Origin of the sequence: Flavobacterium luminosum, assembly GCF_023635005.1 — a bacterium.
GTDB lineage: Bacteria > Bacteroidota > Bacteroidia > Flavobacteriales > Flavobacteriaceae > Flavobacterium > Flavobacterium luminosum.
The window spans coordinates 346,029-461,371 of sequence record NZ_JAMLJM010000001.1; the positions used below are offsets into that span (position 1 = coordinate 346,029).

Annotated in this window: 111 protein-coding genes and 4 tRNA genes (2 of these 115 cut by a window edge); 57 read left to right on the plus strand and 58 right to left on the minus strand. The window is 34.8% G+C overall.

The window, feature by feature from the left end:
* A protein-coding gene (gene pruA / locus NAT50_RS01575) for an L-glutamate gamma-semialdehyde dehydrogenase (RefSeq protein WP_250590805.1) crosses the window boundary here: on the plus strand, window positions 1-947 show its 3' portion. Its footprint begins 679 nt before the window's first position; only the last 947 of its 1,626 coding nucleotides appear in the window; the start codon falls outside the window, past its left edge; the stop codon is at window positions 945-947.
* 52 nt (window positions 948-999) lie between these two features.
* Here the strand turns inward: pruA and rsmG are convergent, their stop codons facing one another.
* A complete protein-coding gene (gene rsmG / locus NAT50_RS01580) occupies window positions 1,000-1,629 on the minus strand; it encodes a 16S rRNA (guanine(527)-N(7))-methyltransferase RsmG (RefSeq protein WP_250590807.1) in 630 nt (209 codons plus the stop codon).
* A gap of 103 nt (window positions 1,630-1,732) precedes the next feature.
* Here rsmG and NAT50_RS01585 point away from each other — a divergent pair, with 103 nt between their 5' ends.
* The 11 genes from NAT50_RS01585 (at window position 1,733) to NAT50_RS01635 (ending at window position 9,759) form a co-directional block, all read left to right on the plus strand.
* Entirely contained in the window at window positions 1,733-2,824 is a 1,092-nt protein-coding gene (locus tag NAT50_RS01585; protein WP_250590809.1) for a fatty acid desaturase family protein, read from the plus strand.
* Between the two features lie 38 nt (window positions 2,825-2,862).
* A complete protein-coding gene (locus NAT50_RS01590) occupies window positions 2,863-4,047 on the plus strand; it encodes a pyridoxal phosphate-dependent aminotransferase (protein ID WP_250590811.1) in 1,185 nt (394 codons plus the stop codon).
* Between the two features lie 353 nt (window positions 4,048-4,400).
* A complete protein-coding gene (locus NAT50_RS01595; protein WP_250590813.1) occupies window positions 4,401-4,736 on the plus strand; it encodes a DUF6370 family protein in 336 nt (111 codons plus the stop codon).
* On the plus strand, window positions 4,736-5,317 hold the full coding sequence (locus NAT50_RS01600) for a Crp/Fnr family transcriptional regulator (RefSeq protein ID WP_250590815.1): 582 nt from the start codon (window positions 4,736-4,738) through the stop codon (window positions 5,315-5,317). The genes NAT50_RS01595 and NAT50_RS01600 overlap by 1 nt, the downstream gene beginning before the upstream one ends.
* Before the next feature lie 85 nt (window positions 5,318-5,402).
* Window positions 5,403-6,116, plus strand: a complete 714-nt coding sequence (locus tag NAT50_RS01605; protein ID WP_250590817.1) for a pirin family protein — start codon at window positions 5,403-5,405, stop codon at window positions 6,114-6,116.
* A 100-nt stretch (window positions 6,117-6,216) separates the two neighbouring features.
* Window positions 6,217-6,747, plus strand: coding sequence for a YceI family protein (locus NAT50_RS01610; protein ID WP_250590819.1), 531 nt, complete (start codon window positions 6,217-6,219; stop codon window positions 6,745-6,747).
* Between the two features lie 220 nt (window positions 6,748-6,967).
* A complete protein-coding gene (gene fabD, locus NAT50_RS01615; protein WP_250590821.1) occupies window positions 6,968-7,837 on the plus strand; it encodes an ACP S-malonyltransferase in 870 nt (289 codons plus the stop codon).
* Between the two features lie 82 nt (window positions 7,838-7,919).
* The gene (locus NAT50_RS01620) at window positions 7,920-8,714 is read left to right on the plus strand and encodes a HipA family kinase (RefSeq protein ID WP_250590823.1); all 795 of its coding nucleotides are present in this window, start codon (window positions 7,920-7,922) and stop codon (window positions 8,712-8,714) included.
* Window positions 8,692-9,075, plus strand: coding sequence for a DUF3037 domain-containing protein (locus NAT50_RS01625; protein WP_250590825.1), 384 nt, complete (start codon window positions 8,692-8,694; stop codon window positions 9,073-9,075). Before NAT50_RS01620 ends, NAT50_RS01625 begins: the two co-directional genes overlap by 23 nt.
* 91 nt (window positions 9,076-9,166) lie before the next feature.
* A complete protein-coding gene (locus tag NAT50_RS01630) occupies window positions 9,167-9,418 on the plus strand; it encodes a hypothetical protein (RefSeq protein WP_250590827.1) in 252 nt (83 codons plus the stop codon).
* Between the two features lie 140 nt (window positions 9,419-9,558).
* On the plus strand, window positions 9,559-9,759 hold the full coding sequence (locus NAT50_RS01635; protein WP_250590829.1) for a hypothetical protein: 201 nt from the start codon (window positions 9,559-9,561) through the stop codon (window positions 9,757-9,759).
* A gap of 54 nt (window positions 9,760-9,813) precedes the next feature.
* Here NAT50_RS01635 and galE read toward each other — a convergent pair whose 3' ends face one another.
* Both galE and NAT50_RS01645 read right to left on the minus strand, forming a co-directional pair.
* On the minus strand, window positions 9,814-10,830 hold the full coding sequence (gene galE, locus NAT50_RS01640) for a UDP-glucose 4-epimerase GalE (protein WP_250590831.1): 1,017 nt from the start codon (window positions 10,828-10,830) through the stop codon (window positions 9,814-9,816).
* Between the two features lie 69 nt (window positions 10,831-10,899).
* Window positions 10,900-12,030: a DegT/DnrJ/EryC1/StrS family aminotransferase gene (locus NAT50_RS01645; RefSeq protein ID WP_250590833.1), complete on the minus strand. Its 1,131-nt coding sequence runs from the start codon at window positions 12,028-12,030 to the stop codon at window positions 10,900-10,902.
* Between the two features lie 95 nt (window positions 12,031-12,125).
* Here NAT50_RS01645 and NAT50_RS01650 point away from each other — a divergent pair, with 95 nt between their 5' ends.
* The 5 genes from NAT50_RS01650 (at window position 12,126) to NAT50_RS01670 (ending at window position 17,113) form a co-directional block, all read left to right on the plus strand.
* On the plus strand, window positions 12,126-13,370 hold the full coding sequence (locus NAT50_RS01650) for a 3-deoxy-D-manno-octulosonic acid transferase (protein ID WP_250590835.1): 1,245 nt from the start codon (window positions 12,126-12,128) through the stop codon (window positions 13,368-13,370).
* Window positions 13,371-13,378: 8 nt separating this feature from the next.
* Window positions 13,379-13,963: a hypothetical protein gene (locus tag NAT50_RS01655; protein ID WP_250590837.1), complete on the plus strand. Its 585-nt coding sequence runs from the start codon at window positions 13,379-13,381 to the stop codon at window positions 13,961-13,963.
* 1 nt (window position 13,964) lies between these two features.
* Window positions 13,965-14,480 carry a hypothetical protein gene (locus tag NAT50_RS01660; protein ID WP_250590839.1) on the plus strand — a complete coding sequence of 172 codons (516 nt, stop codon included), beginning with the start codon at window positions 13,965-13,967 and terminating at the stop codon, window positions 14,478-14,480.
* Window positions 14,481-14,559: 79 nt separating this feature from the next.
* Window positions 14,560-16,716, plus strand: coding sequence for a S46 family peptidase (locus NAT50_RS01665; RefSeq protein WP_250590841.1), 2,157 nt, complete (start codon window positions 14,560-14,562; stop codon window positions 16,714-16,716).
* A 187-nt stretch (window positions 16,717-16,903) separates the two neighbouring features.
* A complete protein-coding gene (locus NAT50_RS01670; RefSeq protein WP_250590843.1) occupies window positions 16,904-17,113 on the plus strand; it encodes a hypothetical protein in 210 nt (69 codons plus the stop codon).
* Window positions 17,114-17,174: 61 nt separating this feature from the next.
* Here the strand turns inward: NAT50_RS01670 and NAT50_RS01675 are convergent, their stop codons facing one another.
* The 4 genes from NAT50_RS01675 to mutS all read right to left on the minus strand — a co-directional run bounded on the left by NAT50_RS01675 (window position 17,175) and on the right by mutS (window position 20,712).
* Entirely contained in the window at window positions 17,175-17,540 is a 366-nt protein-coding gene (locus NAT50_RS01675) for a YegP family protein (RefSeq protein ID WP_250590845.1), read from the minus strand.
* A gap of 218 nt (window positions 17,541-17,758) precedes the next feature.
* Window positions 17,759-17,843, minus strand: a tRNA-Leu gene (locus tag NAT50_RS01680).
* A gap of 25 nt (window positions 17,844-17,868) precedes the next feature.
* A tRNA-Gly gene (locus tag NAT50_RS01685) sits at window positions 17,869-17,941 on the minus strand.
* Between the two features lie 137 nt (window positions 17,942-18,078).
* Window positions 18,079-20,712 carry a DNA mismatch repair protein MutS gene (gene mutS, locus NAT50_RS01690; RefSeq protein ID WP_250590847.1) on the minus strand — a complete coding sequence of 878 codons (2,634 nt, stop codon included), beginning with the start codon at window positions 20,710-20,712 and terminating at the stop codon, window positions 18,079-18,081.
* Between the two features lie 145 nt (window positions 20,713-20,857).
* On the opposite strand from mutS, the gene NAT50_RS01695 reads away from it, so the two are divergent.
* From NAT50_RS01695 to NAT50_RS01705, 3 genes are read left to right on the plus strand one after another with little or no spacing between them, the layout of a single operon-like run.
* Window positions 20,858-21,325, plus strand: a complete 468-nt coding sequence (locus NAT50_RS01695; RefSeq protein ID WP_250590849.1) for a DUF1573 domain-containing protein — start codon at window positions 20,858-20,860, stop codon at window positions 21,323-21,325.
* Window positions 21,326-21,381: 56 nt separating this feature from the next.
* Window positions 21,382-22,260: a hypothetical protein gene (locus NAT50_RS01700; RefSeq protein ID WP_250590851.1), complete on the plus strand. Its 879-nt coding sequence runs from the start codon at window positions 21,382-21,384 to the stop codon at window positions 22,258-22,260.
* Between the two features lie 31 nt (window positions 22,261-22,291).
* The gene (locus tag NAT50_RS01705) at window positions 22,292-22,825 is read left to right on the plus strand and encodes an RNA methyltransferase (RefSeq protein ID WP_250590853.1); all 534 of its coding nucleotides are present in this window, start codon (window positions 22,292-22,294) and stop codon (window positions 22,823-22,825) included.
* A 13-nt stretch (window positions 22,826-22,838) separates the two neighbouring features.
* Here the strand turns inward: NAT50_RS01705 and folK are convergent, their stop codons facing one another.
* Entirely contained in the window at window positions 22,839-23,975 is a 1,137-nt protein-coding gene (folK, locus tag NAT50_RS01710) for a 2-amino-4-hydroxy-6-hydroxymethyldihydropteridine diphosphokinase (protein ID WP_250590855.1), read from the minus strand.
* A gap of 124 nt (window positions 23,976-24,099) precedes the next feature.
* On the opposite strand from folK, the gene sppA reads away from it, so the two are divergent.
* Both sppA and NAT50_RS01720 read left to right on the plus strand, forming a co-directional pair.
* Window positions 24,100-25,866, plus strand: a complete 1,767-nt coding sequence (gene sppA / locus NAT50_RS01715) for a signal peptide peptidase SppA (RefSeq protein ID WP_250590857.1) — start codon at window positions 24,100-24,102, stop codon at window positions 25,864-25,866.
* A gap of 144 nt (window positions 25,867-26,010) precedes the next feature.
* Window positions 26,011-28,638, plus strand: a complete 2,628-nt coding sequence (locus NAT50_RS01720) for an AsmA family protein (protein WP_250590859.1) — start codon at window positions 26,011-26,013, stop codon at window positions 28,636-28,638.
* Between the two features lie 44 nt (window positions 28,639-28,682).
* Here NAT50_RS01720 and NAT50_RS01725 read toward each other — a convergent pair whose 3' ends face one another.
* The gene (locus tag NAT50_RS01725) at window positions 28,683-29,474 is read right to left on the minus strand and encodes a DUF2797 domain-containing protein (RefSeq protein WP_250590861.1); all 792 of its coding nucleotides are present in this window, start codon (window positions 29,472-29,474) and stop codon (window positions 28,683-28,685) included.
* A 91-nt stretch (window positions 29,475-29,565) separates the two neighbouring features.
* Between NAT50_RS01725 and NAT50_RS01730 the strand changes: the two genes are divergently transcribed.
* Both NAT50_RS01730 and NAT50_RS01735 read left to right on the plus strand, forming a co-directional pair.
* The gene (locus NAT50_RS01730; RefSeq protein WP_250590863.1) at window positions 29,566-31,083 is read left to right on the plus strand and encodes a GH3 auxin-responsive promoter family protein; all 1,518 of its coding nucleotides are present in this window, start codon (window positions 29,566-29,568) and stop codon (window positions 31,081-31,083) included.
* Between the two features lie 145 nt (window positions 31,084-31,228).
* A complete protein-coding gene (locus NAT50_RS01735; RefSeq protein ID WP_250590865.1) occupies window positions 31,229-32,794 on the plus strand; it encodes an OmpA family protein in 1,566 nt (521 codons plus the stop codon).
* Between the two features lie 59 nt (window positions 32,795-32,853).
* Here the strand turns inward: NAT50_RS01735 and clpX are convergent, their stop codons facing one another.
* From clpX to NAT50_RS01765, 6 genes are all read right to left on the minus strand, one after another.
* Window positions 32,854-34,086, minus strand: a complete 1,233-nt coding sequence (gene clpX, locus NAT50_RS01740; protein WP_250590867.1) for an ATP-dependent Clp protease ATP-binding subunit ClpX — start codon at window positions 34,084-34,086, stop codon at window positions 32,854-32,856.
* 75 nt (window positions 34,087-34,161) lie between these two features.
* Entirely contained in the window at window positions 34,162-34,818 is a 657-nt protein-coding gene (clpP, locus tag NAT50_RS01745; protein WP_250590869.1) for an ATP-dependent Clp endopeptidase proteolytic subunit ClpP, read from the minus strand.
* A gap of 153 nt (window positions 34,819-34,971) precedes the next feature.
* Entirely contained in the window at window positions 34,972-36,297 is a 1,326-nt protein-coding gene (tig, locus tag NAT50_RS01750; protein ID WP_250590871.1) for a trigger factor, read from the minus strand.
* 95 nt (window positions 36,298-36,392) lie between these two features.
* Window positions 36,393-36,731, minus strand: coding sequence for a phage holin family protein (locus NAT50_RS01755; protein ID WP_250590873.1), 339 nt, complete (start codon window positions 36,729-36,731; stop codon window positions 36,393-36,395).
* A 10-nt stretch (window positions 36,732-36,741) separates the two neighbouring features.
* A complete protein-coding gene (locus NAT50_RS01760) occupies window positions 36,742-37,509 on the minus strand; it encodes an alpha/beta fold hydrolase (protein WP_250590875.1) in 768 nt (255 codons plus the stop codon).
* 1 nt (window position 37,510) lies between these two features.
* Window positions 37,511-38,236 carry a pyridoxine 5'-phosphate synthase gene (locus NAT50_RS01765; RefSeq protein ID WP_250590877.1) on the minus strand — a complete coding sequence of 242 codons (726 nt, stop codon included), beginning with the start codon at window positions 38,234-38,236 and terminating at the stop codon, window positions 37,511-37,513.
* Window positions 38,237-38,333: 97 nt separating this feature from the next.
* Between NAT50_RS01765 and NAT50_RS01770 the strand changes: the two genes are divergently transcribed.
* From NAT50_RS01770 to murI, 8 genes are all read left to right on the plus strand, one after another.
* On the plus strand, window positions 38,334-38,993 hold the full coding sequence (locus NAT50_RS01770) for a CBS domain-containing protein (RefSeq protein WP_250590879.1): 660 nt from the start codon (window positions 38,334-38,336) through the stop codon (window positions 38,991-38,993).
* A 48-nt stretch (window positions 38,994-39,041) separates the two neighbouring features.
* A complete protein-coding gene (locus NAT50_RS01775) occupies window positions 39,042-39,926 on the plus strand; it encodes an NAD kinase (protein ID WP_250590881.1) in 885 nt (294 codons plus the stop codon).
* Window positions 39,927-40,055: 129 nt separating this feature from the next.
* Window positions 40,056-40,739: a type IX secretion system protein PorG gene (gene porG / locus NAT50_RS01780; RefSeq protein WP_250590883.1), complete on the plus strand. Its 684-nt coding sequence runs from the start codon at window positions 40,056-40,058 to the stop codon at window positions 40,737-40,739.
* A gap of 3 nt (window positions 40,740-40,742) precedes the next feature.
* Complete coding sequence (locus NAT50_RS01785; RefSeq protein ID WP_250590885.1) at window positions 40,743-41,483, plus strand: isoprenyl transferase; 741 nt, start codon at window positions 40,743-40,745, stop codon at window positions 41,481-41,483.
* Window positions 41,416-44,178: a BamA/OMP85 family outer membrane protein gene (locus tag NAT50_RS01790; protein WP_250590887.1), complete on the plus strand. Its 2,763-nt coding sequence runs from the start codon at window positions 41,416-41,418 to the stop codon at window positions 44,176-44,178. The genes NAT50_RS01785 and NAT50_RS01790 overlap by 68 nt, the downstream gene beginning before the upstream one ends.
* A gap of 37 nt (window positions 44,179-44,215) precedes the next feature.
* Window positions 44,216-45,238, plus strand: a complete 1,023-nt coding sequence (locus NAT50_RS01795; protein WP_250590889.1) for an OmpH family outer membrane protein — start codon at window positions 44,216-44,218, stop codon at window positions 45,236-45,238.
* 29 nt (window positions 45,239-45,267) lie between these two features.
* The gene (locus tag NAT50_RS01800) at window positions 45,268-45,765 is read left to right on the plus strand and encodes an OmpH family outer membrane protein (protein ID WP_250590891.1); all 498 of its coding nucleotides are present in this window, start codon (window positions 45,268-45,270) and stop codon (window positions 45,763-45,765) included.
* A gap of 67 nt (window positions 45,766-45,832) precedes the next feature.
* Window positions 45,833-46,612 (plus strand): glutamate racemase, encoded by a 780-nt coding sequence (gene murI / locus NAT50_RS01805; RefSeq protein WP_250591404.1) that lies wholly within the window; start codon window positions 45,833-45,835, stop codon window positions 46,610-46,612.
* Between the two features lie 53 nt (window positions 46,613-46,665).
* Here the strand turns inward: murI and NAT50_RS01810 are convergent, their stop codons facing one another.
* A complete protein-coding gene (locus tag NAT50_RS01810) occupies window positions 46,666-47,175 on the minus strand; it encodes a gamma carbonic anhydrase family protein (protein WP_250591406.1) in 510 nt (169 codons plus the stop codon).
* Window positions 47,176-47,224: 49 nt separating this feature from the next.
* Window positions 47,225-48,220 carry a PorP/SprF family type IX secretion system membrane protein gene (locus NAT50_RS01815; RefSeq protein WP_250590893.1) on the minus strand — a complete coding sequence of 332 codons (996 nt, stop codon included), beginning with the start codon at window positions 48,218-48,220 and terminating at the stop codon, window positions 47,225-47,227.
* Between the two features lie 188 nt (window positions 48,221-48,408).
* On the opposite strand from NAT50_RS01815, the gene NAT50_RS01820 reads away from it, so the two are divergent.
* From NAT50_RS01820 to NAT50_RS01840, 5 genes are all read left to right on the plus strand, one after another.
* On the plus strand, window positions 48,409-49,305 hold the full coding sequence (locus NAT50_RS01820) for a NifU family protein (RefSeq protein ID WP_250590895.1): 897 nt from the start codon (window positions 48,409-48,411) through the stop codon (window positions 49,303-49,305).
* A 63-nt stretch (window positions 49,306-49,368) separates the two neighbouring features.
* Window positions 49,369-49,569 carry a dodecin family protein gene (locus NAT50_RS01825; protein WP_250590897.1) on the plus strand — a complete coding sequence of 67 codons (201 nt, stop codon included), beginning with the start codon at window positions 49,369-49,371 and terminating at the stop codon, window positions 49,567-49,569.
* A 111-nt stretch (window positions 49,570-49,680) separates the two neighbouring features.
* A complete protein-coding gene (locus NAT50_RS01830) occupies window positions 49,681-50,091 on the plus strand; it encodes a ring-infected erythrocyte surface antigen domain-containing protein (RefSeq protein ID WP_250590899.1) in 411 nt (136 codons plus the stop codon).
* A gap of 67 nt (window positions 50,092-50,158) precedes the next feature.
* Window positions 50,159-50,329, plus strand: coding sequence for a mechanosensitive ion channel family protein (locus NAT50_RS01835; protein WP_250590901.1), 171 nt, complete (start codon window positions 50,159-50,161; stop codon window positions 50,327-50,329).
* Between the two features lie 44 nt (window positions 50,330-50,373).
* Window positions 50,374-50,913 (plus strand): mechanosensitive ion channel family protein, encoded by a 540-nt coding sequence (locus tag NAT50_RS01840; RefSeq protein WP_250590903.1) that lies wholly within the window; start codon window positions 50,374-50,376, stop codon window positions 50,911-50,913.
* On the opposite strand, the gene tsaB is transcribed toward NAT50_RS01840, so the two are convergent.
* The 3 genes from tsaB to NAT50_RS01855 form a co-directional block, all read right to left on the minus strand.
* Entirely contained in the window at window positions 50,914-51,573 is a 660-nt protein-coding gene (gene tsaB / locus NAT50_RS01845) for a tRNA (adenosine(37)-N6)-threonylcarbamoyltransferase complex dimerization subunit type 1 TsaB (protein ID WP_250590905.1), read from the minus strand.
* Between the two features lie 123 nt (window positions 51,574-51,696).
* Window positions 51,697-53,031 (minus strand): efflux RND transporter periplasmic adaptor subunit, encoded by a 1,335-nt coding sequence (locus NAT50_RS01850; RefSeq protein ID WP_250590907.1) that lies wholly within the window; start codon window positions 53,029-53,031, stop codon window positions 51,697-51,699.
* Window positions 53,032-53,037: 6 nt separating this feature from the next.
* Window positions 53,038-54,366 carry a TolC family protein gene (locus tag NAT50_RS01855; protein ID WP_250590909.1) on the minus strand — a complete coding sequence of 443 codons (1,329 nt, stop codon included), beginning with the start codon at window positions 54,364-54,366 and terminating at the stop codon, window positions 53,038-53,040.
* Between the two features lie 135 nt (window positions 54,367-54,501).
* On the opposite strand from NAT50_RS01855, the gene NAT50_RS01860 reads away from it, so the two are divergent.
* Window positions 54,502-55,896 (plus strand): DUF4403 family protein, encoded by a 1,395-nt coding sequence (locus NAT50_RS01860; RefSeq protein ID WP_250590911.1) that lies wholly within the window; start codon window positions 54,502-54,504, stop codon window positions 55,894-55,896.
* Here NAT50_RS01860 and NAT50_RS01865 read toward each other — a convergent pair whose 3' ends face one another.
* The 17 genes from NAT50_RS01865 to rbfA all read right to left on the minus strand — a co-directional run bounded on the left by NAT50_RS01865 (window position 55,897) and on the right by rbfA (window position 76,735).
* Window positions 55,897-56,145, minus strand: a complete 249-nt coding sequence (locus tag NAT50_RS01865; RefSeq protein WP_250591423.1) for a hypothetical protein — start codon at window positions 56,143-56,145, stop codon at window positions 55,897-55,899.
* Window positions 56,135-56,674 carry a DUF420 domain-containing protein gene (locus NAT50_RS01870; RefSeq protein ID WP_262918562.1) on the minus strand — a complete coding sequence of 180 codons (540 nt, stop codon included), beginning with the start codon at window positions 56,672-56,674 and terminating at the stop codon, window positions 56,135-56,137. The genes NAT50_RS01865 and NAT50_RS01870 overlap by 11 nt, the downstream gene beginning before the upstream one ends.
* Entirely contained in the window at window positions 56,674-57,357 is a 684-nt protein-coding gene (locus NAT50_RS01875; protein WP_250590913.1) for an SCO family protein, read from the minus strand. Before NAT50_RS01875 ends, NAT50_RS01870 begins: the two co-directional genes overlap by 1 nt.
* Before the next feature lie 2 nt (window positions 57,358-57,359).
* Window positions 57,360-58,034, minus strand: coding sequence for a hypothetical protein (locus NAT50_RS01880; protein ID WP_250590915.1), 675 nt, complete (start codon window positions 58,032-58,034; stop codon window positions 57,360-57,362).
* A gap of 78 nt (window positions 58,035-58,112) precedes the next feature.
* Entirely contained in the window at window positions 58,113-58,466 is a 354-nt protein-coding gene (locus NAT50_RS01885) for a cytochrome C oxidase subunit IV family protein (RefSeq protein WP_250590917.1), read from the minus strand.
* Between the two features lie 20 nt (window positions 58,467-58,486).
* Window positions 58,487-59,464, minus strand: coding sequence for a cytochrome c oxidase subunit 3 (locus NAT50_RS01890; RefSeq protein ID WP_250590919.1), 978 nt, complete (start codon window positions 59,462-59,464; stop codon window positions 58,487-58,489).
* Window positions 59,465-59,507: 43 nt separating this feature from the next.
* Window positions 59,508-60,086, minus strand: coding sequence for a cytochrome c oxidase subunit 3 (locus NAT50_RS01895; RefSeq protein WP_250590921.1), 579 nt, complete (start codon window positions 60,084-60,086; stop codon window positions 59,508-59,510).
* Window positions 60,087-60,090: 4 nt separating this feature from the next.
* Window positions 60,091-60,990 carry a heme o synthase gene (cyoE, locus tag NAT50_RS01900; RefSeq protein WP_250590923.1) on the minus strand — a complete coding sequence of 300 codons (900 nt, stop codon included), beginning with the start codon at window positions 60,988-60,990 and terminating at the stop codon, window positions 60,091-60,093.
* 73 nt (window positions 60,991-61,063) lie between these two features.
* Entirely contained in the window at window positions 61,064-63,166 is a 2,103-nt protein-coding gene (locus NAT50_RS01905) for a gliding motility protein RemB (RefSeq protein ID WP_250590925.1), read from the minus strand.
* 3 nt (window positions 63,167-63,169) lie between these two features.
* Window positions 63,170-63,913, minus strand: coding sequence for a deoxyribose-phosphate aldolase (deoC, locus tag NAT50_RS01910; protein ID WP_250590927.1), 744 nt, complete (start codon window positions 63,911-63,913; stop codon window positions 63,170-63,172).
* An 82-nt stretch (window positions 63,914-63,995) separates the two neighbouring features.
* Entirely contained in the window at window positions 63,996-64,409 is a 414-nt protein-coding gene (locus tag NAT50_RS01915) for a VanZ family protein (protein ID WP_250590929.1), read from the minus strand.
* Window positions 64,348-64,728: a glycine cleavage system protein GcvH gene (gcvH, locus tag NAT50_RS01920; protein ID WP_250590931.1), complete on the minus strand. Its 381-nt coding sequence runs from the start codon at window positions 64,726-64,728 to the stop codon at window positions 64,348-64,350. The genes NAT50_RS01915 and gcvH overlap by 62 nt, the downstream gene beginning before the upstream one ends.
* Window positions 64,729-64,821: 93 nt before the next feature.
* The gene (gene sov, locus NAT50_RS01925) at window positions 64,822-72,102 is read right to left on the minus strand and encodes a T9SS outer membrane translocon Sov/SprA (RefSeq protein WP_262918563.1); all 7,281 of its coding nucleotides are present in this window, start codon (window positions 72,100-72,102) and stop codon (window positions 64,822-64,824) included.
* A 3-nt stretch (window positions 72,103-72,105) separates the two neighbouring features.
* Window positions 72,106-72,687 carry a Holliday junction branch migration protein RuvA gene (ruvA, locus tag NAT50_RS01930; RefSeq protein WP_250590933.1) on the minus strand — a complete coding sequence of 194 codons (582 nt, stop codon included), beginning with the start codon at window positions 72,685-72,687 and terminating at the stop codon, window positions 72,106-72,108.
* 87 nt (window positions 72,688-72,774) lie between these two features.
* Complete coding sequence (locus tag NAT50_RS01935; protein ID WP_250590935.1) at window positions 72,775-75,072, minus strand: NADP-dependent malic enzyme; 2,298 nt, start codon at window positions 75,070-75,072, stop codon at window positions 72,775-72,777.
* 69 nt (window positions 75,073-75,141) lie between these two features.
* On the minus strand, window positions 75,142-76,341 hold the full coding sequence (locus tag NAT50_RS01940; RefSeq protein WP_250590937.1) for an ABC transporter permease: 1,200 nt from the start codon (window positions 76,339-76,341) through the stop codon (window positions 75,142-75,144).
* A gap of 1 nt (window position 76,342) precedes the next feature.
* The gene (gene rbfA / locus NAT50_RS01945; protein WP_250590939.1) at window positions 76,343-76,735 is read right to left on the minus strand and encodes a 30S ribosome-binding factor RbfA; all 393 of its coding nucleotides are present in this window, start codon (window positions 76,733-76,735) and stop codon (window positions 76,343-76,345) included.
* Window positions 76,736-76,896: 161 nt separating this feature from the next.
* Between rbfA and mce the strand changes: the two genes are divergently transcribed.
* From mce to NAT50_RS01960, 3 genes are all read left to right on the plus strand, one after another.
* Window positions 76,897-77,301, plus strand: coding sequence for a methylmalonyl-CoA epimerase (gene mce, locus NAT50_RS01950; protein ID WP_250590941.1), 405 nt, complete (start codon window positions 76,897-76,899; stop codon window positions 77,299-77,301).
* Window positions 77,302-77,346: 45 nt separating this feature from the next.
* Window positions 77,347-77,420: transfer RNA gene (locus tag NAT50_RS01955), tRNA-Ile, on the plus strand.
* Between the two features lie 328 nt (window positions 77,421-77,748).
* On the plus strand, window positions 77,749-77,979 hold the full coding sequence (locus NAT50_RS01960) for a hypothetical protein (protein WP_250590944.1): 231 nt from the start codon (window positions 77,749-77,751) through the stop codon (window positions 77,977-77,979).
* A gap of 83 nt (window positions 77,980-78,062) precedes the next feature.
* On the opposite strand, the gene bioB is transcribed toward NAT50_RS01960, so the two are convergent.
* The 3 genes from bioB to NAT50_RS01975 all read right to left on the minus strand — a co-directional run bounded on the left by bioB (window position 78,063) and on the right by NAT50_RS01975 (window position 82,478).
* Window positions 78,063-79,148 carry a biotin synthase BioB gene (gene bioB, locus NAT50_RS01965; RefSeq protein WP_250590946.1) on the minus strand — a complete coding sequence of 362 codons (1,086 nt, stop codon included), beginning with the start codon at window positions 79,146-79,148 and terminating at the stop codon, window positions 78,063-78,065.
* Between the two features lie 354 nt (window positions 79,149-79,502).
* Window positions 79,503-80,435 carry a bifunctional riboflavin kinase/FAD synthetase gene (locus NAT50_RS01970; RefSeq protein WP_250590948.1) on the minus strand — a complete coding sequence of 311 codons (933 nt, stop codon included), beginning with the start codon at window positions 80,433-80,435 and terminating at the stop codon, window positions 79,503-79,505.
* Between the two features lie 57 nt (window positions 80,436-80,492).
* The gene (locus tag NAT50_RS01975) at window positions 80,493-82,478 is read right to left on the minus strand and encodes a M43 family zinc metalloprotease (protein WP_250590950.1); all 1,986 of its coding nucleotides are present in this window, start codon (window positions 82,476-82,478) and stop codon (window positions 80,493-80,495) included.
* A 173-nt stretch (window positions 82,479-82,651) separates the two neighbouring features.
* Here NAT50_RS01975 and NAT50_RS01980 point away from each other — a divergent pair, with 173 nt between their 5' ends.
* Both NAT50_RS01980 and NAT50_RS01985 read left to right on the plus strand, forming a co-directional pair.
* Window positions 82,652-85,393 carry a zinc-dependent metalloprotease gene (locus NAT50_RS01980; RefSeq protein ID WP_250590952.1) on the plus strand — a complete coding sequence of 914 codons (2,742 nt, stop codon included), beginning with the start codon at window positions 82,652-82,654 and terminating at the stop codon, window positions 85,391-85,393.
* A 235-nt stretch (window positions 85,394-85,628) separates the two neighbouring features.
* Complete coding sequence (locus tag NAT50_RS01985) at window positions 85,629-87,590, plus strand: T9SS type A sorting domain-containing protein (protein WP_250590954.1); 1,962 nt, start codon at window positions 85,629-85,631, stop codon at window positions 87,588-87,590.
* 52 nt (window positions 87,591-87,642) lie between these two features.
* On the opposite strand, the gene pth is transcribed toward NAT50_RS01985, so the two are convergent.
* The 3 genes from pth to NAT50_RS02000 form a co-directional block, all read right to left on the minus strand.
* The gene (gene pth / locus NAT50_RS01990; RefSeq protein WP_250590956.1) at window positions 87,643-88,209 is read right to left on the minus strand and encodes an aminoacyl-tRNA hydrolase; all 567 of its coding nucleotides are present in this window, start codon (window positions 88,207-88,209) and stop codon (window positions 87,643-87,645) included.
* A 264-nt stretch (window positions 88,210-88,473) separates the two neighbouring features.
* Window positions 88,474-89,079 carry a 50S ribosomal protein L25/general stress protein Ctc gene (locus NAT50_RS01995; RefSeq protein WP_250590958.1) on the minus strand — a complete coding sequence of 202 codons (606 nt, stop codon included), beginning with the start codon at window positions 89,077-89,079 and terminating at the stop codon, window positions 88,474-88,476.
* A 29-nt stretch (window positions 89,080-89,108) separates the two neighbouring features.
* Window positions 89,109-90,050, minus strand: a complete 942-nt coding sequence (locus NAT50_RS02000) for a ribose-phosphate pyrophosphokinase (protein ID WP_250590960.1) — start codon at window positions 90,048-90,050, stop codon at window positions 89,109-89,111.
* 150 nt (window positions 90,051-90,200) lie between these two features.
* Between NAT50_RS02000 and NAT50_RS02005 the strand changes: the two genes are divergently transcribed.
* Window positions 90,201-90,280, plus strand: a tRNA-Leu gene (locus NAT50_RS02005).
* Window positions 90,281-90,307: 27 nt separating this feature from the next.
* On the opposite strand, the gene queG is transcribed toward NAT50_RS02005, so the two are convergent.
* The 4 genes from queG to NAT50_RS02025 form a co-directional block, all read right to left on the minus strand.
* Window positions 90,308-91,228, minus strand: coding sequence for a tRNA epoxyqueuosine(34) reductase QueG (gene queG, locus NAT50_RS02010; protein ID WP_250590962.1), 921 nt, complete (start codon window positions 91,226-91,228; stop codon window positions 90,308-90,310).
* A gap of 16 nt (window positions 91,229-91,244) precedes the next feature.
* A complete protein-coding gene (ruvB, locus tag NAT50_RS02015; RefSeq protein WP_250590964.1) occupies window positions 91,245-92,267 on the minus strand; it encodes a Holliday junction branch migration DNA helicase RuvB in 1,023 nt (340 codons plus the stop codon).
* Window positions 92,268-92,358: 91 nt separating this feature from the next.
* Window positions 92,359-92,667 (minus strand): GNAT family N-acetyltransferase, encoded by a 309-nt coding sequence (locus tag NAT50_RS02020; protein WP_250590966.1) that lies wholly within the window; start codon window positions 92,665-92,667, stop codon window positions 92,359-92,361.
* On the minus strand, window positions 92,664-92,888 hold the full coding sequence (locus NAT50_RS02025) for a (4Fe-4S)-binding protein (protein ID WP_250590968.1): 225 nt from the start codon (window positions 92,886-92,888) through the stop codon (window positions 92,664-92,666). The genes NAT50_RS02020 and NAT50_RS02025 overlap by 4 nt, the downstream gene beginning before the upstream one ends.
* 81 nt (window positions 92,889-92,969) lie before the next feature.
* Between NAT50_RS02025 and NAT50_RS02030 the strand changes: the two genes are divergently transcribed.
* On the plus strand, window positions 92,970-94,379 hold the full coding sequence (locus NAT50_RS02030) for an APC family permease (protein WP_250590970.1): 1,410 nt from the start codon (window positions 92,970-92,972) through the stop codon (window positions 94,377-94,379).
* Window positions 94,380-94,432: 53 nt separating this feature from the next.
* On the opposite strand, the gene NAT50_RS02035 is transcribed toward NAT50_RS02030, so the two are convergent.
* The 7 genes from NAT50_RS02035 to rimP form a co-directional block, all read right to left on the minus strand.
* Complete coding sequence (locus tag NAT50_RS02035) at window positions 94,433-95,008, minus strand: phage tail protein (protein WP_250590972.1); 576 nt, start codon at window positions 95,006-95,008, stop codon at window positions 94,433-94,435.
* 16 nt (window positions 95,009-95,024) lie between these two features.
* The gene (locus tag NAT50_RS02040; RefSeq protein ID WP_250590974.1) at window positions 95,025-95,600 is read right to left on the minus strand and encodes a phage tail protein; all 576 of its coding nucleotides are present in this window, start codon (window positions 95,598-95,600) and stop codon (window positions 95,025-95,027) included.
* 1 nt (window position 95,601) lies between these two features.
* Window positions 95,602-96,282: a T9SS type A sorting domain-containing protein gene (locus NAT50_RS02045; protein ID WP_250590976.1), complete on the minus strand. Its 681-nt coding sequence runs from the start codon at window positions 96,280-96,282 to the stop codon at window positions 95,602-95,604.
* 14 nt (window positions 96,283-96,296) lie between these two features.
* The gene (locus NAT50_RS02050; RefSeq protein ID WP_250590978.1) at window positions 96,297-96,881 is read right to left on the minus strand and encodes a phage tail protein; all 585 of its coding nucleotides are present in this window, start codon (window positions 96,879-96,881) and stop codon (window positions 96,297-96,299) included.
* 133 nt (window positions 96,882-97,014) lie between these two features.
* The gene (infB, locus tag NAT50_RS02055; protein WP_250590980.1) at window positions 97,015-99,855 is read right to left on the minus strand and encodes a translation initiation factor IF-2; all 2,841 of its coding nucleotides are present in this window, start codon (window positions 99,853-99,855) and stop codon (window positions 97,015-97,017) included.
* 42 nt (window positions 99,856-99,897) lie between these two features.
* Complete coding sequence (gene nusA, locus NAT50_RS02060) at window positions 99,898-101,139, minus strand: transcription termination factor NusA (RefSeq protein ID WP_250590982.1); 1,242 nt, start codon at window positions 101,137-101,139, stop codon at window positions 99,898-99,900.
* Window positions 101,140-101,153: 14 nt separating this feature from the next.
* Complete coding sequence (gene rimP / locus NAT50_RS02065) at window positions 101,154-101,618, minus strand: ribosome assembly cofactor RimP (RefSeq protein WP_250590984.1); 465 nt, start codon at window positions 101,616-101,618, stop codon at window positions 101,154-101,156.
* A gap of 175 nt (window positions 101,619-101,793) precedes the next feature.
* On the opposite strand from rimP, the gene NAT50_RS02070 reads away from it, so the two are divergent.
* Window positions 101,794-102,618 (plus strand): universal stress protein, encoded by an 825-nt coding sequence (locus NAT50_RS02070; RefSeq protein ID WP_250590986.1) that lies wholly within the window; start codon window positions 101,794-101,796, stop codon window positions 102,616-102,618.
* Between the two features lie 65 nt (window positions 102,619-102,683).
* Here the strand turns inward: NAT50_RS02070 and NAT50_RS02075 are convergent, their stop codons facing one another.
* A complete protein-coding gene (locus NAT50_RS02075) occupies window positions 102,684-103,115 on the minus strand; it encodes a tellurite resistance TerB family protein (RefSeq protein WP_250590988.1) in 432 nt (143 codons plus the stop codon).
* Between the two features lie 126 nt (window positions 103,116-103,241).
* Between NAT50_RS02075 and NAT50_RS02080 the strand changes: the two genes are divergently transcribed.
* The 3 genes from NAT50_RS02080 to NAT50_RS02090 are packed head-to-tail and all read left to right on the plus strand — an operon-like array spanning window position 103,242 to window position 105,837.
* A complete protein-coding gene (locus tag NAT50_RS02080; RefSeq protein ID WP_250590990.1) occupies window positions 103,242-103,835 on the plus strand; it encodes a HupE/UreJ family protein in 594 nt (197 codons plus the stop codon).
* 1 nt (window position 103,836) lies between these two features.
* Window positions 103,837-104,265, plus strand: a complete 429-nt coding sequence (locus NAT50_RS02085; RefSeq protein WP_250590992.1) for a deoxycytidylate deaminase — start codon at window positions 103,837-103,839, stop codon at window positions 104,263-104,265.
* The gene (locus NAT50_RS02090) at window positions 104,266-105,837 is read left to right on the plus strand and encodes a S41 family peptidase (protein WP_250590994.1); all 1,572 of its coding nucleotides are present in this window, start codon (window positions 104,266-104,268) and stop codon (window positions 105,835-105,837) included. It abuts the gene before it with no gap.
* Between the two features lie 2 nt (window positions 105,838-105,839).
* Here the strand turns inward: NAT50_RS02090 and NAT50_RS02095 are convergent, their stop codons facing one another.
* The 3 genes from NAT50_RS02095 to NAT50_RS02105 are packed head-to-tail and all read right to left on the minus strand — an operon-like array spanning window position 105,840 to window position 107,266.
* Window positions 105,840-106,448 (minus strand): FAD-dependent oxidoreductase, encoded by a 609-nt coding sequence (locus NAT50_RS02095; RefSeq protein ID WP_250590996.1) that lies wholly within the window; start codon window positions 106,446-106,448, stop codon window positions 105,840-105,842.
* Window positions 106,449-106,652: a hypothetical protein gene (locus NAT50_RS02100; protein WP_250590998.1), complete on the minus strand. Its 204-nt coding sequence runs from the start codon at window positions 106,650-106,652 to the stop codon at window positions 106,449-106,451.
* Window positions 106,653-106,690: 38 nt separating this feature from the next.
* The gene (locus NAT50_RS02105; RefSeq protein WP_250591000.1) at window positions 106,691-107,266 is read right to left on the minus strand and encodes a MarC family protein; all 576 of its coding nucleotides are present in this window, start codon (window positions 107,264-107,266) and stop codon (window positions 106,691-106,693) included.
* Between the two features lie 119 nt (window positions 107,267-107,385).
* Here NAT50_RS02105 and NAT50_RS02110 point away from each other — a divergent pair, with 119 nt between their 5' ends.
* The 8 genes from NAT50_RS02110 to NAT50_RS02145 all read left to right on the plus strand — a co-directional run.
* Window positions 107,386-107,958, plus strand: coding sequence for a DUF3109 family protein (locus NAT50_RS02110; protein ID WP_250591002.1), 573 nt, complete (start codon window positions 107,386-107,388; stop codon window positions 107,956-107,958).
* A 325-nt stretch (window positions 107,959-108,283) separates the two neighbouring features.
* Window positions 108,284-109,261 carry a ribonucleotide-diphosphate reductase subunit beta gene (locus tag NAT50_RS02115; RefSeq protein ID WP_250591004.1) on the plus strand — a complete coding sequence of 326 codons (978 nt, stop codon included), beginning with the start codon at window positions 108,284-108,286 and terminating at the stop codon, window positions 109,259-109,261.
* A gap of 132 nt (window positions 109,262-109,393) precedes the next feature.
* Complete coding sequence (locus NAT50_RS02120; RefSeq protein ID WP_250591006.1) at window positions 109,394-111,802, plus strand: ribonucleoside-diphosphate reductase subunit alpha; 2,409 nt, start codon at window positions 109,394-109,396, stop codon at window positions 111,800-111,802.
* A gap of 106 nt (window positions 111,803-111,908) precedes the next feature.
* The gene (locus NAT50_RS02125) at window positions 111,909-112,124 is read left to right on the plus strand and encodes a hypothetical protein (RefSeq protein WP_250591008.1); all 216 of its coding nucleotides are present in this window, start codon (window positions 111,909-111,911) and stop codon (window positions 112,122-112,124) included.
* Between the two features lie 21 nt (window positions 112,125-112,145).
* The gene (locus NAT50_RS02130; protein ID WP_250591412.1) at window positions 112,146-112,856 is read left to right on the plus strand and encodes an AAA family ATPase; all 711 of its coding nucleotides are present in this window, start codon (window positions 112,146-112,148) and stop codon (window positions 112,854-112,856) included.
* A complete protein-coding gene (locus NAT50_RS02135) occupies window positions 112,856-113,299 on the plus strand; it encodes a GNAT family N-acetyltransferase (RefSeq protein WP_250591010.1) in 444 nt (147 codons plus the stop codon). The genes NAT50_RS02130 and NAT50_RS02135 overlap by 1 nt, the downstream gene beginning before the upstream one ends.
* A 45-nt stretch (window positions 113,300-113,344) precedes the next feature.
* Entirely contained in the window at window positions 113,345-114,682 is a 1,338-nt protein-coding gene (locus tag NAT50_RS02140; protein ID WP_250591414.1) for a deoxyguanosinetriphosphate triphosphohydrolase, read from the plus strand.
* A gap of 75 nt (window positions 114,683-114,757) precedes the next feature.
* Window positions 114,758-115,343, plus strand: partial view of a T9SS-dependent M36 family metallopeptidase gene (locus NAT50_RS02145; RefSeq protein ID WP_250591012.1) — the 5' portion only. 2,156 nt of this gene lie beyond the right edge of the window; only the first 586 of its 2,742 coding nucleotides appear in the window; it begins with the start codon at window positions 114,758-114,760; the stop codon falls past the right edge of the window.

Genomic DNA, 115,343 nt, shown 5'->3' on the forward strand with positions numbered 1-115,343 from the left:
TGTTCAAAGAAGCTGGTCTACCGGATGGTGTTATCAACATGGTGATGGGAGATTCAGGTATGGTGACAGAAACTTTATTAGCTAGTCCTGATTTTGCTGGTGTTCACTTTACTGGATCTACAGGCGTATTTAATGATATTTGGGCAAAAATCGGAACCAATATCAGCAAGTACAAAACCTATCCTAGAATTGTAGGTGAAACAGGTGGAAAAGATTTTATCATCGCTCATCCTTCTGCTAATCCTTTTCAAGTTGCTACAGGTATTTCTCGTGGTGCCTTCGAATTCCAAGGACAAAAATGTAGTGCCGCTTCTCGTGTTTACGTACCGCAAAGTCTATGGCCAACTGTTAAATCTCAATTAGAGGCTGATTTAGCTTCAATGAAAATGGGATCTCCTGAAGACATGAGCAACTTTATCACTGCTGTGATTTCTGAAAGTTCTTTCGATAAATTGGCGCGTTACATAGATCAAGCAAAACAAGATGCTGATGCTGAAGTAATTATTGGTGGAAAATATGATAAATCGAAAGGGTATTTTATAGAGCCAACGGTTATTTTAACTACTAATCCAAAATACACCACTATGGAAACCGAATTATTTGGACCAGTGGTAACGGTTTATGTGTATGAAGATGCAAAATGGACCGAAACTTTACAATTAGTGGATTCTACTTCAGAATATGCTCTAACAGGTGCTGTTTTCAGTCAAGACCGTTATGCTATTGAAGAAGCTACTGTAGCGTTACAAAATGCAGCAGGAAATTTCTACATCAACGATAAGCCAACTGGCGCTGTAGTAGGAATGCAACCATTCGGAGGGGCAAGAGGATCTGGAACCAATGATAAAGCGGGTTCTGCTCAAAACTTATTGCGTTGGGCTTCAGTAAGAACTATCAAAGAAACGTTTGTAACTCCAACAGATTACAGATATCCATTCTTGGGATAAATTCTAACTCACAATAAACAAAAGAGGCTGTCTCATTTAGACAGCCTCTTTTTTATGGTTTAAATTTTAAAGGTAAATGAACTACCTTTTTAGTTTCAAAAAAATCAGGAGCAAAAAAATCTGCAATGTTGTATTCAGTTGCCTTAGGAAAATCTTTCAACTCTTCAGTTAAATCTCCTCCTTTAAGGTACAATATTCCATTTTTGAGTTCGTGCTTACTTTGTTTCTTTATTTTATCTTTTACCCATGACACAAAATCAGGCATGTTGGTCACCGCTCGGCTTACAATAAAATCGAAATCACCTTTTACATTTTCGGCTCTAATCTGCTCTGCTTTTACGTTTTTAAGTCCCAAAGCTTCGGCTACAGCTTGAACCACTTTTATTTTCTTAGCAATAACATCAATCAAATAAAATCGAGTTTCAGGAAAAAGAATAGCTAACGGTATTCCGGGGAAACCGCCTCCTGTCCCAACATCTAAAACAGTTGCTCCTGGTTTAAACGATTGAATTTTTGCGATGGCTAACGAATGTAAAACGTGCTTTACATACAATTCATCGATATCTTTTCGAGAAATTACATTGATTTTTGCATTCCAATCTTTGTATAAAACTTCCAATTTTTGAAATTGCGCTATTTGCACTTCGGATAAATCAGGAAAATACTGTAGTATTTCTTGCATAAACTATTTTTTTGCAAAATTACACATTTTACAGATTAAAATTTAGTTAATGATTACCAATTGAGTCTTTTAATAATTACATTTGTATTTTATTAAAATTCCCATGAATACAGGACCAACTTTTTCCAGAAATGATTCCATGAAGTTCTTTAGAACTTTAAATACCCGAGTTAACAATTACTTTAAAGAAAATAATATTGAAAAAACAGGTAATTGGAAATTACATGTAAAAACCATTATCATGTTTTCGATTTTCCTAACTCCTTACTTTTTCCTTATTGCAATGGATATGCCGTTTTGGGTGTATTTATTATTGAATATTGTGATTGGTATAGGAATGGCAGGTGTCGGAATGAATGTGATGCACGATGGGAACCATGGCGCTTATTCTTCTAAATCTTGGGTGAACAAACTAATGGGTGGAAGCATGTATATTTTAGCCGGTAATGTATACAACTGGCAAGTACAACACAATGTATTGCACCACACGTATACCAACATATTAGGCCATGATGAAGATTTGGAAGCTGGAAGAATTTTAAGATTCAGTAAACAAGCAAAATGGTATTCTTTTCACAAGTTTCAACATTATTATTCTATCTTTTTGTATGGCTTATTGACCTTTAATTGGGCTCTTACAACAGATTTTATACAAATGAAACGTTACCTGAAAAGAAATTTATCTTACGGTGAATTTAAAAGTCCAGTTATTCGTTGGACGACTTTAATCATCACTAAAATCATCTATTTCTCTATATGGTTAGTAATCCCTATGATCATGGGAATCACATGGTGGAAAGTAATTTTAGGATTCATTGTAATGCATTACACTGCCGGATTAATCCTTAGTGTTGTTTTCCAATTAGCACATGTGGTAACCGAAACCATTAATCCTATTCCTAATGAAGAAGGAGAAATAGAAAACACTTGGGCCATTCACCAATTGTACACCACAGCTAATTTTGCACCTAAAAACTGGTTAGTGAATTTCTACACAGGAGGTTTAAACCATCAAATTGAGCACCATATTTTCCCGAATATCAGTCACATTCATTATTCAAAAATTGGTGAAATTGTAAAACAAACCGCTAAAGAATGTAATCTGCCATACTACGAGTTTGAAACCACTAGAGCAGCAATTCTTTCTCATTTTTCACATCTTAAAAATTTAGGAAAACAACCTCAACTAACATAATTTTTAAGAGAACAACACACATATTAAATAACAACATCATGAATTTTCTTTCAGACAGAATCAACAATTTATCCACCTCCCAAACGCTAGCAATGGCAGCTAAAGCCAGAGAATTAAAAGCTCAAGGTAAAGATATAATCAGTTTAAGTTTAGGAGAACCCGATTTCAACACCCCTGATTTTATTAAAGAAGCTGCAAAAAAAGCGATCGACGAAAATTACAGCACTTACACGCCAGTAGACGGATATGTAGAACTGAAAGAAGCCATTTGTAAAAAATTCAAACGTGATAATAATTTAGAGTACACGCCTGCTAATATTGTAGTTTCTACAGGAGCCAAGCAATCTCTATACAACATTGCTCAAGTAATGATCAATCCAGGAGACGAAGTGATTCTTCCGGCGCCATATTGGGTGAGTTATTACGAAATCATCAAACTTTCAGGAGGAATTCCTATTGAAGTTCCTACTTCAGTAGAAAGTGATTTTAAAATGACTCCTGAACAACTAGAAGCAGCAATCACACCTAAAACAAAGATGATGTGGTTCAGTTCCCCTTGTAATCCTTCAGGATCAGTTTACAACCAAGAAGAGCTAACCGCTTTAGCGAAGGTTTTGGAAAAATATCCAAACATTTTTATTGTTTCTGATGAAATCTACGAACACATCAACTTTTCAGGAACCTTCTGCAGCATCGCGTCTATACCAGGCATGTTCGACAGAACTATTACTGTTAACGGTGTAGCCAAAGCATTTGCCATGACCGGTTGGCGAATTGGTTATATTGGCGCTCCTGAATTTATTGCTAAAGCTTGTACAAAAATGCAAGGACAAGTAACGAGCGGAGCTAACTCGATTGCACAACGTGCTACAATTGCTGCTGTTGAAGCTGATCCGAGTGTATTGAACAATATGGTCTCTGCTTTTAAAAACAGAAGAGATTTAGTAATTAGTCTAATGAAAGATATCCCTGGAATTAAATTAAATGTTCCTGAAGGTGCGTTTTATGTATTCCCAGATGTTTCTTATTATTTTGGTAAAACATTAAAAGGAACTACTATCAATAATGCCGAAGATTTCTCCATGTATCTTTTAGCCGAAGCTAATGTAGCAACCGTAACCGGAGATGCATTTGGAAACCCTAATTGCCTTCGCCTATCCTATGCGGCTAGCGAAGAACAACTAACGGAAGCTATTCGAAGAATCAAAGTTGCGTTAACATAATCTACCATAGGCCTCGAGTTCTCTTGAGGCTTTTTTTTATTTTCAACCGGACAACACTTTTAAAATTTGGATGTAGAGTTTTTCTATCATCACAAATAAGCTTGTCTTGCTGGTTACGACAAAAACTTCATCAAAAACCAACAACCATAAGGGAAAAAGTATTACTTTTAGTTACTATAAATTCATTGCAATGAAAAGGATTTTACTTATTTTAGTCTCAGGAATATTTTTAATTTCTTGCGGTCCAAAAAGATTAAGATGCGGCCCCAATAGAAAATGTGAACTTCAAAAAGTAAGACATAATAATACCGTAGACAACTTTTCAAAAACACTTTACTCTTAAATCAGTCCTTATGAAAAATACAATTGGTCTTTTCTTCATTCTTTTTTCCCTCCCTTTATTCGCCCAAGAAAAAGAAACAAACACCAAAACACAGGTCGTAGACGCTTCTTGCGGACAATGTCAATTTAAAATGGAAGGCCATGGATGCGATTTAGCGGTTAAAATAGACGGCAATGTTTATTTTGTTGATGGCACCAACATAGATGCTCATGGAGATGCACATGCCGAAGATGGATTTTGCACAACCGTAAGAAAAGCCGAAGTAACAGGTGAAATTGTTGAAGGTCGTTTTAAAGCAACAACTTTCAAATTAATTGAAAACAAAAACAAACCTAAAAAGAACTAGTGAATTTATTACTTGAAAATATAGCCAAACACGTTTCCCTTACAAAAGAAGAACAAGAACGTGTTTTATCTCTAGTAACTCTTGAGCATTTTAAGTCTAAAAAGATTTTACTGCAAGAAGGTGATATTTGTACACATTCTTTTTTCGTCATTAAAGGAATCCTTCGAAGTTATACTATCGATGAGAACGGAGTAGAACACGTAGTAAGTTTTGCTTGTCCCGGCTGGTGGATTGCTGATATGTACAGTTATTTATCTCAACGTCCTGGACAATTATATATCGAAGTAAATGAAGATGCCGATGTCGTTTTACTTTCGAAAGAAAATCAGGAAAAGCTATACAAAGAAGTCCCTAAACTAGAGCGTTTTTTCAGAATTTTAATCGAAAATTCATTGGTGGCTAACCAACAGCGACTGATTGACAATATGAGTTTCACTGCGGAAGCACGCTATGATAAATTCACAAAAAAGTATAAAGATTTAATCCATTGCCTACCACAAAAACAGATTGCTTCATACATTGGAGTTACTCCAGAGTTTTTTAGCAAAATGAAAGCCCGTTTGCTAAAAAAACAATCCTAGGTTTCTTTTATTTCTTAATCCAGATTAAGCAGTTCTGCTAAGTTGTAGTTGTAAATTTGTAATATAAATTTAAAACAACTACATCATGGCAAATACAGTCTTACATAAAGCACACACCAGAGGTCATGCTAATCATGGCTGGTTAGACGCGCACCACACTTTTAGCTTTGCTAGCTATTTTGATCCTAACAGAATACAATTTGGAGTCTTACGTGTTCTAAACGACGATATCATTGCGCCAGGAATGGGTTTTGGAACTCATCCACATGACAATATGGAAATTATTACTATTCCTCTTGAAGGAGATTTGGCTCACAAAGATAGCATGGGCAACACCGAAACCATCAAACACGGTGATGTACAAGTTATGAGTGCAGGTACTGGAATTTTACACAGCGAATTTAATCCTAACCAAGACAAAAGAACTAACCTTTTACAAATTTGGTTATTCCCAAATCAAAGAAATGTTTCGCCTCGATACGATCAGATTACACTTAATGTAAGTGAGAGACACAATCGATTACAACAAATCCTTTCTCCAGATTCAAAAGACGAAGGAACTTGGATCCATCAAGACGCTTGGTTTCATATGGGGAATTTGGATGCTGGTTTTTCGACCCCTTATCAATTCAAAAAAGAAGGAAATGGTTTATATGTTTTTGTAATCAAAGGGGACGTAAAAATCGACGATCATGAACTTAACATGAGAGACGGTTTGGGTATCTGGAATACCAATCAAGTTTCCATTACTGCAAGTAGTGATGCTGAAGTTTTACTCATGGAAATCCCAATGAATTAACAACCACTTTTAATTTCTTAATCTAGATTAAGAGCGTCAGATACAAGGCTACAATATCTTTGTCTCATCAAAATAAAATAAAATTTTAAAAATAATAATTATGGCAACAACTAAATGGGTAATCGACCCAACACACTCAGAAATAGGATTCAAAGTAAAACACATGATGTTTACAAACGTTTCAGGTAAATTTGACACTTACGAAGCATCTGTTACTACTGAAGATGATACTTTCACCAACGCTAACATCGAATTCTCTGCAGACATCAATTCTATAGATACTAGAAATGCTGATCGTGACGGACACCTAAAAAGTGCTGATTTTTTTGATGCTGAAAACTACCCTAAATTGACTTTCAAAGCTTCTTCACTGAGCAAAGTTGAAGATGGAAATTACGAAATTGCAGGTGATTTAACGATCAAAGGCGTAACAAAATTCGTAAAACTTCCTGCAGAATTCAGTGGTTTAATGACTGATCCTTGGGGTAACACTAAAGCAGGTTTAAATATCTACGGAAAAATCAACCGCAAAGACTGGGGACTTAACTGGAACTCTGCGTTAGAAACTGGTGGTGTTTTAGTAGGTGAAGAAGTAAAATTAGAAATCGAATTACAGCTTTTAAAACAATAAATCCCCCAATAATAGTTTAAGTTTAGTTTAGTTTATTTCACGAATAACCCTGTATTTTCTTTGTAAAGATACAGGGTTATCTATTTGAGAGAAACCCTAAAAAAGCCCATCTAAAAAGACAACACAACATTAAAAAACACAAGAATTGAGCACCAGAAAACTACACATAACTTGCTCTAAAAAAATTACTATTTTTGTACACTAAACTAAATCAAATAAAATGAAAGCATACGTTTTCCCTGGACAAGGTGCACAATTCACCGGAATGGGTAAAGATTTATACGAAAGTTCAGCTATAGCCAAAGAACTTTTCGAAAAAGCCAATGAGATTTTAGGCTTCCGCATTACCAATATTATGTTTGAAGGAACTGCAGAACAGTTAAAAGAAACAAAAGTTACTCAACCAGCTGTTTTTCTTCACTCAGTAATCTTAGCCAAAGTTCTAGATATAAAACCTGATATGGTAGCCGGTCATTCATTAGGAGAATTTTCTGCTTTAGTAGCTAACGGAGCCTTATCTTTTGAAGACGGTTTAAAACTAGTTTCACAACGTGCTTTGGCAATGCAAAAGGCTTGCGAAATTACACCTTCTACTATGGCTGCCGTTTTAAATTTAGACGATAAAATCGTAGAAGACATTTGTGCTTCCATTGATGGTGTAGTAGTGGCTGCAAATTACAACTGCCCTGGACAATTGGTAATTTCTGGAGAATTGAAAGCGGTTGAAGAAGCTTGTGAAAAAATGAAAGAGGCCGGTGCGAAACGTGCTTTAATTCTGCCTGTAGGAGGCGCTTTTCACTCTCCTATGATGGAACCTGCTAGAGAAGAATTAGCCGCTGCCATTGAAGCCACTACATTTTCTCAACCAACTTGTCCGGTATACCAAAATGTAACAGCAGCTGCAGTTTCTGATCCTACTGAAATCAAAAAAAATCTAATTGCACAATTAACTGGTGCTGTTAGATGGACACAATCTGTTAACCAAATGATTGCTGATGGCGCTACAAGTTTCACAGAAGTTGGCCCAGGAAAAGTACTCGTTGGCTTAGTAAACAAAATCAATAAAGAAGTAGAAACTATTTCTGCATAAATTGAAACAATAACCATAGAAACTCCAAGTCCCCTCTCTTGGAGTTTTTTTTATAATATCTTTGCCATAGAAGAATTCTATCATGATGAATCCAGAAAGTTTACGAACCGTTAGCGTTATGCGTTACATCCTACCTTTGCGCGAAGGAGGATCCTTACCGGCTCTCGCTGAAGCAGACGACGATTTTAAATATGTCCTGAAATTCCGAGGTGCAGGGCACGGAGTGAAAGCGCTGATTGCCGAATTATTAGGTGGCGAAATTGCCCGATTTCTAGGCTTACCAGTACCCGAATTAGTATTTGCCACTCTAGACGAAGCATTTGGTAGAACCGAAGCTGATGAAGAAATTCAAGATCTATTACAATTCAGTCAAGGATTAAATCTGGGATTACATTACCTTTCAGGCGCTATAACTTACGACGCTGCTGTTAATGATTGCGAAGCTACACTTGCTTCCAAAATTGTTTGGCTGGATGCTTTTATTACCAATGTAGACAGAACATTTCGCAACACCAATCTATTAGTTTGGCACAAAGAACTTTGGTTAATCGATCATGGTGCAGCTTTTTATTTTCACCACTCATGGAATAATTGGGAAAATAGCGCTAAAACTCCTTTTGCTTTAATTAAAGACCATGTACTATTGGCAAAAGCCTCAAAACTGGATGAAGTACATTCCGAATTTACTCAAAAGTTAAATCCGGATGTTTTAAGAAAAATCGTCAACTTAATTCCCGAAGAATGGCTGCAATGGGAAGATGGAAGTTTGAAACCAGATGAAATTAAAGAGGTTTATTTTCAATTTTTATCTACTAGATTAACAAACGCTGAATTATTTTTAAAACAAGCTCAAGATGCACGAAAAACACTTATATGAATATGCCGTGATTCGTGTGGTACCTAGAGTAGAACGCGAAGAATTCATCAACGTTGGCCTGATTCTGTTTTGTAAACGAAAAAAATATTTACGAATTGCACATGAATTACCTACAGCAAAAATACAATTGCTTTGTCCTGACTTCGATGTGGAACAATTAGAAATAAACCTTGAATCTTTTACTAAAATAAGCTCAGGAAAAAAAGAAGGTGGTCCCATTGCCGAATTTGAAATAGCCGAACGCTTCAGATGGCTTACCGCAGTTCGAAGCTCTAGTATTCAAACCTCAAGACCACACCCTGGTTTTAGTGATAATTTAGATGAAACTTTTGAAAAATTGTATTCGGAGCTAGTTTTGTAGAAAAGATTTGCATATTTTTTTCAATACGCCTCCTTTTTTCAAAAAAAACTCATAAATTTAAAATTCACATTCATTTAAAAACCAAAAAACCATGAAAAAAACAATTTTAAGTTTGACTTTTATCACTTTGTTACTGACTTCTTGCAAAGAAAAGACACAAGAAGTAGCTGCCGAAGCCGCCAATGCTGTTGCTTCCGAATTAAAAGAAGCTGTCGATTCTACTGCCTCTAAAGCAGAGGAAGCTATAGATTCAGCTACTAGTAAAGCGGCTAATGCGGTAGAAGCTAGTGCTGCTAAGCTAGAAGAGGCTGCAAAAAAAGCAAAGGAAGAGGCAAAAAAATAATTTATTATCTCAAATAATCACACAAAATTTAACATCACGCGCTTTTTTCTTACTTATTTCAACAAAAAATTTTTTTGTGAAATATATTTTCATATTTTTGCGCGGAAATTCAATATTATTAATTCTAAAAACACAAGAAAATGAAAAACGCAATTTTAGGCTTAGCTTTCGTAGCTGCTTTAATGACATCTTGCAAAAACAATGAAGCTGCTGCAACTGAAGAAACTGCTGTTGACACTGCTGCTGTTGCTGTAGATTCTGCTGCTACTGCTGTTGATACTGCTGCTACTGCTGTTGACACTGCTGCTGCTGCTCCAGCTACTGAAGAAGTTAAAAAATAATTTTTAACAGATCTTACAATAAAAAAACCGGGCTTAGCTCGGTTTTTTTAGTTTTTATTTATTTCTAATTTTTTGTTCCCATTTCCAGGCGCTTAACAACGCTTCTTCTAAAGAGGAATTGGCTTTCCACCCCAAAACAGAATTCGCTTTATCTGTATTCGCATAAGCTTCCACCACATCTCCTTCACGACGCCCCACAATGTGATATGGTAATTTTTGACCGGTTACCTTTTCAAACGCAGCAATCACCTCTAAAACAGAGCTTCCTTTTCCGGTACCTATATTGAAAGTTTCTACTTTTTCGATATTCTTTCCTTCTATGAGTCTTTTTAAAGCCACAACATGCGCTTTAGCCAAATCTACCACATGAATATAATCTCGAATAGCTGTACCATCTGCCGTAGGATAATCATCTCCAAAAACCATCAATTCTTTTCTCAATCCTATAGCCGTTTGAGTAATAAACGGAACTAGATTCTGAGGTACTCCCAAAGGCAATTCACCAATCTCCGCAGAAGGATGTGCTCCAATAGGATTGAAATAACGCAACAAAACAGCATTAATCGATGAAACCTTAGCCACATCATTAATAATCTCTTCTCCTATTTGTTTTGTATTTCCATAAGGAGACATAGCACTTTGCACCGGAGCATCTTCGGTAATTGGCATTGTAGATGCTTGACCATACACCGTACAAGACGAACTAAATATAAAATGAGCTTCTGTTTTTTGCTGTAACTCCTGAAGTAGGTAAACCAAAGCACTAATATTGTTTTCGTAATACAACAAAGGATTTTCAACGCTTTCTCCCACTGCCTTACTGGCCGCAAAATGGATCACACCCGATATATCTTGATGGCGTTTGAAAAAATCTTGTACTGCTTTTTTATCTCTCAAGTCTAGTTTTTCGAAAGCAGGAGTTTTTTTCGTAATGTTTGAAATTCCATCCAATACCTCTAAAGACGCATTAGAGAGATTATCTACAATCACCACTTCAAAACCTTCCTTCTGCAATTCAACAACAGTATGAGAACCTATAAAACCTAATCCTCCTGTAACTAATATTTTCATTTTTTTTGAATTTTCTAAAAAGAAAAAAGAGCATAAAACTAATCTTATGCTCTAATTTATTTCTTATTATTATTTTAAGAATTCCAGAATAGTATCCGTAATAAACTTAATCTGTTCGTCATCTAATTCAGTATGCATTGGCAAAGCTATTACTTCGGTAACCAATTGATTCGTTACTGGGAAATCTTCTTCTTTATAACGAGTATCAGCATACGCTTTTTGACTATGAAGCGGTATTGGATAATAAATAGCACATGGAATTCCTTTAACCTGTAAGTGTTCTAACAAAGCATCTCGTTTTCCATTTAAAACTCGAATTACATACTGATGAAACACATGACAATCACAGGCGTCACATATGGTCGGTACCCATAATTTTGGATTAACACCTAATGCCTCAGAATATTTCATTGCAGCTTTTTGACGCGCTTTATTATATTCATCCAAATGAGGTAATTTCGCCTTCAAAACACCTGCCTGAATACTATCTAGTCGGGAATTCACACCTACCACATCATGATGATAACGAACATACATACCGTGATTTACAATACCGCGAATAATATGCGCTAATTCATCATCGTTTGTAAAAATAGCCCCTCCATCTCCATAGCAACCTAAGTTTTTAGAAGGAAAAAATGAAGTTGCTCCAACATGCCCAATAGTTCCTACTTTTTTCTTAGAACCATCTTTTGAAGTATAGTCGGCTCCTATAGCCTGTGCATTATCTTCAATAACATATAAATTATGCTCACGTGCAATTTCCATTATGGCATCCATGTTGGCCGCACGACCAAACAAATGCACCGGTACAATAGCTTTAGTTTTTGGAGTTATCGCTTTTTTGATAGCTTCAATAGAAATGTTCATATTATTCATATCAACATCAACCAAAACCGGAGTCAACTGCAATAACGCAATCACTTCAACAGTAGCAGCAAAAGTAAAATCAGCCGTAATTACCTCATCACCAGGTTTCAAACCTAACCCCATCATTGCTATCTGCAAGGCATCGGTACCATTGGCACAAGGTATAACATGCTTAACATCTAAATATTTCTCTAAATCGGCCTGAAACTGATGTACTAAAGGTCCGTTAATATAAGTCGTAGTATCTAAAACTTCCTGAATCGAAGCATTCACTTCGTCTTTAATTTTATCATATTGACTTTTTAGGTCAACCATTTGTAGTTTTCTCATCACGAAAAATTTATTCAAGCAAAACTACTAATTTAATGACTTATTTCCATGAGTTTTCTAAAACTAATGTATTTTAGCATCACAAAATTGTGCCTATGTTTTTTTTATACAACTTAGTGGCTTACTTTGCCGAATTATTATTACACCTTTTTGCACTTTTTAGTCCAAAAATCAAACTCTTTGTCGAAGGTCGCAAAGACGTATTCAAGATTCTGGGCAACAAAATAACACCTTCGGACAAAACCATCTGGTTTCATGCAGCTTCCCTTGGCGAATATGAACAGGGCTTACCCATTATGGAGCAAGTAAAAACTAAATTTCCTAATCATAAAATGGTGCTTACTTTTTTTTCCCCATCAGGTTATGAAATTCGAAAAAATAATGCCGTAGCAGATGTCACGATTTATCTTCCATTAGACACGCCAAAAAACGCAAAACGCTTTCTAAAACTGGTGAAGCCTGAAATGGTTTTTTTTATAAAATACGAATATTGGCCTAACTATCTAAAAGAGCTCCAGAAAAAAAATGTCAAAACTTTTTTGATTTCGGGGATTTTTAGAAAAAATCAAGCTTTTTTTAAATGGTATGGAGGTTTTTATCGAAATGCCTTAAAAACTTTTCATCATTTTTTTGTTCAGAATCATACCTCTAAAGAATTGGTACAAAGCATTGGTTTTAATAATGTAACCGTTGCCGGAGATACCCGTTTTGATCGCGTAGCAACTATTTTAGAAAAAGACAACCGTTTAGATTTCATCGAAAGTTTTTGTGATAATTCAACTCCGGATTCTAAAAAAACTACAATAGTCATTGGTAGTTCATGGCCTAAAGACGAAGAATTATTAATTGACTACATTAACAAAACCACACACAACCTAAAATTCATTATTGCACCACACAACATTAAATCGGAACAAATTGAGAAGCTAAAAACAGCTATCACAAAAAAAACAGTGCTTTTTTCTGAAATGGCAGGAAAACCACTTTCCGAGTATGATATTTTCATTATTGATACGATTGGAATTTTAACCAAAATATACAGCTATGCTGATATTGCTTATGTAGGAGGTGGTTTTGGTCACCCCGGCGTTCATAATATTTTAGAACCGGCTACTTTTGGAGTACCCATAGTTATTGGTCCGAATTATAGTCATTTTGCTGAAGCTACTGCCTTAGTTCATCAAGAAGGATGTATTTCCATTAAGGATCAAAAAGAAATGAACCAAGCACTAGATTTATTAGTTCAGAATCTTGATGAACGTCATGAAAAAGGGCATATTTGCAGCACGTTTGTACAGATGAACAAAGGAGCTACAGAGAAAATTTTAAATTTAATTTAGAGAAGAAAATGAAAAGAATATTAATGTATTTCTTTCTTCTTTCTAGTGTTAATTTATTTTCACAAAACAATAATGCATTAAAACTATTTGAAATTAACAATGGAAACTCAGAATTACTAAGAAATGTGACAATTAAAAAAGACGAACTCTTAATAACAATATATTACATTCACGGCTTTATTAGTTTGACTGAACTTCATCATTACATAATAAATTCTCAAAACAATGTTGAAAAATATATTGAAAAACAATCTAGAGACAAAAAGCTCGTCTCATTCGAGCAAATAAAAATGACACTTAATGAAAAAAAGCTTTTTTTAAAAAAATCAAACAATCTTTTAAAGAGCAAATTCATAACATACCATCCCAAAGAATTCTACTACGAAAATCCAAACAACAAATTCCGTTGTGATGGAAACTCAGATATGCCAACCAAAGGAATTATTATATCAAACCTAGATAATTTATCTAATTACAAATCATACGACGGTTATCAAAAACTTCAATTTTGTGATTTGATACGCAAAGAAAATCTCAAAGAGTTCTTGGACATTTATAAATTATTTGAGTTTAAAACTCACAATTTTAATTAAAATGAAACTTTATTTTACTCTTCTATTTTTATTTTCAAATTTCACTATCTTCTCACAAATTAAAGAAAATCAATCTTTTTTTGATGATATTTTAAGTGATAAAATTTATTATATAAATAAAAATTCTTCACTAAAAAATCAACTTTTAGATCAAATAATCAAAATGATTGATGATAAAACTATCCATTCCGTAGACATGTTTATTGAAGATAAAATTGAATTAACAGAACAAGAAATTGAATATTTAAAAAATGAGTTTAAAAAAATTTCTAATTTAAAATCAAAGAAATATATAAAACCTAATTCAAAAATAGAATTATTTTCCATTATAAAACCTTCAAAAGAAAATTACATAAGTTTCTTTTCATATCCGGTTTTTTTTAGAGAAAATTCAATCTGTATTATTTACAAATCAAGCTACAAAGGACCAGAAAATTCAGGTGGAGGCTGGAAACTATATAGAAAAGAAAATGGAAAATGGAAATTTTGGTTTAGTATCACTTCATATATCAGCTAATTTCTTAACAAAACCTTAAATAAAAAATCAATTTTTATAAAAATTGTACCTTGCAAACTCAAAATCAAAAATTAGAATAATGAAATTCTTAAGACTACTTATTATTTTATTCGCACTACCCTCTTTGGCACAACAAGGCGGGATGTGGATTCCTTCTCTTTTAAAAGGAATGAACGAAACCGAAATGAAAAATTTAGGCATGAAAATATCTGCCGAAGATATTTATTCGGTAAACAAATCCAGCTTAAAAGATGCTGTACCTCATTTTGATGGAGGCTGTACTGCCGAAGTAATTTCACCAAAAGGGTTAATACTAACTAACCATCATTGCGGTTACGACAATATCCAAAGTCATTCTACCGTTGAAAATGACTATTTGACCCATGGCTTTTGGGCTTACAAAATGGAAGAAGAATTGCCTAATAAGGATTTATTCGTGACTTTCATTGTTCGCATCGAAGACGTTACTACTAAAGTTTTAGAAGGTGTAACTGCAATTTCAGCAGAAGCAGACAAGCAGAAAAAAATTCAAGAAAACATTGCAATCTTATCTAAAACATTACCAAAAGAAGCTTGGCAAGAAAACCAAATTAAAACTTTTTACGATGGTAATCAGTACCTATTGTTTGTAACCGAAACTTTCCGTGATGTTCGTTTGGTTGGAGCTCCACCAAGTTCAATTGGTAAATTTGGTTCTGATACAGACAACTGGGTTTGGCCACGTCATACCGGAGATTTCTCTTTGTTTAGAATCTATGCCGACAAAAATAATCGTCCAGCCGAATATTCTAAAGACAACGTACCATATACTCCAAAACATTACTTTCCTATTTCTTTAAATGGAGTTAAAGAAGATGATTTCACCATGGTAATGGGATATCCGGGAAGAACACAAGAATACTTACCATCGTATGCCGTAGAACAAATCATGAACGATCTGAATCCTGCCAAAATCGAGGTTCGTGATGCAGCATTAAAAGTTCAAGATGGTTTTATGCGTAAAGATCCTGCGATCAAAATTCAATATGCATCAAAATACGCATCTGTTGCAAATTATTGGAAAAAATGGATCGGTGAAACCAAAGGTTTAAAAAAATCGAATGCAGTTGCAGTAAAACAGAAATTTGAAACTGAATTAACTGAAAAAATTAACAAAGCGGGCAAACAAGCTGAATACGGAAACCTTTTAAACGAATTCAAAACCAATTATGCTAACATTCGCGAATACGCTATTGCACGTGATTATTACACGGAAGTAGTAATGCGTAACTGCGAAATACTAACTTTTGGTTATCGTTTATATCAACTAGAACAAGTATTAAAAACCAGAGGTGAACAAGCTTTTAACGATAGAAAAAACAATCTAATTGCAGGTTTACAAGGATCATACAAAGATTTTAACGCTAGTGTTGACGAAAAAGTTTTCGAGCAATTAATCAATATCTACGCAACAAAATCACCGAAACAATTTTTACCAACAACCTTACACAACATTAATGCTTCGCAATTAGCTTCAGAGGTTTTCAAAAATTCAAAATTAACTTCTTTTGAGGGGCTTAAAGAATTATTGAATGGTGATGTTAAATCGGTTATAGAAAAAATAAACCAAGACAAAGCCTATGCATTAGTAAAATCGATTGCCGAAGCTTATGACACCAATGTAGCTCCAAAGTTTAATGAAATGAACTTAAAAAACATCGCTTTACAACGCACCTACATGAAAGCTATTATGGAATTAAGTCCAAAATCGGCTCGTATTTTCCCAGATGCCAATAGTACACTTCGTGTAACGTATGGTAAAGTAAAAGGATACAAACCATCAGACGCGGTTACTTACACTCCAATCACGTATTTAGATGGTGTGATGGAAAAATATGTTCCTGGCGATTATGAATTTGATGTTCCTCAAAAATTAATCGATTTATACAATGCTAAAGATTTTGGACAATACGCTGATAAAACCGGAAAAGTTCCAGTAGCATTCATAGCGACAAACCATACCACAGGAGGTAACTCAGGATCACCTGCGTTGGATGCTAATGGTAATTTGATTGGTTGTAATTTCGACCGTGTTTGGGAAGGTACTATGAGCGACATTTATTACAGTCCAGAAATTTGTAGGAATATTATGGTTGACGCTCGTTACATTCTATTTATCATTGATAAATATGCTGGCGCCAAAAACCTTATTGAAGAAATGAAAATTGTAAAGTCTAAAAAAAAGACAAAAAACTAATAACCAATATCTTAAAGCGATTGTTCTAAAAAGACAGTCGCTTTATTTTTTGGCATACAATTTGTAAAATCGAATGCAAAAGGCATCCGATGAAATTTTGAAAAAAAAATTTAAAAAAGAATTTTACAATTAAAAAATTTATATCTTTGCCTCGAATTAATAATTAACCTTTTATAATTTAAGTAAGATGAAAAAAGTTGTTTTAAGCTTAGCATTCGTTGCTGCTGCATTCGTTTCTTGTAAAGATCAAGCTGCTGAGGCTCCTGCTGAAGCTCCAGTAATGGAAGAAGCTGTTGAGGCTACTGCTGAGACTGTAGATTCTGCTGCTGCTGTAGTTGATTCTGCTACTGCTCCTGCTGAAGCTACTGAGGCTGCTGCTGAAGAAGTAAAAAAATAATTAGATAATATCTAGTTTTTTAATAAAGGCTCCGCAATGCGGAGCTTTTTTATTTTTGACATCAATCCTGAAAAGCTTCTATCTCTGGAAAAACAAAATCGTTTACCGAGAAATCTAATAATTCAGAAGTTCCCGCAGAACGTACTATTTCATCAATACCACGTTGCATTAGAAGCTGCGTAGTATATTTCCGGCTCGTAGCCATCTCTTTCTTGTCTATAATCAAACGAAAATAAAACTTACCACTAGAAGTCTTAAATTTCATAAATACAGCCTCAGGAAGCAGTTCTTTCAATTTCTCTATATCTTCTTCACATTCAAAACGCAACTCATAACTATTACTCGTAAAAATCGTCTTTCCTTTACGTGAGACAAATTCAAACTTGTACCGATCATCATTGCGCTTGGTAATGACAAAAACCCCCATTTTTAATAAATTTAATTGTGTTACTCTTTTTTAAACGCTTTGAATACAAACAAAGTATGTGTTTTGAAGAATAAATTTCAAAGCATGGCAATATATAATTATTAGAAATACGATTTTAAAAAACACTCAAAAATGTTTTAACAAAATCTAAAAAGACATGTTTACAAATGAAACTTGCTGAAACAAAAAAAGCTCCAAACATAGTTTGAAGCTTTTTGTACTCAAGGCGGGACTTGAACCCGCACGAACGAAATGTTCACTGGATTTTAAGTCCAGCGTGTCTACCAATTCCACCACTCGAGCAAATATTTTTAACTTTTGGTAGTTGAGCGAAAAACGGGGTTCGAACCCGCGACCTCAACCTTGGCAAGGTTGCGCTCTACCAACTGAGCTATTTTCGCGTTGCGTTTTTTAAGAACTTCGCTTTACTTCCGTATTGCGAGTGCAAATATACTACAAGATTTCATTTCTGCAAGTACTTTTTTGAAAAAAAATAAAACTATTTTTTAAAATATTGTTTTGCAACTATTTATCCTTATTATTTTTTTACAATCATTCTCTTGATTTCATTCAATTTCATCAAAGCTTCGACTGGTGTTAGCGTATTAATATCTAAATTCACTATTTCCTCTTTTATTTCTTCCAAAAGCGGATCATCCAAATTAAAAATACTCAACTGCATTTGCTGCGCCTGTTCCCCCTTTAGGTTCGAGTTATCTTGAGTCTTTAAACCATTTAAAACCTCACCGGAATGATTTTTCTCTAATTTTTTTAAAATCTTACCAGCTTTTTGAATCACAATTTGTGGCATTCCTGCCATTTTAGCTACATGAATACCAAAACTATGGGCGCTACCTCCTTTTTCCAGTTTGCGTATAAACAAAACAGTATCTTTCAATTCTTTTACCGATACATTATAATTCTGAATTCGAGGCAAACTGTCCGTCATTTCATTCAACTCGTGATAATGCGTAGCAAACAACGTCTTAGGCTGTGCTGGGTTTTCATGCAGGAATTCTGCAATGGCCCAAGCAATGGACACCCCATCATAGGTACTGGTCCCACGTCCGATTTCATCCAACAAAACTAAACTCCTATCGGAAATATTATTTAAAATAGAAGCCGTTTCATTCATTTCCACCATAAAAGTCGATTCCCCCATTGAAATATTATCGCTAGCGCCAACCCTAGTAAAAATCTTATCTACCAAGCCCATCACCACAGAATCTGCCGGCACAAAACTTCCCATTTGAGCTAAAAGCACAATTAAAGCCGTTTGTCTCAATATAGCTGATTTTCCCGACATATTTGGTCCGGTAATCATTATGATTTGCTGTTGGTCTCTATCCAGATAAACATCATTAGCAATATAAGGAACGCCTATTGGCAATTGTTTTTCAATTACCGGATGACGACCGTTTTTAATATCCAAGACGAACGAATCGTTAATTTCAGGGCAAACATAATGATGGTCTATCGCTTGTTGTGCGAATGATGCCAAACAATCTAATTGCGCAATCAAACTCGCATTCATTTGAACGGGTTTGATATACGTAGCCACCCATGCCACCAACTGTTCGAATAATTGAACTTCTAATTGGTGAATTTTTTCTTCAGCTCCTAAAATCTTCGATTCATATTCTTTTAATTCTTCTGTGATGTAACGCTCTGCATTTACCAAAGTTTGTTTTCGGATCCATTCCGAAGGTACTTTATCTTTGTGCGTATTTCGGACTTCTATGTAATACCCGAAAACATTATTAAACGAAATTTTTAACGACGGAATGCCCGTTGCTTCCGACTCTCTCTTTTCTATGGCTTCCAAAAACTCTTTTCCAGAATTGGAAATATTACGCAATTCATCCAACTCGGAATTCACTCCAACTGCAATAGCGTTGCCTTTGTGTATAGATACAGGTGCATCTTGATGTAGAGTATTCTGAATTTTTTCGCGCAACAACTCACAAGAATGCAAACTGTCTCCTATAATTTTTACTGCTTCCTGAGGACTTTTTAGCGCCAACTCTTTTATCGGAATAATGGCATCTAACGATTCTTTGAGATACACTAACTCACGAGGAGAAACTCTCCCGGCAGCTACTTTAGAAATCAATCGTTCTAAATCGGAAATTTGCTTGATTTGCTGTTGAATTTGTTGCAGCACCTCTTGATTTTCCTTTAAATACGATACTACCTCGTGACGCCCCTTTATTTTATTACTATCTTTTAACGGAAGTGCCAACCATCGTTTTAGCAATCTAGCTCCCATTGGAGACAATGTTTTGTCGATAACATCTAAGAGCGTAACCGCATTAGGATTGTAACTATGATACAATTCTAAATTCCTAATAGTGAATCGATCCATCCAAACATAGGCATCCTCAGCTATACGATGAATAGAGGTTATATGTTGTATTTTATTATGTTGCGTTTCGGACAAATAATATAAAATAGCTCCCGAAGCAATAATTCCATGCATCAATTCTTCCACTCCAAAACCTTTCAAAGAATTGGTTTGAAAATGCGTCATTAAACTCTCTTTAGCAAAATCTTCCTTATATACCCAATCTTCAAGGTAAAACGCATGAAAATGGTCACCAAAAACCGCCAGGAAATCTTTTTTATTTTGTTTTGGCACCAAAATTTCACTAGGACTGAAGTTTTGCAACAATTTATCTATATATTCTTCATTCCCTTCCGAAGTTAGGAATTCACCCGTTGACACATCCAAAAAAGCAACTCCTAATTGTTTCTTACCAAAGTAAACAGAAGCCAGGAAATTATTAGATTTAGAAACCAAAACCTCATCGTTCATAGACACACCGGGAGTAACCAATTCTGTAACCCCTCTTTTCACAATAGACTTAGTCATTTTCGGATCTTCCAATTGATCACAAATTGCTACACGAAGCCCGGCCTTAACTAATTTTGGCAAATAGGTATTTAAAGAATGATGAGGAAATCCGGCTAATGCGGTTTCTGATTCTGTCCCTGCACCACGCTTGGTGAGAGTAATTCCTAATATTTTTGAAGCACGAACAGCATCTTCACCAAAAGTTTCATAAAAATCTCCGACACGAAATAACAAACAGGCATCCGGATATTTTGCCTTTATTTCATTGTATTGTTTCATCAATGGAGTTTCTTTCGGTGCTTTTTCTTTTGCTGCCAAGACTAAAAAATTTAAAAATATAGGCGACGAATTTACTCATTTTGGCCCAATATTTGATTAAATATTTAACAACAATTTTTGAACAAAAATTAAAAAAGAGTACCAATTTATTTATACATTTGTTTAATCAACAAATAAAATTTTTATGAAAAAATTCATACTAATGTTCGCTGCTGCTGCATTATTAGGATCTTATTCCGCTTCAGCTCAGGACGTAAAAGCTAAAAAAGCAGAAGTTAAAAAAGCTAAAACTTCAAAACAGTTACCTAAAGTTGATGGTGTTGGTTTATTCGTTGAAAATGAAACTATTGACTATGGAACCATCAACCAAGGCGCTAATGGTGCACGCGAATTCGTGATTACTAATAACGGAACACAACCGTTAATCATTACCAATGCGATAGGCTCTTGTGGCTGTACCGTTCCTACTTTTCCAAAAGAACCTATTTTACCAGGCAAAACTGCAGTGATTGGTGTAAAATATGACACTAACCGTGTTGGTCCTTTCCAAAAAACAGTTACTATCACTTCTAATGCTACTTCAGGCAACTCGAAGATTTTAACAATCAAAGGAACTGTTAATGCTAAAGCAGCAGAAGCTCCAAAAAGCTAAAAAGACTTTAACATAAAAGTAAGCTCTCTTTCTAGAGGGCTTTTTTTTTTAACCTTATGACAAGAAAATTCTGTATCTGGATTTGTATGTTTTTTTCTGTGATAGTTTCAGCTCAAACCATCAAGATTCCGTTGCGAAAATACCGCGTTGCTTTCTTGAGCGACTCTTTAAAAGAAACTTCGGGCTTATGTTTTTTAAATCAGAAACTACATACTTTTAATGATGGTGGAAATCCCAACGAATTGTACCATATTGACAAAAAAACTGGAAAAATTATTCAAAAACTCCCGACTTCGTTTCCTAATATTGACTGGGAAGCTATCGCAACAGACAGTACTTTTATTTACTTGGGCGATTTCGGCAATAACTCAGGCAAACGACAAGATCTTTGTATTTATAAACTTTCCCTTTCACAAAACACCAAAGACGAAAACTTCTTGAAGATAAATTTCGAATACCAACTTCCGAAAAATTATGAACCACAGAATCTAAAACACGATTTTGATGCTGAAGCCTTAATTTATCACCACCAAAAATTACATTTGTTTACCAAAGAATGGAAAAATAAAGCGACATCTCGTTACCTTATTAATCCCAACGCTTCAGAAAAACAGATTCTTCAAAAGTTGGAAAGTTATAAAACGAACTTTTTAGTGACCGACGCCGCTTTTTATGACAAAAAACTATACCTTGTTGGTTACAACAAAAAAGGAAACTGTTTCTTATTTATTTTCGATGAGAACTCAGATGGTTTGTTTTTCTCCAATCCTCCTAAAAAATTCAAGTTGGGCTCTGTCTTGACCATTGGACAAATTGAAGGAATCGCTATCAATTCAGAAGGGCTTTATCTCTCTAGTGAAAACATTTCTAAATTCATTTTCAACCGTAAGCCTTCGCTTTACTTTGTTCCATTCAGCGCCTTGAAAGAAAACTAGCATTATTTTAGTTTTTATGTAATTTTGCGACATGAGAAAAATAGAAAACAACGAGTTAGACCGAAAATCGATAGAAGAGTTCAAGCAAGCCGAAAAAACACCCATCATCGTTATTTTAGATGATATCCGAAGTTTGCACAACATCGGTTCTGTTTTTAGAACTGGAGACGCTTTTTTAATTGAAAAAATATATTTGTGCGGCATCACTGCAACACCACCCAATAAAGAAATACACAAAACAGCCTTGGGCGCCACTGAAACCGTAGCTTGGGAATACCAAAAGGATGTTTTAGAAGTAATTCAAAAACTGAAGGAGGAAGAGGTTGAAATCTATGCTGTAGAACAGGTAGAAAATGCCATTTTTTTAGATAATTTCAAACCAGAGCACAACAAAAAATACGCATTAATTATGGGTAATGAAGTGTTTGGTGTAAATCAAGAAGCTGTTAAACGTTGCGACGGCGCTATCGAAATTCCTCAACTAGGCACGAAACACTCTTTAAATGTATCAGTAAGTGCAGGAATTGTTATTTGGGATTTATTTTGCAAGTTGAAAAATCAATAACGATTTAAAACACTTATTCGTTTAATTTTTTCTGAATTTCATTCAAAAGACACAAATAATCTTCTTGTTGTTTTACAAAATCGAAATCAGAAACATCAATCACGATTACATTTAAATTGGTTTGGGTTTTTATATAATCCAAATATCCTTTGTTGATTTTTTCTAAATACTCCGAAGGAATTTCCTGCTCGTAACTACGTCCTCTTTTTTTGATGTTTTTCAAAAGACGGTCTGTATTTTGATACAAATAAACATACAAATCGGGCTTAGGCATCTCTTTGTACATAATATCAAATAAAGTCTTATACAAACGATATTCGTCTTCTTGGAGTGTTACTTTGGCAAAAATGAGAGATTTAAAAATATGATAATCGGCAACCACAAAATCTTTAAACAAATCAAATTGAGACAAATCGTCTGTTAATTGCTGGTATCGATCGGCCAAAAAAGACATTTCCAATGGGAAAGCATAACGATTCTGATCTTTATAAAATTTAGGCAAAAAAGGATTGTCCGCAAAACGCTCTAACACCAACTTAGCATTAAAATCCTCAGAGATCTTGGTTGCCAATGTCGTTTTACCGGCACCAATGTTCCCTTCGATTGCGATGTAATTTATTTTATTAAAATTAAAATCGATACTCGGAATTGTCAATTCAGAAACTAGTTCAAACGAACCTGTATCTTCGCAATTAGTGATTAGTTCTGAAATATTTTGATGTAAAATAGGATGTTCCCATTTAAAATTCAAATCCTTAACCGGCAGTAATACAAATTTACGATTTTGCATCTGCGGATGTGGGATTTTCAGATTTTCAGACTGAACGATTTTATCTCCAACAGCAACAATATCAATATCTATAATCCTTGCTTCGTAACCTGTACTTGTTTTATGGGTACGTCCCATTTGCTTTTCAATTGATGTTATTTTTCTCAGAATTTTCTCCGGAGAAAAAGAAGAATGCACCAGCAAGGCACAATTATAAAAAGCATCACTCTCGAAACCCCAAGCTGGAGTTTCGTATAATTTAGACACCCGCAAAACCAATCCAATTTTCTGATGAATTAATTGAATACAGTTCTCGATGTTTTCACGTCGGTTTCCGATGTTACTTCCTAAAGAAAGAATGACTTTTTGTTGCAAATCCATAATCGGCACAAATTAACTAAAAAGAATTGTAGAATAACAGGATATTTATGCAAGTGTTAATAACTATTTTAATGTAACAAAAAACCATTTTAGACTACTAATGGATAATAAAAAAATTAATAGAATGAAATTTTTAAGTAATGTATTGTCCACTATTGTAGGACTTTTCCTTTTCTGTTTCCTGTTTTTCTTCGGAATTATCATCTTAGGAGCCTTATTTGGAGGAGAAGAAAAAACAATCGTCAAAGAGAACTCTGTCTTAGAATTAAATCTGGAAAAAGTAACCCAAGATTACGGCGGAAAATTCAACTACAAAGACATGCCTTTTTTGAATGAAAAAGGAACACATGATGGATTGTCGGACATTTTAAGAGCTATCGAGGCTGCAGCTACCGATGATAAAATTAAAGGAATTTCAATCCTAAACAACTCATTAAATTTAGGAGTGGCACAAACAAAAGCCTTACGTGACGAATTAGAAAAATTCAAAAAGTCAGGAAAATTTGTCTTAGCTTATGACAATGTTTTAACTCAGAAAGAATATTATTTAAACTCTGTGGCTAACAAAATATACCTAAACCCTGTGGGTGAAATGGATTTTAAAGGACTTTCAACTGAAATCATGTATTTCAAAGATTTTCAAGATAAAACCGGTTTAAAAATGGAAGTTATTCGCCACGGAAAATACAAAAGTGCCGTAGAACCTTTCCTTACCAACCAAATGAGTCCTGAAAACAGAGAGCAAATCACTAGTTTTCTAAATTCTATTTGGGATGCCATGGTTACAGATATCTCTAAATCTAGAAATATTCCAGTAAGCAAACTCAATGTAATTGCAAATGATTTGTTGGCAAGAACTCCAGAAATGGCTAAAAACAACAAATTAGTCGATCTTGTAGCTTATGAGGATGTTTACCACAAAGACATTAAAAAACTATTAAAGGTTGATGACAAAGAAGACTACAATAAAGTAAACATTCTAGACTATGCTAGAGATATTGCCTTTGAGAATGAATTTTCAACCAAAGATAAAATTGCGATTATTTATGCTCAAGGCCAAATTGGTTCTGGCGAAGGAGATATCGATGTGGTAGGCGAAGGATCTATGCGTCGTTCCTTGAAAGAAGCTCGCGAAGACGACAATGTGAAAGCCATTGTACTTAGAATTGATAGTCCCGGAGGAAGCGCTTTGACTTCAGATTTAATATGGAGAGAAATTGAAATTACCAAAAAAGTAAAACCTGTTGTAGTTTCTATGGGTAACCTAGCCGCTTCTGGAGGTTACTACATTGCTTGTAACGCAGACAAAATCTTCGCAGAAGCTAGCACTATTACTGGTTCTATTGGAGTATTTGGAATGTTGCCTAATTTCTCTGAATTAACAAAGAAATATGGGGTTAACTCAGAATCGGTTGAAACACACAAAAACGCATCGGAATACAGTCCTTTCACTCCTATTGATACCGATTTTAGAAATTTCACTCAAGAAAGTGTAGAACAAATTTACAAGACCTTTGTCAGCCGTGTTGCTGCGGGTCGTAAGATGACTTTTGAACAAGTTGATGCCATTGCACAAGGCCGTGTTTGGAGCGGAACCGAAGCTTTACGTTTAAAATTGATTGACAAAATAGGCGGTATGGATGATGCTATTGCGCATGCTGCTCATATGTCAAAAGTAAAAGACTATGCGACGGTAGAATTCCCTGAATACGAAAAAGACTTTGAAGACATCTTTGGAGGTAGTGGTTTCTTCAGTTTCTTAAAAACAAGAGAAACTTTATTAAAAGAAGAATTAGGCGAAGAAAATTATCAAATGATTCAACGCATCAAAGAATTGAATAGTAAAAAAGGATTACAGGCTTCTTTACCTTTTGTAATAGAAATCAAATAACTTTACATACTAATTAACCTCGAAATCCGTTCTGCATAGAGCGGATTTTTTTTTATAAAAACTTTACCATACCTTATCACATATGTCTTACTTTTGTAAGAATAACGGAAAGATATTTGCTATCTTTATATAAATTTAACCTATATGAAAAAGAAAATTTTTATTGGTATTGGCATATTTCTAGTAGTCGTGTTAGGAACATTAGCTGCGATACCTTTATTTTTTAAAGATCAAATCAAAGCAAAAATCCAGCAAACTATTAATGACAACTTAAATGCAAAGGTTTCATTTGCAGATGCTAATTTGAGTTTATTTAGAAGTTTTCCTGATGCAAATGTTTCCATTGAAAAATTACTTGTAATCAATAAGGCTCCTTTCGAAGGAGATACTTTAGTTGCATTTGAAGAACTGAGTCTCGACATGGCGATTACCGAAATTTTTAAAGGAAATGAGCCCATGACTTTAGAATCTATCTCTGTAAAAAATGGATTGGCTAATATTTTGTTCAATAAAGACGGAATAGGCAACTTCGATATTGCATTGAAGGGAGAAACCCCAGAAAAACCAAAAGAAGAAAGCAAACCTTTTTCCATGAACATTCAAAATTATGAAGTGGAGCACTTCCGTTTCAAATATTATGATGAACGTTCCAAAATAAAAATGGTGATTGATAGTTTAAATCACACCGGAAAAGGAAATTTTGGCACACAAAAACTTGATCTAGACACTAAATCTACTGCTACGATTTCTATTGATATGGATAAAATGAATTACATGAACCATGTCCGTTTATCATTAGATGCCATCTTGGGAATCGATTTAGAAAAAAGCAAATACAGTTTCAAGCACAACAAAGCAAAAATTAACGAATTGCCTTTGGAGTTTGATGGTTTTATTCAACTTTTAGAAAACGGACAAGAATATGATTTGAGTTTCAAAACACCTACTTCTGATTTTAAAAACTTTTTAGGCCTCATTCCTTCTGCTTATGCAGGCAATCTAAGTACGGTAAAAACAACAGGAAATTTCTCTGTTAATGGTAAAGTAAAAGGAACCTTAAGTGACACTACCGTTCCTAAATTCAATATTGGCCTTGCCTCGCAAAATGCTTCTTTTCAATACCCTGAATTACCAAAATCGGTACGAAATATCATTATTGACACTAAAATTGTGAATGAAACGGGTATAATGAATGATACTTATGTGAATCTTGACCAATTGTCGTTTAAAATAGATCAAGACGTTTTTAATGCCAAAGCCAATATTCGCAATGTAGCAACCAACGCTTTGGTGAATGCCGAATTGAAGGGAATTATTAATTTAGGAAATGTAACCAAAGCTTACCCCGTAAAATTAGACAAACCGCTTTCCGGTATTTTGAATGCAGATGTAAAAACGAAATTTGACATGCTTTCGGTAGAGAAAAGTCAATACCAAAACATACAAAACTCTGGGCATGTTTCATTAACCGGTTTTAATTATTCTGGTCCAGAAATGGCAAAACCAGTTCAGATTAAACAAGCTGCGGTAACATTTAACACCAACCATATCGCTTTAAATAAATTAGATTTAAAAACTGGTAATTCTGACATTCAACTTAACGGGACACTAGACAATTTCTACGGTTTCTTATTTCGTAATCAAGTGTTAAAAGGTAATTTTAACATGAATTCGAACCAATTCCTAGTGTCCGATTTCATGGAACCAGCTTCGGCAACAGCAAAATCAACTCAAAAAGAAACCACAACTAGCGAAAGTACTTCTACTAAAACTACTAAAAAAGAAGCAGTAAAAATTCCGGCTTTCTTGGATTGTAGCATCACAGCCAAAGCAAATACGGTAGTCTATGATAATTTAACGCTAAAAGCGGTTTCAGGAAAAATGATTATTAAAGATGAGGCCGTAAGATTAGAAAACGTTAAAACAAATATCTTCGATGGGCAAATTGGCTTCAACGGTGTAGTTTCAACCAAAGGCAACACTCCAAAATTCAATATGAATTTAAATCTAAACAAGGTAGACATTGCGCAATCCTTTACCCAATTAGATATGCTCAAAGCCATTGCACCTATTGCAGGAGTCGTTGCAGGAAAACTAAATTCTGACATCAAACTGAACGGAAATTTAGATGCTGTTGAAATGACACCGATTTTACCAAGTTTAACGGGAGATTTATTAGGGCAATTACTTTCTTCAACCGTAAATCCTAACAATTCACAAATGTTAAACGCTTTAGGATCGCAGATTAAGTTTATCGATATGAAAAAACTAAATCTTAACGATATTAAAGCAGCTATTTCTTTCAAAGATGGCAAGGTAGTCGTGAAACCTTTTAAGATTAAATACCAAGACATTACTGCAGAAATTGGAGGAACACATGGTTTTGATCAGAGTATGAATTACAATTTGAAATTTGATGTTCCGGCAAAATACCTAGGAACAGAAGCAAACAAATTATTAGCAAAACTGACACCAAGCGAAGCCTCCAAAATTGAGAATGTACCAATTACCGCTTTAATGACAGGAAACTTTAAAAATCCTAAAGTAAGTACCGACATGAAGCAAGCTACTTCTAATTTGGCGATGCAAGTAGCAAAAATGCAAAAAGACAAATACCTTAACAAAGGAACTGATGCTTTAAGCAACATTATTACTGGAGGCAAGAAAAAAACCGATACTACTAAAACTACCGATACCAAAAAAGAGGAAGTGAAAAATAAAGCCGGTGAATTAATTGAAGGCTTATTCGGTAAGAAAAAGAAACAACAATAAAGTATTACTAAAAAAAGAGTTCTCGTAGGAGAACTCTTTTTTTATTAAGCTATTTTCACTACATAACCTTCAAAAGTACGGATATTAAATACCGTCCCGTCGGCAAAAATGAGATATTGTCCCTTGATACCCATTAATTTACCGCTGAATGCTGGTGTTTTATCTAAATTTAAACTATTCACTTTTTCAGGATATTCTAGTACAGGATATTCTAATTTATACAGATCGTCTTTAGTAGTGTAGAAATATTCCGAAACTTCAGGAGGAAGCAAATGTTCTAATTTCAATCTCTCCTGCAATAAATCCAAATGAGAAACATCATTTTTCAACATTTTCTTCCAATTCGTTTTGTCTGCATAATGACTCTTAAGCGCCACCTCGGTTATACCGGCAAGATAACGATTAGGAACCTCAACTATAGGAACAGCCTGAACGGCTCCTTGATCTATCCATCGTGTGGGAACTTGAGTCTTTCTAGTAACACCCACCTTAACCTCACTAGAGAGTGCAAGATAAACTATATGGGGTTGTAACTGTACTCTTTTTTCGTATTCTAAATCACGGTCTTCAATATCCAAATGAGCCGTGCTGAGTTCAGGTTTCATGATCCAGTCCCCAGCCGAAGCACTTTTCATAAAACAATCATAACAAAAACCTTGTCGGAAAATCTTTTTCTTTTTACCACACTCCAAACATTGGTATCCTTGAAATGCAATCTCGAACTCCTTCCCTATCAATTGATTTACATTCAGAAAACTATTTTCAAATACTAAATAATACTGAATAGGATTGGCAAATTCGGTTTGCATCTTTGTTAAAACACCTTCGTAAAACATAAAAGATTTTGGTTTTTTAAATTTTGGTTTTTAGATTAAATTTCTATTTTTGGTAAAGTTATTACTCATAACTCTAAAATCATAATAAAAAATGCCTCTACCGATTATAAATTCAATTGCTTCATGGGTTTTAAAACAACGTATTCATCAGATTGAATTGTTCTTAAAATACCCTAATGAAGTTCAGGAAGAATTATTAATGAATTTAATTCGACAATCGGAAACTACGTTTTTAGGAAAACACTATGATTTCAGTTCTATAAAAACATACCACACTTTTCAGGAACGCGTTCCGGTTTCTACCTACGAAGACCTAGAACCTTTCATAGAAAAAACCCGCAAAGGAGAACAAGGAGTGTTCTGGAATGAACCAATCAAATGGTTTGCTAAATCCAGCGGTACCACTAATGCAAAAAGCAAGTTTATTCCGGTAAGCAATCAAGCCTTAGAAGATTGCCATTATAAAGCAAGTAAAGATTTGTTATGTCTCTATTTGAATAACAACGAAGATTCTCAACTTTTTACAGGAAAAAGTCTTCGCTTGGGTGGAAGCAAACAATTGTATGAAGACAATAATACTTTTTTTGGAGACTTATCAGCCATTTTAATTGACAACATGCCATTTTGGGCTGAATTTAGTAGTACCCCAAGCAACAAAACTTCATTGATGAGCGAATGGGAAACCAAACTTTTAGCCATTGTTAATGAAACCAAAACAGAGAATGTTACTAGTTTTGCCGGCGTACCTTCTTGGATGCTTGTGCTTTTAAATAAGCTTCTAGAAGAAACTAGAAAAAGCAACTTACTGGAAATTTGGCCTAACTTGGAAGTATATTTTCACGGAGGCGTTAGTTTTGATCCGTATCGCCTTCAATACAAAAATATTTTACCAAAACCAGAATTCAGGTATTACGAGATTTATAATGCTTCGGAAGGTTTTTTTGCTATTCAGGATTTGAATAATTCCAACGATTTATTACTGATGCTAGATTATGGAATTTTTTATGAATTTATTCCAATGGAGACTTTTGGAACTCCTAATCAGAAAATAATCAGACTGGCTGAAGTTGAACTCAATAAAAATTATGCGATCGTCATTACTACAAATTCAGGATTGTGGCGATATCTCATTGGCGATACGGTTCGTTTTACCTCTTTAAAACCTTACCGTATTAGAGTAACAGGAAGAACCAAGCATCATATTAATGTTTTTGGCGAAGAATTAATGGTCGAAAATACCGATCAAGCGCTTGCAAAAACCTGTCAAGCCACCAACGCAGAAGTTACTGACTATACCGTTGCTCCTGTGTTTATGAGTGGAAAGGAAAAAGGAGCACATGAGTGGATTATTGAATTTCGAAAAAAACCGGAAGATCTAAACTATTTTTCTCAATTGTTAGATCAAAACATTCAAGCGTTAAACTCCGATTATGAAGCCAAACGTTATAATAACATGACGTTAAATCCATTAATCGTGAATGTTGCCAGAAACAATTTATTTTACGATTGGCTTAAAAATCAAGATAAATTAGGGGGGCAACATAAAATTCCGAGGCTCTCTAACCAGAGAGATTATTTAGAACAATTACTTGTGCTTCAAAAACAATAAAAAAGAAAAACCGAAATACGAGTTTAAGCAAAATTTCCACGTCTTGCTTTTCATCGTTTTTTACAGTCTTTCATCGAATTAATCAGAATTAAACAATTGTTTTCTTATAATTTTGTCAGAATTAAAGTTAACTTAACCTTAAATTATGATAAAAAGATTACTCTTTTTGTTCTTGATAATAAATAACGTTATTACTGCACAAAATTCTTCGGTATCAACAAAAACCATTCCCCCTTTTTCGACCCAAGAGATCCATGAAGCACCAGATACTTTTACTATTCATACTACCAGTATCAATTCTCCTTTATCTGATATAGGTTCTACCTTTTTTATGGAAAAATATATCATTTATTCCTCTAGAAAAACAGGAGCAATAGGTGCGAAAAAAGACCCTAATACCAACGAACCATACAAAACCATATATTGCACAGATATTGATAAGAATGGTAATTTAAGTCACCCTTATTTCTTTGCTGAAGTTTTAGATTCCGATGGAAACGAAACAGGAGTATCATTCTCTCCTGATGAAAACAGAATCTATTACACCAAAAGCAATACAGAATATTCTAAAAATTATCAGTTATACAAAAGAAAGTTTGACGAAGTATGCCGTTGCAGATGGATTGAAGAAGTACCAGTTTCATTTAACAGCAAAGAATATTCGATTGAGAATCCAAATGTATCACCTGATGGAAAGAAATTATATTTTTCTTCCAACATGCCCGGTGGCTATGGCGGTTACGATCTATATGTTGCGGATATCGATGAAAATGGCATTCCTCACAATCCAAAAAATTTAGGAAATGAAATAAACACCGCTGGAGATGAAAAATTCCCTTATAGTTCGCCAGTGAAAGCACGTTTGTACTTTTCATCTAACGGACATCCAGGCTATGGGAATTTAGATCTTTTTGTAGCTGCTATAAAAGAAGACGGGTTTTCTTCCCCTTTAAATCTAGGAAAAACAATCAACACCTCTGCTGATGAAGTGGCTTTTATCCTATCGAGCAGTACTACAGGATATTTTAGCAGTAACAAAAAAGGAGGAAAAGGTTCTTTTGATATTTACAGATTTGATTTGGTTAAAAAATCAACTAACCTTAATGGTTTAGTTTTTGAAAAAGATTCTAAAATTGTTTTACCTAACACTGAAGTACTATTAACCAATGAAAAAGGAGAAATCATATCAAAACAACTGACTTCTAAAGAAGGTAAATTCCAATTTGATATAGACCCACTAGAATCCTATGGTATTAAAGCTTCTAAAGATGGTTATTTTGAAACTACAATTTCCGCAAACACCAATAAAAGAAATGCTGCCGTTCCTTTAGCATTAGAACAGAAAAAAGCAGAAGTTACCGAAAAGGAAATTGTAATAGAAAAAATTTATTTTGATTACAACAAAGCAACACTGAAGAAAGAATCAACGCTGTCTTTGAATAAAATCTACAGTGTTTTAGTAGAAAACCCAGAGATGAAAATCATTATTAATGCCCATACTGACAGCAGAGGTTCGAATCAATACAATCAAATCTTATCTGAGAAAAGAGCCATTTCCGCTTTAGTTTACTTAACCAAAAAAGGCATCGACAAAAATCGTTTAAATTCAAAAAGTTACGGAGAAACCATGCCTTTATCGACTTGTAAAGACAAATGTACTGAAGCAGAGTTTGAAAAAGACCGAAGAGTTGAATTTATCATTGTTCAATAAAATAAAAAATCACATATAGACATAAAAAAAGCTCTCGAATTCGAGAGCTTTTTTTGTATTTAAGAAGCAATTTCTAATCGTTTCAATAAATTTTTACTTAGCGCTTCCTCTACATAATGCTTATCGATATGCAATTCCTTAACATCAGAACTTGGAATTTCATACATGGCATCAGTTAATATCGCTTCACACAAAGAACGTAATCCACGAGCGCCTAATTTATATTCCATCGCCTTGTCTACAATAAAATCTAAAGCTTCATCGGTGATAGAAAAATCTATCTCGTCCATTGCGAATAGCTTTTTGTATTGTTTGATTAAAGCATTTTTAGGCTCTGTTAGAATCGCTCTAAGAGTTGGTTTGTCTAGCGGATCCATGTGTGTTAGAACCGGTAAACGACCAATAATCTCAGGGATTAACCCAAATTCTTTTATATCTTTAGGGATAACGTATTGCAATAAGTTGGCCTCATCTATTTTGTCTGTTTCCTTAGAAGCTGTAAAACCGACTGCTTGACGATTTAATCGCTTAGAAATGATGCGTTCTATGCCATCAAAAGCTCCTCCTGCGATAAATAGAATATTTTGGGTATTTACTTCTACAAACTTCTGATCAGGATGCTTACGTCCCCCTTTAGGCGGTACATTAACTACAGTACCTTCTAACAATTTCAATAAGGCTTGTTGTACCCCTTCTCCGGAAACATCTCGCGTAATAGATGGATTATCGCTTTTTCGTGCAATTTTATCAACTTCATCAATAAAAACAATACCTCTTTCCGCTTTCTCAACATCATAATCAGCAGCTTGCAACAAACGGGTAAGAATACTTTCCACGTCTTCACCAACGTAACCTGCTTCCGTTAAAACTGTCGCATCAACAATTGCCAACGGAACATCTAACATTTTGGCGATAGTTTTAGCTACCAATGTTTTTCCTGTTCCTGTTTGACCTACCATGATAATGTTACTTTTTTCAATCTCTACGTCATCACCATGATCTTGTTGCATCAGTCGCTTGTAATGATTGTATACCGCAACTGACATTACTTTTTTGGTCTGTTCTTGACCAATTACATATTTATCTAAAAAAGCTCGGATTTCTTTGGGTTTTTTCAGTACGAGATCAACGCTGGGTTTCACTCCACCACTCGACTTAATTTCCTCCAAAACAATTCCATGCGCTTGCTCAATACATCTATCACAGATGTGTGAATTAATTCCGGCGATCAATAAATTGGTTTCGGATTTCTTTCTTCCGCAGAAAGAGCATTCTAAAATTTCTTTTGCCATTTTTTCTTTTTGGCAGTCCGCAGTTTTATATTCCGAATAGCTTTCGGTTAAAATAAACTAAAACTGCAAACTGATTTATCTTCTTAACACTTCATCTATCATTCCGTACTGTTTTGCTTCTTCTGCAATCATCCAGTAATCTCTTTCGGAATCTTTGTATACTTTTTCAAATGGTTGTTTAGAATGATGTGCGATGATTTCGTACAATTCATCCTTTAACTTCAACATTTCTTTCAAATTAATTTCCATGTCGGTTGCTACTCCTTGTGCTCCTCCGGAAGGTTGATGAATCATCACCCTTGAATGTGGTAATGCTGACCTTTTTCCTTCGGCACCGGCGCATAATAACACGGCTCCCATAGAAGCAGCCATACCTGTACAAATAGTAGCTACATCAGGTTTAATATACTGCATCGTGTCATAAATTCCTAGACCCGCATAAACGCTTCCTCCTGGAGAGTTGATATAAATTTGGATATCTTTTGCAGCATCTACACTTTCCAAAAACAATAATTGCGCTTGAATGATATTTGCCATGTAATCATCGACACCAGTTCCCATGAAAATGATGCGATCCATCATTAGACGAGAAAATACATCTAATTGAGAAATATTCAACTGACGTTCTTCAATGATATACGGAGTCATACTACTTACAATTTTATCGTAGTACATACTGTTAACCCCGTGATGCTTAGTTGCATATTTTTTAAATTCTTTACCGTAATTCATTCTAAAGTATTTATGAGTTTGTACGTTAACTTGTTCAATTTATAGACTATGTACTCGTCAAAAGTTATACCTTTTTTGAATGCTGCCATTTTGTCTATAAAAAAAGCGTCAAATTATACAATCTGACGCTCAAATATAAGGATTTTTTACGGATTATTCTCCGTACATTTCTTTTACAAATTGCTCGAAAGTAACTTCTTTAGTTTTAAATTTGATGTTTTCTTTTAAGAAGTTCAACATTTTTTCGCTTAAAACTTGTTCTGACAAACGACGTACTTCATCTTGGTTAGACAATACACGCGCCACAATTCCGTCTACATCTTCTTGTGAAGGATCTACTTGACCGAATTGAGCCATTTGTTTTCTAATAACATCTCCAGCATAAGCTTTTAACTCTTCAAAAGTGATTTGTAAGTTATTTTCAGTGATGATTTTGCTTTCGATTAATTGATAACGTAAACCATTTTCTGATTTTGCATATTCTGCTTCAGCTTCTTCTGCAGTTAACGGTTTTTCTCCTACAGTCTGAATCCATCTTTTTAAGAAATCAGCTGGTAATTCTACTTGGTGGCTGTCTAATAAGAAAGCCGTTGCATCATTGAAGAATTTTTGATCTGCTTGTTGAGCAAATTGCTTTTCAGCGTCTTCTTTGATTTTAGCTTTTACTTCTTCAACAGAAGTTACAGCTCCAGGACCAAATAATTTATCGAATAATTCTTGATTTAACTCAGCTGGTTCGCTAGTAGTTACTTCTTCAATTTTGAAGTCTACATCAACCTCTAAACCATGAACCTCATCATGAGAAACTCCCATGTAATCCATTAATTTATGATCGTCTTCAAACAAACCTTTAGTTTGTAATGTTACTACATCACCTACTTTTTTGCCGATAAATGCTTTAGCAGCCTCTTTGTTTTTAAAAATATCTAAAGTAATCTGTGCCGGAGCATTGATTCCTTTTTCTTCATTGTTAAAAGTACCGCGAATATCATCATCTTCAGCCACAACCTCTTTGGCAATCATTTTACCAAATTGTTTTTGGATTCTAGCTACTTGTTCGTCTAACAATTTGTCATCAGCAACAATTTTGAAATACGTTAAATCGTTTTTACCGTCTAACTTTACATCAAATTGAGGAGCCAAACCTAATTCAAACTCAAATTTGAAATCATCTGCATCCCAATTGAAGTCTTCAGTGAATTTAGGAAGTGGATTTCCTAAAATATCTAATTTTTCATCAACTAAAAACTTGTTTAAGCTTTCCTGTAATAATTTGTTTACTTCTTCAGCTAACACGGCTTTACCATATTGCTTTTCAACCAAAGACATCGGCACTTGCCCTTTACGGAAACCAGGTATGTTAGCGCTTTTACGATAGTTTTGCAAAACTTTCTCTACATTCTCTGCATAATCATTTTTTGCTACTTCTACAGTTACCACTGCGTTTAACGCATCGATATTCGTTTTTGTAATATTCATTATTAAGTTTTTTACGTACTAAAATTGGGTGGCAAAATTACATAATTTATACCACCCAACAAATTTTATTTAACTGAATTTTAACCTGTTAATTTTTAGTCTTTTATAAACTTATACAATACCCATTCGGAAACAGAAAGCAAGACGCTAAAAAACATGGCTGTTAAAAAAGAGTCAATATCAAAGCCATCTACAAGATAATCGCACAATAAGACAATAATTGTATTGATGACTAAAAGAAATAATTCAAGTGTAAAAAACGTAATTGGCATGGTAAAAAACACCAAAATAGGTTTCAAAAAAGTATTCAACAATCCTAAAACTACAGCAACAACAACCGCAGTAGTGATTTTATCTACTTGCACGCCAGGCATAAAATAAGATAGCAAGATTACTATGATTGTCGAAATTAAAAGTCTTTTTAATAAGTTCATCTGTTTCTTTTTAAAGATTTAAATAATGTATTGATTTTTCAAAAAATTCTTTTGGATTTTCGGCATGCAACCAATGTCCTGCATTAGAAACACTTTCTATTTGGGCATTGGGAAAATGATGATAAATTGTTTCGAAATCTGAATCTAAAATATAATCCGATTTATCTCCGCGTAAAAATAACGTTTTTTTATCAAACTGATTTTCAAAAGGCAGCACTTGACCTATAACCGAAGGGTTTTCGGTAAAAACTTTCAAATTGAAACGGAAACCCAATTGTCCCGGCTCCACCCAGTATAAATTTTTCAGCAAAAACTGTCGTGTTCCAAAATCAGTTATGTATTCAGAAACTATGGCTTCAACCTCTGCACGAGACGGTTTTTTTGAAAAGTCAACAGCATTCAACGCTGCTAAAATTGTCTGATGATGCGGAGCATAAAATTTAGGTCCAATGTCTGCTACAATTAACTTTTCAACCAAATCTGGATACGTTGTTGCCAATAACATGGCTACTTTACCTCCCATGGAATGACCTATAACCGCAACTTCAGTCAAATTATAATGCTTACAATAATCTACTACATCTTCAACCATGAAATTATAGCCCCAATCTTCCGAATGAAAACTTTTTCCATGATTTCGTAAGTCTAGCACATGCACCTCATAGCCCTCTCCCGCATATTGTGACGCTAGGGTTTTCCAATTATCTGACATACCCAGAAAACCATGAATTATGAGTAACGGTTTCCCTTTCCCTTCAATTTTTGAATGCAACAACATTTTATTTTAATTTTTGAAGATACATCTGTACTACATTCTCTAGACCCAAATATAAAGATTCGGAAATTAAAGCATGACCAATAGAAACTTCCAATAGACCTGGAATATTCTGATTAAAAAATTGAATATTGTCCAAACTCAAATCATGACCTGCATTAATCCCTAAACCTAACTCATTAGCTAACTTCGCTGCAGCTACATAAGGCAGAATACCATCTTTGTTGCCCAATGCATACTGATAGGCGTAAGCTTCAGTATACAATTCAATTCTCTCGGTACCGGTTTCTTTTGCCCCTTCAATCATTTCCAAAACTGGATCCACAAAAATAGAAGTTCTAATACCATTGCGTTGAAATTCTGCAATTACTTCTTTAAGATAGGCTTTATGCTGAATAGTATCCCAACCCGCGTTAGAAGTTAGAGCACCGATAGCATCAGGAACCAAAGTCACCTGAGTGGGTTTGCACTCTAAAACCAAATCGATAAAATTATGCTGAGGATTTCCTTCTATATTATACTCTGTATACACTACATTTTTTAGATCTCGTGCATCCTGATAGCGTATATGTCTTTCATCTGGTCTAGGGTGGATCGTGATTCCTTGCGCCCCAAAACTCTGAATTCGTTTAGCAGCTTCAACCACATTCGGTGTAGAACCACCACGCGAATTACGCAATGTGGCAATTTTATTAATATTAACACTTAACTTACAATGATTCGGTGTCATTTTAGATACATTTTATTGTGATGGCACAAAAATACGAACTTAAACAAGGTCATTCTCTTATTTTTTAATTATTTTGCATTGGAATAACCGAACCGTTATGAATACACTTTTAGATTATATCAATCAGGATTTCAAACCTTTCGACAGTAAAGAAACGATATCACAAGTACAAGATTTTTTTGCCGATATGAATTTTTCACATTTTCCAGTCGTGGAAGATGGTGTTTTCATAGGAAATATTGCCGCTGAAGATGCAGAAACACTTGATTTCGACAGAAATTTATCTCATTATAAATATAATTTCGAAGGCTTTTTTACTAGAAAAAATTCGGTTTTACTAGATGTTTTAGACGATTTTGCCAAAAATGAGACCAACATTATTCCTATACTCGATGAACTCAACAATTATATAGGATACTACAAATTAGAAGATGTAGTAAAAGTTTTTAACGAAACTCCTTTCCTAAAAGAAATTGGCGCGATCATTATTGTTGAAAAAGGAATAAACGATTATTCTTTCAGCCAAATTGCACAAATAGTAGAAGGCAACAGAGGTCGATTTCTAGGAGCTTTTGTTTCTAATGCCGATAGAGAAAAAGTTCAAATCACCATCAAATTAGGAGAAGGTGGCATTAACGACATTATTCAAACTTTTCGCCGTTACGAATACGAAATTATTTCCGAGCATCAGGAAGATGAACATCTAAAAACACTCAAAGAACGTTCCGATTATCTGGATAAATATTTGAATATATAATTATTTCTGTTATACTTTTGTATCGATTAACCTCAAAATTAAAAATTAATGAAAGTCGCAATTTACGGTCAGTATTATCAAAATTCTACTTCGCCTATCATTGGGCGACTTTTACAATTTTTGAAAAACAACGGGGTAGAATTCAGCATGGAAGTTGTTTTTCTAAAAATGCTTCAAGACCATAATGCGATTAGCTTTTCGATACCTACCTTTTCCTCTTACAGCGATTTAGATCATAGTTACGACATGCTGATTAGTGTTGGAGGAGATGGAACTTTTTTACGTGCCGCAACCCTTGTTCGTGATTTAGGGATTCCCATTCTAGGAATTAATGCCGGGAGACTAGGTTTTTTGGCCACGGTACAACAGGAAAATTTAGAACGCTTTTTACAACTGGTTTTAGAAAAAAAACACACCATCTCCAAGAGAACCCTTCTCAGTTTAGATTGCTCACCCGAAATCGATGCTTTCAAACAATTAAATTTTGCCATGAACGATGTCACTGTAAATCGAAAAGACACTACTTCGATGATTACAATCGACACGTATTTGAACGACGAGTACCTTACATCCTATTGGGCCGATGGTTTAATCATCTCTACTCCCACCGGTTCCACAGGCTATTCGTTAAGTTGTGGAGGCCCAATACTAGCACCAACTACTGAAAGTTTGGTCTTAACCCCCATTGCACCACATAATTTAAACGCTAGACCTATTGTAATTCCGGACGACACCGTAATCAAATTAAAAGTTTCCGGAAGAGAAGAAAATTATTTGGTTTCTTTAGATTCGAGAATTTCAGCGGTAAAAAACAATTCAACCATTACCATAAAAAAAACCTCCTTTAAAATAAACATGGTCGAAATCCCCGAAGAGACCTTCCTAAAAACATTACGCAACAAATTACTTTTTGGAGAAGACAAACGTAATTAGGAGCCAAAAAATACTACATAAGATACTTTTTCGTTTTAAGTAGAATAAAATTACTAACAATTGTAGGAGATTCTCAATTTTCACTTTGTTAAGTGGTCATAATTAGTATATTTGCAACCTATTATAAAAATGAAGAAAGTTTATTATATCATAACGCTTTTGTTAACAGTACCTTTTGCTCATGCACAAATTCATGAATTGGGTATATTTGCAGGCGGAAGCAATTTTGTAGGCGATGTGGGACGAACCAATTACATTCATCCTAACGAGCCTGCTTTTGGTATTTTATACAAATGGAACAAGAGTCCGCGTTTTGCCTGGAGGTTTTCCGCTACGCGAGCAAAAATCTCAGGAGATGATTCGGATTCGGATATTTCTGGGAGAGTGGAAAGAGATTTAGCGTTTGAAAACACTATAACAGAATTTTCAGCAGGTTTTGAATTCAATTTTTTTGATTTTGACCAACACGAATCAGGCTTTTTTATGAGCCCTTATCTTTCATCGGGTATAAATTATTTTTTATACGATAATTTGTATGTGATGAACAAACAATATAAAACCGACGATAATTCGGGTAGTTTTGCTCTACCTATTATTGCAGGTATTAAAATGAAGATTTCGCCCAATTTAATTCTAGGATTAGAAAGTGGTGCCCGTTATACTTTTGCTGATGATATTGATGGTAGTTTGCCCAAAAACAACTCGTTAGAGCCGTACAAATTTGGCAACATCAATAGTAAAGATTGGTATATATTTACGGGGGCTACACTAACCTATACTTTTGGTCAGAAACCTTGTTATTGCAGAGAATAATACATGAGCTTATTAAATAAAATTAACACAGACAACCTCCCTAAGCACTTAGCCATCATCATGGATGGGAATGGCCGTTGGGCCAAACAAAAAGGTATGTTACGTGCTTTTGGCCATGAAAACGGCACCAAAAGTGTAAGAACAACTGTGGAAGCTTGTGCCAGATTAGGCATCGAGAATCTAACGCTTTATGCTTTTTCTACGGAAAACTGGAATCGCCCAAAATTAGAAGTTGAATTACTCATGAAACTTTTAATTTCCTCTCTAAAAAAAGAATTGGAAACGTTGGTCAAAAACAATATTAAGCTAAACGCTATTGGTAATCTAGACAATTTACCCAAAGTAGTTCAAAAAGAGCTTTTGGAAGTTATCGAAAAGACCAAAATGAACACCCGCATGACTTTAACTCTAGCGCTTAGTTATGGATCTAGAGAAGAAATCTTAAATGCTGTTAAAAAAATATCAGATAAAGTTAAAAATAATATAATTTCAATTGATTCTATTGATGAAACCGTATTAAATAATCATCTTTACACACATGATCTAACCGATGTAGATTTAGTGGTACGAACCAGTGGTGAACACCGCATCAGTAACTTTTTACTATGGCAAATTGCTTATGCCGAATTTTATTTTACCGATGTATTGTGGCCAGATTTCACAGAAGAACATTTATATGAAGCCATCATTAGCTATCAAAAAAGAGAACGAAGATTTGGAAAAACAAGTGAGCAGATTAAATAATTTATTACGATTCAGAAACAACCTTAAATTAGGATTGTTGTTTTTTTTATTAAGCCAAACGGCGATTATAAATGCACAAGACAGGGTTCCTTTTGATCAAGGAAAAGTTTATATACTAAAAAAAGTTTCGGTAACTGGAAAAGTAACCTACAATGAACAAACCATTGTAACTTTTGCTGGTTTACAGAAAGGGCAATCTATTACTGTACCAGGGGAAGAAATCAGTAATTCTATTAAGAAACTATGGAAATTGGGATTGTATAACAATGTGAATTTCTATGTAGATCAAATCGAAGGCGATAGTATTTCTTTGGAACTTAACCTAAACGAACTTCCTAAATTAAAGGAAGTTAAATTCGTAGGTGTTAAAAAAGGAGCTATAGAAAGCTTAACGAAAGACAACGCATTAACTCCAGAAAAAATAGTTAATGAAAATCTTATCACCACTACTAAATACTATATAGAAAATAAGTATAAAAAAGATGGTTTTTTCAACACAAAAGTAAACATCACTACTGTAGAGGACACTACAACTATTAATCATGTGAACATGATTATTAATGTAGACAAGGGAGATAAAGTAAAAATCAAGAAAATCAATGTTAATGGTAATTCAAAAATGGCCGACGCAAAAGTGCGTAAAGCTATGAAAAACACCAAACAAAAAAGTCCATACAATCCTTTACGCATCTTCAAAGCTTCTAAATTCATTCGAGATAAATACAAAGAAGACCTAACTTCTATCGTTGATAAATACAAAGAAAATGGATACCGTGATGCACGTGTGGTTTCTGACTCTGTGGTATACAACAAAGAACAAAATGAAATCACTATCAACTTAAACATTGAAGAAGGAAACAAATATTATTTTGGCGATATCAATTTCATAGGAAACACTGTTTATAGCGACCAAGTTTTATCTAGAATATTAGGAATTAAAAAAGGGGATGTTTACAACGGAGTCTTACTAGATAAACGTATTGCAGATAAATCTAAGCCAGACGGAGAAGACATTACCAACTTATACCAAAACAATGGTTATTTGTTCTCTAACATTAACCCTGTAGAAGTTAAAACAGTTAATGATACCATCGACTTGGAAATTCGTGTTATTGAAGGTCCATTGGCTTACTTCAACAAAATTTCGGTTGCTGGAAACGATAAAACAAACGATAAAGTTATTTACCGTGAATTACGTACTAAACCAGGAGAAATTTACAGCAAAGAATTATTGGTAAGAACAATCCGTGAAATTGGACAATTAGGTTTCTTTGATGCGGAAGCTATAGATCCTAAATTTGAAAATGTTGATCCTGCAGCGGGAACGGTAGATATCAAATACAACCTAATAGAAAAAGGAGCGAGCCAAATCGAACTTCAAGGAGGTTACGGTGGCGGTGGTTTCATCGGAACCCTAGGATTATCTTTCAATAATTTCTCTATCGGAAATATATTTAAGAAAAACGCTTACAAACCACTACCTATGGGTGATGGACAAAAATTGTCATTGCGTTTACAAGGAAGTACTTATTTCCAAACTTACAGTTTCTCTTTTACTGAACCTTGGTTTGGAGGTAAAAAACCTGTTCAGCTTTTCGGATCGATCTCATACAGTAAACAATTTTCAAACAACTTTGTTTACAATCAAGTAGATAAATCTAGAAGTTTTAACATCTTTACCGCTTCTTTAGGATTGGCTAAGAGATTACGTGTACCGGATGATTTCTTTGTATTATCTAATTCATTGAGTTACCAACACTATTCATTAAACAACTACAACATTGGTTTGTTTACTTTTGGAAACGGAACTTCAAGAAACTTAAGTTATACTATTGGTTTATCTAGAAATAACAAAGGTGTTAACCCAATTTTCCCTACTTACGGTTCTGAATTTAGTGTAACTGCTAAATTTACACCTCCTTATTCTCTTTTCAACGGTGTAGATTATGCTAACCTTGAGAATGAAAAAGATTATAAATTAAAATACGGTCAAAATTCAAGAGGTTACCAAATTATTTCAGACGGGATACATGAATTACAAGAAGGTGATTATTTAAAAGAATCTACTCCTGGTTCTGGTACTTATCAATACGCAGAAACTTGGCAACAAGCTGCAGCAGATAGATCGTTAGTGGATCAGAAAAAATTCAATTGGTTAGAATACTATAAAATCAAATTCAAAGCCGAATGGTATACCAAAGTTTACGAAAAATTAACGCTTCGTTCTTTAGGAGAGTTTGGTTTCATGGGCGCATACGATCAGGCAAGAGGACTTGTACCTTTTGAAAGATTTTATCTAGGAGGAGACGGTATGGCCAATTACTCTATGGATGGTCGTGAAACTATTCAGTTAAGAGGTTATCCTAATAATTCCTTAACCCCATCCAATGCAAGAGGAGAACAAATTGGTGCAACTATATACAATAAATTCTCCCTAGAATTGCGTTATCCTATTACACTAAAACAAGCAGCATCAATATATGCATTGACTTTTGTTGAAGGAGGTTCTGCTTATTCTGAATTTAAGAGCTATAATCCATTCAACCTAAAACGATCTGCAGGAGTTGGTATTCGTGTATTCATGCCAGCCTTTGGATTATTAGGAATTGATTTTGCTCATGGATTTGACTCCATCACACCAAACGGAGCCAAAAACGGTTGGGAAACTCATTTTATCATAGGTCAACAATTTTAGTTATATTTGATATCACAATCAACATAAAAAACAAACTATGAAAAAGCTTTTTTTATTAATCGCATTCTTTACCGCCTCGAATTTTGCCATCGCACAAAGCAAAGCTGGAATAAGAATAGGCTACATTGACATGGATTATATCCTTGAAAATGTACCAGATTATAAAGAAGCAGAAAACCAACTTGAACAAAAAGCCCAAAAATGGAAACAGGATATTGAAGAACGAAAAAACAAAATCCAAAAACTAAAAGAGGCTTTAAAAAACGAAAAAGCGTTATATACCAAAGAATTAATTGAGGAAAAAGAAGAAGAAATCAAATTTCTTGAGACTGACCTTATCGATTATCAACAAAAAAGATTTGGTCCTCGTGGCGATTTAGCCATTCAAAAAGAAACGATTATCAAACCGGTACAAGATCAAGTTTTCAATACGGTACAAGATCTTGCAACTGCCAAACAATATGATTTCATCTTTGACAAATCTTCTGATATGACTATGCTTTTCTCTTCGAAAAAATTTGACATCAGTGACCAAGTAATACGTGTAATAACACGCGCTGAGAAACGCGAAGAATTAAGCAAAAAGCAGCAAAGACAATTAGAAGAAAAGGAAGAACAACAAGACGAAATTGCTGACAACGCTGCTTTATCAGAAAGACAACGTTTACTAGATGAGAAGAAAGCTAAAAGAGAAAAGATTTTAGAAGAACGTCGCAAAACAACTGAAGAAAAAAGAAAGACCTTTGAAGAGAATCGCAAGAAGCTAATTGAAGAACGTAACAAAAAAAATTCTGGCACGACAATTGATTCTTCTAAAACAGAAAACAACAACGTTTCAGAGAATGTTTCAAAAAACACAAGCAATACTGAAAGTAACAAAACAGTTCAAGATTCAGTAAAAAAAGCGAAAGAGGCTGAGCGACTGAAAGCAATAGAAAACAATAAAAAAGCATTAGACGATCGCCGAAAAGAATTGGAAGCAAAAAGAAAAAAAATCCTTGAAGAAAAAGAAGCCGCTAGAAAGGCTAAAGAAGAAGAATTAAAAAAGAAAAACAATTAAAATTAATTACACTTATAAATACTAAAATGATGAAACAGATTAAAACTTTACTTATTGCTGCAGTAATGATGTTAGGGGCTAGTTCAATGAATGCTCAAGCTAAAACCGCACATATAGATGTACAAGAATTATTGTCTAAAATGCCAGAAATGACATCTGCAAAAGCACAATTAGACAAACTAAATAAAACTTTCGAAACTGAATATTCTACTATGGTAACTGAATATCAGACAAAAATGAGAAAATACGAAAGTGAAGCAGAAACTGCTACAAAAGAAGTAAACGAAACTCGTGCTAAAGAAATGCAGGACATGGGGCAACGTATTCAACAATACAGAGACAATGCTCAAAAACAATTACAAGACAAAGAAACAGAAATCATCAAGCCAATCATGGATAAAGCAAAAGCTGCTATCGTTAAAGTTGCTAAAGCAAAAGGATATCAGTATGTAATGGACGCTTCTACTTTAATTGTTGCTGATGGTCCAAACTTATTCGAAGACGTTAAAAAAGAATTGAAATTCTAATTCCATACAAAACTAATTTTAAAAAACTGCGTTAATGAGTAACGCAGTTTTTTTTTATATTTGTTTTATGAGTAACACCAACCCTATAGGCCTATTTGATTCCGGTATAGGAGGCACCTCCATCTGGAAAGAAATTCATCAACTGCTACCAAACGAAAATACCATATATTTAGCCGACTCGAAAAACGCTCCCTACGGCAAAAAAAACAAGCAAGAGATCATAGACCTATGCTGTAAAAATGTAGACTTTCTATTGGCACAAAATTGCAAAATGATTGTCGTGGCTTGTAATACGGCAACCACCAATGCGATTAAAGAGTTAAGAGAAAAGTACCAAGTTCCATTCATAGGAATTGAACCAGCCATCAAACCCGCAGCCAATCAATCCGAAACTCAAACCATAGGGATATTAGCAACCAAAGGAACGCTACATAGTGAATTATTTCACAAAAGAATCGAAAGTTTTACCAACGTAAAAATATTTGAACAAATTGGTTACGGTTTAGTAGAGCTCATTGAAGAAGGAAAAATTGATTCGGAAGAAATGATGAATCTACTCAAAATATACCTAAGGCCAATGATTAAAGGCAATATAGATTATTTGGTATTAGGCTGCACCCATTATCCTTATTTGATTCCTAAAATAAAACAAATACTGCCACCGCATATTAAAATTATCGATTCAGGGGAAGCCGTAGCCAAACAAACTAAAGCTGTTTTAGAAAAACTAGACTTGTTAAATAAAGAAAATAAAAAAGGCAACGCTACTTTTTATACTAATAGCGATGCCTCAGTTTTGAAAAAAATCTTAGGATTTTCTGAGAATGTTTTCGAGAAGGATTTTTAAATAAAAAGTATTCCTAAAAAGAATATTTTCATTTTTATTGATGCATTTGTATTCTATTTGAACCAACTAGAATACATCACATAATTGTTAGAAATCCTTTCAATTTCACCAGCAAAATTACTCTGATCAATATCTTTCACCTTTTTTGCAGGAATACCGGCATAGATAGTCCCTGATTCTACCACTGTATTTTGAGTTACTACACTTCCGGCTGCTACTATAGCATTGCTTTCGATGACACATCCATCCATAACAATAGCTCCCATCCCTATTAAAACATTGTCTTTTATCGTGCAACCATGTACAATCGCATTATGACCGATAGAAACATTATTCCCTATAATCGTTGGATGTTTCTGGTACGTACAATGAATAACTGCTCCATCTTGAATATTAACTTTATTACCAATTGTAATAAAATGAACATCCCCACGGATTACCGCATTGAACCAAACACTACACTGTTCACCAAAAATGACATCACCCACTATAGTAGCATTTTCGGCCACGTAACAATCCTCTGGTATTTGAGGATACTTTCCATTTACTTCTTTTATAAGCATCATCTAAAAATAATAAGTCCCGATAAATCGGGACATTATGTTATATATTTTAATTAACTGCAGGACATTTACAACTATATTTCTCTTTTCTACAAGAAAAATCAAATCCAAGGGTAATTTGATGAAAACCTCCTGTTTGGAACTTAATATCACCCATCACATTGGAATAGGTATAAGCCACCATAAATTTCTTATAATTTACACCCACCAAAGGAGTGATATATTGTAATTTTTGACTGTTAATTTGCGTTCCATCTCGATATTGAGTACCATCAAAACTTCTTCTATAAGACAAACCACCCCAAATCTTTCCAAAATCAACTTCTTTGTAAACTTTAAGGTTCAAATCCATAGCTTTTTCTTTAGTACGCTCCGTTAATTGAAACATCACAGAAGGTTCAAAAGACAACTTTTGCATATTTCCAAAAACATATCCTGTACTGAAGATATATTTTCTCAAATTATCCGATTCAAAATCGGTGTATAAGTCACGACTTCTAAACAAAGCATTCTTAACCGTACCGTGTACATAAAAATCTAAGAAATTATACGAAGCACCAAAATCGATATTGAAATAAGTAGAACGCTGAATGATTCCTGCGATAATTGGATCAAAATCTGTCAAATCGAAGCTAGTTTCATCTAATTGATTTTGTACTAAACCAGCACTTAATCCAAAAGACAACTGATTTAAATCGGCTGCACTTCTTGAAAACATCAAATGATGCGCGTAGGTGATTTTCGCTCCTTTCTGTGAATGATAACCATTCTTATCGTTAAATAAAACAGCACCAATTGCAGAACCTTGATCTCCAATTTTACTATTAAAACTTAATGTTTGAAGAGCAGGAGCATCATCGTTTCCAAACCATTGATTTCTTGCTGTTAGTCTTATTTTAGCACAATTCGAAGCACCAGCCATAGAAGGATGCAAAAGGTAATAATTATCGGTCAAATAATCCGAATAAACCGGAATTCCTTCTTGTGAAAAAGAAAGCTGACTAACTAAACAAAGGAAAAGTAATTTAATCTTCTTTAAATTCATGTCTGATAGATTTAGAAACTTCAAAATCTTGCTAAAACAAACTTAGGTTCAAGAAATTGAAAAACGGTCAAAGATATAATTTTTGTTCAAAAAAACACATTATTTCAAAGATAAACGTTAATAAAAATTTAAAAAAAAACAAGTTTAATTTCCTAATAGTTTGTTTAGTAACTTTGCAAAAAAAACAGATGAAACTGATCACAATAAAAGAAACAAACAATCCGAGTATCTTAAAATTCGAATTCTCATACTTTATTAGCCCAAATCAAAGTTTCGAATTCAAAAACATTGATGAATGTGCCGATTCTCCCTTGGCGCAACAATTATTTTACCTACCATTTGTTAAAACTATTTACATTTCTGGCAATTTTATAGCCATAGAAAAATTCAGCATTGTAGAATGGGATGATGTGAAACATGAAGTTGCTGATCAAATAGAAAACTACGTCAATGCTGGCGGAGAAGTAATCAAACCAAAAGAAGCTCCTAAAAAAGTTCCTGTTACTGTTTACGCAGAAAGCACTCCGAATCCGGCGGTAATCAAATTCGTAGCCAGTCGATTACTTACAAAAACCATTGTAGAATGTAAAAACATAGACGAAACTGAAGCGTCTCCACTTGCAAAAGAATTGTTCAAATTCCCTTACGTGAAGGAGGTTTTTATCGATGAAAATTACATTTCTATTACCAAATACGCGGTAAGCGAATGGCAAGAAATCACGAATGAAATTAGAACTTTCATTAAAGAATTTATCGAAAATGGAAACATTGCCGTTGACGAGACCAAGGTTGTCAAATCTGAAAAACAAGACAAACAAGAAATCAAAAACTTTGATACATTAGATGTAACCTCTCAAAAAATTATCAATATTATTGAAGAATACATTAAACCCGCTGTAGCAGCCGATGGTGGAAACATTCTTTTCGATTCTTTCTCAGAAACCGATAAAAAAGTAAAAGTAGTACTTCAGGGAGCTTGTAGCGGATGCCCTTCTTCCACCTTTACCTTAAAGAACGGAATAGAGAATATGCTTAAGGAAATGCTTCAAGATCAAGATATTAGAGTTGAAGCACTGAACGGCTAACATTTGTTTTTAAGATTTTAAATGATTAATTTTAAGGATAATAATCATTTAAACTAAAAAACTATGTCAGTATTAAAAGTAATCGAGGTGTTAGCACACTCGGAAACCAGTTGGGAAGATGCTACAGCAAAAGCCGTTTCAAAAGCATCGAAATCGGTAAAACACATCCGTTCCGTGTATGTTCAGGAACAGAGTGCCACAGTTGTAGACGGTAAAGTGAGTCAATACAGGGTAAATGTAAAACTAACTTTCGAAATTGAATAAGAGCAAATTCTTATATTAAAAGAGCGTTTCAATTTAAGAAACGCTCTTTTAGTAATACTTAGATTTTTTTTGTAATATTACAGTAATACTAATCAAAAAAACAATTAAAAAATGGGAATTGGAAGTTTTTTTAAAAACCTATTTGGTCCGAAAGGAAAAGTAGAAGAAATCACACACAAAGTAGAAGAATTTGCCGAAGACGCTATTGCTCAAGCTAAAGAAACCACGGCACCTTTAGTAGAAAAAGCAGAAGACCTAGCGGAACAAGCATCAGAAAAAGTCAAAGAATTTATCCCTAAAGCGGAAGAGACATTGGAGAATGTAGTAGAAACCGTTAAAGAGAAAGCAGAAGTAGCGATTGATAAAGTTGAAGAATTTACACATAATGCTGTAGAAGCAGTTAAAGAAAAAGTGGCTGATCTCACTCATTCTCATACAGAAGAAAATCAGGCAGCAACAACTACGGAAACATCACATACCGAAGAAGGAACAACGGAGAACAGCGAAGAAGAATCAAAATAATTTAATCAAACAATTCAAACAAGAGGTTGGTTTTGCTGACCTCTTCTTCTTTTAATACAACCATAAAATGAACGTTTACATTGAAGCAATAAAAAAAATTCTATTTGAAATTTCACCTAAAATAATAACTGCTCTTCTAATTCTTTTTGTAGGACTATGGGTTACTAGTTTAATTACAAGAACCTTCAAAAAAATAATGCGCAGTAGAAACATAGAACCTACCCTCTCTAATTTTTAGGTAATCTTATTTTTTGGGCTTTACGTGTAATTGTTTTTATTGCTGTGGTATCAAAACTAGGAGTAGAAACCTCTTCTTTTGTAGCCATTCTTGGTGCTGCCGGTTTAGCCATTGGTCTTTCTTTACAAGGCTCTTTATCTAATTTTGCCGGTGGAATCCTTATCATACTTTTCAAACCCTTCAAAGTTGGTGATCTTATCGACGCACAAGGAGACATTGGAACGGTAGAAGAAATTCAAATCTTTTCTACTAAAATAACCACTGATCACGGTCATGTCGTTTACATACCTAACGGAATTTTATCCAACGGAAAAATCAAAAATTTCTCTCAACTTCCGACACAAAAAACAGATTTCGATTTTACCACCAGTCACGACGGAAATCTTAACGAATTCAAAAACAAACTTCACACTGTAATTAATAATCATGGATTGATTTTGAAAGATCCTAAGCCTGAGATCAATCTATCGAGTTTTACGGATACTTCGGTAACTTTTACCATCCAAATATGGACTAGAAACAGTGATGCTTCAACGGCAAAATCAGAGATACTTGAAGAAATAAGAAATTATATCAGAAATTAACTATTTGACGATAAGAAAATCTTTTAGGTAGAAAGGCTCAAAGTATGCGACATCGACTGTCTCCTTTTTTTGAAATTTCTCATAGGCTGGAGCATTCATATCTTTCGCTGATGGAAAGACAATATCGTCATGAAAAATGAATTTTGAATCGGTCAATACCGTTTTACATTTCTCAGCACCATCACCAATAATATGCATCACAGCATCAATATCTTTATAAGAATCAGCATCAATAATCTCAGAAATGATCTCTCGAGTTTTTTGATGTTGTGAATCAAAAAAAGCGGTATAACATTCCATTCTTCTGGCATCAATCATTGGGACAATAGTTCCATTGTCGACCTCTAACTGTCTTGCTAGCGTTTCGAGAGTGTCAATTGCTATTAATGGAATTTGTAATGAAAAACACAATCCTTTGGCTGCAGAAACCCCGATACGCAATCCGGTGTACGATCCTGGTCCTTGACTCACAGCAACTGCTTTTAAGTCCTTGAATGTTAGATTATTTTCGGATAGAATTTCTTCTATAAAAACATGTAATTTTTCGGCATGCGAATAGCCATTTTCTGCTATTTCTTTGCAAGCAATAGTTTTGCCGTCTAAAGATACCGATACTGAACAATTTTTAGTTGCTGTTTCTATGGATAAAATGTAAGTCATCGCTGTATTTTCTAAGTAACAAAGATAGGTAAAAAAGAAAAAGCTCAAACGGTAACATGATTTGAGCTTTTTTTAGAATTAATCAACTATAAATGACTTAAAAGCACCTAAGAAAAATTAAATTTAACTCTCTTTAGCTCCTTTACGTTCTGCTTCTAATTCGGCTTTGGTTTTAACTCTAACTTTATCGCCGGGATTCAATTCTTTAGAAATCATATTATAAGGTCCTACCACGATGGTTTCCCCTTGTTTTAGACCAGATAAAATCTCTATGTAAGTATCGTCCTGAATACCTGTCTCTACCACACGAATTACCACTTTATCATCTGTTTTTACAAAAACACATTCGTAACGCTTTTCGTTGTTCGATTTTGTTTCCTCCACAAGAGCGCCTTCTTTCACCTCTTTTTCGGTATCATCAGATGATTTATGATTCGCAGTGGTATCTTTACGCATTACCACCGCACTGATAGGAACAGCTATTACTTTTTCCTTGCGAGTAGTTATGATATCAACCGTTGCGGTCATTCCCGGTCTAAATGGCGAATAATTCGATGATTTCCCTTCTAGTAAATCAGCATATGACTCTTTTACAATTCTTACTTTCACTTTGAAATTCGTTACCTGATCGGCTGACAAAGCAGTACTCGCTGAATTGGAAATACTGGTCACGATCCCTTTGAACTCTTTTTTCAAATACGCATCTACTTCTACTTTGGCCTCATCTCCTATTTCGATTTTAACTATATCATTTTCATTCACATCAACTTCCACCTCCATATTGTTAAGGTTTGCTACACGCATCATTTCTGTACCAGCCATCTGCTGAGTTCCCAAAACACGCTCACCCAATTCAACATCAAGTCGTGATATAGTTCCACTCAATGGCGCATAAATCGAGGTTTTCCCCAGGTTTTCTTTCGACTCATTTACCGTAGCCGAAGCACTTTGCACATTAAAGTATGCCGCTTCTTTGGCAGCACGAGCTCCTTCAAAAGCAGCTACCGATTTATCCCATTCTGCACGAGAAATAATTCCTTTTTCAAATAATTTTTTATTGCGCTCATAACTAGCTTTGGCTTCGTTAAACTGAGCATCCGCTTGACTTAAATTGGCTTTGGTATTCGAAAGTCCCGATTTAGAACGTTTTAAACCGGAAACATACAATTCGGGATTCACACGAACCAACAAGTCTCCTTTTTTAACGATTTGGCCTTCTTTAACAGGTAAATCAATAATTTCTCCAGAAACCTCAGAAGAAATCTTCACTTCTACTTCGGGCTGAATTTTTCCTGTTGCCGAAACTGTTTCTACTATGGTTCGCTGCTCAACACGGGCAACTTCAACAATAGCCTCTGTTTTGCCACCACCTAGAACTCCATTTTTTCCCAAGAAATAAAAGATGGTTAGACCAACTAAGGCTCCACCCAATAAAAGATATTTGGTTTTAACAGACATAAATAATTAATTTTTAATAATGGGTATTCCGAAATAAAATTCCAAAATTTTAATTCTGAAAATATAATCGTATTTGGTTCTTAACACTTCAGATTGCGCTCTTTCCATGGCGGAAGTAGTTTGAGCAAAATCGAAAGCATTCAACATTCCTATTTCGTATCTCGCTTTTGAAAATTCATTTGCTTTTTCTCTAGCTTCCAATGTTTTTTGGGCTGATTCGAAGGACTTTCTAGCATTTATCACGTCACTGTAAGCCTGAAAAACATTACGCTCTAGATCGAGTTCCGCTTGTTTTAAAGCTAAATCAGTTCTCTCCACATTTAGTTTACTTCGCTGTACTCTTGTTCTAGAAACAAGTCCATTCAAAATGGGAACGTTAAGTTGTAACCCATACGCTGTACCATCAAAAATCGTAATCTGATCGTTAAAAGACAAAGGGATATTGTTCGACCATCTATTATTATACCCTAAAAATGCCGTAAGAGTAGGATAGTAACCCGCACGTGAAATTTCGACATCTTTTTTAGCTAATTCCAAGTTATAACTCGCTATTTTAATATCCTTAACCGACTCTTTTGCTTTGGATAAAATCGCTTCAGGAGTTTCATTTTCGATGGTAGAGATTTGCACCGGATACTCTTGATCTGCTATATCAAAATTAGCATAGTCATCCAACAACATCATTTGACTTAAATTGATTTTAGCAATCAACAACGTATTTTCAGTATTCACTAATTGTTGTTGCTGACTGGCTAAAGTCGCTTCCAATTCATACATGTCACCCGCAGGTAAATTTCCGGCTTCGATGAGCTGTTTGGTTCTTTCTATATTTTTTTCGGTAATTGATATTTGATTTTTAAAAACTTTTACCTGCTCTTTGTTAAAGAGAATCTGTAGATAGGCGTTGGCAATATTTAAAGCTATATCATCACGCATTTTGTCTAATTTATAAGTATTAGCAACACTACTTAACTTCGCTCTTTGTAGCTTTTTCCAATTTTTAAGACCACTAAAAACATTAACTCCCATACTTGCAGCAGAACTAAACGACCTGAATGTTTGATTTGAAAACTGATTGGTAGTTGGATTAATATTCGTTCCAGTATTTACACTATAAGTAGCATTAGCATTGAGTGAAGGCAAAAAAGCAGCCTTAGCTTCGAGTTTATCGATGTCTGATGAATTAGAATCTAGCTCCGACTGTTTGATAGAAATGTTATTTTGATATGCGTAATTTACGCATTCCTCTAAGGTCCATTTTTTTTCTTGACAATAGCTGCTAATAGCACTAAACGTCAAGACCAATACAACTATGTTTTTTTTTAGGAATATCATTTCTATTGAAAGTTTGACAACTATACTTACAAATTTAATTATTTAAATAATAAGACTCTAAGCGGTTTATTTTGTTACAGTAATCTCTCATTATTTTTTTAAAATAGTTCTACATTTGTTATACAATACCAAATCATGAAAAGAATTTTATTTATAATTCAACTAATAATGATGGGATTTTTATTTAATAGTTGTTCCTCTACTCGAAAGATTGAGTTAATGAAACCGGAACCAGACAATGCGGCTTCTATTAAATACCCTATCACTTCATCATACGTAAGTTTTCCAATTCAGTTAACTCTAAAAGACATTGAAAAACAAACCAACAAAGCCTTGATAGGTCTTATTTACAATGACAGTATTCTGGGAGATGACAATTCGGAAGTAAAAATCTGGAAAAGTGCGCCAATTCAAATCTCCGAAGAAAACAATAAACTAAAAACTATAGTCCCTTTGAAAATATGGGCAAAAGTCAGATATGGAACTTCTGCACTTGGGATAAACCTCTACGACACAAGAGAATTTAATTTAAATAGTACTGTTACGCTATTGAGTGATGTTTCTTTGAGTAATTGGAAAGTTACCACGCAAACTTCCTTAGAAGATTTTGAATGGAACGAAAGTCCTACGGTAATGATTGGTGGAAAAGATATTAAAATTACCTACTTGATCAATCCGACCATTCGTCTTTTCAGATCTAAAATTGAAAAACTCATTGATAATTCGATGAACAAAACACTGGATTTTAAATCGAATATTCTAGAAATGATGCAAAAGGCAGCACAACCTGTTGAAATGAGTGCCACCTATCAAACATGGTTAAGAGTGACACCTCAGGAATTGTATGCTACCAAAGCTATTTTACAAAACAATGCGGTCAGCATGAATGTCGGCTTAAAATGCTTAATGGAATCCTACGTTGGACAAAAACCCAAACCTACATTCGATAAAAACAAATTGGTTTTAAAATCAATTACCACATTACCCGATAAAGTAAACGCAAATATTGTTGCGGTATCTACCTACCAAGATGCCTCACGAATCATGACAGAAAATTTTAAAGGAAAAGTATTTTCTTCAGGCAAGCGAAAAATAACGATTCAAAATGTTGAAATTTGGCATAAAAAAGGCAAAATGATTATTGCTCTCGATATGATTGGAAGCCTAAACGGAAGAATTTATCTGGCAGGATTTCCAAAATATAACAACGAAAGCAAAGAACTCTATTTTGACGATTTAGACTATGCTTTTGAAACCAAAAGCAAGTTAATGAAATCTGCCAACTGGTTATTTCAGAGTTTAGTTTTAGAAAAACTCAAAGCTAATTGTCGATACTCCATTCAGCCTAATTTAGAAGAAGGCAAAAAGAACATTCTTCGGTATTTAAACAACTATTCCCCTATGCCTGGAGTATTTATCAACGGAACTCTAAAAGACTTAGTTTTTAACAAAGTTGAATTAACCAATTCTTCTATTATTGCATTCTTGAATATAACCGGAAATGTTAGCGTAAATATAAACGGAATGTAGTTACTGTTTTTTCTTTCGGTACATTTTATAAATAACAAAACCCAAGGCAGCCACCAAGATATAAGGAATCGCCATTAGATACACAATCCCATCATTTACGGCTTCTGCCTGAGAAACTTCTCCACTACTTTCTAGAGAAGCCCTACACATGGCGCATTGGGCATAACCTGACATTCCAGAAAATACTAGAGAAGTTCCTATGAAAAAACGGGAAATAAAATTTTTGGATTGGGATTTTTTAATTGGCATAATAAGGTGAAATCATTAAATACACAATAACTCCGGTTACCGCTACGTACAACCAAATTGGAAAAGTAATTTTTGCTAATTTCTTGTGCGCATCAAAGCGTTGCGATAAAGCACGAACGTAAGTAACTAGTACCAAAGGAATAATTACTACAGATAACACTATATGAGTAATTAAGATAAAATAATAAATCATTTTAATTGTCCCTTCTCCTCCAAACTTAGTTGAATCGGCTGTCATGTGATATGCCACATACATCCCTAAAAACGCAACAGAAAGAACAATAGCTGTTTTCATCAATCTCTCATGTAACAATCTATTTCCTTTTTTAATAGCCAATACAGCGGCTACTAATACTACAGCCGTTATTCCATTAATAGTGGCATAAATTGGAGGTAAGAAAGAAAGAGGAGCAACATCAAAACCAAAGTCTTTTAATTTAACCTTAAATAAAAGGGCAACCACTAAAGGAATTGCAATCGATAAAATAGTAATCCAAACGTTGTATTTTTTTTCTGTAGTATTTTCCATTATTCTGCTAATAATTTTGAGATATCTTGTTTAATTTGTTTAACACCTTCATCCTTTAGACCGTCATAATAAACAATTGGATTACCAAAATCGTCTTTACGACAACGAATGTTTCCTTCTTTATCAACCAAAGCAAAAAGACCTGAATGCTCGAAACCTCCCGCCACTTTTTTGTTTTGACCCACGTAAATATTAAACCCTTTTTGGGCCAATTCGTAAATTTTGTCTTGATCACCGGTTAAAAAATTCCAATTCATTCCCTTAGCTCCAATTTCTTCGGCATGTTTTTTTAGGGTTTCAGGAGTATCTGTTGTCGGATCGATTGTTATAGAAGCAATTCCAAAATTGGCATTAGAAGCAAAGCTATCCTGAATAAACTTCATGTTTTTATTCATTATTGGACAAATTGTTGGACAAGTAGAAAAGAAAAACTCAACTACATATACTTTCCCTTTGTAAAATTCATTACTTATCGTCTTACCGTCTTGATTCACAAAAGTAAATTCGGGAGCTTTTCCAACAGTAAACAGATCACTCTTTACAGAACCATCTGCTTCTACTCTATTGAGCCTATCTCCTTTTACAATATCATTATTTTTAATACGATCCACTATTTTAGGAATAAAAATAATTCCAAAAACCAAAATGATAAATGATAATCCTATGTACGACTTATTCTTCATAATTATTTTTTTTCATGCAATCTAAAATCGCTTTTCGTTTTGTTTCGCTTTAAAGCCAATCGGTATTCTCTCAATAAAATCTTAACATCATCAGTCATTTCATTGTGCAAATCTGCTGCTGAAATGGTATTGTAACTTTCTCTATATTCTTCTTTCCCTTCTTTGTTTTTACCTTTACGCCCTCGGTGATTGATATCTTTATCTATAATAATCACTTCTGCAGTGCTGCCATTTGCACTAAGTTTAGATTTCAGATGAAAGGAATCATAATACGTTTGGATTTCTTCCGGTTCAGCAAACAAGAACCGATACCCAGACATATTATCCGTGAATCCAGCCAATTTCTCAAACAACTCTTTAACTTGCAATTCTGCACTTTTCTGAGCAATTAAAACTACTTGAAAATCTTTGAAACCAACATATTTGTCGTAAATCTTTTGATTTAGGTTAAATACATTTCCTTGATTTTTTATAACATCATTACCAATAAAACCAAGAATAGTGATTTTATTTTTTAAAACTACTGGCTTTCCATCTAAACTTTTCCATTGCGGAAGTTCAAGATTGTTTTTAGAAATAGTAGGTAAAAACAACTGATTGTGAGTTGCGGTTGCAAAGACTAAATAAATCACTATGGGTAAGGCCAAGAGAAGAATTAAGATGAATTTTTTCTGCATCAGAAAAGAATGTTTTATGAATAGACAAAAATAAAAAAATCCCGACGAATCGGGATTTAAATTTCTAATAATATGTTGTTAAAAATTCCACTTAATTGTTGAATTTTTGAAAACTTCGAAAATGTAATCACCTTCTATCAATAAGATGGCAACTAGATAAACAATTAAAAAAGCTAAAGGAGCAACTATTGTCCATCTAAAAGAAGATTTCTCTCCTTCTAAGTGCATGAATGCCCACATAATGTAGTAAGCTTTCCAAATAGTTAATATAATGAAAATCCAGTTTAGCAAATTCATTCCAAATAAGTTAGTAAAATGCAAACCGTGAGGTTTCACAATACCTAAAATAACTTCAACTATAGTAATAACAGATAAAATTCCAAAAACTTTCCAGATTCTACCTACGTTTGATTCGTGTGATTCGTGTGCCATAATAATTTAAACTTTTTTAATTACACTAAATAGAAGAATGTAAATACGAAAACCCACACTAAATCTACAAAGTGCCAATACAATCCTACTTTTTCAACCATTTCGTAGCTACCTCTTCTTTCATAAGTACCTAATAAAACATTGAAGAAAATTACAATATTGATTACCACCCCTGAGAAAACGTGGAATCCGTGGAAACCTGTAATAAAGAAAAAGAAATCAGCAAATAATTTATTACCATATTCGTTACGGTGTAAGTTAGCACCTTCTACTACATATTTTGAATTTTCAATCAAAGCCAAAGACTCTTCACGAGATAATACAATTTTATGTTTAGTTGCTGGATCGATTTTTTCAGAACGAATTAAAATGTTTTCGTTTGCTTTGAATCCATCTACTACTTGTTTTACAGAAAACGACGGTAAAGCACCTTCATCTGTAAACCACAAACCGTTACTACGTTTGTGTTGTACTCTTTCTTCTGGAGTTGTAGAAGCAAAGTCTGCCAATGCTACTCTTTTTCCTGATTTGTCTACAAATTGTAATAACGCACCACCATGAGTTTCAACTGCTCCATACTCACCTTTGATGAAGTTTTTCCACTCCCAAGCTTGAGAACCCAAGAAAATAAAACCTCCAATGATTGTCAAAAACATGTATAGAGTTACTTTTTTCTTATTCATTTGATGACCTGCATCAACAGCTAAAACCATTGTTACAGAGGAGAAAATAAGAATAAAAGTCATCAATGCCACATAATACATCGGAGCGTTCACACCGTGCATAAATGGAAAGTGAGAAAATACCTCATCGGCCACTGGCCAAGTTTCGATAAATTTAAATCTTGAGAAACCGTAAGCAGCAAGGAATCCAGAGAATGTTAGCGCATCGGATACGATGAAAAACCACATCATCATTTTACCGTAGCTTGCTCCCATAGGCTCGTTTCCGCCGCCCCAAACTTTACCTTCAGTACTTGTAGTAACTGTCGTTGCCATAGAATTAATTTTAAAAAGTTGTCAAATTTACGTTTTTTTCTTTTTACACGAAATATAAAAACAAAAACAAAAATATCCACAAAATATCGAGAAAATGCCAAAAAATCGCACCAAGCTCAATACCAAGGGTTTGAGAAGCATTATATTTTTGTTTATAATGATTATAAATTATAATTAAAAGAGAAATTACACCCCCAAATAAATGCGCCATATGCAAAAGCGCTAAAATATATAAAAAAGTTGCCGTGATTGAACTTCCACTACCTGTAAAGAAAAATCCCTGATCTACTAATTGTCCAAATCCGCTAAATTGAGTATACACAAACCCTATCGCCAATAACAAAGTTAACCATAAGTATAAAGAAGTTTTGCTTCTATCATTTTGACGAATCGATTTTAATGCAAGATGAATCGTCACACTACTGATTAAAATGATTAATGTACTAAACGTAAAAGCGGAAGGCATATGCATTTCATGCGTCCAATCTTTACGCGAAGCACTTACCAAATAAGCACTAGTAAGACCTGCAAACATCATGATCATACTAATCATTGCAAAATAAAGCAACAATTTAGCCGAACGTGATTTTCTTTCTTTTTCTTCCTGAATTGTCAAATCCATAATTTTATCTTAAAAATTTATCTAAAATATATACCAATTGAAGTAATGATATGTAAGTAACGCTAACCAACATCAAGTTTTTAGCAGCTTTATCCGTGCGGAGTTGATACAAACGCATTGCATAAAACAACATCCAAACACCTAACAAAAGAACTATCACTGTAGACACGGTGGTCAAGTACAATTGTCCTGTATAGCCAAAGGTAGGCAAAATTGAAGCTACGACCAACCACAAGGTATACAATATAATTTGCATCGCAGTCGCTTTATCTTTATTCCCTGTTGGCAACATAAAAAAGCCACCTTTTTTATAATCGTCATACAAAAACCAACCAATAGCCCAAAAATGAGGAAACTGCCAAAAAAACTGAATTAAAAATAAGGTTCCCGCCTCTATTCCAAACTCATCTGTAGCCGCAACCCATCCTAACATAAAAGGAATTGCGCCTGGAAACGCGCCCACAAAAACAGAAAGTGGCGTTTTAGTTTTTAGAGGAGTGTAAACACTCGTGTACAAGAAAATGGAAATAGCACCAAACATGGCCGATTTCGGATTAATCATATATAAAATGACTATTCCGATTAAAGTTAAAGTTGCCGCAATCCAAAAAGCTGTTCTGGTTGACATTCTCCCTGAAGGAATCGGTCTGTTTTTCGTACGATCCATTAACACATCCAAATCTTTTTCGATGATTTGATTGTAAGCATTAGATGCTCCTACCATACAATAACCTCCAATAGCCAACATCAGCAATACCTTGATTTGGTCTGCGCCCAATTCATCTACTCCTAACAAATAACCTGCTATGGAAGAAAAAACCACACTAAGAGCCAAGCCGGCTTTAGTAATTTCTTTGAAATCAGTGAAAATTGTCTTAATCGACGATGAATTAGATTCGTTCAAGGTTTTAAATTTAAAAACAGCTGCAAAGATAGGAATAAGCAAAGATAAAATTCAAAACTAAATTTCTATTTTTTTAATAATCGAAATACCAGTTAAAAACATCAGCCCTAATTCCCACACTAAACCATGAAGTATTTTCTTTGAAAAGGTTTGGGGTTGTTACTTTCGGCTGAATGGTACGGTACATTATATTTCCAAAAACCTTCAAGTTTGTATGTGGATTCACTAAATAACCAGCTTGAAAATCAGCTATAAACATTTTAGCTCTATTTCCTTGCCCTACTTTCACTCCGGTATCGTAAGGTCTATCTTCTTCATAATCCTTATAAATATTGGAACCATAGTTAAAAGAATCTGTAGCAGTATCAAAATCAAAACCACGAACCCCAACACTTAATTGTGCGTTTGCAAACCATCTTCCTTTGGTGTAACGGGCAATTCCGGTCATTTCATTAAAATTAGATCCCCAATTATGTCCCATACTTTGATTGTTGTGACCGTAATTCGTTAACGGATTGCTATGAGCATAGGTATAAGGTCGAACATGATTGTACTCTGCTTGTAAAAAGAGATTTTCCACACCAAAAGCATTGTAATATTTAGCTCCTAACTGATAGCCGAACTTATTTTTCCAGCTCTTTTCCCCTGCTTTTACATCGCCCAAACTAAATTCATCCAATAAAAACTGACCGTATAAATTGATAAAATTATTCCATTTGTATTTAGACGTTAATCCCAAAACTGCATTACCGCTTCTAGAGGACGAAGTAAATTCTACCGAACGGAAAAATATAATAGGATTCACAAAACTCATATCAAAACCTCTATCATTGGTATTGGTCCAAACTACCGATTCAAAAAAACCTAAATTCCATTTTTTTGAGACATTCCAACTCAAATAGTGATTCGCCATGAATTTAGTGGCATACGTTTTATCTAAAGTCACTTCAGGACGCACATCTTTTAACCACATATAGGTATTGGTATACTTAATCTTCCAAAAAGTCGTGTTGATTTTCACAAAAGGATAAGGACTCGCACCATCTCCTTGTAGCAACGAACGGTAACCATCACCAATAAAATTTCGACCATAACCTAATTGCAGATTAAAAAATTTACTTGGCGCAAAAGTAATATTAGCTTCAGCGGAAGGAAAATCGAAATTGGTTTCTTTAAAATCTTTTGCAATTCCTATTCCTGGGATTATAGCTGGATTTCCTCCCGAAGGCTTTATAGACATCGCATAACGGTTATAGTAATCTGCAAAAACTCCTTGACTTTCGTATATACTAGCCGTGAAGTTAAATTGTTTTCCTAATCCTCCTTGAATCTGAATGGCTCTAGTATTCACAAAAGTGTAACTTTCGGAGCTGGGATCTGCTTTACCAAGACGTAAGTCTACTATTGGGTTCATCGTAAACCAATAATCATTGCCTTGGATAGCCACTAGATTTTCGTTGAATAATTTTCTGCCAATCCAACTGGTCTTGTTCAACTTTATTTTTTCATACGCTTGATTCAAATCATAGTATTTAGACACTTCAGCATACGTAAATGGCTTTGAACCTGTATGACTATTAGTACCTATCTGATTCATTTCATCATCAAACTGCGAATAAAAACTATGCGAAAAAGGAATATTTAAATTACTGACTAAATGCGGATTATCAAATTTAACGTATTCTTTTTGAATCGTTTCGAATTCGTTATTCTCGTTATTTTTCAATCGAGATATGTCATTTGACTGAATGAACTGTTGTTGCTTTTGTAAATCGGCAGCACTCTGTAAAGGAATTGCTATATGCATTCTGTAAGTCGCATAGGTAGGCTTTCCATTGTGCGTGGCTGGTTCTATTTGAGGTAATGAATTGAAAACTCTTCTAGCTTCTGCAGCCAATTCAGGATAAAAAGCATCTACATACAACACTTTAAAAGTCCCCAAAGTATCCACTTCGAAAAGTGTGATTACTTTTCCTTTGTACTCTTTCTGTTTTACTACTTCAGGAAGTTGAAAATTAGCATACACGAAATCTTGAATCTGATTATAGAAACATTTCTCAAGATCTTGATTCAACGTTTTTTCACAAGATGGAAATACAGGAAACCTTTCTGAATTGCCAACTTGAGCAATCGTATACTGTGAAATAAAAAAAAACAGAAAAAGAGCTTTTCTCATGAATTAATAGTTTTCGTTGGAAACATTACCGTCTGCAATCGTTTTAGCAGCAGAAGTACCTATTCTTTTTACACCCAAATTAATCATCTCCAATGCTTCTTTCAAATTTCTAACGCCTCCCGCCGCTTTAACCGGAAGAGGATTAGCATTTTCTAACATTAAAGTAATTGTAGGAACTGTGGCCCCGTTAGGCAATCCGTCTCTAGTTTGATAGAATCCTGTAGAAGACTTTACGAAAACATTATGATATTGGTCTTCGTCAAAATTAGCAACTATCACATTTTTAATTAACGATGAAATTTTTATGATTTCCTCATCAGTCAATGCCGCTACTTCAATAATAAATTTCACGACTTTATTGTGCAGTAAACCTAAACGAGTGCATGACAACACCTCTTCTTTTACCTGATGTATTTCTCCACGTTTAAACGCTTCGTAATTTATTACATAATCCAATTCATCCGCCCCATCACTAATGGCCTGTTCAGCTTCGCTTAATTTTTCTTCTATCGAAGATATTCCACCAGGAAAATCAATCACCGTACCGATCAAAACATTAGAATTGGCATCAGCAATCATTTTTCTTGCCATTTTCACCATATCTGGACGAATCATTATCAACTTAAATCCTTCATCGATTGCTTCCTGAATGGCTTGACGCACGACTTCTTTATTTTCGCTTTCTGTTAAATTCGCTTGTTCTGCAGTTTTTAAATAGGTAGAATCTAAATATTGTTTAATGTTCATTTATTCAAATTTTAATAAAATATAAAAATATAAAAAATCCCACCGAAGTGGGATATTATTTTAAAATATTTGCTTTAGCAGATTATTGCTTCATTAGCTGGGATACCGTTATTAATCCTAAGACACTTCCAAAAGTATTGGATAAAGCATCAAAAAAATCGGCTTGTCTATTTAAGGTGAACATTCCTTGAGCAATTTCAATAAAAATACCTAAAGAAACAGATAACAATAGTAACCACATTTTGAAATTCGATTTTATCATTTTTCTGTAGTAAAGATAACGATACCATAAAAAAACGAAACCGAAATAAAATCCAAAATGGACTATTTTGTCAGCATAAGGCAATTCGAATTTTGGAACACCTGAAGGAACTTTAAAACTAAGATAGAATATTAGAAAAGTCCAGCAAAGAGCGGTCCAAAAAGAGAATTTATTAGGCTCCGATAAGCGCTTTATAATCTTCACTTGAAAGTAAGCTATCGATTTCTGAAGCATCAGAGATTTTAACTTTAATCATCCATGCCGCTCCGTAAGGATCAGAATTCACTAACTCTGGGTTAGATTCTAGCTCTTCGTTGAATTCTACAATTTCACCAGACAAAGGCAAGAATAAATCAGAAACTGTTTTCACCGCTTCCACTGTTCCAAAAACTTCATCTTTACTTAAGGTTTGGTCAAGTGTATCTACTTCAACGTACACAATATCACCCAATTCTTTCTGAGCAAAATCTGTAATTCCTATCGTAGCGATATCTCCTTCAACACTTACCCATTCGTGGTCTTTTGTGTACTTCAAGTTAGTTGGTATGTTCATTTTTTCAATAAATTAAATTTCTAAACAAATGTAAAATTAATCGATCAATATTACTACTATTTCACAAGTTTATTTTTATTGTGATTTCATTTCCTAATTACCAAAATTATAACGCAATGTGAATCCGGAACGCACATTAGTTAATGGAAAAGCGGTTGAAATTACAGCTTTTGAGAACGAATAATCAAAATAAAACGAAGTCGTTAAGTTTTTATTAAAATTATAATCGCCCGTCAATTTAGCAGAAATCAAATTTTGCCCTCCTCCTAACTGATTGTTGTTGTAATCTATATTTCTAACAATGGTTTTGTTATTTCTATAAGAAAAATCAGCTCTTAAATTGATATCACTCTTAACCACTCCTGTAGGATTGTCTGCTAAAGAAGATTTAATTTTCACATCCTTGATTCTGTAACCAAAACCGAAAATATATTCAAAACCTCTCATTTCAGTAAGCAAATTATTATCGAAACTCAGTGATAAAGTTCTATCTTTTTTCATCTCTGCTAAGATTTTCACAGAGTTTTTCATTTCGAAATCCAAACGAATCAAAGGACTGAACTGTTCTGTTAAATTGACATTGGCAATAATCGTCTTATTGAAAAAGTTCCAAGTATCATTCTGTTGTCCTCCCGGGTCTTTATCGTACTCAAAATTCGAACGGAAAGAATTCAAAGTATAAGCCGCTTTATATCCATGTTGAATCGAGAACCTCTTGAATTTATCTTTAAAGAACTTGTAACGCATAAATCCCGTGTATCGTAAAGTCCAGTTAGGAATAGGTATGTTTCTGAAAGCATCCAACGAAACTCCCGAAGCATTGCCGCCAGTGTAAGCCGCCATGAAAGCAGGCAACAATACCGCTTGATTGTTTTTACCAAAACCTACAGGATAACCTTGATTGGCTAAATAGAAAGCATAGTTTGGATCGTTCGTGTCAGTAGGTATTGGATATGCCGCATCGCCATATCGATTAAAAGAATTGCTTCCATAATGTTGGGTTGCCAATCGTTCTGCGACTTTCAATCGGTTGTTTCTAAATTGCTCAAAAGCTTCCGAATAATTCTCATCACTTTGTGAAAAAGCGGTTCGAATCATATTCGTTGAGATAGAGAAATTCCCAAAACTGTAAGGAGAACGCGAATTATAGACACCGCCAACCGCATCAAACTGCTCAGAGAAATTCTCCGCCATGGTTCTATCTGCACTCAAATCTATTTTTAAATCAGGGAACAACTCCATATTAGCGGTTGCTGTAATTTGTTTGTTATTAATTTGAGTGAAATTCTGATTGAATTCTGGATAATTCGTCAACCAACCTCTTTTAGCGGCTTCAAAACGAACATCATCTTGCATACCAAAAACAAATCCCAATGACGGTCTTGACGAACCCAAGAAGCCAATAGAAGGCAAATATCCTGGCAACATTGTACCATTGGTTTCCGTGTAATTGATCTGCACATTCTTAACGCTAGTCACCACACCTATCAAACCGTCAAGCCAAATATTAGGTTTCACTTCTTTTTCTTTAGGTTTGGCTACAATCTTTTCACCTGGTTTTGGCGGTACTACAGGAGTTGCAGCAGTCTTCGGTTTTTTCACCCTCTCCGAACTTTTCACCAATCCTATATACTTATAAAAAGTGCTCATAGTAAAACTGGTGTTTAATTTATGAGAATTTGCATTTTGAATTGTATTCCCTAAATTATATCCGTTAAAATCCTGAGCTTGAAATGAAGCACGATTCCAAGAGTAATCTCCCGTATAAGTGTAATCAGATTTGACAAAAGCCAAGAAAGGAATCTTTGCTACCGGCAACTCGTAATTTACAGTTAACTGTTGATTGTGTTGATTCGGCATACCGATATTCCAATAATCATCCCAGATCGTAAACTCCGGATCTTGCTGATTCATTTCGTCTAGATAATTACGAACGATGTTGCCTGTCGTTGCTGTATAATTTAAACGCAATGATTTTGTTAGATTGAAATTGAATCCATAGTTGTAATTGAACAAGAAATTTCGCTTGAACAAAGGTTGAAGACCAATTCCTTGCACATTATCTACATCTCTGAATTCTTGTTTGTTAAACTGTCTTAAGATGGAAGAACTGAAATTAACATTGGTAGGCAGATAATTGAAATTAAAATCACTCAGTAATTTCCAATAACTGCTTTTTTTCATAAACTTCGTGTTCTTGAAAGGCTCGACAGGTTTCGGTTTAAAAGAATAATTATAATCTGCCGATGTTCTAACCTGTTGATCTAAAAGGCCTTCAATTTCAAAGTCTCTATGTTCCATCTGACTGAAAGAATATGAAAGAGTTAAATTTTCTGGATCATAAAAATGTTGTTTCTGGTCTGGACCTCTTTCCTTTCTTACACCAATAAAACTAATACTCTGACGTTTGGTGAAATCCTCAGCTCTTTTCTTTATTGCTTCCTTTTCCTGAGCACTCGTAGTGGCATTTAAAACATCTTTGAGCTTTAAATCTTGATACAATGGATCGTATTCCGGCGTGATTATTTGCTCACCAACGGCATAATTCATCGGCAAATTAATTCCCCATTTTTTAGGTAACAATTTACCCAAATTCACATTAGTCACTATGTCGTAAATTTTAGCATCTTCGCGACTACGTTCGTTTGGACTTTGTTCTATTCCACCAAAACCAATGGTATTCATACGACCTGTAGCGGAAAGCGTCATGAAATCTGCTAAATTGGTATCTAAACTAGCAATAGCCGCCATTCCGCCTTCGCTATTCATATCTGCCAAACGCAACTCATTAAACCATACTTCTCCACGAATATAGTCATTAGGGTTATTGTTAGCATTTTTAACCCCGAGCATCATGGTTCTTACAAATCCGATATTAGGATTTCCCTTGATTCCAATTCGAAGACCATCTACTTCGATATAATAGATTCCGTTTTCGTCAAAATTCGGATTACTTGGATCTGCTTTTAAACTCTCCGATTTAATTTTAGAAAGTAAGCTCAATTGAAGATCTATTTGATTTTCTTCTGGCCAGATTAAACTGGGATCAGAAATAGGCTGTGAAGTACCGGTAACTTCCCCTTGTCCAAATTCTGTTATTTTTAATGGGATTTCAACTTGATAGAAATTATTTGTAAAGTCATTACCAAATCTCAAGAATCCATACATCTTCTTCTGTCTTAAACTACTTAAAACATCCGAATTACTATTGGTTACATCACTTGGCAATGCTTCAGCATGTAAAAACATTTTTAATTTTTTATACTGACGCATGTCTACATTCACATTCTTGAACGTAGCTCTTGAATCTCCTCCTTCTAAACCTTTGGTGCCCGATTGAGCATTATCTTTATCATACACTCGCAATGAAAGTGATTGCTCGTTTTGATTGATAATGGTATTGTTGTTATTTAATTGCTCTCGTTCCACACCAGGAGGAGTAACATAACGAACAGGTCTTCGGTTAGTATTTTCTTCAATATTGACTCCCTGAACATCGAAACCTGTTGGATCGTCGTCATTATTACCATCGACATTCGGTTGTAATGAAGACAAATACTTACGGAATTCTCCTCTTACTAAATCTAATGACCCAAAACGCAATGTTATTTTATCATTGAAACCATGCATCAACATACGCATGAAACGAATCGATCTTAAATCTGAAATTTCTCCGTATTTAGGTCCATTTTCATCAATAGGAATTTTGAATTGTATCCATCGAGTAGGAACTGTATTCCCATTTGCCATAGTTTCTACGCCTTCTCTAACATCGGTAACATATAAATCACCTACTTTCATGTTAGGCTTAATATCTACATCAAATTTATAATACGCTTCAATGGTATTCATCGTATTATCGCGGTTGATATCTTCCACATCAGGTGTAGTCACAGAACCTCTATTCGTATCTGTTACCTCAACTGGTGAATTTCCTTCGTTACCGTTGTATCTCTTGTACCGATCTGTAATAGATCCTGAAGCGCTTAAAAAATACTCATAATTATCTTGAGAAGGATCGGGATCACTAGCAAAATTAGGATGCTTAGCCGCTTCTTCAGCATCGTTCAAACCATTCAACCCTACGTCTTGTTGCTTTCTATTACCCGGATCTGTATCAAATGCATAAATTAATGATTGTGAAGCCGGAACTTTGCCCCAATCGGTTTCATATACCGCCTGATTTGAACCAGGAATAGGTAAACCATTTTCGTATACTTTTTTATTGTCTTTTAAAACATCTTCTGAAATTTCACCTAAATGAATAGATACTTTTCCAGTATTCGTAGGGCTAGCAGCACTTCCAGTTTCATAGTATGGATCCTGAACCCAAAACTGAATATACTCTACATTGGCTTGCTCGAAATTAGTCGAGGTAATAGGACGCATAATCCCTCCAAAATTTTCCTGAGGGTTGCTCAATAAATTATTAACAGATGAAGGATTATAATTGTATGGTCCACGTTCTTTAGGATAATATGTTAAATCGAGCGTAGTAATAACTGTTGTTTGTCCCGCTGCAATATCGGTTTGTGGATACAACTCTCTACTATAAATTCTACGGGTGTCGTAACGAGAAATATCATTATCGCTAAGTCCCGCAGGTCTTTGTACCGTGTAAAAAATTGGATCTATTGTATACCATGAGAATTTTGCTCTCTTGTAACCATAGCCTAAAACATCTCCACTGGCTTTATCCTGAAATTCGTCCGGTACACTCGATAAGGTCCAAGCTAGAGGCGCTTTCATATCTATCGTTGATTGAGAACCTTCAAAATCATCTACATATACCGTTGACTCACCTTGGAAACGGTCCGCTTTTGGTGTTCCTGGTTTTAAAAACGCCACTTCACCTCTAAACGATAAATTAGAAGGCACATCAGTATCAATATTCGGTAGTTTATTCACCAATCTCGTGAAAAAAGGTACTTCTGTAGAAAAAGTAGTATTCAGACCAAAAATGGTATTGTTTACCGATTCCTGACCATAGTTTGTTTTTTGAGTAAATGGTCTTTCGGACATATTTAAAATTGTTCCTCCCAATTGGAATTTATCCGAAAATTTATGCTCAACATTAACCCCAACAAACCTTCTAGTCTGTTGACCAAAAACCGCATTGTTTTCTACCGAAACATTAATGGGCACACCCGAAGCCTGTAAAGCAGGATCCAGAATTTCTACACGTCCCGATTGATAATTCACACTATAATCAATTCCTTCCTGAAGTACACGTCCACCTGCCGTCACCACTACCGAACCTCTAGGCACATTAGTCGCACCCAATGAAATTCCTTGACCCGTAGAAGACTTAAACCTTCCTTTTAATTGGAATTTATTTTTGTCACTATCCTGCAAAGCCAAAGCTTGTGTTTTCTTGTACAAGTTTCTGAAAACATATTTCTTCTGGTTAGGATTGTAGGTTGTCTCGTCGTTGTAATCTTGAATAGTATTGGTGTCCTTTAATTTATCGAACAATAACTTACCGAAAGGCTCTACGGTTGTAAAAATGATTCGCGCATTTTGAGGATCGACTGTCAAACCTGGAATAAAATCGAAAAAACCATCTCCTCTGGTTTGAGGGTCATTAGTTGGATTTAATCGATCCATATTGAATACTCGCAACAATGGTGTTTTCTCCACTTCATTATCTATAGTTGGATTTGATGGAAAAGAATAACCAGAAACCGAAGAGATATAATTCACTGGTGAAGGATCCGTGTATAGGATATTTAGTTTAAAATCATTTTGATCCAACTGATAAGCTCCTGGAATTTGGTAAATATTTTTCATCATCAAATTCCAAACCGGCTTGTTCACATTGGTTAAATTCCCTTTCAGCATTTTTAAAATCAACGCTTGAGATGAAGGAATATTATTTGTATCAACTTGTGTAGCATCTACACCATCTGTTCCAAATTCACCCACTTGGTAAACTTCGCCACCTATGGTATATTGATACGCAACAGCCAACACCTCATCATTAGTCAACCTTTGGTTTAATGAAATATAACCCAACTGCGGATGAAAAGTATATTCGTTAGGAGTTAATTTTCGGGCATTCTCAAGTTTTGAATAATCTACTCCTTCTATAGGATCGCTGGCAAGATTTTTAAACCCCAAACCTGCAGTAGAAACATCACGAATAGCACTTGTTAAATTGCTATCTGCGCTTCCTATTTTTTGAGGATCAAATCCGTTATTGTTATTAGCGGTAGGCGAATCGGGCGGTTGATTGAAAAAACCCGGAAGCGGCGTTGTACTTACCACTTCTGAGTCTGCAAGACCCGTTAACTGTGCTTCTCCTAAATCTTGCAAAGCCACAATATTACGCAGATTATTTCCATCTCTGTTTGCCGTCACCCTATTTTGTCTGTTCGTTACCCAAACCTCCATACGCGTTATTTGCACGCGTGAATCGATAATAGGATAGTTGGCCAAAGCCTTATCGTATTTATTTCTGAAATATTGAGAGAGGAAAAAGTGTCGGTCAGCATCATAATCCAAACCAAACAAATCAAATTCTTGCAACAGACCACCTCCTTGAGATGTCACGCTGCGGGTTTGCGATTTTTGTTCAGAAAACACACCGGTAACTGTAGTCTTTCCAAATTGTAGTTGGGTTTTGACCCCAAATAAACTTTGTGCTCCTCGGATTAAAGTACTGTTTAACGGCATACTGACGTTACCCACCTCAATTTTTCGAAGAATATCGTCTTCCGTAGGCGTGTATTCTAATTTAATCAGATTTTGAAAAGCAAACGTTGACTCGGTATCATAGTTCGCATTCACTTTTAATTTTGTCCCCACCTGCCCCATTAAACTTAGGCTGATTCTCTGATCGAAATCGAAAGTAAAAGAGCTTCTGTTTCTAGGTGAAAAGGAAGGATTATCTTGTTTGGAATAACGCATTCCTAAATCTATTTCTACTGTTCCTGTAGGTTTAACATCTATAGTATTCCCTCCAAAAACAGACTCAAAAAAGCTAGAATTAACGTAATATCTCGGTAACAAATCTTTTTTTGCGTCTTTGCTCCCTTCTTTTTTTCCAGAAACCGCATCCGATTTTTTCTTGAAATAATCTCTGATGGCTTCTTTTTGAATTAATTTTCGATATTCCTCAGGGGTTAGAACAATAGGATAATCAATGTTATATCCTTCAAAAGTTTTTGAATAAATATAACGATCGGTTAATGGATCATAGATATATGCTTCTACTACACTATTCGGATTAGGTAATTCTAGGATTCCCTTATTGTACCCTTTAACAGTATCTCTTTCCTCTTGAGCAAAGGAACTCACAGAAACAAACCCAAATAGTATAAAACTAACAAATTTACAAAACAAACTATTGTACTGATTACTATACTTTTCCAAGGATTATAAGTTTTTTAGGGCTTGTTTGATAATAGTTTCTACGGTTGCATCCGGAGTTGCCGCGATAATTTTGTCTACTACTTTTTCAGATGCTTTGCGCACAAAACCAAGTACTTCTAAAGCAGATAACGCTTCATCGCGATTTGTATTGTTTGATAGTGTTGAAACTTCAGCTATATCGTACAGTTTTAACACTTTGTCTTTTAAATCGAGGATTGCTCGTTGAGCGGTTTTGGCACCAATTCCTTTTATGGATTGAATGGTCGCTACGTCTCCCGAAGCTAGAGAATTGATAATTTGTTTGGGTTCCAGAGAAGAAAGCATGGTTCGGGCAGTGTTGGCTCCAATGCCCGAAACCGAAATTAATAGCTTAAAAATTTCTCTTTCTGATTTTTCAACAAAACCATATAAAGAATGACTGTCTTCTTTTACCAAAAGATAGGTAAAAAGTTTTATAAAGTCCGTATTTGGTAATAAACCAAAAGTGTGCAACGAAATATTAATTAAATAACCCACTCCATTACAGTCAATTACAACCTCTGTAGGGGATTTTTCTACTAATTTTCCTTGTATGTGTGCAATCATAGTTAGCTTGGTTAACCTCCAAATATACTAATTTTCTTTAATTAGGATTTATTTTTCAGACCAACTACCTGATTTATCGATTAAAACTTAAAGTTCCTTTTTTGCAATTTTGTTGCGTTTTTCCTTTTCTTGAGCATCTACCACCGCTACTGCAGCCATATTTACCATTTCTTCTACACTAGCACCCAATTGGAAAATGTGAACCGGTCTGTCTAATCCCATCATGATTGGACCAATCGACATAACCTTGTTTAACTCTTTCAACATTTTATAAGTAATATTAGCGGCATCCAAATTCGGGAAAACCAATGTATTTACTTTTTTATTTGCCAGTTTCGAAAAAGGAAATTTACTTGCCAACATTTCTTGATTTAATGCAAAATCGGTTTGAATTTCACCATCAACAATTAAATCTGGATATTGCTCATGTAAGATAGCTACTGCTTTTCTAATTTTTATGGCACTTTCATCAGAAGAAGAACCAAAATTCGAAAAAGACACCATAGCAATAATAGGTTCCATACCAAACATTCGAACTGTTTTGGCGGTCATAATAGCAATTTTAGCCAACTCTTCCGCTGAAGGATTAGGATTAATTGCCGTGTCCGCTAAAAACACTGGACCGCGTTTGGTCATCATCATATTGGTTGTCGCAATTCGGGTAACTCCTTGTTGTTTCGGTATTAATTCCATCATTGGTTTTACTACCGATGGATAACTACGAGAATAACCCGTTACTAAAGCATCTGCTTCACCTTCATTAACCATCATTGCGGCAAAATAGTTGCGTTCGCGCATCCATTTTTGAGCATCTAACAATGACGTTCCGCGACGTCTTCTGGATTCCCAATAAACATTCGCAAAACGATTTCTTCTTTCTTCTTCCTCTTTCGTTTTTGGATCGATAATTACCACATCATCATCGAAGCCTATTTCTGCTTTCAATTCAACGATCGTTTCTTTATTTCCAAGCAATATAGGTTCACCAATACCTTCTTCTTTTACAATTTGAGCTGCTTTTAACACATCTAAATGATCTGCCTCTGCAAACACTACTTTTTTAGGATCTGTTTTTGCACGGTTAATTAACAAACGCACCATTTTATTATCAGAACCCATACGCTCTAATAATTCATCACGGTATTTATCCCAGTCGGTAATTGGGGCCGTAGCCACACCGCTATCCATAGCTGCTTTTGCAACAGCAGGTGGAACTTCTGCAATCAATCTTGGATCAAAAGGTTTTGGGATGATATAATCACGTCCGAAGGTTAATTTAGTTTCTCCGTAGGCAATGTTTACTTGTTCAGGCACCGATTCTTTAGCCAAATTAGCCAAAGCAACAACGGCAGCTTTTTTCATTTCCTCATTGATTTTGGTAGCTCTAACATCTAAGGCTCCTCGGAAAATAAAAGGGAAACCAAGAACGTTATTTACCTGATTAGGATGATCAGAACGACCCGTTGCCATAATAATATCTTTACGAGTCGCAATCGCAACATCGTAATTAATTTCCGGCTTCGGATTTGCCATGGCGAAAACAATCGGGTTATCAGCCATATTTAGCAACATTTCCGGAGTCACTATATCTCCTGAAGACAAACCAATAAATACATCAGCTCCTTTCATAGCATCTCCTAAAGAACCAAATTCTTTATCGGTAGCGTATTTACGTTGCGCTTCAGAAATATTCGGATCGTCTTTACGAAGAGCCCCTTTACTATTAAACATTACAATATTTTCTGGCTTAACACCAAAAGAAACGTAAAGATTCGCGCAAGCAATAGCGGCAGAACCCGCTCCCGAAACAACCATTTTCACCTCTTCCATTTTCTTTCCTGCTAATTCTACAGCATTCAACAAAGCGGCAGATGAAATGATAGCGGTTCCATGCTGATCATCATGCATTACAGGAATGTTTAATTCCTCTACCAAACGTCTTTCTATTTCGAAAGATTCCGGAGCTTTAATATCTTCAAGGTTAATTCCTCCAAAAGTAGGAGCAATATTTTTTACTGTTTCGATGAATTTATCAACATCTTTAGTATCAACTTCAATATCGAAAACATCAATATCTGCAAAAATTTTAAACAAAAGACCTTTTCCTTCCATTACTGGTTTAGATGCTTCTGGTCCGATATCTCCTAAACCAAGAACCGCTGTTCCATTAGAAATTACGGCTACCAAATTTCCTTTTGCAGTATACTTATAAACGTTGTTTACATCTTTTTCAATTTCCAAACAAGGTTCCGCTACACCTGGTGAATAAGCCAAGGCTAAATCTCTTTGTGTGGCATATTTTTTAGTTGGAACTACCTGAATTTTTCCCGGAGTGGGCTTTGCATGATACAATAATGCTTCTCTGCGTTTTTTATCTTGTGACATTTTTTTCAAAATATTTAGGTATTCACAAAGATAAATGATGTAAATGAAGTAGGGAAATTAAATTTGTGATTATTCGAATAATTTCTTGCTCACTCGGCTACTCGCTATGTATGAAGCGATGAATCCCAAAACAACTATGGTAAGAAATACCAAAAGAATATTCTGAAAATCAAAACGAACGGGATATGCCAAAGTATTGGTAATCATTAACAATTCAAATTTTTGCTGAATTAAGATTATCACAACACCTAGTCCTATTCCAATCATCCCTCCGATAACTGTCGCCAAGGTTCCTTGCAATAAAAATATCAACCGAATGTCTTTTATGGTGCTCCCCAAGTTGTAAAGAGTCTTAAGATTTTGTTTTTTATCTAATATCATCATGATAATTGCGCCTGCCAATGTAAAAAGCGTCATAACAATCACCAACGTAAAAATTAAGTATATCGCGGTATTTTCAGTATTGAGCATTTTATGTAAACTATCATTGAGTTGCGCTCGATTTTTTACAATTACTTGACCCGAAAAAACATCTTTTATTTTTTCAACAATAGCAGTTTCGCTTTGCAAGGAATCGATTTTAATTTCGATGGCCGAAATCTGATTCGGTTGAAACTCTAATAACTCTTGAGCCAACTGCAAATCGGAAAAAACATATTTAGAATCCAACTCATCATTGATCGAATAAATCCCTATGGGAATGAGATTGGATTTATTAAAAGCCGATTCAGGATTGGTAATTGCTCCTTTTCCTGGTCTGGGAACAAAAATTTCAAAAGTATTGTTGATATCAAATAATCCCATAGAGAGTTTATGCGAAATTCCATTTCCCACCACGACCTCAGGGGTTTGAGGCGCTAACCAATGTCCTTGAAATAAAGACTCTTGAATATGATTTACTTGAGGATAGTCCTTATCAACACCTTTAATATAAGCAACCTGCTCCTTGCCTTTATATACAAAGAGTACTTTTTCTTCTATAACTTTAGAATACTTTTTTACCCCTTCAATACTCAGAAGTTTCTTATCTTGCTCCTCTGTAAGCAACAAAGATTTTCCAAGTTTAGGCATGACTTTTAAATCCGGATCAAAATTATTAGCAAAAGACAAACTAAAATCTTTTAATCCACTAAAAACCGAAAGCACCACAAACAAAGCCATTGCTCCTACCACAATACCAAAAGACGCTATTCCTGAAATAATATTAATAGCGTTGTTCTTGCTTACGGTAAGCAAATAGCGTTTGGCTATGTATAATTGAAAATTCAATTTACGATTTCTTTCTTCTTTCTAATAAATCCGGGTTCTCAATTGGATTTTCTTTACCTGAAAGTGCATTGTCAATTTTTTCGATATAGTCTAAACTATCATCGATATAAAAAATCAAATTCGGCACTTTACGCAATTGAAGTTTTACACGTTGTGACAAATCATGTTTTATCAAAGGCGTGTTAGATCTCACCGCCTCCAAAATTTCTTCTGCTTTATTTTGTGGAAATACACTTAAAAATACTTTTGCGATAGACAAGTCAGTAGTAACACTTACCTTAGAAACCGAAATCACTAGGTTTGTAATTCCGTTTTTTCGTACTTCACCCTGCAGAATATCCACTAAATCTTTTTGTAAAACACTTCCTATTTTTTTCTGTCTATTTGTTTCCATGTGGCAAATTTACAATTTTTTACATTCATAAGTTACGAATGTTTCAGCAATTAGCTTCATTAATACTACTCTTCATTCGAAACCATCTCATAAAAAACCTTTTTAAAGACTAGAAAACACATGGATGATTTTTCATTAACTTTACCTCAAAAATTAAAAAAATGAGAAAAATTGAACATATCGGTATTGCCGTAAAAAATCTGAATGAATCTAACTTTATTTTCGAAAAATTATTCGGAGCGCCCGCTTACAAAGAAGAAACCGTCGAGAGCGAAGGTGTAAAGACCTCTTTTTTTATGAACGGTCCGAACAAAATAGAGTTATTAGAAGCTACCAATCCGGAAAGTCCTATTGCAAAATTCATTGAAAAAAAAGGTGAAGGCATCCACCATATCGCTTTTGACGTAGAAAATATCCATGACGAAATAAAAAGATTGCAAGAAGAAGGCTTTATCGTTTTAAACGAAACTCCGAAAAAAGGTGCTGATAATAAATTAGTTGCTTTTTTACACCCTAAAAGCACCAATGGAGTACTGATTGAATTATGCCAAGAAATCCCTAATTAATTTTGAAGTTGAGAAAAAATATCTTAATATTGCAACCTCAAAACTGGTCCTATAGCTCAGTTGGTTAGAGCACCTGACTCATAATCAGGTGGTCCCTGGTTCGAGCCCAGGTGGGACCACTTCAGTTTTGAAAAGCCTTTTCGTTATCGAAAAGGCTTTTTTATTTGTTATGATTTACCGAATCAGCAACCCATAACATTTGTTAAATAAAACAAAATTAAAACAGCCTATTTTAAAGAGGATTCTTATACTGTATCCAATTATTCACTTCTATAAATTTAACAATCAAACATCGATAGCTGACTGATAATCAAAAAAAATAACCATATTTTTACACTAATTAATTGGTGAAATCAAAAAAATCTGTTAATATTGCAAAGTACAAAATTTAAGAATTGTCTCAATTCAATTTGACATTCGAAAAACATTTTTTACAGTATTTAAAACATGAAAATAGCTCCAAAAAATACCATCATAATTGCACTCACTTTATTAGTGTCAATTTCGACATTTGCTGCTGGTAGCGGAGGTCCTACTCCTCCACCTCCATCTCTTGCACCACCTTTCCCTCCGGGAGTACCTATAAATGAGAATGGAATTGTATTAGTGGTGTTGGGTATACTTTACAGTTTTTTCATCTTAAAGAAGAAGACATTTAAAAAGCAAGAAAATAGCTAAACTTAAAACTAATTTTTTATTTATTAGTTAGGTTTAAAATCATAAAAAAAGAGGATATTTAGTAAATATCCTCTTTTTTATTTTTATTTCTTTTTCAAAGACGCTTCAATATTTCTCCCTATTTCATGTCCTGGTCTTGACCATCTTGGTTTTTCGCCCAATGCTTCGAATTGCGAATCACAAGCCTCTACCGTTTGGGGTTGCATCTTCTTAATAAATGATTTTTGAGGCTGCAAACCTAACATTTCAAACATCTTCATATCTTCATTCACGTCCGGATTAGGAGTCGTCAATAACTTATCTCCTGCAAAAATAGAATTTGCTCCAGCAAAAAAGCACAATGCCTGACCCTCACGAGACATATTAGTTCTACCCGCCGATAATCGAACTTGTGTTTCTGGCATTACTATACGCGTGGTTGCCACCATACGAATCATTTCCCAAATCTCTACCGGCTGTTCTTCTTCAAGAGGCGTTCCTTCAACTGATACCAAAGCATTAATAGGAACTGATTCCGGCTGCGGGTTTAGAGTAGACAAAGCAACCAACATTCCTGCCCTATCTTCGATACTTTCTCCCATACCAATAATTCCTCCACTACAAACCGTTACATTGGTCTTACGAACATTATTAATTGTCTCAATTCTATCTTCAAAACCACGAGTTGAGATAACCTCTTTATAATATTCCTCCGAAGTGTCTAAATTATGATTATAAGCATATAATCCTGCTTCTGCTAGTCTGTGTGCTTGATTTTCGGTTAACATTCCTAAGGTACAACAAACTTCCATATCCAATTTGTTAATGGTTCGAACCATTTCTAAAACTTGATCGAATTCTGGACCATCCTTTACATTTCTCCATGCTGCGCCCATACAAACTCTAGAGGAACCGGATGCTTTAGCTCTTAATGCCTGAGCTTTAACTTGCTGAACACTCATCAAATCGTTTCCTTCGATATCTGTGTGATAACGTGCTGCTTGAGGACAGTATCCGCAGTCTTCAGGACAACCACCTGTTTTTATAGATAATAACGTGGAAACTTGAACAACATTCGGGTTGTGATGTTGTCTGTGAATCGTAGCCGCTTCATATAACAAATCCATCAAAGGCTTATTGTATATCGCAATAATTTCTTCTTTAGTCCAATTGTTTCTTGTGATACTCATAACTAGATTTTTGTTCGCCAAAAGTAAGTAATTCCAGTTAAAAATCCTCACAAACAAAAAAATGTTCCCAATTGCCATGGAAACATTCTTTAAAAAGATTCTATTAATTCAAAAAACTCTTTACTTTTTATATTTCCAATATTGCATCAACTTGAAATTGACAATAACAAAAGAAGCCCTGTCTTCAAAAAGTAAATCTGAACAATACTGAGACATCACAGTATATTAATGAGCTTCACCTTCTTTAAATAAGAAATAGACAAGCAAGCGCCACACTGAAAATAACACCAACAAAAGACGTTAGGATTCCGGAAATAGTGTTATTGAATAAAACTTTTCCTTACTTTAAATATTTTATTCTAATGTTTTAAAAAAAGACACCGCTGATTGTTGGTCTAAAGTCAGTTGCCCCTTCAAAGCTTCAATAGAGTCAAACTTTCGTTCTTCACGAAGGTATTTCAAAACAGAAATCGTGATTTCTTTGTCATACAAATCCTCATTCAAATCAAAAAAATGGACTTCAATCGAAATGTTTCTTCCGTCGACAGTAGGTTTAGTACCTATATTCATCATACCTCTGACTACTTTTCCATCCCAGCTACCTTGTACAATATAAACCCCTATCTTTGGAATAATTTTTTGACTGTTATTCATTTGAATATTAGCCGTTGGAAAATCAATAGTTCTTCCTAGCTGATTGCCTTTTACAACAATTCCAGAAAAGCTATATTCATATCCAAGATACTGATTGGCCAAAGTAATTTCTCCTTCCAAAATAGCATGTCTAATTTTAGTGGAACTAATAGTGATTTCATTGATTTCTTCGGCGGAAATTTGCTCTACATCGAAATGATATTTTTTTCCGAAATAAATTAAGTCATGAATATCAGAGGCTCTATTTTTACCAAAACGATGGTCGTAACCGATGATAATTTTTTGAAGGTTAAGTTTATCAACCAAAATATTCTTTACAAACTCTTCTCCTGTGAGTTCCGACAAACTAGAATCGAAATTTAAAACCACCAAATGATCAATCCCTTGTTTTTCTAGAAGTTGAATCTTTTCTTCAGTGGTATTCAAAAGTTTTATAGAATCTGAACTATTTAGCACATTACGTGGATGTTGGGCAAAAGTAATCATAACCGTTTGTAACTGATCTACCTGTGCACTTTTTAACAGTTTACCGATGATTTTTTTATGTCCAACATGTACTCCATCAAAAGTCCCAAGCGTTACCACGCTTTTTCCTGAAGCAATAAAATCAAATATGGAATGATATACTTTCACAAAATAAAGTTTCAGCAAATGTAAACAAAATAAAATGAGGCGTTGAGCCTCATTTCTTTAATTTTTGATGAATTTAACCAATGTTGATTTTTGATCGGAAACAACCTTCAGAATATACACTCCTGTCTGCAGGGATGAAACCTCAACTGTATTTTCTACAGCATTTTGCACTAGCATTTCATTAACTTTTACACCTGAAATATTATAGATGTAGCCTTTACAATTTTTACCAAAATCTTGGTTAACAATGAAGGCCAATTGCTCATTTACCGGGTTCTTTTTCAATAATATATCTTGCCCGATCAGGATTGGTTTTATAGAGAACAGAGTACTTTCGTTACTACCGAAATTACCGCTAGAAGCAATAATTTGTTCACCACTCAATAATGTATAGTATCCTTCACCATAATCACAACAAATTCCGTCACCTTCTGTATCATTAATTTCAAACACATAGCATTCGTCTTTTGCTAATTTCCAATTGTAAGTCATCAATGCTGGTAGCTGATTCGGGCTGTCTTGATAAACCGGTGATGCATAAACCACTTCATTATTACTATTTTTTAAACTCCAACTTACTTCTGAACCATAATTATCTAATTGCAATTTCAGAGTAATATCCTGAGAAGGTACTGAATTAGCAAAACTCGGCAACGAAGCAGTTCCTGTTGAAGCATTGTTGGAAGCTCTTTCATCTGTTTGCCCATTAACTGAGACAATATTTACTGAAAAAGTTGATTGCGCGTCAATATTAATAGGAATTTTTACAATATCAGACTGATGAGTCCCTAAAGTACCACTCCAACTATATTGCTGAGTAGCTCCTCCATTGATGGAATAACTTAAAACAGCATTTGTCAACAAATTAGTTCCTCGATTGGTTATTGTTACTTTCTTATACAATTCTACAGAGGCTCCACAACTTGCTTGAATGCCATAAGCATCTTTTTCCACTTTCAATTCTGCGTCATTAGCAAACAAATTGATAGGTTGATCCTTTGTAGAAGCCTTTAGGGAAGCTCTTCTAGGAGCATTATTAATAATTGTAAGTATTCTATCTTTTTGATTTTGAGTAAAAATATTCATACATGAATCATCGGTATAATCCATATAATTTTGCACCATTTCATTTTCTAAATTATTACAACTTAGCACTGTAGGACAGCCATAATTAGCATCATGTGCTGTTGGAGTATCCGCACAATAATCGTCTCCACAAGTAGCATCACCCCAAATATGTCTTAATCCTAACCAATGCCCTACCTCATGGGTCATGGTTCTTCCTTTATCGTACGTTGTGTTACTATACAAACCAGCCGGATAAATCTCTCTTGAACCAAACGTTCCATAGTTTGCTACTACTCCATCTGTAGAAGCCAACCCTCCTGAAGGATCCAAACCTTGTAGACCAGATGCATCAGGGAATTGTGCATATCCCAACAAAGAGCTATCGCTAAAATTAACCGACCACATATTTAGATATTGACCAGGATCCCAAATTGTCTCGGGCTTCAAAATGGTTTCTATTTCGTCCATTGACCAAGATGATTTATCAAATATAACCCTATGAATACCGTTGGTTGGATTCCCTTTAGGATCAACTTGAGCCAAGGCAAACTGAATTTGAATATCTGCTCCTACTGGGCTCAAATTATATCCCGGAGTTCCTATTTTTTTTCTAAAATCGTTGTTCATCACAGTAATTTGTGAGCGCACCTGCTCATCTGTAATATTTGGAGCCACACCTAATGCTTCTCCATTATTAACAACATGAACCACAACTGGAATGGTAATAATACTTCCTGCTTCTGATCTGTTTTTTCTATAATTCTCTACGATAGGGTTTAACCATTTTTCGAATTGCTCATTCGATAATCTGTTGGGATTTTTCTGTTGAATATAATTTTCATATTCTACCGAAAAACAACGAATAACATTTGTATGATTTGGTTTTTTTGAAAAAACCTTCTGCTTTTGTTGCGCTTGAGCAAAATTTAAAAACAGTAAAACCATAACCATCAATAGACTTTGGGCACTTTTCATAACAATTTATTTGTATCAACACAAAACTATTCAATTAAATTAAATTTTATCACTGTAAAAAACGTTTTTTAAAAAAAGTTTTGTTAACTGAATCATTTTCAAAATTTTAGTTAATAAAGTTTAGATAATTTAAAAAAAATGTTAACTTGGTATTGAATTTAACCCTCCTATCTATGAAAAGAAAATTACTATTTTTTTCTTTCTGTATTTTTAGCAATTTTTACTTAAATGCTCAAACTAAAAAGTTATGGCATTTAGAAAATGTAAAAGAAACTAATATAGAAGAAAACGCCCGAGAATTAAAGATCGAAGAATACAAGGTATTCTCTTTAAATCTGAATGAATTTCAAAATCAACTCAAAAAAGCACCCTTAAAAACTGCTTTTAAAAAAAACAATGATGTAATTGTTACACTCCCTAATGCTTCAGGTGAATTAGAAGAATTCAGAATCGTAGAATCTTCTGTTTTTGAACCCGAACTACAAGCCAAATTTCCGGAAATACGATCCTACAGAGGTCAAAGTCTGAAAAATCCCGCTACTATTGCAGCATTCAGCGTTTCTCCCTACAACGGTGTAAGTGCAATAATTCGCTCGGGTGAATCAGGAAAAACTATCATTATTGACCCTACTGAAAAAGGAAACACCTCAACCTACAAAGTCTTTTACAAATCTTCCAAAAAAGCGGATGGAAAGTTTACATGTACTACGGATGATGATGCTAATAATTTAGCACAACAATTGCGACAAGGAGTGAATCTTAAAAATGCTGACGATGGTAAATTAAGAACTTTTAGGCTCGCATTATCTTGTACTGCTGAATACGCGAATTACTTTGGAGCAACCAATGCCTCACAAGTTGCCAATGTAAATGCCGCCTACAACGCAACCATGACTCGTGTAAACGGAGTGTTTGAAATGGATTTCAATGCAACTATGATCATTATTGCTAATAACAACAATGTAATTTATTACAATCCAGCAACCGATCCATACTCCGATGCAGCAAACATGACGAATTGGAACAACCAACTACAAACTACACTTACCAACGTTATTGGAGAAGCCAATTATGATGTAGGTCACTTGTTCGGAGCTACTGGAGGTGGAGGAAATGCAGGGTGTATCGGATGCGTTTGTGTTGATGGTCAAAAAGGAAGAGGATACACTTCTCCGGCGGATGGTATTCCTTCAGGAGACAATTTCGATATCGATTATGTAGCCCATGAACTTGGACATCAATTTGGCGGAAATCATACTTTCACATTCAGCAGCGAAGGTACAATTGCTCAAAAAGAGCCCGGATCAGGTTCTACTATCATGGGATATGCCGGCATTACAGGAGCTACAGATGTTCAGGCTCACAGTGACGCTTTATTTCACGCAGTAAGTATTCAACAAGTTACCGTAAACATAAAAACGAAATCATGCCCAACCATCACCAACATCAGCAATGCTACTCCAACAGCAAATGCCGGAGCCGATCTAATTCTTCCGAAAGGGACTGCTTTTAAACTTACTGGTGTTGGAACGGATGCAAATCCGGGAGATGCTTTGACTTATATTTGGGAACAATTTGACGATGGAACTCCCACTACGACATACCCAAGTACAACGAAGACCTCAGGACCTAATTTCAGAACTTTCACTGCCACAATATCACCTACAAGAAACTTCCCTCGACTAGAAGACCATCTGGCAAACGGCCTTAATGGGAACAAATGGGAACTAGTACCAAACGTAGCCCGTACGCTTAATTTTAGATTTACCGTAAGAGATAACAAACTTGGCGGAGGAAGCAACAACAGTGATGATATGACTGTTACCTTCAGTAATTCGGCAGGCCCTTTTGAAGTGACTTCACAAGCCACGACTGGAACTACCTATTTGGTTGGAGCCACAACTTCCGTAAAATGGAATGTAAACAATACCAACAACTTAAGTGGTGCAGCCAATGTCAACATTAAACTATCTATTGATGGCGGGCTAACCTACCCATACACTCTGGCCAGCAATACTTTAAATGACGGTACTGAAAACATCACCCTACCTGCCGGAGTCTCTGCCCCGTTTTGTCGTATTTTAGTAGAACCCACCGCTAATGTTTTTTATGCAATCAACACCAAAGATTTCGCTATTGGTTACACCGTTACTCAACAATGTGTTACGTACTCATCAGGAAATCTAAATGCCACGATTGTAGAGCACAACCCATTGGCCTACGATGTGTTTAATTTAAACATTCCGCAGGATGTTATCATAAAAGATGTTAATGTAATGACGGACATTTCTCATAGACCAAACCAATTATACACTAGAATTTCACACCCAGACGGAACAGCTGTAGTATTATACAATACACCAACCTCAAAAAGAGAAGGTGCAAGTGTAAAATGCGGAAATAAAACTAATCAATTATTAGCAACCTTTGATGATGCAGGAGCTGTATTTGATTGTACCATTGCTGATATAAGCACTACTACAAAAATAAAACCTTCAGGAACACTAGCTTCTTTTAATGGGAAGCATTCTAATGGAACTTGGAAATTCAGAATTGCCGATATAGACACCGTGAATCCTCCTTCAGAAAATTCAGGAACTTTAAATTCTTTTAGTATTGAAATTTGTTATCAGGAAATACAATCATTGGATGCCAAAGATTTCGAATTTGCAAATTTCTCCCTTTATCCAAATCCAAATAAAGGAAACTTTACACTGAAGTTTGATTCGGAATCGGGCAAAGACATTGAGGTGAAAATTTTTGATTTAAGAGGAAGAACAATATCAGAAAAAACTTATTCGAATAATGGTTTCTTCAACCAAGAAATTAACTTGAAAAACGTTACTTCTGGTGTTTATTTAGTTAATATAAATGATGGAATCAAAAAAACAACCAAACGAATCGTTGTGGAATAACAACAAATAAAATAATGGAATCAGAAGAGGTAAATTTCTGCCTCTTCTTTTTTACTAATATAAGGCTCATGGGATCAAATAGGGTTAAATCCAAAAAAAAAGATTATTTAAAAAAAAATGTTTTTTTTGTTAAATAATTACACTATAGTACTATTTTTGCAAGCTATCAAATTATAAACCATAATAAATTATGATGAAAAAATACTTAAAGATAAAGCTAATAACAATAAGTTTAATGGCTAGTTTTCTATCCAACGCTCAAGATCAACAATCAAAATTTATTCGTTGTTCTTCTATTGAATATGAAGAAAGTTTAAAAGCAAAGTTTCAACAAAGAAATTCAATTTCTGAATTTGAAAAATGGATTGCGCCTATTGTTGAAAAAGTGAAAGAGGGCAAAAAAAATAAAAAAAACAACCGATCTATTTCTAGAATTATTCGTATCCCTGTAGTAGTACATGTAATGCACAATGGAGATGCTTTGGGTTCCGGAGAAAATATTTCTGATGCGCAAGTAAAATCACAAATAGAAGTACTAAATCAAGATTTCAGAAAAATGATTAACACAAATGGCTATAATACAAATCCCGTTGGAGCGGATCTAGAAATTGAGTTTGTTTTAGCCAAAAGAAAACCTGATGGAACCTCTACAACAGGTATTGACAGAGTCAGCACAAAAACAGTTTCATATAACTCAATGGCTAATGTAGAAACTATGAAGTCTACCACTATTTGGGATCCAACTAAGTACCTTAATATGTGGACTATAAATATAGGAGGTAAATCTCCTTGGAATCAAACTTTAGGTTATGCTCAATTTCCCCAAGGTTCAAATCTAATTGGTGTTTATGGAGGAGATGATGCAACCACCCCTTCTCCTGCTTTGACAGACGGTTTAGTAATGCGTTATGAAGCATTTGGTTCTAGAGATATCCACCCAGGTGGAACTTATTTAGCAGGATATGATTTAGGCAGAACTGTTACTCATGAAATAGGTCACTGGTTAGGACTCAGACACATTTGGGGTGATGGAGATTGCTCTGTTGATGATTATTGCACGGACACACCTAATGCAGGACAAGCTAACTATACATGTGATCCTGTAGATTCTTGTCCTGACGGTCAAGGCAATGACATGATTGAGAATTACATGGATTACACTAATGATGCATGTATGAATATTTTTACAAATGATCAGAAAAATAGAGTTATAGCAGTAATGCACAACTCACTAAGAAGAAAAGAATTACTATCTTCACCTGCCTTAGTACCCTTAAATTTACCAACTGAAGGAAGTCTATCAATTGAAGATATAGGCCTAAATCCTTGTAGTAAATTTTTAAATACAGTTCTAAAATTAACAAATTACGGAACAAACAATATCACATCAGCACAAATCCTTTTCGACTTTGATGGTGTAGGAACACAAACATACAATTGGACAGGAAATTTAGCTCCTAATGCTTCAACAAATATAAATTTACCAAGCATGTATTTAGCTAATACGTCTCAATCTTTTTATGCTTCATTGGAAAAGGTAAATAACATTACTGATGGTTACATCACTAATAACGAAGTTGGCAAAATAGTTGACTCACCTAATGTGATTGTTGGAAACAACGTTGTTTTTAACCTTAAACCTGATCATTATGCCGATGAAATTGAGTGGAATTTAAAAGACATTAACGGAAACATCTTACAATCTAGTCCAAAATATGATATTGGTGATTCAACTTTAAAAACTTACAATTGGAATTTACCAAACGGCTGTTATACATTAACCGTTATTGATACTTATGGAGATGGATTAAATTATGACGCAAATGGCTTAGATGGTTATTACAACTTATATGATCAGAATAACAATAAAATTTTTGAAGGAGGAGGACACAAGAACCAAGTTGAACATAAATTTGCTATAAATACTCTTTCAAATAATGATTTTGAATTTGACAATTTCTCATTGTACCCAAATCCTAACAAAGGAAACTTTACGGTTAAATTTGACCCTGAAACAAATGATAAAATCAATATTGATGTGTATGACTTAAGAGGAAGACAAATCTTTGAAAGATCATACGTTAATAACGGAACATTCAATCAGGAAGTTAACCTGAATAATATTTCTTCAGGAGTTTATCTAATCACCATATCTAATGGTCAAAAGAAAACTACTAAACGTATAGTAATTGAATAATTACTGCGAAAATAAATCACAAAAAAGGGAAGTTTTGAAAAACTTCCCTTTTTTATTTTCCATTGAAGGCGGTCATGGTGTTTCCTAAACCAGCCAATGCAAAAGATTCTACAGCGTTAGCGGCTACTTCTAAGCGCTCTGGTAGTTTTACCTTTTCTGCTTCGTCCCATTCTCCTAACACATAATCGACTTGTTTTCCCTTTTTAAAATCGTCACTGATCCCAAAACGAAAACGAGGATAGTCCGTAGTATTTAAAACTGATTGAATACTCTTAAGTCCGTTATGACCTCCGTCGGAACCTTTTGGCTTTATTCGAAGAGTCCCGAAAGGAAGATTCAAATCGTCTGTAATGATTAAGATGTTTTCTTTGGCGATTTTTTCTTTTTCCATCCAATACTGAACGGCTTTACCGCTTAAATTCATGTAGGTATTTGGTTTCAGCAATAACAGTGTACGTCCTTTTACTTTCACTTCTGCCATGGTTCCCAACTTTACCGTTTCAAATTCGACACCGGCTTTTTTAGCCAAGAAATCGACTACTTTAAAACCTATATTGTGTCGGGTATTCACATATTCTGCTCCAATATTACCAAGTCCGACTATTAAAAATTTTTTCATATCTATTTTTTCGGTTACTGTTTTGGATGAAAACAGATGAGCAATCCAATGAATCATGAGGCAAAAGTAAATTAATTTAGACGGATTACAAAAAGTATGACTGATCCTATTTAGCCCTGATCGAAGCTAGCTACCGTGTAGCGCGAAGAGCAGGAATAAGGATAGCTGAACAACCCTAAACATTCGCTCCACATAATTACCAAAATGGATTACATAAAAAAAGGCGTCTCGTTGAAGACGCCTTTGGTATAAAGTTTAAAAAGATTATTTTTTCTTTTTTCCTCCTTTTTCTGCTTTTGCCGCTTCCTGAGCCGCTTTCATAGCCGCACGAGAAATTCTTACTTGACAAACCACAGTGTTGTCTGGATGTAAAAACTTGTAGTTATCAGAAGCTAACTTCGTGATGTACAGTTTGTTACCCATTTCTAAAGAAGAAATATCAGCATCGATAAAATCTGGTAAGTTAGCAGGTAAAGCTTTTACTTTTAATTTACGTTGGTTTAAACGTAAAACACCCCCTAATAATACCCCTGGAGAAGTACCTACAACTCTAACCGGAATTTCCATGGTAACTTCTTTATTATCGAATAACTGATAGAAATCGATGTGTAAAATTTTGTCCGTTACAGGGTGTACTTGGATATCTTGTAAAACCGCATTGAACGATTTTCCGTTATCCAACTCAATCACAACTGTGTGTGCGTTTGGAGTGTAAACCAAGTTTTTGAATGCTTTTTCTTCTGCTGAGAAATGCACTGGTTGATCTCCTCCGTATAATACGCAAGGAACCGCTCCAGCATTACGTAAGGCTTTCGTAGCTACTTTGCCCACGCTTTCTCTTTCTGATCCTTTGATTGTAATTGATTTCATTTAAAAAAAATATAGTTAATAATATAAACTTACATTAAAAATTTTCCACTGATGGAATTGTTGTGATGTACCATGTGCATAACTTCCGCGAATAAAGGAGCACAACTCACCACTTTAATTTTAATAGATTCTTTCTTTAACGGGATAGAATCGCTCACTATTAATTCGCTTAATTGCGAGTTTTCAATTTTTTCGTAAGCATTGCCAGATAAAATGGCATGCGTACAAATAGCTCTCACGCTCAAGGCACCTTTTTCGATCATTAAATCAGCCGCTTTGGCTAATGTTCCTCCGGTATCGATCATATCATCTACCAAGATCACATTTCTTCCTTTTACCTCTCCGATGAGTTCCATCGATTCGATGATATTGGCTGCTTTTCTTTGTTTGTAACAGATCACCACGTCCGACTCTAGAAATTTTGAATAGGCATAAGCTCTTTTCGATCCTCCCATATCTGGAGAAGCGATTGTCAAGTTTTCTAAACCTAAACTTTTTACATAAGGTAAAAAGATGGTTGACGCAAACAAATGATCCACTGGTTTTTCAAAGAAACCTTGAATCTGGTCAGCGTGCAAATCCATTGTCATAATTCGGGTGGCACCGGCACTTTCCAATAATTTTGCAACTAGTTTGGCTCCAATTGGTACTCTGGGTTTGTCTTTTCTGTCCTGACGTGCCCAACCAAAATAAGGAATTACAGCCGTAATATGTCTTGCTGAAGCTCTTTTGGCCGCATCTATCATTAGCAACAATTCCATTAAGTTATCTGAACTTGGAAACGTTGAACAAACGATAAACACTCTCAATCCGCGGATTGATTCTTCATAAGACGGCTGAAATTCACCATCACTATAGTGCGAGAACGTTACTTTCCCTAGCTCAACACCGTATTTCTCGGCAATTTTCTCAGCTAGGTAAACACTTTGCGAACAGGCAAAAATTTTTGCTTCGGGTTCTAGGTGTGGCATTAATATGTTGTTATGTAGTTAGTTATGTGTTGCGCGAATTAACGCGGTGCAAATTTAGGAATAAAATTCAAGAAGAAAAGATATTTTTGAAGTATTTTTTATGAAATTTAAAAAAAATAATTACATTTGCACTCACAATTACTATCGTATGCCCGGATGGCGGAATTGGTAGACGCGCACGACTCAAACTCGTGTACTTAGGTGTGTGGGTTCGATTCCCACTCCGGGTACTAACCTCTCAGAAATGGGAGGTTTTTTTATTTTAAAAATTCAATATTTCGCTGCAGACCTTCTAATTTTGTTCTTTTCACTGGAGAATTTTTAAATACTTTCTTGAACACTTCTTCAGTAATTTCTTCCCATTCCTTTTTGGAGAAGTTCAAAATTTCATCATTAGGATTAAAAAGTGGCTCGTTGTGCGGTTTAGAAAAACGATTCCAAGGACAAACATCCTGACAAACATCACAACCAAACATCCAGTCATCAAATTTATCATTCATTTCATTAGGTATATTCCCTTTGAGCTCGATAGTAAAATACGAAATACATTTGCTCCCATCTACCACATAAGGTTGCACTATAGCCTGTGTGGGACAAGCATCTATACAGGCGGTACAAGATCCGCAATGATCTGTAGTAGGCGCATCATATTCTAAATCTAAATCAACTATTAATTCCGCAATGAAATAAAACGAACCGACTTGCTTGGTAATTAAATTACTATTTTTTCCTATCCAACCCAAACCAGATTTGGCGGCCCAAGCTTTATCCAACACGGGAGCGGAATCAACAAAAACTCTACCCGAAACCTCTCCTATTTCTGTTTGGATAAAGGACAGCAAATCTTTTAGCTTGTCTTTAATTACAAAATGATAATCCTGCCCGTAAGCATACTTGGATATTTTATACGAATCTTCTCTCTGAATTTTGGAAGGATAATAATTGAACAACAAAGAAATCACGCTTTTTGCTCCCTCTACCAACAAAGTTGGATCTAATCTTTTATCGAAATAATTTTCCATATAAGACATTTCACCATGACTGTTATTGTTTAGCCAACGTTCTAATCGGGGTGCTTCTGTTTCTAAAAAACCGGCTTTAGCAATACCACAAGACAAAAACCCGAGACGTTGTGCCTCGGATTTAATTAATCTAGTATGGTTTTCTTTGATATTCATAGTCGATAACAAAAGATTAAAACAATTCTCCTTGATTGGATCCTCTTATACGACCTAGATGTTTGTATGCCTTCTCCGTTACTTCTCGGCCACGGGGTGTACGAATAATAAATCCTTCTTTGATTAGAAATGGCTCATAAACTTCCTCTAAGGTTTCACCACTTTCTGAAACTGCAGTTGCTAGAGTTGTGATTCCCACAGGACCTCCTTTAAACTTATCGATGATAGTCACAAGAATCTTATTGTCCATTTCATCTAACCCATGAGCATCTACATTAAGAGCTTTAAGCGCAAAACGGGCAATTTCTATATCAATTTTCCCATTGCCTTTTATTTGCGCAAAATCACGTACCCGACGCAACAACGCATTTGCGATTCGAGGAGTTCCACGGCTACGTCCGGCTATTTCGATGGCTGCTTCCATGGTAATTGGCATACGCAAAATAGAAGAACTACGTTGCACAATAGTGGTCAACAACTCGGTATTATAATATTGCAAACGGGATTGAATCCCGAAACGGGCGCGCATAGGCGCCGTTAACAAACCTGATCTAGTGGTAGCACCTACTAGAGTAAATGGATTTAGATTAATTTGAACCGAACGCGCGTTAGGTCCGGACTCTATCATAATGTCTATTTTAAAATCCTCCATTGCCGAATACAAATATTCTTCCACAATAGGGCTTAACCGATGTATTTCATCAATAAATAGCACATCTCGTTCGTCCAAGTTTGTCAACAACCCTGCTAGATCACCCGGTTTATCTAAAACGGGTCCAGAAGTTATTTTAATACTTACTCCCAACTCATTGGCTAAAATATTGGCCAAGGTTGTTTTCCCTAAACCCGGAGGACCATGAAATAGTGTATGGTCCAGCGCTTCTCCTCTTAAATTGGCAGCCTGAACAAATATTTTTAAATTTTCGAGTACTTGATCCTGTCCTGTAAAATCATCAAAAGAGAGTGGTCGCAATGCTTTCTCTACGTCTATTTCTTCAGGAGAAAATCGTTCTTTATTTGGATTCAAATTTTCATTCATACGGCAAAGATAAAGAGAAAGTTCTCTGTTTTTTACAAAGAATATCTAGATAAAACAACTCCGCAAAATAGGAGTTTGCTTGAATTTTCAATTATTGAATGTTGTATCCTTTAGCCAGAACATTTTTCCATTCGGGATGACGTTTCAGATACGCAGCGACAAAAGGACATAAGGGCGCCAAGGTATACCCCTTTTCTTGAATATGATTCAAAGTCTTGGAAACCAAGGCAGATCCTACACCTTTTCCTTCTAGTTCTTTAGGGACTTCGGTATGAGTCAGAAACATTATGTTTTCATTATTGACAATAAAATCTATAAAAGCAATTACGCCTTCCACTTCTAATTCAAATCTTTTTTTCTCTTGATTTAAAATCAACGGTATTTCTGAATAATTACTCATTTTTTCTCTTTTAGATAAAATAAAGATAACGCTCCTGAAGGACATTCTGCTACTTGTTTTACAATTTCTTCCGTTGTGGCACCCAGAGGATTTATCCACGGCCTGTTTTTCGCGTTAAAAACAGCGGCCAATCCTCTAACACATTTTCCCGAATGGATACAAAGTTCTTGCTTCCATACAATGGTGATCTCTCCGTTGGTATATTCTTTATCTTTTTCCATTGGTTTTGATTTATCTATAAAGTTACAAAAAAGGGCTTATAAAATTGTTTTTATATCTTTATCCAAACTAACCAAAAAATTATGCAAAACGAAAAACAAAATTTTAAACGCGAATTAGGCTTACTCGATGGGACACTACTCGTGGTGGGCTCTATGATAGGCTCAGGAATATTTATTGTGAGTGCTGACATCACCCGTAATATAGGTAGTGCCGGATGGTTGGTACTGATTTGGGTTGCTACCGCTTTGATCACCATGATTGCAGCTGTAAGCTATGGGGAATTGAGCTCTATGTTCCCTCATGCTGGCGGTCAATATGTGTACTTGAAAGAAGCATATAACAAGCTCGTTGCTTTTTTATACGGATGGAGTTTCTTTGCCGTTATACAAACCGGAACCATTGCGGCTGTTGGGGTTGCTTTTTCTAAATTTGCCGCTTACCTCTTTCCTTCACTCAGTGAAAATAATTTTTTAATAGACACCTCGTCTTTTAAACTAAGTGTTGCACAGATCGTTTCGATTATTACCATTTTTTTACTCACCTATATAAACAGTCGCGGTGTTAAAAACGGAAAAATTATTCAGAAAATTTTCACTATTACCAAGATAGCTTCTCTTTTTGGATTAATCATTTTCGGATTAATTCTTGCCGCTAAAAGTGATGTTTGGGATGCAAACTGGACCAATGCTTGGAACGCCCAAACTTTTAACAAAGAGACTGACAATTGGACCGAAATAGGAGGATTTGTATTGGTCTCTGCCATTGCAGCTTCAATGGTAGGCTCTCTTTTTTCAAGTGATGCCTGGAATGGAGTGACTTTTATCTCTGGTGAAATTAAAAATCCACAACGTAATGTAGGACTGAGTTTATTTCTAGGAACATTGATTGTTAGTATCATTTATATTCTAGCAAACATCATGTATCTAGCGGTAGTTCCTTTGGAAGAAATTGCTTTTGCTCCTTCTGACCGTGTGGCTGTAGTAGCCTCGGAACAAATCTTTGGATCTACAGGAACTATTATCATTGCGATCATGATTATGATTTCGACTTTTGGATGTAATAACGGTCTAATCATGGCTGGATCACGCGTATATTACACGATGGCAAAAGACGGATTGTTTTTTAAAAAAGCAGCGAATTTAAATAATGCAAGTGTTCCAGGATGGGGCTTATGGATTCAGTGTATCTGGTCTTCGGCTTTATGTCTAACAGGAAAGTACGGCGACCTATTGGATTTTGTCATGATTATTGTAATTATTTTTTATATCCTGACTATTTACGGAATTTTCATTTTACGAAAAAAAATGCCAAATGCCGAACGTCCGTATAAAGCATTTGCCTATCCATTTTTACCAGCACTTTATATATTAGTAGCCAGCGCTATTTGTATCATGTTACTGATTGACAGAACAAGTACTTGCGGCTGGGGAGTTTTAATTATGCTGGCAGGAATTCCGGTGTATTATTTAAGTAAAGGAAAAGAAGTATAAACAAAAAAAGAGGTTGAAAATTGATCAACCTCTTTTCTTAATATTTAAAAAAATCAATTTGGAGATGGATATACACCATACAAAGATATTATAAACGAGACAGCAAGAGATGGCTGTATGTTATTAATCGGTTGGCCACCACCTGAAGGGTTTAACATATTTACCTTAAATATTGTATTTGCTGGAGCATTAGAATATTCTTTATCCAAAACTGATGTTCCTGCAGGAAGATTAGCCGTTGGTAGATTTTGATTACCATTTGTAGTCACTGCATTTACCTTATGTGTGTGAGCCGGCATTTGATTAACTGTCATAACATTTTCTTCGCTACCACCCTGCTCACCAATTATTCTTGCTGTCAACCCCAATCCTTGTCCCATAGCAACTGGAACTCTACCTCTTAGATCGGGAAGAGCAAATGTAGTCTGTCCATCACCTCCATATGTTGTACCTATCAGCATGAATAATGTTTCATACTCAGCTATGGATAGAAGCTGTCCTTCACAAAACATCCATCCTTGAGGAGGAAAATTTCCAGCAAACATTTTAATTTGTCCTACATAGGGATTCTGCGCATTAATGGTGTTCCAAAAAAGCATTATTAAAAATGTATATATGAGTTTTTTCATGATTTCTATTAAAAATTTAATTAGCGGAAGGATAAACTCCTTGTAAGCATATTATATAATTTATAACTAAATAAGGCTGCATATTATTCATAGGTTGATTTGCACCCACATTACTTACCATAGCACTATTCATTTCGGAATTAGGTAATGCGTTAGAATATTCAGGATCTAAAACTAAGGTATCTGCTAATAAATTATCTGTGGGTAAGTTTTGATTTCCAGCTGTATTCACAGCATTAACCGTATGTGAATGACTTGGCAGGTTATTGATTGTCAATACTATGTATTCTGTACCCCCAAAAAGGCCTTGACTATACCCATTACCAACATGAATAGGAACACGACTTCTTAAATCAGGCAATGCAAAAGTAGTAGTACCATTACCTCCATACGTTGTACCTAACAAAGAAAAAAGTGCTTGATTTTGATTAATTGGCAATAACTGACCTTGACACAAGGCCCACCCTTTTGGAGCATAATTCCCTGCAAACATTTGTATTTCTCCTAAATATTGAGATCCATCTTGGGAAAACAACTTGTTACTGTTTACAAAAAGAGTAACAAACAAAAATATTTTAAGTATATTTTTCATTTTAATTTTTGATAATATTGGCTATTTTTATTCCTTGATCAGTAACAAATTTCATAATATAAATTCCCGATTGAAGATGAGATAAATCTAATGTCGAATTTTCTTCTGTTACTAAAATACTTTGACCTTGTAAATTCCAAATAGAAATTTGATTAATGGTAATTGATGACCTAACATTTAAAACAGATTTAATTGGATTAGGATAAAAAGTAATAGCTTGATCTAATAAAAAATTATCTTTTGAAAGTGTATTTTGAACCGCTCCAGTCAAAGTAGCATTAGCATTCGATAAATTTCCACCACATTCTCCTGAAGTAACTGCTATATTTTCTTCCCAAGTCCCTAGACTTAAACTTGGTGGGTTCGGCGTAGATTCTTCGACATTTGAATAAATTAAATTTGATCCCAAGAAATCACCATCACCTGAATCAGCAATAAATTCCCAACGCATATTGGCCTGATTCCAAAGTATTTTAAACTCACAAGCACCAGATGGACAAGGTTGATCACCATTGATTGGGGTGGTAGCATATATATTTCTACCTGTTTCATCTATTCCTATTGAATTGAAGGTAAACGTATTACTTTCAGAAAACAAATTCGGACAACCTTTAAAAGTTATAGTTTGCGCCTCAACACATGATACTATAAATAATAAAAAAATAATGAATGACTTTTTCATAATTTAAGTTTTAATTAATTTCTTGGGGGAAAAAACCCTTGCAAGCAGATAATAAAATTTACAGTAGCGTAAGGCTGCATATTATTAAATGGAACACCTGCCCCTACTGGTTGAATCATATTAGGATTCATCTCCGTATTAGAAGCTCCGTTTGAATATTCTTTATCTAACCCTTTTGTATTCGCGAACAAATTACCCGTAGGGGTACTTTGATTTCCTTCTTCAGCAACAGCATTTACTTTGTGAGAATGCTGAGGCAATTGACTTAGAAATAATGACACAGTTTCTTGACCGTGGCTTTGTCCTAAATAAATATTAGATAATCCTGCCCCTTGCCCATGATGCATAGGCGCTTTACCTCTCAAATCAGGTAAAGCAAAAGTAGTTTTCCCATCACCTCCATAAGTAGTTCCTAATATTGAAAATAAAGCAGTATTGGAAGCAATTGACAATAGTTGTCCATTACATAATGCCCATCCTTTTGGAGCAAAATTAAAACCTACCATCCTAATCTCACCGACATAACCATTTTGAGAAAACGATTTTAGGCTTCCTAATAATGTCAGAAGTAGCATTGTTAAAAAAGTAATTCTTTTCATCATAATTTTTTTTGTTTTGACTAAAATAAAACATTTTACTTGTAAGTAAAAACTATTAGCGTCTAAAAGAAAAAAAATCGACCAAAAACAAAAAACCTCGACGAATCGAGGTTTTTTTTATAAAATCATGAAATTATTTCAATTTTTTCTTCACAGCTACTTCTGTAAAACTTTCAATGGTATCATACTCTTGGATGTCATTGTACCCTTTAATTTGCATACCACAGTCGTAACCTTTAGAAACTTCTTTCACATCGTCTTTGAAACGTTTTAAAGCAATTAATTCACCTGTGTAAATAACCACTCCTTCACGAATCAAGCGGATTTTGTTAGCACGAACAATTTTTCCATCAGTTACCATACATCCGGCAATAGTTCCCACTTTAGAAATTTTGAATAACTCTCTAATTTCTGCAGTACCCGTGATTTCTTCTTTCATTTCTGGAGACAACATTCCTTCCATTGCATCTCTTAAATCATCGATAGCTGCATAAATGATAGAATAATGACGGATATCAATTTCTTCTTTTTCTGCCAATGCTTTTGCATTTCCAGCCGGACGAACGTTAAATCCAATAATGATTGCATCTGAAGCCGAAGCCAACATTACATCAGATTCTGTAATAGCTCCAACCCCTTTATGGATAATATTGATTTGAATTTCATCTGTAGAAAGTTTAGAGAATGAATCTGATAAAGCTTCAACTGAACCATCAACGTCTCCTTTAAGAATAATATTCAATTCCTTAAACTGACCTAAAGCAATACGACGACCGATTTCATCAAGCGTGATGTGACGTTGCGTTCTAACTGATTGCTCACGTAATAATTGAGTACGTTTTGCTGCAATTTGTTTTGCTTCTCTTTCGTCTTCAAATACATTAAACTTGTCACCCGCTGTAGGCGCTCCATCTAATCCTAAGATAGATACTGGTGTTGACGGACCTGCCTCTTTAATATTGTGACCTCTTTCGTCATGCATAGCACGGATTTTACCATGGTTTTTTCCGGCCAATACATAATCTCCAACTCTCATAGTTCCAGCTTGTACTAAAACTGTAGACACATACCCACGACCTTTGTCTAAGAATGCTTCTACCACTGTTCCAACAGCTGGTTTATTAGGATTAGCTTTCAATTCAAGAATTTCAGCTTCAAGTAATACTTTTTCAAGTAATTCTTTAACTCCGATTCCCATTTTAGCAGAAATATCATGAGACTGGTATTTACCTCCCCACTCTTCTACTAAGAAATTCATGGCTGCTAATTTTTCTTTAATTTTTTCAGGATTAGCCGTTGGCTTATCAATTTTATTAATTGCAAAAATGATAGGAACTCCTGCTGCTTGTGCGTGACTAATTGCTTCTTTAGTCTGCGGCATAATGTCATCATCGGCAGCTACAACAATAATAGCAATATCGGTAACCTGAGCACCACGGGCACGCATCGCCGTGAAGGCCTCGTGACCTGGAGTATCTAAAAACGCGATTTTTTGTCCGTTATCTAATTCTACCGAATAAGCACCAATATGTTGTGTAATTCCTCCAGACTCACCAGCAATTACGTTAGTCTTACGAATGTAATCCAATAACGATGTTTTACCATGATCTACGTGTCCCATTACAGTCACGATTGGAGCACGTGGTTTTAAATCTTCTGGTCTATCTTCTACAACTTCGATATTTTCTTCAATATCTGCAGTAGTAAATTCAACTTCATATCCAAACTCATCAGCAACGATAGTTAAGGTTTCTGCATCCAAACGTTGATTCATGGTTACCATGATTCCTAAGGACATACAAGTTCCAATAACTTTAGTAATTGGCACGTTCATCATAGTAGCAATTTCACCTACCGTAACGAACTCAGTTACTTTAAGAGTTTTACTTCCTTCTTCTTGTGCCAACAATTCTTCTTCTGTACGTTGACGGTGTGTATCACGTTTGTCACGACGGTATTTAGCAGCTCTAGATTTGTTACCTTTTCCTTGTAAACGTTCTAGAGTTTCTTTAATTTGATTTTTAACCTCTTCTTCCGTTGGCTCAACTTTTACAATAGCAGGTCGAATAGCGTTTGGTTTACCAAATGGTTTTCCACCTCCTTTATTGAATCCGCCTTGCCCACCAGATCTGTTATTTTGCGCACCTTGTCCACCTTGTTGACCACCTTGTCCAGGTTGTCCCGGTTTAGAAGGAATACGGTTACGTTTTTTCTTATCAGCACCAGCTGCTCCTCCGGCATTGGATTGACCGCCGTGAGGTTTTTTGTCTTCTGGTTTCTTTTTAGGTTTATTGAACTGAGAAAGATCGATAGTTTGACCGGTAAATGTAGTTCCCGAAAGTTTTTGGTATTGTGTAGCATGCGTTTCTTCCACAGGAGCTGCTTCAACTGAAGGATTTGAAGCGGGTTTCTCTGCTTTTGGCTCAACGACAGGTTTTGACTCTACTTTAATTTTTGGCTCTACTTTAGGTTTCTCAAGCACTGGTTTTGGTTCCTCTTTTGGAGTTTCTACTTTTGGTGTTTGAATCACCGTCTCTTTTACTGCCTCAACCGGCTTTTCTACAGATTGAACTACAGGTTTCTCGACTGGTTTCTCGATGGACTTTTCAACAGGTTTAGGATTTAAATCGATTTTCCCAACTTGTTTAGGACCAACCACACTAGCTTTAGCCTTAATGATTTCCTGACGAGCACGCTCTTCCTCTTTGCGTTTTTCTTCTAACTCTTGCTCTCGCTCTAGACGAAGCGCTTCTTTTTCTTTTCTCTTCTCTTCGCTAACCTCTTTAGAAGCATCTTTATTCCCTTTGTCTCCAGCAAATTGATTTGATAGGACATTATATATTTCGTTGGTGATTTTTGTGTTGGGATTAGATTCAATCGTGAACCCTTTGTCCTTTAAAAAATCGACTGCTCTTTCTAACGAAATATTGAATTCCCTTAAAACTTTGTTTATTCTTATTGTTCCTTCAGACATAAATTTTATTTATGATTTATTTTTATTTGTGGATTAAGGTTATTAATCTTCAAATTCTTCTTTTAATATCTTGATTACCTCAAGAATGGTTTCTTCTTCTAAATCTGTACGACGAACCAAGTCATTTACATCTTGATTTAGAATACTTTTCGCTGTATCTAATCCGATTTTTGCGAACTCATCTATAATCCAGCCATCAATTTCATCAGAAAACTCAGTTAATTCAACATCATCGTCTTCTACTGTATTACCCTCTCGGATAACGTCTAATTCATATCCTGTTAACTGACCTGCCAGTTTGATATTGTGACCACCGCGACCAATTGCCTTAGACACTTCTTCTAATTTCAAATACACTTCTGCAGTTTTCTTTTCTTCATCTATTTTTATAGAAGAAACTTTAGCAGGGCTAAGAGCTCTAGTAATGTACAACTGTATGTTATTAGTGTAATTGATTACATCTATATTTTCGTTTCCTAACTCACGAACAATACCGTGAATACGAGATCCTTTCATTCCAACACAAGCACCTACCGGATCGATACGATCATCATAAGAATCTACGGCAACTTTAGCTTTTTCACCTGGTATACGCACCACTTTTTTGATGGTAATTAATCCATCGAAAACTTCTGGAATTTCTTGTTCAAATAATTTCTCCAAGAATTTTTCAGAGGTTCTTGACATAATAATTTGCGGCTTATTCCCTTTTAGCTCAACGCTTTCAATGATTCCACGAACATTATCTCCTTTACGGAAGAAATCTGAAGGGATTTGTTTTTCTTTTGGCAAAACAATCTCATTTCCTTCATCATCTACCAAGATAACCGCTTTAGGACGCACATGGTGCACCTCTGCAGTGTAAATATCACCAATTAAATCTTTAAAATGCTTGTAAAGATTCGTGTTATCGTGTTCATGGATTTTAGAAATCAAGTTTTGACGCAACGCCAAGATAGCTCTTCTTCCCAAATCAATCAATTTAACCTCTTCCGATACTTCCTCACCAATTTCAAAATCCGGCTCAATCTTACGAGCCTCTGAAAGAGTAATTTCCTCATTTTCAAAATCAAGATCTTCATCCGCTACAATAACTCTACGTCTCCAGATTTCCATATCTCCTTTATCAGGATTGATAATAATATCAAAATTATCATCTGAACCGTATTTTTTCTTCAATGCATTTCTAAATACATCCTCCAAAATCGCCATAAGCGTTACACGATCTATCAGTTTATCATCTTTAAATTCTGAAAACGAATTAATTAATGCTAAATTCTCCATGCCAACTCTTTAATTTAAAATATTATAGTAACTACTGCCTCCACGATATCATCATACGCTATTTTCTCGGTATGCAGTACTGTTTCTTTTCCTTTTCCAATCTTCTTAGGTTCTCTCGAACTCCACTCTACCGTGATATCATCATCACTTACCTCTACTAACTCCGCCTCTATAAGCTTTGTTTTGGTTTGAATTTTTAGGATTCTACCTATATTTTTTCTAAACTGACGAACCAACTTCAAGGGAGCAGAAACCCCAGCAGAGGCTACTTCAAGTGCAAAATCTTGCTCCTCTCGGTCTAAATTATGCTCAATAGCACGGCTAATATTTATACAATCTTGCAATTGCACTCCATTATCACCGTCTAAAGTTACAATAATTTTATTACTGTCAGTTATAGTTAAATCTATCAGAAACAAACTTGGATACTGCTCCAAACCTTCTTCTAATAGCTGTTTTACTCTTTCTTTAAATGTCATATTGTATAAAAAGAGGCACGCCGTGCGTGCCTCATTATTTAAATAAACTAATAAATAATTGTGCAAATATACTACTTTTTTTGTAAAAATAAAAACTATTGCTTAGTGTTAAATTTTTCGCTAACTTTAATAAAACTAATTCAATATGAACTCACAAAATCTAAAAAACTAAATTATGAAGAAAATATTAGTCCCAACCGATTTTTCGGACCATGCCGAATATGCATTAAAAGCTGCTGCGCAAATTGCAAAGAAAAACAATGGAGAAATTTTATTGGTCCACATGCTGGAACTGCCACACCAAACCAACGATGCAATTAATCATGGTTCGGAAATCCCTGAGATTATATTCTTCAAAAATGCAGTTTTAAAAAGAATGGAGGAATTAATCAATAGTGATTATCTTGAAGGTATTAAAGTTTCACAGCTCATACAATTTGAAGTTGCCTTTGAAGGAATCATGAAAATTAGTAAAGCCAACGATATAGATATCATCATCATGGGATCGCACGGAGCGAGCGGAATGAAAGAAATGTTTGTAGGTTCAAATGCCGAAAAAGTAGTCAGAAACTCCGAAATTCCAGTTTTGATCATCAAAGAAGATCGATTTTCATTCAAAATAGAGCATTTTGTCTTTGCTTCTGACTTCTCGGAGGAAATCCGAAAACCTTTTCAAAAGGTTGTAGAAATAGCGAATAATTTTGGCTCAACATTACATTTATTATACATCAACACACCAAATAATTTCAAATCTACCCATGGGGCACAAGCTATTATGGATAACTTTATAAGTGAATTCAAAATCCAAAATTACCAAACTCATATTTACAATGATGCTAACATTGAAAATGGTGTGCTTCATTTCTCCAATCAAATAAGCGCCGATTTGATAGGAATGTGTACGCATGGCAGAAAAGGTTTAGCTCACTTTTTAAACGGAAGTGTCAGCGAAAGTTTAGTTAATCATGCTCACAGACCGGTAATCACATTCAAAATATAATTTTACATTCAATAAAAAAGCTCGTTGCAGAAACAACGAGCTTTTTTATGCTAACAACTTTCCAATTACTTGTTCATATGTTGCATTTCGTATACGAAAGTATCTAAATCTACATTCAACATCAAAAGTGAGAAAGCTTTGTCAACAATATAACCCACATTGCTTGGTGTAAATCCTAAAGCAAGAGCGAACTTTGTTAATACTTCTTTTTGTTTTGGACCCAATACATGATCCACATAAACCATACGTGACAAATCATACAAACGCTCTAAACGTTGTGTGTACAGATAAGGTGGATTGATAGGATATTTGGTTGGGTTTTCCATAATTTCTTCATATTCAGCATCAGAAATTTCTAGACGAGTTCTCAACTTATCCAAGAACTGTTTTTCTTCTTCACTCAAATCACCATCAGCAGTGGCAACACGCACTATAGCAGAAAAATGTCCTTTATTTCTTGCTTTGAATTCACTATCAAATAAATCAGAGATTGACATAGTTATGTTTTTTTAATTTAATACAAATGTACTCATTAAAAAAATGTTTTCAAAAAATTGTAGCTACCAATAAAATCTAAACACAAATAAATTTGTAAGTTTGGTTTCCTAAAAATCTATCTTCACATGCAAGAATTTTGGCTATATTTTGAAATTGGATTACGACATGTTTTAGACATAAATGCTTATGATCATGTACTTTTCCTCATAGGACTTACCGTTCCTTACTCCTTTAACGAATGGAAGAAATTGTTCCTACTTGTCAGTTTATTTACCATAGGCCACACTCTTTCTTTACTACTTTCAATATTCAACATCGTATATATAAGAGAAAATTTGATTGAATTTGTTATTCCTATCACGATTTTAATAGTAGCACTATATAACTTATTCACTGCCGGTAAAAACAGCAAAACAGAGAGCATTAGTCTAATTGCGATTGTAACTTTATTTTTCGGAATTATTCACGGGCTAGGTTTCTCTAATTACTTCAAAACTATTTTGCCTGGTGGTGCAACTGAGAAACTTTTACCTCTGAGCGAATTCGCATTAGGTATCGAAGCGGCGCAAATTATCGTGGTTTTTGTGGTACTCATATTATCCTACATAGTACAAACCATCTTTAGATTTTCTAAAAGAGACTGGACTCTGGTAATGTCAGCCTTCATCATTGGAGTTGTAGTACCGATGATTGTACAAAGCCCTATTTGGAACAGATAAAATGGAAGAAAAAAAATTAAACAAATACGACAAAGCCTACTTACGATTAGCCCAAGAATGGAGTAAACTCTCGTATTGTAAACGTAAACAAGTGGGCGCCATTATAGTTCGCGACCGAATGATTATTTCTGACGGTTACAACGGAACGCCTACAGGTTTTGAGAATTGTTGTGAAGACGAAAACAATTTAACCCATTGGTATGTTTTACATGCCGAGGCAAATGCCATTTTAAAAGTAGCCAATTCTACACAATCCTGTAAAGACGCCACGTTATACATTACGCTTTCCCCTTGCAAAGAATGTAGCAAACTAATTCACCAAGCAGGCATCAAAAGAGTGGTATATCATCAAGGATATAAAGACGATTCCGGTTTACAATTTTTGGAACGCGCCGGAGTAGAATTAGAACACATCGAAGATTTAGAATAAATGAAAATCAATAGAGTATACCTCCCACTACTTCTCTTCTCTGCATTAGCTGTAGGTTTTTTGCTGGGCAGTATCTTTATTAAAGCACCGGGATCGACTACAACACTCACACAAAACGAGACCAAACAGAAACTTAACAAGTTGATCGATTTTATTGATTCTGAATATGTAGACAAAGTCAACACCGATTCCATAGTAGATGAAACTGTAACCGGAATACTCGAAAAATTAGATCCTCATTCTGTTTACATTTCCAAAAGTACCGCTGAAGAAGAAGCGCAAAGTATGCGAGGCGACTTCGTAGGAATTGGCGTTAATTTTTTCATCGAAAACGACACGGTCACCATTATTAATCCAATCAAAAATGGCCCTTCGGAAAAAGCTGGAATAAAAGCTGGGGATCGAATCCTTGTAGCGAATAAACAAACACTTTATGGGAAAAAAATCACCACCGAAAAATTATATCGCATCTTAAAAGGCGAGATTGATTCTAAAGTTGCCCTTACTATTTACCGAAAATCCGAAAAAAAGAAATTAAACATAGTCGTTACCCGAAACGTCATTCCCGTAAAAAGTGTAGATGTAACCCTTATGCTTAATAAAACAACCGGTTACATCAAAATCAACCGTTTTTCGGAAACAACTTTTGAAGAATTCAGAACCGGTTTAGCACAAATAATAAAAAAAGGAGCCAACCATCTGGTCCTTGACTTAAGAGACAATGGTGGCGGATATATGGAGGAAGCGATCGAAATAGCCGATGATTTCTTGAAAGAAAAACAACTAATTGTTTTTACCAAAAACAAAAGAGGACGCATAGACAAAACCTGGGGCACAGCCAATGGTGCCTTCGAAAAAGGAAAAATCACTGTTTTAATTAATGAAAATTCGGCTTCTGCGAGTGAAATCATTGCAGGGGCCATTCAGGACAATGACCGAGGACTAATCATTGGTCGTCGTTCTTTTGGCAAAGGATTAGTTCAACGCGAAATGCCTTTTAAAGATGGTTCTAGTGTAAGACTTACCGTTGCCCGATATTATACTCCTACTGGACGCTCTATTCAGAAACCATACGATGAAGGAAGCGCAAAATATTTTAATGATTCTATGGAGCGATACCATAACGGCGAACTTTATGCTAAAGACAGTATAAAATTAGCCGATAGCTTAAAATTTAAAACTCCTAAGGGTCGAATCGTTTATGGCGGAGGAGGAATTGTTCCCGATATTTTTGTTCCATTGGAAGCTTCAAAAGGAAATGAATTGATCCCGATGCTGATGCAATCTGGCGCACCAACTAATTTTGTCTTCAAAATCATTGATAAGGATCGAAAAGCTTTTGAAAATTTAACTTTTAATGAAATTATTCAAAAAACGGCTTCAGATACCTATTTTAATTTATTTAGAACTTATGTAACGGAGAATGACGCTTACATCGATATGAATTCGAGTAAATCCTACATCAAACGTTATTTGACTGCCGAATTTTGTCGTCAATTGTTAGGGGAAAATGAATATTATAAAGTAGTCTTGAAAGACGATGCTATGATTAAGAAAGCTTTAGAAAAATAATGCTATTCTCTTACACTATCATGGCTATGAGTTTCAACGCCGTTATTCCACAGCACTAAAATATCAGTAGCGACCGAAGCACCGCTTCCTGAAGCGATAGCCAACTGGCTTCTATGTCCTGCTAAAGTTCCAGCAACATAAATACCCTCAGCAACCTTATGATCTACATTTTTTAATTGAATTCGTTGCTTTTCAGCAAGAGATTTTTGGTGAGGCTCTACATACTGCGTCAAACCATCAATCGCGAATAAATTAGAGGATCCAACCGCAACTACAATAATTCTAGAAGTATAAACTTGCTTGGTAGTTTTTATTTCGTAACCTTCCGCTATGGGAAGCACACTCAATACTTTTTCTCCAGCTATTTGTTGAATGTGAGGATACGTATCTTGCAATTGTTTTGTGCTCTCGACTAAGATATCTGCGCCCAACTTACCGGCAGGAATTCCGTAGGCATTGTAAAAAATAGCATCTTGTAATGAAGAGGCTTTCTGGTGCGTAATAATCGCTATTTTTTTGTCTTTAACAAAAGGGTTCTTTTGAGCTGATCCTAAAACCAAAGCACAAGAGATGCCAGAAACACCACCTCCAATGATGAGAACATCAAACATTTACGATTGTTTTTTTAATTTTTCATCGATTGTTTTAGACACTCTAAAAATCAACCAAATGACTACAGCACAAAGAATCGCTAAAATTCCTATTAGAGCAACTAAGCTATCTCCTTCAAATAAATTTTTAAAATCTAACATCATCACATTAACACCGATTAGTATCGCAGCGACAAGAAAAATTATGTAGGTAAAAATTTTCATTTTAAATAAAATTACAGGCAAATTTAGAGTTTTCTTTTTTAAACAAACAAGCCTTTAACATTAGAAGCAAATAATTTAACAGCTATGGCTAATAATACTACTCCAAAAACTTTACGAATAACGCCAAGACCTGTTTGTCCCAACATCTTTTCTATACGCCCCGAAAGTTTTAACACTACATATACAATAATTATATTGATCAAGATAGCAACAACAATGTTTATCGACTGGTATTGAGCACGTAAGGACAACAAAGTTGTCATGGTCCCAGCACCTGCGATGAGAGGAAAAGCTAGAGGAACAATACTGGCTGTTTTAGGTTCTTCATCCTTATAAATGCTAATCCCTAAAATCATTTCCAACGCCAAAAAGAAAAGCACTATCGAACCGGCAACAGCAAAAGATTTAACATCAACACCGATAAATTTTAGCATTCCTTCTCCAACAAATAAAAATGTAATCATAATGAGTCCGGAAACAATACTAGCTCTTTCCGAGTGAATATGACCTACTTTATTACGCAAATCAACAATAATAGGAATCGTACCTACAATATCGATTACTGCAAACAAAACCATTCCTACCGTAAAAATTTCTTTCCAATCGAATACCATAATCAGTGTTTTAGTAGCACAAATGTAAGTATTTTTTTAATGCCAAAAATTCGTTCTTTTCTTATACTTGAGAGTTTTTCTTCCGTTCAAAAAAGCTACCTTTGCAAAAAAATCACCTCATGTTTCAATTAGGCAAAACCATCGTATCAGAAGATATCTTAGAAAAAGAATTCGTTTGCAATCTCACGGCTTGCAAAGGAGCTTGTTGTATAGATGGAGATTCTGGAGCACCTTTATTAAAAGAAGAAACACTTATTTTAGAAAAAATTTACCCTATTGTAAAACCTTTTTTGCGTCCCGAAGGAATTAAAGCTATTGAAACACAAGGAACATGGGTAACCGACAAAGATAATGAACTAGGAACCCCTCTAATTGATAATAAAGATTGTGCTTACGTAATTTTTGATGGCGATACAGCACTTTGCGGAATAGAACAAGCATATAACCAAGGCTTAATCGACTGGAAAAAACCCGTTTCTTGTCATTTATATCCAATTCGTGTGAAAGAATTCAGCAGTTTTCAAGCCGTTAACTACGATCGATGGGACATCTGCAGCGATGCCTGTTCTTTAGGTAAAGAATTACAAGTGCCGGTATACAAATTCGTCAAAGAAGCTCTTATCAGACGTTTCGGAAATGAATGGTATGATGATCTAGAAAAAGTAGCCGAGGAATTAAAATCACAGAAATAAAACTTATAAAAATGGCTCCCTTCTTTTCGGGAGTTTTTTTTTCGAGTTAAAAATCCGTTTTCACAAAAACAATCTTAAAAAAAAAGATTTTTCCAGCATCTCAAACCCCTTATTTTACAAGACTTTGCGAAAATATTTTTTCGTAAAATACTAATTATCAAAAGCTTAAGATAAAAGCTTGGGAAGCCTTGATTTTGCTACGTTGTTAAAAACTCGAGACAATTGTGAATAACTAAAGTTTTATTTTCGGGAACAAATTTGAATCTTTGTGTACCTCAAATTTCAAAAAAACCACATTTTATAACATTATAATTATCAGATAGCTATGGCTACTATTGAACCTATTTTACAAGAAAACAAAGACCGTTTTGTGATCTTTCCCATCAAACATCATGATATTTGGGATTGGTACAAAAAAATGGAAGCTAGTTTCTGGACTGCGGAGGAAATTGATTTACATCAAGACCTTTATGACTGGAACAACAAACTAAATGCAGATGAACAATATTTCATCAAGCACATCTTGGCCTTTTTTGCTGCATCGGATGGAATTGTAAACGAAAATTTAGCTGAAAACTTTGTTAATGAAGTACAATATCCAGAAGCAAAATTCTTCTATGGTTTCCAAATCATGATGGAAAACATCCATAGTGAAACCTATTCTTTACTGATTGACACATATGTAAAAGACGAAGCAGAAAAAAATCAATTATTTCATGCGATAGAGGTCTTCCCTGCCATTCGAAAAAAAGCAGATTGGGCCTTGAAATGGATTAAATCCGATTCGTTCGCAGAACGTTTAATTGCTTTCGCAGCCGTTGAAGGTATTTTCTTCTCAGGAGCTTTTTGTTCTATCTATTGGTTGAAAAAAAGAGGATTAATGCCAGGTTTAACGTTTTCTAACGAATTAATCTCGCGTGATGAAGGGGTACACTGTGACTTTGCGGTTCACCTGCACAACCACCACTTAATCAACAAGGTTTCTAAAACAAGAATCAGCGAAATAATTGTAGACGCATTAAATATAGAGCGTGAATTCATTACCGAATCACTTCCTGTAAGTTTAATCGGAATGAATGCTACACTGATGACACAATATTTAGAATTTGTTGCCGATAGACTATTAGTAGAATTAGGTTGTGCCAAAGTATTCAACTCGACTAATCCTTTTGATTTCATGGATATGATTTCATTACAAGGAAAAACCAATTTCTTTGAAAAAAGAGTAGGTGAATACCAAAAAGCAGGGGTAATGAATAACAGCGAAGAAGATAATAAAATTAGTTTCGACGCCGATTTCTAATATTTAAACCAAATCTTCGTTATGATAATGTGGATGTTATCTAACAAAGTAAAACAACTAAACAAACACAGCAATTAACTAATAACCCGAAATTAGAGAAGGGATTTTCTAATTTCACAAAACCTTAAAAAAATGTACGTAGTAAAAAGAGATGGCCGAAAAGAGCCGGTAATGTTCGACAAAATCACAGACAGAATCAAAAAACTGTGCTATGGTCTAAATGAATTAGTAGATGCCGTAAAAGTAGCCATGCGTGTAATTGAAGGATTATACGATGGAGTGACCACTTCTGAGTTAGACAATCTTGCTGCAGAAACCGCAGCTGCCATGACCGTAACGCATCCAGATTACGCACAGTTGGCTGCACGAATTGCCATTTCTAACCTACATAAAAATACCAACAAATCGTTCTCTGAAACAATGAACGAGATGTACCACTATGTTAATCCTAGAACCGGACAAAAAGCCCCATTAATTTCCAACGAAGTTCATCAGGTAATCATGGAAAATGCAGAGTTTTTAAACTCTCATGTAATTTATAACCGAGATTTCAATTATGATTATTTTGGTTTCAAAACTTTGGAGCGTTCTTACCTATTAAAAATCAACGGTAAGATTGTGGAACGCCCTCAGCATATGCTAATGCGTGTGGCGGTAGGAATCCATCTTAACGATTTAGATTCGGTAATAGAAACTTACGACTTAATGTCTAAGAAATATTTCACGCATGCCACTCCAACCCTATTCAATGCAGGTACTCCAAAACCTCAAATGTCTTCTTGCTTCTTATTAGCGATGAAAGACGATAGCATTGAAGGTATTTATGACACTTTAAAACAAACAGCAAAAATTTCTCAATCCGCTGGAGGTATTGGATTATCTATACATAATGTGCGCGCAACAGGATCGTATATCCGAGGCACTAACGGTACATCAAACGGAATCGTACCTATGCTACGTGTATTCAACGATACCGCGCGTTATGTAGATCAAGGAGGAGGAAAACGCAAAGGAAGTTTTGCTGTGTACATCGAAACTTGGCATGCAGATATTATGGATTTCTTAGACCTAAAGAAAAATCATGGTAAAGAAGAAATGCGTGCACGAGATTTATTCTACGCTATGTGGACTTCTGATTTATTCATGAAACGTGTTCAAGAAGACGCTCAATGGACTTTGATGTGTCCTAACGAATGTCCAGGATTATATGATGTATACGGCGAAGAATTTGAAGCTTTATACACTAAATACGAAACCGAAAAAAGAGGAAGAAAAACAATTAGAGCCCGTGAACTTTGGGAGAAAATTTTAGAATCTCAAATCGAGACCGGAACGCCATACATGTTGTACAAAGATGCAGCAAACCGTAAATCGAATCAAAAGAACTTAGGTACAATTCGTTCTTCTAATTTGTGTACAGAAATCATGGAGTACACTTCAGAAGACGAGGTAGCCGTTTGTAACTTGGCATCTATTTCTCTTCCAATGTTTGTAGAGAACGGACAGTTTAACCATCAATTATTATACAGCGTTACTAAACGTGTTACACGAAATTTAAATAAAGTAATCGACCGCAATTACTATCCGGTAGAAGAAGCTAAAAACTCAAACATGCGTCACCGTCCGGTAGGATTAGGAGTGCAAGGTTTGGCCGATGCTTTCATCTTGTTACGTTTACCATTTACTTGTGACGAAGCCAAAAAATTAAACCAGGAAATTTTCGAAACCATGTACTTTGCGGCAGTTACCGCATCTATGGAAATGGCCAAAGAAGAAGGTCCTTATTCCACTTTTGAAGGTTCGCCTATCTCTCAAGGAGAATTCCAATATAATCTTTGGGGATTAACTGACGAAGATTTATCTGGAAGATGGGATTGGGCTTCATTGCGAAAAGAAGTTATGGAACACGGAGTTCGCAACTCTTTATTAATGGCTCCAATGCCAACTGCTTCGACTTCACAAATATTAGGAAACAACGAAGCTTTCGAGCCTTATACTTCTAACATTTATACTCGTCGCGTATTATCTGGTGAGTTTATCGTTGTGAACAAGCACTTGTTACACGATTTAGTAGAAAGAGGTCTTTGGAATGAAGAATTAAAACAACAAATCATGCGACATAATGGTTCTGTACAAAACATAGAAATTATTCCGCAGGATTTAAAAGAACTATACAAAACGGTATGGGAAATGTCTATGAAAGATATTATTGACATGTCACGTCAGCGTGGTTATTTCATCGACCAATCTCAATCTTTAAATCTATTCATGGAAGGTGCTACTTTTGCTAAATTAACATCGATGCACTTCTATGCTTGGCAATCGGGATTAAAAACCGGTATGTATTATTTAAGAACTAAAGCTGCTGTAGACGCTATCAAGTTCACGCTAAACAATGAGAAAAAAGCAGAACCTACTGCTAATTCGACTGAACTAGAATTAGTATCAACCGAAGGCGAAATGTCTACCGATGAATTCAGAGCAATGATTGAACGTTCTAGAAATGCAGGACCTGAAGATTGTGAAATGTGTGGTTCTTAAAAACTCACTTCGTTAAAAACAACAAAGCAACAGCCATCATTTGATGGCTGTTTTTATTTAATAAAAATACTTTTTCAATTTTGTACCTTTGAAAAAAAGAAAAAAGATGTCAAAAGAAAAAAAAGGTATCTACACCGGTAAAATAGAAAAAGACGAACAAGGAAATTATTTCTGTGGCGAATATTTATTGGATTATCAGTATACCGAAAAGAATTTTAAAATTGGTGATGAAATCATTATTAAATCTGTGATTGAAAATCCAAGTGACAAGAGTTACGATAAATACCCCAAAAAAACACGTAACTTTTCTTTGAATAATTAAAAAACCAACTAAAAAACATCCATTTTGAGTTTTTATTTCTTAGACCATAGCAATGTTAATTTAGAAGATGTAGTCTTCAATGAAAAGGTTTCGGAGCAAATCAATCAATTTCTAAAAGAATACCAATTCAAGGAAATTTTAGAACATTACGATTTACCTGTTATCAACAAGATGTTGTTGTATGGTAAAACCGGATGTGGTAAAACCATGACAGCCAAGGCAATTGCTAAAAAACTCAATAAAAAAATCATCATTGTAAATTTAGCCAATATTATTTCGTCCAAATTAGGAGAAACCGCCAAAAATATCGAAAGCCTTTTTAAAGAAGTAAAGTACGAAAGCGCAGTTCTGTTTTTTGATGAATTTGATTCTTTGGGACAAATTCGAGACTACGACAACAAAGATAATAGCGAAATGAAACGTGTGGTCAATGCTATTTTACAACTGATTGATAATTTTCCAAAAAAATCAATTTTAATTGCTGCGACTAATCAAATTCAAATGATAGACGAGGCATTGGTACGCCGATTTGAATTAAAATTAGAATTCACTTTACCTTCTAGAAAAATCTTAGATGATTATTACGATAAATTATTGCAAAAATACCCACCCGAATTCACCAAGTTAGAACGCCTATACGATATTTCTTTTGCTGAAGCCAAAAACCATGTTTTCAAAGAAGTTAAAAACAACATCATTAAAGCTGAAATTGCAAAACAAAAAAATGCCTAATGAAATTAGTTCGTACTACATCAGACCATCCCGATTTTAAAAAACTAGTTGCCTTATTCGACGAATACTTAATTGACATTGATGGTGAAGAAAGAGATTTTTTTGCCTTTCACAACAACAAGTTTCTAGCACATGCTTTGGTGTGTTATGAAAATGATGAACCGGTCGGTTGTGGTGGTTTCAAAGAATTTGATGCTACCACGGCAGAAATCAAGAGAATGTTTGTGCATCCTGACCATCGAAAAAAAGGAATAGCTAATCTAATTTTATCTGAAATTGAAGCATGGGCAAAAGAAAATGGTTATACACAGTTTATTTTAGAAACTTCACCAAAATTAGAAAATGCCATTGCTTTGTATAAAAAAACAGGTTATGTGATTATTCCTAATTTCGGACAATATATTGGCGTTGAAAACAGCATTTGCATGAAGAAAGAGGGATAAAATATGTATCTTCGAACCACAAATTTAAAATCTTAAACTTCTATGATGAATTGGGAACAACTTTTATCTTTAAAACGCCAAGGAGATACTAGTAAACGTTTACGAAAAGAACAAGATGATACCCGTTTGGGCTTTGAAGTCGATTATGATCGCGTAATTTTTTCTTCGGCCTTCAGAAGCTTACAAGATAAAACCCAAGTTATACCACTTTCCAAAACCGATTTTGTACATACACGATTAACCCATAGTTTGGAAGTATCCGTAGTAGGCCGCTCCTTAGGAAGATTGGTTGGAAAAAAAATATTAGAAAAATATCCATACCTCCAAGAAATCCATGGCTACCACATGAACGATTTTGGAGCCATTGTAGCCGCAGCTGCATTAGCTCACGATATTGGCAATCCACCTTACGGTCATTCCGGAGAAAAAGCAATTGGCGAGTATTTTTCAATTGGAAAAGGTCAAAAATTCAAAGACCAACTTAGCCCAAAAGAGTGGCAAGACCTGACTGATTTTGAAGGAAATGCAAATGGATTTTCAGTGTTAACTAGCACCCGTCCAGGTGTTGAAGGTGGTCTGCGATTGACGTATGCCACACTAGGAGCTTTTATGAAATATCCGAAAGAAAGTCTCCCCAAAAAACCTACTTCGAATATCGCCGATAAAAAATATGGCTTCTTTCAACAAGACAAAGCCTTTTTTAAAGAGGTTGCCGAAGAATTAGGATTGCTTCCTAACAAACTCGGAAACGACCTAGGTTACGAACGACACCCCTTAGCATATTTAGTGGAAGCTGCTGACGACATTTGTTATACCATAATTGATTTCGAAGATGGAATCAATCTAGGATTGGTGGCTGAAGATTTCGCGCTGGAATATCTTATTAACTTAGTTAAAGATTCCATCGATACCACAAAATACAATGCCTTAACTACGAAAGAAGACCGCATCAGTTACCTTCGTGCATTAGCTATTGGTAGCCTGATTAACGATGCTGTCAATGTATTCATTCAAAATGAAGAATTGATCCTCCAAGGAAAATTCCCTTACGCTTTGATGGATAAATCGAAATACAAAGCCCAGATGGATGACATTATCAAATTAAGTATAAAAAACATCTACCAAAGCCGAGAAGTGATTGAGAAAGAAATTAACGGTTATCAAATTATTAATAATCTTTTAGATAAATTCATCACAGCCTACAACAATCGATTTGAAGGAAAAGAAACCAATTTTGATAATTTACTTCTAAAAATTCTCCCCGAAAAACAAAATATTACTAAAGAAACTCTTTACGAACGATTGCTACACATCTGTCATTTTGTATCGATGCTCACAGATGGGAACGCATTACTTTTTAACAAGATTATTTCTAAAAACTGATATTTATTAAATTCTTTATAATTATTTTAATAAAATATTAATAACTTTGCGCAATAACCAACCAAAATAAATAAAATGAAGAAAAAACTACTTTTTCCCATTTTTCTTATCTCACTAGTCTCCTTTGCACAGTCAAATACAGACAAGATAAGAAAACATTTAAACGATGACCAGTCCAAATTAAAATTATCAAAAACAGAGATCGATAATATCATCGTTTCAGACGAATTTGTTACAACGAGTAATGTTACCGTTTGCCATGTCAAACAAACCTTTAATGGAATCCCCGTTTTCAATAACGATTCAAACTTTTTAATCCATCCTTCAGGGAAAATTTCAGGAAAAAATAAATTTATTAAAGATTTTTCAACGAATGCAAAAAAATTAACTCAAAAAATCGATTTAAATTCTGCGTTAAAAATAGCGTTAAATTCGACAAATGATAGAGTTGACGAATTTTCTGTTTCTAAGTTTGAAAACAATAAATTTAAATTACAAAGCAAAAACACAAACAACCAATTCATTAATGGGCAATTAGTTTATTACTATACTCCAAAAAACGAACTAAAACTCTCATATTTCTTTGAATATTACTCTAACATAGGAGATAAAGACCTTTGGAATATTTTTATCGATGCTGAAAATGGAACTATTATAGAGA

Coding starts and splice junctions, on each gene's coding strand:
- rsmG (WP_250590807.1), bottom strand. CDS start 1,629: ATGCAAGAAATACTACAGTATTTTCCTGATTTATCCGAAGTGCAAATA.
- NAT50_RS01585 (WP_250590809.1), top strand. CDS start 1,733: ATGAATACAGGACCAACTTTTTCCAGAAATGATTCCATGAAGTTCTTT.
- NAT50_RS01590 (WP_250590811.1), top strand. CDS start 2,863: ATGAATTTTCTTTCAGACAGAATCAACAATTTATCCACCTCCCAAACG.
- NAT50_RS01595 (WP_250590813.1), top strand. CDS start 4,401: ATGAAAAATACAATTGGTCTTTTCTTCATTCTTTTTTCCCTCCCTTTA.
- NAT50_RS01605 (WP_250590817.1), top strand. CDS start 5,403: ATGGCAAATACAGTCTTACATAAAGCACACACCAGAGGTCATGCTAAT.
- NAT50_RS01610 (WP_250590819.1), top strand. CDS start 6,217: ATGGCAACAACTAAATGGGTAATCGACCCAACACACTCAGAAATAGGA.
- fabD (WP_250590821.1), top strand. CDS start 6,968: ATGAAAGCATACGTTTTCCCTGGACAAGGTGCACAATTCACCGGAATG.
- NAT50_RS01620 (WP_250590823.1), top strand. CDS start 7,920: ATGATGAATCCAGAAAGTTTACGAACCGTTAGCGTTATGCGTTACATC.
- NAT50_RS01625 (WP_250590825.1), top strand. CDS start 8,692: ATGCACGAAAAACACTTATATGAATATGCCGTGATTCGTGTGGTACCT.
- NAT50_RS01630 (WP_250590827.1), top strand. CDS start 9,167: ATGAAAAAAACAATTTTAAGTTTGACTTTTATCACTTTGTTACTGACT.
- NAT50_RS01635 (WP_250590829.1), top strand. CDS start 9,559: ATGAAAAACGCAATTTTAGGCTTAGCTTTCGTAGCTGCTTTAATGACA.
- galE (WP_250590831.1), bottom strand. CDS start 10,830: ATGAAAATATTAGTTACAGGAGGATTAGGTTTTATAGGTTCTCATACT.
- NAT50_RS01645 (WP_250590833.1), bottom strand. CDS start 12,030: ATGAGAAAACTACAAATGGTTGACCTAAAAAGTCAATATGATAAAATT.
- NAT50_RS01650 (WP_250590835.1), top strand. CDS start 12,126: ATGTTTTTTTTATACAACTTAGTGGCTTACTTTGCCGAATTATTATTA.
- NAT50_RS01655 (WP_250590837.1), top strand. CDS start 13,379: ATGAAAAGAATATTAATGTATTTCTTTCTTCTTTCTAGTGTTAATTTA.
- NAT50_RS01660 (WP_250590839.1), top strand. CDS start 13,965: ATGAAACTTTATTTTACTCTTCTATTTTTATTTTCAAATTTCACTATC.
- NAT50_RS01665 (WP_250590841.1), top strand. CDS start 14,560: ATGAAATTCTTAAGACTACTTATTATTTTATTCGCACTACCCTCTTTG.
- NAT50_RS01670 (WP_250590843.1), top strand. CDS start 16,904: ATGAAAAAAGTTGTTTTAAGCTTAGCATTCGTTGCTGCTGCATTCGTT.
- NAT50_RS01675 (WP_250590845.1), bottom strand. CDS start 17,540: ATGGGGGTTTTTGTCATTACCAAGCGCAATGATGATCGGTACAAGTTT.
- NAT50_RS01695 (WP_250590849.1), top strand. CDS start 20,858: ATGAAAAAATTCATACTAATGTTCGCTGCTGCTGCATTATTAGGATCT.
- NAT50_RS01700 (WP_250590851.1), top strand. CDS start 21,382: ATGACAAGAAAATTCTGTATCTGGATTTGTATGTTTTTTTCTGTGATA.
- NAT50_RS01705 (WP_250590853.1), top strand. CDS start 22,292: ATGAGAAAAATAGAAAACAACGAGTTAGACCGAAAATCGATAGAAGAG.
- folK (WP_250590855.1), bottom strand. CDS start 23,975: ATGGATTTGCAACAAAAAGTCATTCTTTCTTTAGGAAGTAACATCGGA.
- sppA (WP_250590857.1), top strand. CDS start 24,100: ATGAAATTTTTAAGTAATGTATTGTCCACTATTGTAGGACTTTTCCTT.
- NAT50_RS01720 (WP_250590859.1), top strand. CDS start 26,011: ATGAAAAAGAAAATTTTTATTGGTATTGGCATATTTCTAGTAGTCGTG.
- NAT50_RS01725 (WP_250590861.1), bottom strand. CDS start 29,474: ATGTTTTACGAAGGTGTTTTAACAAAGATGCAAACCGAATTTGCCAAT.
- NAT50_RS01730 (WP_250590863.1), top strand. CDS start 29,566: ATGCCTCTACCGATTATAAATTCAATTGCTTCATGGGTTTTAAAACAA.
- NAT50_RS01735 (WP_250590865.1), top strand. CDS start 31,229: ATGATAAAAAGATTACTCTTTTTGTTCTTGATAATAAATAACGTTATT.
- clpX (WP_250590867.1), bottom strand. CDS start 34,086: ATGGCAAAAGAAATTTTAGAATGCTCTTTCTGCGGAAGAAAGAAATCC.
- clpP (WP_250590869.1), bottom strand. CDS start 34,818: ATGAATTACGGTAAAGAATTTAAAAAATATGCAACTAAGCATCACGGG.
- tig (WP_250590871.1), bottom strand. CDS start 36,297: ATGAATATTACAAAAACGAATATCGATGCGTTAAACGCAGTGGTAACT.
- NAT50_RS01755 (WP_250590873.1), bottom strand. CDS start 36,731: ATGAACTTATTAAAAAGACTTTTAATTTCGACAATCATAGTAATCTTG.
- NAT50_RS01760 (WP_250590875.1), bottom strand. CDS start 37,509: ATGTTGTTGCATTCAAAAATTGAAGGGAAAGGGAAACCGTTACTCATA.
- NAT50_RS01765 (WP_250590877.1), bottom strand. CDS start 38,236: ATGACACCGAATCATTGTAAGTTAAGTGTTAATATTAATAAAATTGCC.
- NAT50_RS01770 (WP_250590879.1), top strand. CDS start 38,334: ATGAATACACTTTTAGATTATATCAATCAGGATTTCAAACCTTTCGAC.
- NAT50_RS01775 (WP_250590881.1), top strand. CDS start 39,042: ATGAAAGTCGCAATTTACGGTCAGTATTATCAAAATTCTACTTCGCCT.
- porG (WP_250590883.1), top strand. CDS start 40,056: ATGAAGAAAGTTTATTATATCATAACGCTTTTGTTAACAGTACCTTTT.
- NAT50_RS01785 (WP_250590885.1), top strand. CDS start 40,743: ATGAGCTTATTAAATAAAATTAACACAGACAACCTCCCTAAGCACTTA.
- NAT50_RS01790 (WP_250590887.1), top strand. CDS start 41,416: ATGAAGCCATCATTAGCTATCAAAAAAGAGAACGAAGATTTGGAAAAA.
- NAT50_RS01795 (WP_250590889.1), top strand. CDS start 44,216: ATGAAAAAGCTTTTTTTATTAATCGCATTCTTTACCGCCTCGAATTTT.
- NAT50_RS01800 (WP_250590891.1), top strand. CDS start 45,268: ATGAAACAGATTAAAACTTTACTTATTGCTGCAGTAATGATGTTAGGG.
- murI (WP_250591404.1), top strand. CDS start 45,833: ATGAGTAACACCAACCCTATAGGCCTATTTGATTCCGGTATAGGAGGC.
- NAT50_RS01810 (WP_250591406.1), bottom strand. CDS start 47,175: ATGCTTATAAAAGAAGTAAATGGAAAGTATCCTCAAATACCAGAGGAT.
- NAT50_RS01815 (WP_250590893.1), bottom strand. CDS start 48,220: ATGAATTTAAAGAAGATTAAATTACTTTTCCTTTGTTTAGTTAGTCAG.
- NAT50_RS01820 (WP_250590895.1), top strand. CDS start 48,409: ATGAAACTGATCACAATAAAAGAAACAAACAATCCGAGTATCTTAAAA.
- NAT50_RS01825 (WP_250590897.1), top strand. CDS start 49,369: ATGTCAGTATTAAAAGTAATCGAGGTGTTAGCACACTCGGAAACCAGT.
- NAT50_RS01830 (WP_250590899.1), top strand. CDS start 49,681: ATGGGAATTGGAAGTTTTTTTAAAAACCTATTTGGTCCGAAAGGAAAA.
- NAT50_RS01835 (WP_250590901.1), top strand. CDS start 50,159: ATGAACGTTTACATTGAAGCAATAAAAAAAATTCTATTTGAAATTTCA.
- tsaB (WP_250590905.1), bottom strand. CDS start 51,573: ATGACTTACATTTTATCCATAGAAACAGCAACTAAAAATTGTTCAGTA.
- NAT50_RS01850 (WP_250590907.1), bottom strand. CDS start 53,031: ATGTCTGTTAAAACCAAATATCTTTTATTGGGTGGAGCCTTAGTTGGT.
- NAT50_RS01855 (WP_250590909.1), bottom strand. CDS start 54,366: ATGATATTCCTAAAAAAAAACATAGTTGTATTGGTCTTGACGTTTAGT.
- NAT50_RS01860 (WP_250590911.1), top strand. CDS start 54,502: ATGAAAAGAATTTTATTTATAATTCAACTAATAATGATGGGATTTTTA.
- NAT50_RS01865 (WP_250591423.1), bottom strand. CDS start 56,145: ATGCCAATTAAAAAATCCCAATCCAAAAATTTTATTTCCCGTTTTTTC.
- NAT50_RS01870 (WP_262918562.1), bottom strand. CDS start 56,674: ATGGAAAATACTACAGAAAAAAAATACAACGTTTGGATTACTATTTTA.
- NAT50_RS01875 (WP_250590913.1), bottom strand. CDS start 57,357: ATGAAGAATAAGTCGTACATAGGATTATCATTTATCATTTTGGTTTTT.
- NAT50_RS01880 (WP_250590915.1), bottom strand. CDS start 58,034: ATGCAGAAAAAATTCATCTTAATTCTTCTCTTGGCCTTACCCATAGTG.
- NAT50_RS01885 (WP_250590917.1), bottom strand. CDS start 58,466: ATGGCACACGAATCACACGAATCAAACGTAGGTAGAATCTGGAAAGTT.
- NAT50_RS01890 (WP_250590919.1), bottom strand. CDS start 59,464: ATGGCAACGACAGTTACTACAAGTACTGAAGGTAAAGTTTGGGGCGGC.
- NAT50_RS01895 (WP_250590921.1), bottom strand. CDS start 60,086: ATGGATTTGACAATTCAGGAAGAAAAAGAAAGAAAATCACGTTCGGCT.
- NAT50_RS01905 (WP_250590925.1), bottom strand. CDS start 63,166: ATGAGAAAAGCTCTTTTTCTGTTTTTTTTTATTTCACAGTATACGATT.
- deoC (WP_250590927.1), bottom strand. CDS start 63,913: ATGAACATTAAACAATATTTAGATTCTACCTATTTAAAAACTGCAGAA.
- NAT50_RS01915 (WP_250590929.1), bottom strand. CDS start 64,409: ATGCTTCAGAAATCGATAGCTTACTTTCAAGTGAAGATTATAAAGCGC.
- gcvH (WP_250590931.1), bottom strand. CDS start 64,728: ATGAACATACCAACTAACTTGAAGTACACAAAAGACCACGAATGGGTA.
- ruvA (WP_250590933.1), bottom strand. CDS start 72,687: ATGATTGCACACATACAAGGAAAATTAGTAGAAAAATCCCCTACAGAG.
- NAT50_RS01935 (WP_250590935.1), bottom strand. CDS start 75,072: ATGTCACAAGATAAAAAACGCAGAGAAGCATTATTGTATCATGCAAAG.
- rbfA (WP_250590939.1), bottom strand. CDS start 76,735: ATGGAAACAAATAGACAGAAAAAAATAGGAAGTGTTTTACAAAAAGAT.
- mce (WP_250590941.1), top strand. CDS start 76,897: ATGAGAAAAATTGAACATATCGGTATTGCCGTAAAAAATCTGAATGAA.
- NAT50_RS01960 (WP_250590944.1), top strand. CDS start 77,749: ATGAAAATAGCTCCAAAAAATACCATCATAATTGCACTCACTTTATTA.
- bioB (WP_250590946.1), bottom strand. CDS start 79,148: ATGAGTATCACAAGAAACAATTGGACTAAAGAAGAAATTATTGCGATA.
- NAT50_RS01975 (WP_250590950.1), bottom strand. CDS start 82,478: ATGAAAAGTGCCCAAAGTCTATTGATGGTTATGGTTTTACTGTTTTTA.
- NAT50_RS01980 (WP_250590952.1), top strand. CDS start 82,652: ATGAAAAGAAAATTACTATTTTTTTCTTTCTGTATTTTTAGCAATTTT.
- NAT50_RS01985 (WP_250590954.1), top strand. CDS start 85,629: ATGGCTAGTTTTCTATCCAACGCTCAAGATCAACAATCAAAATTTATT.
- pth (WP_250590956.1), bottom strand. CDS start 88,209: ATGAAAAAATTTTTAATAGTCGGACTTGGTAATATTGGAGCAGAATAT.
- NAT50_RS01995 (WP_250590958.1), bottom strand. CDS start 89,079: ATGAAATCAATTACAATCAAAGGATCAGAAAGAGAAAGCGTGGGCAAA.
- NAT50_RS02000 (WP_250590960.1), bottom strand. CDS start 90,050: ATGCCACACCTAGAACCCGAAGCAAAAATTTTTGCCTGTTCGCAAAGT.
- queG (WP_250590962.1), bottom strand. CDS start 91,228: ATGAATATCAAAGAAAACCATACTAGATTAATTAAATCCGAGGCACAA.
- ruvB (WP_250590964.1), bottom strand. CDS start 92,267: ATGAATGAAAATTTGAATCCAAATAAAGAACGATTTTCTCCTGAAGAA.
- NAT50_RS02020 (WP_250590966.1), bottom strand. CDS start 92,667: ATGAGTAATTATTCAGAAATACCGTTGATTTTAAATCAAGAGAAAAAA.
- NAT50_RS02025 (WP_250590968.1), bottom strand. CDS start 92,888: ATGGAAAAAGATAAAGAATATACCAACGGAGAGATCACCATTGTATGG.
- NAT50_RS02030 (WP_250590970.1), top strand. CDS start 92,970: ATGCAAAACGAAAAACAAAATTTTAAACGCGAATTAGGCTTACTCGAT.
- NAT50_RS02035 (WP_250590972.1), bottom strand. CDS start 95,008: ATGAAAAAACTCATATATACATTTTTAATAATGCTTTTTTGGAACACC.
- NAT50_RS02040 (WP_250590974.1), bottom strand. CDS start 95,600: ATGAAAAATATACTTAAAATATTTTTGTTTGTTACTCTTTTTGTAAAC.
- NAT50_RS02045 (WP_250590976.1), bottom strand. CDS start 96,282: ATGAAAAAGTCATTCATTATTTTTTTATTATTTATAGTATCATGTGTT.
- NAT50_RS02050 (WP_250590978.1), bottom strand. CDS start 96,881: ATGAAAAGAATTACTTTTTTAACAATGCTACTTCTGACATTATTAGGA.
- infB (WP_250590980.1), bottom strand. CDS start 99,855: ATGTCTGAAGGAACAATAAGAATAAACAAAGTTTTAAGGGAATTCAAT.
- nusA (WP_250590982.1), bottom strand. CDS start 101,139: ATGGAGAATTTAGCATTAATTAATTCGTTTTCAGAATTTAAAGATGAT.
- rimP (WP_250590984.1), bottom strand. CDS start 101,618: ATGACATTTAAAGAAAGAGTAAAACAGCTATTAGAAGAAGGTTTGGAG.
- NAT50_RS02070 (WP_250590986.1), top strand. CDS start 101,794: ATGAAGAAAATATTAGTCCCAACCGATTTTTCGGACCATGCCGAATAT.
- NAT50_RS02075 (WP_250590988.1), bottom strand. CDS start 103,115: ATGTCAATCTCTGATTTATTTGATAGTGAATTCAAAGCAAGAAATAAA.
- NAT50_RS02080 (WP_250590990.1), top strand. CDS start 103,242: ATGCAAGAATTTTGGCTATATTTTGAAATTGGATTACGACATGTTTTA.
- NAT50_RS02085 (WP_250590992.1), top strand. CDS start 103,837: ATGGAAGAAAAAAAATTAAACAAATACGACAAAGCCTACTTACGATTA.
- NAT50_RS02090 (WP_250590994.1), top strand. CDS start 104,266: ATGAAAATCAATAGAGTATACCTCCCACTACTTCTCTTCTCTGCATTA.
- NAT50_RS02095 (WP_250590996.1), bottom strand. CDS start 106,448: ATGTTTGATGTTCTCATCATTGGAGGTGGTGTTTCTGGCATCTCTTGT.
- NAT50_RS02100 (WP_250590998.1), bottom strand. CDS start 106,652: ATGAAAATTTTTACCTACATAATTTTTCTTGTCGCTGCGATACTAATC.
- NAT50_RS02105 (WP_250591000.1), bottom strand. CDS start 107,266: ATGGTATTCGATTGGAAAGAAATTTTTACGGTAGGAATGGTTTTGTTT.
- NAT50_RS02110 (WP_250591002.1), top strand. CDS start 107,386: ATGTTTCAATTAGGCAAAACCATCGTATCAGAAGATATCTTAGAAAAA.
- NAT50_RS02115 (WP_250591004.1), top strand. CDS start 108,284: ATGGCTACTATTGAACCTATTTTACAAGAAAACAAAGACCGTTTTGTG.
- NAT50_RS02120 (WP_250591006.1), top strand. CDS start 109,394: ATGTACGTAGTAAAAAGAGATGGCCGAAAAGAGCCGGTAATGTTCGAC.
- NAT50_RS02125 (WP_250591008.1), top strand. CDS start 111,909: ATGTCAAAAGAAAAAAAAGGTATCTACACCGGTAAAATAGAAAAAGAC.
- NAT50_RS02135 (WP_250591010.1), top strand. CDS start 112,856: ATGAAATTAGTTCGTACTACATCAGACCATCCCGATTTTAAAAAACTA.
- NAT50_RS02140 (WP_250591414.1), top strand. CDS start 113,345: ATGAATTGGGAACAACTTTTATCTTTAAAACGCCAAGGAGATACTAGT.